Genomic DNA, 115343 nt, shown 5'->3' with positions numbered 1-115343 from the left:
CTACGGCTTTATTATGAATTGCTTCAATTTTAGGCTTGATCGGCAAGGTTATATTGTTGTTTTTCAATTCTATATTTGCCACTTGCCCATAAAAAGTACAAGAATATTTTGCAGCTTTCTTATAGAATTCAGTAGACGTTTTTTGATCACCTTTTGCTTCGTAGCTTCTGGCAAGCCAGTAATAGCCTCGTGATAGGCTTATAGGGGTTTTTACTATCTTTATAAATTTATTAAAATGCAATAAAGCTTGATCGGGTTTATTTAAGAAGCTTAAAGCCAACCAACCGGCAAGCCATTCTTGTTCTCTTATCGTTTCAGGGCATTTTGCAAAAGGAATGGTAATAATTTTATAACTATTAGCAAAGTCCTTATAATCAATAAATTCTCGTGCGTAATAAGATTGTAGGCGACACCACTTAGCAAAATGTTTTTTATCGTTTTTTACTTTTTTAAATAAAGCGACGACTTCATTAGTAGGTTTTTCTTTTTTTCTTGCTTCTAAATAACGAAATAATAAACTGGAAGTATAATATTTTTCAGAGACAGTTTTAAAAAGTTTGTCTGCCGATTGCGGGTTATTTATTATAGCAATTTGTGCTTTAAAAGAAGCTTGATATCCTGGATTTACGTATTGCATTGCTCGCTGTGCTGCTCTAATATCCGACTTCCATAAATGTTCATCGATTCTGTGAACATGATCTTCTACATCTAAATATTTATTCCACTTAACATAATATTCTTTTTCTTCGGCGTCGCTAAAATTGCCGTATATCCATGCGGCTTTAATAATCGGCAATAATATTTTCCGGTCTTTCACTAATTTACTAGCAGCTAACGCATAAAATTTATAGCCTTTACCGGTCAGCGGAGGATTTTTATTAAACCATTCTAATATTATTTTTTTATCCGTATCATGATTTAGATATTCTTCCGCCCTTACTTCCAATAAGCTATTTTGCGGCCATTTCGGATTATCCCGTAAAAATTTTATTACTTCTTTAAAGTTATTATTACAATATTTATTATCTAGAAATTTTTGTGAAAGAACGATTTTTGTTAAGGCTGTGTTATTTATTTCTTTAGTCAGTTTTTCAGCCTTCGCCCAATCTTTTTTGTCTAAATAAATAAAAGTTTCTTGAATTTTATCTTGCGTGGTAGTAACTTCTGCATAAGCATAGGATGCTGTGAAAAGTTTTAAGATGTCGAAGATAATTAATAGTTTAAACTTAATATTCATAATAGTAATTTTTTTAATCAGTAACTATAAAATTAAGTTTCCGATCGTTAGGTGTTACGGGTAATGTATCTACTAACTGTTCTTTTAAGCAAACTCCGATAGTCAATAAATCTTTATTTTTATCTATATAACGATCAAAAAAACCGAAACCTTGCCCTAATCTATGATTATCTTTACTAAAAGCAAGCCCAGGCATAATGAGTAATTCCGGTTGGTAATCCCCTTTCTCTTTTGGTTCATAAATATTGAATCTATTTAATATTAACTTTGTATCCTTGGTATATAGACTATAACTAATTTCGTTTTTTACAATTTTAGGTAAGAAAAATATAAGCTCAGGATGCAACTTAATTATTTCAAGTATATTAATCTCAGGTAACATAGGGTAATATACTCCGACTGTTGTTGCCCTTAACTCATTTATTAATATATTAAGCTTATGTATTATTAACTTTCTAGTTACTTCAGAAGTTACTTTATCCTTATTTTTTCTTAAGAAATTTCTAAAGTAAGATCGTAGAGCGGGTTTATCCATATAATAGCTTATCCATATTAACTGCGGCATTGTTGCATGGATCGAATTTTATATGTCATTCCCGTGAAAACGGGAATCCAGAGAATATTTAAGCGAATTATATAGTAAATTTTTATATGATTTTACTTATTTTAAGTGTTTTTTCTGGATTCCTGCTTTCGCAGGAATGACATATAGCACTTTTTTTGAGCCACGCAACAACGCCATTAATTGCACACTATAGCAAAAAGCATTAAGTATAGACATTAATGATTGAAGTTATATATTAATAGTTCTTTTATCTACTGCCAACGCTGCTTCTTTTATCGCTTCACTTAAAGTAGGGTGAGCATGGCAAGTCCTTGCTATATCTTCAGCGGCTGCTCCAAATTCCATAAAAGCCACAAGCTCGGCAATCAAGGTGCCGGCATCAGGACCGATAATATGCACACCGAGTATTTTATCAGTCTTGCTATCGGCAAGGATTTTCACCAACCCATCGGTAGAGCCAATTGCTCTTGCTCTACTATTAGCTAAAAACGGAAATTTACCGACTTTATACTCAATACCATTTTCTTTTAACTGTTCTTCGGTTTCACCGACACTTGCAACTTCAGGTGAAGTATATATCACACTTGGAATTAAATTATAATTTACATGCCCTGCTTGTCCTGCCATAATTTCAACGACGGCTACTGCTTCTTCTTCAGCTTTATGGGCAAGCATCGGACCTTTTATTACATCCCCGACGGCAAAAATATTTGCTACTGACGTTTGAAAATGTTCGTTAACCTCTATTCTCCCTTGTTTATCTGCCGTAATTCCCAGCTTCTCGAGCCCTAAATTCTGCGTACAAGCTTTTCTACCGACGGCAATTAATACCACATCGGCAGTAAGTATTTGAGCAGTACCGCTCTCCTCTACTGAAAGCATCACCTTACCGGCTTTCTTCTCGGCAGATGCTACTTTAGTATTAAGCTTAAATTCTATTCCTTGTTTTTGTAAAATTTTAGTAAATTGGGTAGCTATTTCCTTGTCCAATGCCGGCACAATGCTAGGTGCATATTCGACCACTGTTACTTTAGAACCCAAACGCCGCCATACCGAACCAAGCTCTAAACCGATATACCCCCCTCCGACTACTATTAAGCTCTCAGGTACTTTTTGCAGTTTTAAAGCTCCTGTAGAAGAAACTATATATTCTTCATCTATGGTAATATTCGGGATTTCAATTATATCTGAGCCGGTAGCAATCAAAATATTTTTAGCGTTAATTTGCTCTTTACTTGTACCGTTATTTACTTCAATAGTGTTAGCCGAGATAATTGTTGCACTTCCAGTAATTCTGGTAATTTTATTTTTAACAAATAAGCTTTCTATGCCTTTCGTTAAGTCGGTTACTATTTTATCTTTTTTAGCTAACATTTTTGATAAATCTAGCTTTACTTCAGCCATAATACCGATATCGGCAAAATGTTTTAACGCTTCTTCATATTTTTCCGAGGAATTTAATAAAGCTTTCGACGGGATACACCCGACATTTAAACACGTCCCACCAAGCGTACTGTTTTTTTCGATGCACGCTACTTTCATGCCCAATTGTGCTGCTCTAATGCTACCTGTATAACCGGCAGGACCGCTGCCTATTACTACTAAATCAAATTCTTGCATGTAATTACCGTAATATAAGATTAGTTTAAAAGTAGCAGATACACAAAATATTTCAAGAATTGAATTTGATTTTGTAAGTTTGTAAAAAAAAAACGTCATGGCGAGTAATCGAAAACGTTGTTGTATGGCTCGAATTTTTGCAAAGCGTACGGTGCCATTCTAGTTCCTTGATCACGGCATCCAGTCTTTATTAAGGTTTTTTCTGGATACCGTGGTCAAGCCACGGTATGACACAGCCTTTTCTTTAACGTTCGTACAACACAGGATAAGATCGAGTCATGCAACTAACGCCTCAACAAGGTTGTAATATCATAACAACTTCACCCCAACTTTAACCTTATGCTATTCTTCATAGGCGAAGCAATAAAACTAACTAAAGTAATTTGATCTGCAAAAATATTTATATCCTTACTAGCAAGTAAAAAAAGCATTTGTTTGGTAATACCGTAATGAGAGCGTTGAGTTAGGGCATTTGATTCACCGATATTTTTTATTTCTCTCATTAAATCTAGCGGACTTTCAAATTCTAAGCCGATATTTTCATAATCAATAATCACCTCTAGAAAACCTGCACCCGCCAATAACAAAGGCATATGATCAAAATGTATGAAAGGCGAAATATGAGGAGAATGATTATAAGCGGTACTTATCTCAACTTCAATTAGCCGGTTACGTAAATTCTTTAAGCTACCCCCGCCGACAAAATTACCGATAAAAATACCGTCGGGTTTTAGGAATTTTTTAATATTAAATAAAATTTTTTGTATATCATTTATCCAGTGCAACCCCAAAGAGTAAGTTATTAAATCAAAAGAAGATTCGCTAAATTCTAATTTTTCTTCATCGATTAATAATTTATAATCATGCGTAAAAGAATCTAATAACGAAGGCGACATATCGGTAGCGGTAATTTTAGCATTCGGATAATTTGCTTTTAATAAATTAGTTAAATAACCCGTGCGACAACCGATATCTAAAATATGACAAAAACCTTTCTCAATTATTTTTAGCCGCTCAATTATATCTTCCGCCGAATGTCTAATGAATAGACTTTTATCAATAGCGTCTTTAGCGTTATTACGGTTAATTTTTAATTTATTTCGATCAAATATATTAGTAGCCTTATTGTTAATCGCTTTTAAATAACGGTAGAGAAATATCACTATCGTATTTTTTTTTAGAATGTCGGTGATGCATTTTGTTATCGAGTCCCTTCATCTTATTTAAAAATTCTTCCTGCCTTTTAAAATGAATATTCGGCGAAGTAACTTTATAATTATAATTCTCTTCATAAAACTTTAAAAAATTCAAGATTATTAAATCTGTTTTAGTAGCAGGTTCTTCGGCAAAAAAATAGGTGGAGAAATTAGCCGGATTTTTATATTTTAGATAATATTGTTCGTATTGTTTATGAATTTTCTTTTCTTTTTTTATTTGTTTTTTTGAAAAAGATAATTTTTTTTCACAAGAATTACCTGTTATATCAGTGCATTCATTCCACGGTAATTTTATTACGGCTTGATCATTTAAGCCTTCAAGCACTATAGGCTGCTCATCTTCAATAGGATTAGCGTTAGCACTAACCGTATAGAATAATAAAAAATATATTATTATTCTAATAGTCATAATATCCTCAAGAATTAGAATTTATTTTTACCGGCATGGGTATCATAATACTACTCCGATATTTCTTATTACCACTAAAAAGTGATTTTTTTTGTGCCTTACTATCGTTAGTAAGTTTACTAAAATTTTCGCTCTCTTTTATAGCGGTTATGTCTTCTACTACCCCATCATTGATATAATTACTTAATGAAGCTTTATATAACGCCATGTTACTAGCAATTTTTACTACAGCCTGCTTGTATTTATTACCCAAAGAATGGGTAGCCGAATGATAATGTGCAATAGCCTTATGCCAGCTTCCTAACTGCTCATATTTTGAGTGCAAGAACTCAGCACCGTATTTAACGTTTTTAGCTGGATCAAATGCTTGATCAAGCGAATCAAACGCCTCTAAATGGTGTTTAAGATTGATTTGCATACAACCCACGTCAATATTTTCTTTGCCTTTAATAATTTGTTTTTTTACAAATATTACCGCTTCTTTTTTGGTATTAAAATAATATCCTTTGCCCCCGACATTGACAGTCCATGGCCACACTACGCTAATTTTATGTTCTTTATGTTTCTTCCCTGATTCTTTTAGGGCTATTGAATGTAAAGTATTGGCAGGAATATTGAATTTCCTTTCAAAATAAGGAAAAAGTTTTGAACATTTGTTAGATTCGGCAATTTCTACATCAGCAAGAGCATAAACTGCAGATAACAAATGAAAAGATAAGAATAATGATATAAAAATTTGTACCAACATTAAATCATAATAAACTAGTTTGATACATTGTCAAAAAAAATTAACATTAAAAGCTTTTCTTAAAAGTAAATTGATTATTGACTGATTTGTTAAAAATGTTTATTATCTCTGGTAAATATAATAATATATGTGCATAGGTTAGTTATGAAAGTTGTAAGCTCATTAAAATCTTTGAAGAAAAGAGATAAAGATTGCCAAATCGTTAAAAGAAGAGGAAAAGTTTTTGTAATAAACAAAAAAAACAAGAGATTTAAAGCGAAACAAGGTTAATTAATATTGCTTATATTTTAAGAATAGCGAAATGGCTGGTCACTCAAAGTTTAAAAATATTCAACATCGTAAAGGTGCTCAAGATAAAAAGAGAGCTAAGGTTTTTACCAAGTTAATTCGTGAGATAGTCACCGCCGTTAAAGCAGGTTCTGCCGACCCGCACAACAACCCACGTCTTAGAAGTGCTTTGACTTCAGCCCGCAGTCAAAATTTACCTAAGGAAAGAATAGACAAAGCTATTAATAGTGCAGCTGATTCAGCTAATGCCGAGAATTATACCGAAATACGTTATGAGGGTTTTGCTCCCGGCGGTATTGCGATAATAGTCGAAGCCTTAACCGATAATAAAAACCGCACGGCTGCCGAAGTGCGTTCAGCCTTCACTAAATATGGCGGCAATCTCGGGGAAACAGGTAGCGTGAGTTATTTATTTAATCATCTGGGCGTTATACAATATCCGCTAAATATTGCCTCTATTGAAGAAATATTGGAAATAGCAATCGAAGCCGGTGCAAATGACGTAAATTCCGATGAAGAATTCCACTCTATTTATACCGATATTGAAAATTTTTCTCATATCCTTGAATATTTAACTAATAAATACGGGGTACCTGAAGAATCGTATATCGGATGGGTGCCGTTAAATACCGTAATTATTGACGACACCGAAAGAGCCGAAAAACTATTAAAGTTAATTAAGATTTTAGAAGAAAGCGATGACGTTCAAAGAGTTTTCGGTAACTATGAACTATCAGATAATATTTATGAAATTCTTCAAGGAGGCTAATGGGTAAAGAAGTTAATAGGGTTCAAATAATTATTTTAGCTGCCGGCAACGGCAGCCGAATGAAATCGGATTTGCCTAAAGTAATGCATAAGGTTGGAAATACCCCAATGCTTGAAATGGTACTAAAGAATGCAGCTCAAGTAACTAATGATATTATTCTTGTTTACTCGGAGCAATTAAAAAAATATTTAGCACCTTATAAGAATATATGCCGATTTGTGCTGCAAAAAGAGCCACTCGGTACGGCTCACGCAGTATATTCTGCTTTAAATTTGATTGATGATAATAAAATAACAATAGTATTATACGGTGATCATCCGTTAATTACGCCTAAGGTTATTGAAGAGCTAATTAATCATCTGGAAGTAACTAATTCAGCCATTGCAACCCTAAGCTTTGAAAGAGACGATCCGGCACAGTGTGGACGGATAATTACCGATGATAGAAATAACTTTTTAGAAATAGTTGAATTTAAAAATGCTACTGAGGAAGAAAAAAAAATTACGCATTGTAACTCCGGCGTGATGGCTTTTGCTCCAGAGGTATTAAAAACCTATCTACCGGAATTTGAATTTAAAGTAGGCGGAAAAGAGTTTTATCTTACAGAAATAGTTAGAATATGTGCAGATTATGCCGGGAGTATATCTTATTTATTATCAGAAGATTATAATTTGATTATAGGAGTTAATACTCAAGAAGAATTAGAAGAAGCAAATAATATATTTTTGCATAAAACGATAAAATATTCCTGATGTCATTCCTGCTTGCGGGCGTTATTGCATGGCTCGAGAAAAGTGCTATATGTCATTCTAGCTAAAAGCGGGAATCCAGTTTTATAACGTCATAAAAAGGCTCTAAAATAAGTCTAATATGGCTTTGTTTTTCTGGATGCCGTGATCAAGGAACTAGAATGACACAGCCGGCGTTGTTGCATGGCTCAAATTTTTGATGTCATTCCTGCGAAAGCAGGAATCCAGAGAATATTTAAGCGAATTATATAGTAAATTTTTATATAATTTTGCTTATTTTAAGTGTTTTTTCTGGATTCCGTGGTCGAAGCCACGGAATGACACCGTACGCTTTGCAAAAATTCTATCCGCACAACAATCTTCCTCGTAATAACGATTTTTTCTTTTGGAGAGGTGGCCGAGTGGTTTAAGGCGCTCGCCTGGAAAGCGTGTTCACGGCAACGTGTCAGGGGTTCAAATCCCCTCCTCTCCGCCAGTCTGGACAGTTAGCTACTTCTTGGAGTTTATCGAACGGGAAACTGATCATGCTATAAAAAAACGTACAAATCGAATTAAGATGAGATAAAATAAATCTTAGGAGGATTTGCAATGAGTCAAAAAATATACGATAAAGAATTTAAAATTAATGCAGTAAAACTGTATTTAGCAAATAAAGGTAGTAAAAGCATCAATGATATTGCTAAGGATTTAGGGGTTTCACGCTCTGGTTTGGGATATTGGCTTAAGAATTACAAAGGCAAAGGAGAGGCTAGCTTTGTTGGTAGTGGCAATGTAATGAATCAAGAGGTACGAGATTTAAAGAGGGAATTACATCTTGTAAAACAAGAGCGAGATATCCTAAAAAAAGCAGTGGTCATCTTTTCAGCTCCCGCAAACAAAGGTACGAATTTATGAAGAATCATAGTTCTTGTTTTTGTGTAGATCAGATGGCTAAGATTTTAGGGGTTAGTAGAAGTGGTTATTATGATTTTATTAATCACATGCCAAGTAAAAGAGCTGAATATAATGAGGAATTGATAAGTAAGATTAAAACTATTTTTACAGAAAGTTATAAAACTTATGGAAGTCCAAGGATTCATACAGAGTTAAAAGAACAAGGCTTTGTTTGCTCACGCCCTCGAGTAGCAAGGCTAATGCAAGTAAATAGCATTCAAGCAAAAATGTACAGAAAGTTTAAAAAGACTACAAGGCAGTCTGATAAACCTTATCATAGGGGAGAAGATTTGGTTAAACAAAATTTTTCTGCCTCAAGCCCAAATAGCATTTGGGTAGCTGATATAAGTTATATTTCTGTAAATAATAAATGGGCTTATCTTGCTATAGTACTTGACCTGTTCTCACGGAAAGTAGTAGGTATGGCGTTAGAAGAAACTATGAGAACTGATTTGATAATTAAAGCTCTTAACTCTGCTGCATTACAACGTAAACCCTTAAAAGGGCTTATTCATCATTCTGATCTTGGAAGCCAATTTACTAGTTTTGACTTTTATAATGCAACCAAAAAACACGGAATTGTTTTAAGTCATGGAAAGACTGGTGTGTCCTATGATAATGCTGCTATGGAAAACTTTTTCCACACTCTGAAAACTGAGCTTGTTTATTTTAAAAAATACCAAAGCTTAGAAGAAGCAAAGCTTGATATATTTACTTATATTTTTACTTTTTATAACCAAAAACGGAGGCACTCTACATTAAATTATCAAACTCCAAATGAGTACGAGTTACATTATAAAAAAATTAAAAACGTCTCTCTTTAATTTGTCCGTTTTTTTGTTGCAAGATCAATTTGTTTCTAATCCTGCTCTTTTGTCACGAGAAATTGGCTTTGTACATTCTGATTTGTTACAAGCAGTGCTTGCAGAAGGCGACGGACCAAAACTTAAATATGTTTTAAAGCGTGCTAGAGAATTAGTACGTGATAATCAAAAAGTTTTAATTTGGTCTTCTTTTGTAAAAAATGTCGAATATATTGCACAAAGGTTAGTCGACTTAGGAGCAGTATATATTCACGGTGGCGTAGATGCGGGCGAGGAGGATGATGACGAAACACGTGAAGGAAAAATCAAGTTATTTCATGATGATCCGAATATAAAAATTATGGTAGCAAACCCTGCTGCCGCAAGTGAAGGAGTGAGTCTTCACAAGATTTGTCATTATGCTATATATCTGGATAGAACATTTAATGCTGCACATTATTTACAATCTGAAGACCGAATACATAGGCTAGGTCTTAGCCCAAATGAGCAAACAACTATTGAAATAGTTGAATGTGCAAGAACTATTGACGAAACGGTACGAGAAAGACTAAATTTTAAAGTTGGAAAAATGGCAGAAGCCTTAGAAGACTCAAGCTTAAAAATCGATCCTATACCTATCGATCCTATTTCTACCGATGATCCGGAAGGTTACGTTATGGGTCTCTTACCGGAAGATATTGAAGCATTATTACGAGATTTTAAAAAGAAAAATTTTTGATTATGTCTCTTTCACCTGGACTTGCACATTCTTGTTTTGAATTGTTAGAAATAATTAATCGTCATAAATTATCATTTGACGATATTAGACGTGCATTTGAAAAGATAGGTGTAACACCGACTGATTACTCCTTAACCTACGCTCAAGAGATGGGATGGATATTGCTTGATGAAACGGGCATAGCTATTGCTTCTAACTCAGGAAAAAAATTATTATCACTAGTAGGAACAAAACAAAAGCTTCAACAATCAATATTAGATTTTATTAACGTCAAACATCCTTTTTGGCTACAAAATGCCGCTTTCGGTAGAAAAAAGCTACTTTTATATGTACATTCTGAAATATATCAAGTTTTTCTGGAAGCAGGCTTAGTAGGAAGTATAAATGAAGATATAGTAAAATTTTGGGATATACTTGCTTCAAGGGCACGAGGTCTACAAAATGATTCACTATTATCTATTGGAAGGCAGGGCGAACGTCTTACGCTTAACTATGAAAAAGCACGTACCGGTTATCAACCTAAATGGGTTTCGATAGAATCGAATGAAGATGGATATGATGTGCTGTCCGTTATTAACAATAACGATAAAGCAAAGCTATCAATTGAAGTAAAAACTACCAAAAACGGCATAGATACACTTTTTTACCTCACTCGGAATGAATGGGAACGTGCCGTTGACACAGAATCGCATTGCTTTCATTTATGGGATTTAAGCAATGATATTCCAAAACTTGCAGTACTTACTATGAAAGACATAGAAAATCATATTTCTATTGATAAAGGTAAAGGGGAATGGCAGCATCTTGCTATACCGTTTTCGATATTTGTAGAAAAATTTACAAATATAATCACTTGTTAAGCTTATATGCAACAACACAGGTACAAGCCACGGCATGACAACGTGTTATATTAATTTCCTTCCATCTCTAGCCATTTACTGCAACATAATTTCGCCAAATTCCGCACCCTTAAAATGTACGAAGCACGCTCGGTAACGCTAATTACGCCACGAGCATTTAACAAGTTAAATAAATGGCTTGCTTGCATGCAATAATCATAAGCCGGTAACGGCAAATTCTCTTTAATTAATGCCACGCACTGTTCTTCGCTATCTTGAAAATGCCGCAGTAACATCTCGCTATCGGCTAACTCTAAATTAAACTTAGAAAATTGCTTTTCTGCTTCAAAATCAACTTCACCGTATTTTAAAGCTTTTTCGCCTATTTGTCCGTTCCAGTCGAGATTTTTTACCTCATCAACGCCCTGAATATATAAAGCCAACCGCTCTAACCCATAAGTAATTTCTCCGGCGACGGGGCGGCATTCAATCCCGCCTACTTGCTGCATATAGGTAAATTGCGAGACTTCCATACCGTTACACCACACTTCCCAGCCGAGTCCTGAAGCTCCTAGTGTCGGAGATTCCCAATCATCTTCAACAAATCTGATATCGTGTTTACTTAAATCAATACCGAGCTGCTCTAAGCTGTTTAGATATAACTCTTGAATGTTATCGGGAGAAGGCTTTAAAATCACTTGAAATTGATAATAATGTTGCATCCTGTTAGGGTGCAAAGCGTATCTGCTATCGCCGGGACGCCTTGAAGGCTGCACATATGCCACAAACCACGGCTTAGGACCGAGCGAGCGTAGCACTGTTGCCGGATGGAAAGTACCCGCTCCAACATGTGCATCATAGGGCTGCAAAATCGCACAACCGTAATCCTGCCAATAATTTTGCAAAGTTAGGATAATTTGTTGAAATGATAGTTTTTTCATAAAATATTAATGTTTTATCTTGCTTGTGTATATAGTTCATCGTCATTGCCATAAGGCAGTAAGGCATTGGCGTTGTTGCATGGATCAAATTTTTGATGTCATTCCTGCGAAAGCAGGAATCCAGGCTTTTTTGTCATGCTGAACTTGGTTTACAACTGTCCGAAGTTAAAAAATAAGTAGAGAAAGGAAGCGGTAATTTCTATTTTTGATGTTATATTTTTATACCAAAATGACCAATCAAGGTTTAAGAACTCTTTTCCTTTCTAGAACTTCGGACAGTTGTAAACTTGGTTCAGCATCTCTTGAAAAAGATCCTGAAATAAATTCAGGATAACTTAACAGTATTTTTCTGGATTCCCGCCTTCGCGGGAATGACATAAAGGAATACAAAAATAACATCAGCATATTTAAATATCCACCTTCTCCCATGAGCCGTTTGGATTTTGTTTATAGCAATCAATTAGTTTTTCCGCAACGGTTAGTTTATTGATCGATAAAACTAAGCTTTGCAAATCAATCGGTAAGTCATAAATTATAATTATTCTTTGAAAACGGCTAATATATTCTTTATCCTGTAAAATCTTCTCTATATCTTTTGGTGAAATAATTAATAGAACGCCAGCGTCATTAGGATTTTGCAGCTCATCGGTAATATATATCGGCTGCTTTTCCGGCATTGGGTCAAGCTTGCTGCCGTGCGGGATAAATTGCCTTCTCGAATATGTCCAGAGTGTTTTGTTTAACAATTCCTGCTGTTCGCTATCAGCTACTAAAACAACACTTTTAAGGTTGCCGTGATAGCATTTTTCTACCAATAGAATTATTGCCTTCAGTAACAACTCCTGCGTCGTTTGATAAATACTAAATTGCTGCATAAGAATATTTGTAACTTTATTTATGTTCATAATAATAAAAAAACTAAATATTGAAAGGATAATCAGGAGGGGTTGAACATTTTATCGTCATGCTGAACAAGTTTGGGTCTTATTGCGTGGAACAAATTTTTGATGTCATTCCTGCGAAAGCAGGAATGACATATATCACTTTTTTTGATCCATCCAACAATGCTGAAGTAAGTTCAGCATGACAAAAACTAGATGGTCACGACGCCAAGAGGCGTCTCGCCATGACGATTTTGGGTGCCATGCAACAAGACCACAAGCTTGACGCATCTATAAAAGATATCTCGAAATAAATTTGCGAGGATTCAAGACGCCTTTAGGTTAACCTTTTATAATTTACACTTTATAAATAGTTAGATTCGTCTATAATGGCTTAATATAACTAAATAGGTCGCTAAACCTTCAATGAATAAATCTAAATTTATTTTCTTATCTGCTATTTCAGGTAATGTACTGGAATATTACGATTTTACAGTATATTCAGTTTTTTCATTGGTTATTGGACATGTGTTTTTCCCTCAAGAATCGGAATTTGTTAAAATTCTCTTAAGTCTTGGAGTTTTTGCCGTCGGTTTTTTAACGAGACCCATAGGCGGGATAGTCTTTGGCTATATCGGTGATAGATACGGCAGGCGTATTGCTCTGATAATCTCGATGCTCGGTATGACAGTTCCCACCTTTATTATGGGATTAATTCCCTCCTATGAGAGTATAGGAGTTTACGCACCCGTAACCTTAATTATTATGCGCCTTATCCAAGGTTTATGCATTAGCGGCGAAGGCACCGGTGCAGCTATCTTTATCTTAGAACATCGGCAAAATTTACGCCCCGGATTTACCGCCGGTTTAGTCCACGGCTCTAATATCGCCGGTACTTTAATCGCCACATTTATCGGCATTATTATTGAGCAATATTTTTCTTATATTGACTTTGCTTGGCGGTTTGCTTTCCTACTTGGCGGCTTTATGGGTCTTGCAGGTTTTTATTTACGTTTACGCGTGGCGGAAACACCGATTTTTATTATGCTAGAGAAAAAAAAGAAAGTTCTAAAAGCTCCTTTTTCAAATGTGGTTAAAACCGCCTGGCGATCGATGTTTATCACTATTTGTGTTGCAGCTATCGCTAGTAGCATTATGTATTTAGTGAAAACCTATATAAATGTTTTCTACCATAACGTTATGCATTACGACAATACGCTAGCCTTAACGTATTTAGCCTACTCTTCTTTTGTGGCAATGGTGGCGATGCCGCTTGCCGGCGGCACTGCCGACATTATCGGTAAATTTAGGATGCTAGTTCTTGCCGCTATTGCTATTTTAGTATTAATTTTGCCGACCATGCTGTTTATGTCATCAGAAAAATTATGGCAACAAATTGCCGCTCTGACGATTCTCGGCATGCTAGCCGGAACAATAGCGGGTACGGCTTATATATTCGTTATCTCGCTATTTACTCCTGAACAAAAATTTTCCGGCGTAGCTTTTAGTTATAATTTCGGCGTGGCAATATTCGGTGGGACTTCGCCGATTATTTCCCGCTGGCTTGTCGAAAAAACGGAGTTATTTTATGCCCCTGCTTTTTATATTATGCTTATTGCGAGTATATTTTTGATGATTATGTATTTGATGAGAAAAGTGGTTAGACAGAATATTAGGTAACAACCTCGTCGAAGTCACGGCATGACAGAATTTTTACCTCTTCATTTATGAGTAGTTTATGGTCTCACAAAATAGAAAATTAACTAGTGACTGGTTCACACATTTGCGTAATCAAATATGCACTGAATTTGAAAAAATTGAACAAGAATATGCAAAGGATAAAAATATAGAGCCTGCTAAATTTGTACGATCGCCTTGGGAAAGAATAGGAGGCGGCGGAGGGGTTATGTCCGTCATGAAGGGTGAAGTATTTGAAAAAGTAGGGGTTAATATTTCTACTGTTTTCGGTGAATTCTCAAAAGAATTTCGAGAACAAATCCCGGGAACGGAAAAGAGCGGAGAGTTTTTTGCTACGGGTATCTCTGTTGTTGCTCATCTTAAATCTCCTTTAGTGCCGGCAATGCATTTTAACACTCGTTATATAGAAACGTCTAATCATTGGTTTGGCGGCGGCGGGGATTTAACACCTTTTTATCCTGAAAAATCTGAAACGGCAAAATTTCATCAAGCTTTTAAGGAAGCTTGCAATAGATATAACAGTGACTATTACCCTAAATTTAAAAAACAATGCGATGAATATTTTTATTTAAAGCATCGGAAAGAAGCAAGAGGCATCGGCGGGATATTTTACGATTATTTAAATAGCGGCAATTTCGATAATGATTTTTCTTTTACCCAAGATGTCGGCAAGGCTTTATTGTCGGTATATCCTGAAATTGTCAGGAAAAAAATGTTTTTGCCTTGGTCGCTAGAGCAGAAAGAATACCAGCTTATAAGACGTGGTAGATATGTGGAATTTAATTTATTATATGACCGTGGTACTAAATTCGGCTTAATGACCGACGGAAATGTTGAGGCGATATTAATGTCCCTACCGCCGGAAGTACGCTGGCCTTGATTTTACATAAAAACATAACTTGACTATTTGCTAATTTAGTTTTATTCTGCTTCTTTTTAGAATTAATTTTTACATGTAAGGTTTCAGCTAATGGCCAAAAAAAATAAAAATATTTTAGTGAAGCTGGTGAGTACGGCGGGTACCGGAGTTTTTTGGGTAAAAAAACGTAATCCGAAAACTCAAACTGAAAAGCTTTCTTTTCGTAAATATGATAAAGTAGTTAGAAAACATGTTGTTTTCAAAGAAGAAAAAATAAAATAAATAGTATTTATTAGAGTATATATGGCAGTAAAAATCCGTTTAGCTAGAGGTGGTGCAAAAAAACGTCCTTATTATAGAGTAGTGGTGGCTAACGTAACAGCACCGCGTGACGGTAATTTTTTAGAAAAAGTCGGTACTTATAACCCGATGCTTGCAAAAGAAGATGCGAGTCGTGTAGTTTTAAAGTTAGACCGTATAGAATATTGGTTAGGTACAGGTGCACAGCCTACCGAACGTGTCGCTAGATTTATCGAAGAAGCCGGTATTGCTCTTCCCGCTTCAATTAAGAAAAAAATAGAAATTAAGGCAAAAGCTCAAACGCCGAAACCTAGCAAAAAAGAAGCTAAGAAGGCGTAATTGCTTTCGCAGGTAGGCGTTGTTGCATGGATCATAATTATCGTTATTATGGTTATTATAAGTACGGTGTCATACCGTGGCTTGACCACGGTATCCAGAAAAAACCTTAATAAAAAGACTGGATGCCGTGATCAAGGAACTAGAATGACACCATACGCTTTGCAAAAATTCGAACCACACAACACTCCCCCCTACAACGACGATTTTTAGTCTTTGTCAGCTCCTTCTACAAAATTGTAGATGTTCATGCCGGATTAGCTCAGTGGTAGAGCAACCGCCTTGTAAGCGGTAGGTCATCAGTTCGAATCCGATATCCGGCACCACATTACTATCAGCTTTCCAGGGCTTTACGTCACTCTATTCAAAAGTCCGTTTACTCCTTTTATTCGCCTTTCGGTTTAATTTGTATGTAATATTGGAATATATAGAAATACAGCAAAAAGCATTAAGATTTTTGCTGTATTTTATAGTCGCATTAGAATCCATTCAGCCAATGATTATTATCACTGGTTGAATTTGGTCAGAAAGCTGTTGACATATCAATCATTGATTGCATAATCAGCTTGATTTCCTATACATGGAATTTCATAATCTGAATCTTCAAAATCTGAATTTTCCGATAGGTTTGCATAGATTGGACTTGCTTCTTGGTGTACCGGCATTTCAATCAGCTCTTTCGCATCTTTAAGAGTTTTTACTACTGTAACCCCTGGTCCTGCTTTGGCTTGTAACGCATTTAGCAAATCCTGGGGGGATATCAACCCTTCAGCTTCTCCCGATATTCCTCGAGATTGTGATTCAGCATCAGTCGCTTTGTGTTTTTTGGATTGTATTTTATATATAGAAGCACCTACTACACCTAACAATGTAGTTGCTCCACCTACAATACCGGCTATTTTCCATGTATTAAAACTATTATTATCTTTATTACCGGCATCGTTGTTATTATCTGAAAACAACAAAATTTCTTCCGGAGTTGGATAGCCTGATTCACATCCGCAGACGGTGATACACATTATCCGTCTAATAGTCGTTTTATATTTTGGGATTCCAACGGTAACATAAAAATTACAATTTTAGAAGATAGTAAACTTACTTTCTTGTATAAGGAAGATAATAATATTACAAAATATGTCTGTACCGAATGGAACGAATGGTTCAAGTCGGTTATGCAGAGCGTTGCAAAATATGAAGTATAATGGTACCCAAAAACTAGACAAGAAAATAGAGAAAAGTAGGTATAATATCTCCTAGGAAAAGGAGCAAAAAATGAAAAAAAATGAAAAAACAAGTTAAAAAATATAGTGCAGAAGAAAAAGCAAAAATAGCAATTGAAGCAATATCTGGAGAAATGACTATAGCTCAAATTACCAGCAAATATGGTGTTCACGCTAATCAGATTTATAAATGGAAGAAAGAAGCTTTAGATTTTATGGTTTCTGGATTTAAATCGAAATCTAAACAACAAGATACCGGCCAAGAAGATTTAATTAAATCATTATTTGAGCAAATAGGCCAGTTAACAGTTGAAAGAGACTGGCTTAAAAAAAAATCTAGTATCTTTGGATTTAGAGGTTAGGAAAAAAATGATAAGTTATGCTTCAAATTTAACCATAGCAAGACAATGCAAACTTTTAGATTTAAACCGCTCAAGTTACTACTACCGAGCTAGGAATACCTTAGATGATAAGGAGTATAGAGTACTGAACAGAATTGATGAGATTTTTACAGAGCATCCCTATTATGGTACTAGAAGAATGTCTCATGTCCTAAAATCCGAAGGGTTAAATGTTAGTCGTAAGATGATAAGAAAATATTATAAAATACTTGGTATTGAAGCAGTATACCCAAAGATTAATTTAAGCCGTAGGAATCAGGCTCATAAAGTATACCCATATCTATTAAATAATATAGAGGTGGTTTGCTCCAATCAAGTTTACTGTGCAGATATTACTTACATAAGATTAAAGCAAGGTTTTGTATATTTGGTTGCTATAATGGATTGGTATAGTCGTTATATTTTGAGTTGGCGGGTGTCGATTAGTTTAGAAAATGATTTTTGTATTGAAGCTCTAAATGAAGCAATATCTATACATGGCAAGCCTGACATTTTTAATACGGATCAAGGAGTACAATTTACATCAAAAGATTTTACTCAAATACTTGAGCAACAAGGCATAGCTATTAGTATGGACGGCAAAGGCAGAGCCTTAGATAATGTATTTATTGAACGTTTTTGGCGATCTTTGAAACAAGAGAAGATTTATCGTTTTGATCTTGAAACGGTACGTGAAGCAAAGATAGCTATCAGAGATTATATAGAATTTTATAATAAGCAAAGACCTCATCAATCGCTTGAATATAAGACACCTGAAATGATACATTTTGCAGAAAAACTAGAAAATTATCAAGAGGCTATATGACATAGAAAATGCAAACTTTACTTTGAAAAACCAATACATTAATACAGGAGAATTACACCTCTAAAATTTAAAAAATTTGTCTAGACAAAGGGTACCACCTCACCTGTCCTATAACATTTGATACTATTTTGTTCGTTAAACTTTTGTTGTTAGATATAGCATATATAAAAATATCATTTTAGCCCGGATATTGCATGAAGTGAGATTTAAAGTAAGAAATTGAGTAATTTATAATATTAGCAATGATACTTTTGTAAAAATTTTGCCAAAAAGTGCTTTGAAGCCGTTATTTTCAAATTTTAGATGTAATGCCCCTTACCCCATTTTTTCTAAGCACCGGGAACAGTGCTAATCTAGGTTATTCTAATGCTAATTTCTTCATCACATGATTCCATACCTGTCGGTAAGGATATGATGAAGATAACAAAAACTTAATACGCCTAGTATTACGGATAATTACTACCCCAATTTTTAATAATTTTAAACGTATTGTACCTATTTGTGCTTTTGCTAATGCACTACCTTGTAATAAATTACCTCTGATATATTCTACTAAAGTGTATGCAAGACCCGATAAAATCATTCTGAGCTGATTAGCCCACCATCTATGACAAGAAGTACGATCTGCAAATAATTCTAGTTGTTGCTCTTTTATACGGTTTTCCATATCACCACGACCACAGTAAACTTTGTCGTATAAATCTTCAGGTTTATCTGATAAATTAGTTACTATATACCTTGGATTTTCTCCAAGCATTGTCATTTCTGCCTTACCAATTATTCTACGTTCATGACTCCAACTACCAGCCTTATATGGAAACTCACTAAAAAGACGTTGCTTTTCTTGGGTTATAATAAATGCTGCTTTTGACTTCTCCATTGTAGGTTTCAGTAACTCATTTAGTCTGTTATTTTGGGGCATTCCTACAATATATTTTATATTATGAATATCACACCAATCAAACATCTGATGACGACAAAATCCACTATCACCACGAAAAATAATCTTTACCTCTGGCCAAGCTTGGCGAAAACGTTTTACTAACAATGATAATATTGCCCAAGAATGTTTTGCTTGATCCTGCTTTGACGTCCTAAGATAACTAACTAACAGATGCTTTCCACAAAAAACATACAAAGGTAAAAAGCAATTATGACCGTAATAACCATGATAAAACTTACCTTCCTGTTGCCCATGAATTTCATCATCCGTAGCATCAAAATCAAGTATTAGCTGCTTTGGTACTATTTTATGAGACTTAATAAATTTATCAAGCATTAGTTCATGCACTTTAATTGCAAAGTGTCTATCAGCATTGTTTTCTATACGACATAAGGTAGAACTACTTGCCATATCATCAATTGTTTCCATAGCTGTTTGCATAGCAGGACATTTTCGTAGATAATTGTGGTCATTTAAATCTTCATAACCTAATGCAATACCATAAATTCGTTGCCTCAGCATTGTTGCCATATTATGGGTAATTTTACTACCATCTCGTCTATCAGGAAATATTTTAGCAAGCTCCTCTGTTATACCAAGCCTTTTATCTGCTTCTCTTAATAACAACACACCTCCATCGCTACTAATATCACCTCCAGTGAAATTTATCTCTATTGTCCGATTTTTTACTTTGGAAAACTGGTAACTATATGCTATACAATTTGTCATGACAAAATCCTTTGTATTATTCTAATGAAATACCAGTATTATACAGCTTTACGAGGATTTTGTCTCCTATATCTCATGCAATATCCGGGTTAGGAGAGTTGTTTATTACCTTTATCGACTGCTCTAACTTTGTTTTCTCCAATTTCGTTCCGTAGTCACCAAATAAAAGTGTATAGAGTTGTTTAATACTTATCATAATAAAAGCCTGTTTTTAAAAAGTTAAAAATAAATAATTTAAAAGTGATTAAGTTAAAATGTGTAATTGGCAAGTAGTATTTTAGAGAAAAATGAATAAATAGAAGATAGTTATTAATAAAACAGAAGGTAGTTATTAAGTTATTAACTATATATTAATAATTTAATTTATATAAATGTGCATTATATAGATGATCAGTTAAAATGTCAAGCATTTATTAATCTTTACCGGGGTTTAAAATTTTGAAGTTGCATTTTAGTAGAGAGTGCCGACAAAACGGGTCTATCGTATGATGATGGGTTGAAGATATGGATATTATGCAGTCATTAACATTTTAAAATTCTCGAAAGTAGAAGGATGGTTATTAGCACCGGTGATTTGTCCTTTTTGAATCATGCGAATGTTTTCAACACCCGTAATAGAACCGTTATGAGATAGCATTGTTGTGTGGATCGAATTTTTGCAAAGCGTACGGTGTCATACCGTGGCTTGATCACGGCATCCAGTCTTTTTATTAAGTTTTTTTCTGGATACCGTGGTCAAGCCACGGTATGACACCATACTTATAATAACCATAATACGGTAAATTATGATCCACGCAACAATGCCTGCCCCTATCCGCAATAACGTTGAGATTTACCTAACTACTTGCTTTAATAAGCTCTTTAAATAAATTTAAATCCACGTTATTATCATTTAAATATTCGGGGTGCCACTGCACTCCTATGACGAATTTATGATTTTGTAATTCAATCGCCTCTATTATTCCGTCATTTGCCTTAGCCGATACAACAAGACCGCTCCCGACTCGATCAATTGCTTGATGATGGGTTGAGTTAACCATTACATGCGTTTTGTTATTTGTCATTGTTGCAAGTTTAGTACCCGCCTCAATAGTAATCGAGTGAGAAACTATATTTTTTGGGGTTGGTTGTTCGTGATTAATTATTATATCTTGATTATTATTTTTTATATAATCAGGTATATGCTGAATAAGATTACCGCCAAAGGCAATATTTAATAACTGCATTCCACGACATATCCCAAGAACAGGGATATTTCTTGCTAATGATTTTTTTAAAACCAGAATCTCAAACTCGTCACGTTCATTATTCGCAATAATTGCATCTTCGCTATATTCAGCTTCATAAAATTTAGGATGAATATCTTCGTCACCGCCCGGAATAACTACGCCGTCGATAATTGCCAGTAACTCGTTTATTGTCGTATTATCTTGATAAGGTAAAAGTAGCGGTACGCCACCGGCACGAATTATTGCATCGGCGTAATTTTTACGCAGGGCATACCAAGGAAAAGCAGCATAAATGTATTTTTCGCAGTTTTGAGCTAAATCGGGCGTAATACCGATTATTGGTTTTTTCTGCGTCATATTAACTATTCATAAATGAAGAATTAGTTTTAATGTTATTATTTTCCTACTTTTTCGATGTCATTCCCGTGTGAGCGTGGCGTTGTTGCATGGATCGAATTTTTGCAAAGCGTACAGTGTCATGCCGTGACTTGATCACGGCATCCAGCCTTTTTATTAAGGTTTTTTCTGGATACCGTGGTCAAGCCACGGCATGACACTATACGGTAAATTCGAGCCATGCAACAATGCCTCCTCGCAATGACGTTTAACCATCCACGCAACGATGCCAGCATCTTTGCCACAACAGAGTTTTCTTATATTAATTTATCGCCTTACTACTTTAGTATTAGAAAATGAATCATGTAACATTTTTCCATCCTTATTAAATAGCATCGCAATAATACTTAATATATAAAATACTCCTGTTAGATTTATTACTAAAGCTATAATAAATCTCCAAAATGCTTCTATAAAATTAATACTGCTACTATCATCACGTATTACTTTTATATTTAACAAGCATTTACCTAATGTACCTTGGCTTTTAGATGATTCAAAAAAAGCAAAATAACACGGAATTGAGATAGCCCATATAAGGAGCATAATAAGACTGAACATAGGTTCGTATTTACTCCCTTTTATGATAGGAATTAGTCTCGCAGCAAATAAGGTAATAAATATAATAACGAGTTTATCCACCAATATAGCAAAAAATCTTCTAAATATCATAATCTAATCCTCAATCCTCGGCGGTATTTCAAACGTATGGAATGGTGGCGGTGAGGTAAGTGTCCACTCTAAGGTATCTGCTCCCTCTCCCCAAGGATTAGCGGGACAATCTTTGCCGTATTTTAAAGTGTAAAATACGATAAACACAAAATAAAGTGCCGCTGCCATAGATATCCCTGCACCTATGGATGACACCATATTCCAGCCGGCGAAAGCCTCAGGGTAATCGGGTATTCTTCTCGGCATGCCGGCAAGCCCTAAAAAATGCTGCGGGAAGAATGTTAAATTAACGCCGATAAAGGTAATCCAGAAATGGATTTTTCCGAGTATTTCGGGATATTGCTTACCCGACATTTTACCAAACCAGTAATAAAAGCCGGCAAAAGCCGTGAATAAAGCACCGAGTGACATAGTATAATGAAAATGTGCCACAACATAATAAGTATCGTGTAACACTCTATCAAGTGCCGAATTTGACAGAATTATACCGGTTACGCCGCCGATGGTGAATAATATAATAAATCCTATCGAGAATAACATTGGCGTCGGAAAGGTAAGCGATCCTCCCCACATCGTCGCAATCCAGCTAAATATTTTTATGCCAGTTGGGACGGCGATAATCATCGTGCCGGCAGTAAAATATATTAAAGCATTATAAGACAGCCCGACGGTAAACATATGATGTGCCCATACTATAAAGCCGACAAAGCCGATAATAGCCATAGCGGCAACCATGCCTTGATAGCCGAATATCGGCTTTCTGGAGAAGGTAGAGATAACTTGGCTAACTATACCGAAGCCAGGCAACACTACTATATATACTTCAGGGTGACCGAAAAACCAAAATAAATGCTGAAATAATACCGGATCGCCGCCGCCGTCAGGTTTGAAAAAGTTAGTGCCAAAATTACGATCCGTTAATAACATAGTGATACCGCCGCCAAGTACCGGCATAGCTAAAATTATTAGAAAAGCAGTAACTAAAATAGACCAAACAAATAACGGCATTTTAAATAATCCCATGCCTGGAGCACGCATATTAAATATAGTAACGATTAAGTTAATCGAGCCTAAGATTGAGGATAATCCCGTTAAATGCAAGCTGAAAATAGCCATATCAACAGCAGCACCCGGATGCCCCGTAAGGCTGCTTAACGGAGGGTAAAGCGTCCAGCCCGTGCCTGGACCGCCGTCAACAAATGCCGAAAGCATAAGTAATAAAAAGGCGGGAACTAATAGCCAGAAGCTGATATTGTTAAGGCGTGGAAAAGCCATGTCCGGTGCACCTATTAGTAGCGGCACGAAATAATTACCGAACCCGCCGAATAAAGCCGGCATAATCATAAAGAACACCATAATTACTGCATGTGCAGTAATTAACACGTTATATAATTGGAAGTCATGATTTAGGAAATGACCGCCCGGCATAGCGAGCTCCAGCCTGAATAGCAGCGAGAACAATCCGCCGACAATCCCCGCAAAAATCGCAAATATGATATACATAATGCCGATATCTTTGTGATTAGTCGAGAAAAGCCACCGCCGCCAGCCGTAAGGGATGTGGTGATTGTGATCTAAGTCGTTAGTAGTTAAGTCCATAATTATTATTTTGCTTGTGTTAATTTTTCATTTTGTTTGTTCTTGCATAGCAATATGTCATTCCTGCAAGGCATTAACGTTGTTGCATGGCTCGAATTTTTGATGTCATTCCCGCGAAGGCGGGAATCCAGAAAATATTTAAACGAATTATATAGTAAATTTTTATATAATTTTGCTTATTTTAAGTGTTTTTTCTAGATTCCCGCCTTCGCGGGAATGACATATAGCACTTTTTTCGTGCCATGCAACAATTAAATCCTTACAAAAACTTTATCACATCTTGTGCGATAACTCTTTCTTCGTTTGTCGGGATGACGTAAACTTTGACTTTACTGTCTGTACTGCTGATTAGGTAGTTATTTTCTTGGTTTGCTTTATCGTCTAGCTTAATGCCGAACCATGCCAGTTTGTCGGTAATCATTTCTCGGATTATCGGGGAATTTTGCCCGACGCCGGCGGTAAAAATTAAACAATCAAGACCACCGAGTGAAGCCGTTAATTTTCCTATTTCTAACTGAATCCTATAAACAAAAAGCTCTATTGCAAATTTAGCATCGGCTGTTTTACTTTCTAATAAATCTCTAACGTCCGAGCTTTCCCCCAATACCCCAAGTAATCCTGATTGACGGTATAGTAAATTAGTTATCTCTGCTACCGTCATTTTTTTGCTTTCAAGAAGATAAAGTATTACGCCTGGATCAATTGAACCGGTACGAGTACCCATCATTAACCCCTCAAGTACGCTAAAGCCCATAGAGCTAGCAACGCTAATGCCGTTATCAAGTGCACACATACTACTACCGCTGCCTAAATGCCCGATAATAGTGTGCCGAGGCAAATCTTCTTTGACTATTTCTTTAAAATGATGGCTAACCCATTTATAAGATAGACCATGAAAGCCATAACGGTAAACCCCCTGTTCATAGTATTTTTTCGGTAAGCCGAACGCTTTGGCAAGCGGTGGATTAGTTGAATGAAAAGCCGTATCAAAGCATGCTACATGCGTTACTTCTTGATATTTTTGACGGAATAAATTTAGTACTTGTAAATTATAAGGTTGATGTAAAGGGCTTAAGGGAATTAAATCTTTTAACTCTTCGCTAATTTTTTCCGTAACGATAACGGGATTATTGAAATTTTTACCGCCATGAACAACACGGTGTCCCGTAGCGATTAAGTTTAATCCTTGTTGTTCATTCCACCATTCTACAAAAATATCAATCATCATGCTAATAGCATCATCGTTAATTTTCCGAGAAAGCACTTGCTCGGATTTATCTTTACTATTTAGATGAAATATTATTTCCTCATCATCTTTTTCTAAAAAAATACGATAAATTCTATCAGTAATTTTTTTATCCTGAATAGCAAAAATAGAAATTTTTAAACTGGAGGAACCGGCATTAGCTACTAATAGTACATCGCTCATTTGTCACCCTTATTTTTGGTGTTATGTAATTTTGCTTTCGCATCATGATAAATAAAGGAAGCGAGTACGCAGGAAATAACCCGCATATCCATCGGGTCGGATCTACTGGTTAAAATAATCGGTACACGTGCACCCAGGACAATCCCTGCCATAACGGCTTGACCTAAATATTTTAATTGTTTGGCAAGCATATTACCCGATTCAAGGTCGGGAACCACTAATATATCAGCATTTCCTGAGACTAGGGAGTTTATACCTTTTGCCTCGGCAGCAAATAAAGATATAGCATTATCAAATGCAAGCGGTCCGTCAACTATAGCGTTTGTAATCTGTCCACGATCTGCCATTTTGGATAAGGCAGCAGCATCAAGAGTAGTAGGAATTGAGGAGGTAACCGTCTCAACAGCGGATAATATCGCTACTCTGACTTGTTGATCACTTTTTATTATATGCATTAAATCAATAGCGTTCTGAACTATATCACGTTTGTCTTCTAGAGTAGGGCGGATATTAATAGCCGCATCGGTAATAATAAAAGGCTTAGGAAAGGTAGCAACTGCCATTAAAAAAGCATGGCTTATACGACGTTCGGTACGCAGTCCGTTTTCTTTATGAACTACTGCCGACATAAGCTCATCGGTATGCAGAGAGCCTTTCATAATTGCGGCAACCTCTCTTTTTTTTGCAAGCTCTACAGCTTTTTTTGCTGCGTCATGACTATGTTCAACGTCAATAATTTGGTAACCTTCAAGATTTAATCATTAACTTTGGCTACAGCCTCAATTTTATGCTGCGGACCGATAAAAATAGGCTTTATTACGTCAAATTGTGCAGCTCTAATTGCACCGAGTAGCGACTCTTTATCTGTTGGATGAACTACAGCAGTTTTAACCGGTTTAAAACCATCAACTTTAAGAAGTAGGTTAATGAAATGCTTTGCCGCTTCATCAAAATCGGGGTCATTAATTTCTTTTGGAGAAGTATAAGATTTACCTAATTTTTTAGCTAGAACGGCATCTAAAAATGTTTCGTTTATTAATTGTTTTGCCTTCATAAAAAACTCCTTAAAGTTGTTGGGTTAAATGTTATGCCGTCGTCAAGCCGGTGTTGTTGCGTGGCTCTAAAAAAGTGCTATATGTCATTCTAGCTAAAGGCGGGAATCCAGAAAAAACACTTAAAATAAATAAAATTATATAAAAATTTACTATATAATTCGCTTAAATATTCTCTGGATTCCCGCTTTCGTGGGAATGACATCAAAAATTCGAGCCATGCAACAACGCAGGTACAAGCCACGGCGGACGATTTTTCACATCCACGTTATTTCATATCTCTTAAATGCTCTTCCAATCTTCTAAGCTTTCTACCTTCATTTACGACCGGTTTTACGTATTCTGCCATTTTAGCATTTGCTCTATGCCGGTTAATTTCCTCAATCTGTGAGTTTACTTCATTTGTAATTACTTCTTTTCTATCTTCTATTTTTGTCAGCACTTCTCCACTATACTCAAAATTCTTAACGTCGGCTTTAAAATTGTTTATATCTGCAGTTATTTCATCTGAAGGTGTAGTTTTTTCTCTATGGTATTGCTCAAGTAGTGTCGGTATTTCTTCAGCTTTTATATCATCTCTTTTGTAATGATCTTTAAGAAGTGTATATTTTTCTTCAATATTTTGTTCGGCTTTTTCACGCATCATATTGTAATGATCTTCACGGCGAGTGTACCAATCCTCGTTTATTAACTCGGCATGTTTCGCATATGCATTATCAATCATTTGATGCATTTGAGAATCGGTAGCCTTCTCTCGCATAAATCTATCGCCCATAATTACCGGGTCTTCGCCTTCCGATAACTTATGTCGTATCTCATGCGTAAGTTTCTTTTTAGCTAAGTCTTCGTAATATGATACGTCGTCTTTTCTACCTTGCAGCTCTAGCCTTGCAAGATATTCGGGAGCTAGTACGTCCTCTTGAGTGCTAAGAGTTTCTTTATCTACCTGTAATTTTAGCTCTTTATAGTCACGTTCTCTATCCTTATCTTTTAAAGCTTCATCATAAGTTCTAAGTCTTGGGTCGGTATAATCAAAATCATGCCATGCTGCACCGGTTAGATTGCCCTCATAAGCATCTCGGAGGTCTTTACCTACTACTGCCGTTAATGCTCCTCGTTTTAGTCCTTCGTAACCGGCATATAGTTTTTCTCCTATAGCATAGCTCTTGGCATCTTTTAACTCTCTTTTTGTTTTAACTCGGTTCTGCATTTCTTGCCAGCTTCTAACGACTCCGATATTTTTACCGATTAAACCTACTCCTCTTCCTGACATTTCTTGATGGGTTTTAAAGTAAGCCTCTTGATAATCTTTAGCAAATTTTGCATCAATCGCAAGTTCACGCAGACTTTTTTCTCCTTCTTTAGGCTTCATAAGTTTGTCAAGCTCACTTTTTTGCTCTTTAGTTAAAGAATTATAATTTTTTCCTTCAAATTTAGTTTCAGCAAGCTTATCTCGTAATCCGCTATAATTTTTTGCAGATAATTTATTAAGTTCCTCCGAGTTAGTAACATTAGGGAATAATTTTTTAATAGCCCCTTGATAATCATTTTCTGCATTAACGTTTTTCACATCTTTAAGCTCTATGCCGTATTTTCTTTTAACTTCCGCTAAAACGCTCTTATTAGCCGATTTAGGATCAAGAGCTTCTTTCATCACCCTACCGGTCATATATTCTTCATATTTATCGGCAATAGGCTGAGTAATAAACTTTCTTTGTAAGGTATTTATACTCTTACCTGCTTTGCCGGCAGCATAATTCATCGGTTTATTAATTAGAGTTTGAATAGGACTATAAGCCTGGTTACCGATTTTTTGTATATTTGTTAAATTGCCTGAAGTATTCGATAAGAATTTTGCTAGCGATACTGCAGTATCATTAAACTTACTTAATAGATATACGGATACGAATATTAATAATAACCCGTCAAGTTGAACAAACTTACCGTTAATAAAATTAGAAACTCTTCGAGCATCTTTTATAAGATCTAAAAACGGTAATTCAATATAGCGGTTATCTATACATTCATATGCAGAGCAAAAAGTACCGTCATCTTTTTTATAGTCCGTAGGTACTAATATATTTGCTTTATGAAAATTATTTATTCCCCCTTTCATTGGCGACGGAAACCACCAATAAAATATTGAATCACCTAGACTCACGTCTAAATCTTCCGTAAAGCTACCGAATAGTTCGTTTATAGGACCTAAATTCGGAAAGTCATATTTGCATACTCCGAAACCGAGCGTAGAATATATTTCAGTTCTGATAATCATGGAAATGAAAGCAATTCCGGCAAATAATATAATAGGTTGTATGGCATAAGAAATTAATTGCCTTAACCAATTTTCAAATAACGAACGTGTTATACTAAATAACATAAAGCAAATAAATATCGGAGCCATAGTTATAATCATGCCGACAGCTATTAAAGCAGTAAGGTAGATAATGGTCGCTTTAAATACCAGCATGAAAATAAAGTAAAGAGCTATCAAATATAGAAAAATATATATAAACCCTAAAGGATCGACAAATAATAAAGAAAAAAGTTTAGAAAGAGTTTGTGGAGATATAAGTAGCCCTATAAGGCTTTGAGAGCCAGGACCGGTAGCGGAGGCTTCTTTTATTATTTGAAGTATTTGCGAAACCCCTTCAACAAAAAATACAAATATATAGTCATGGAAAAATGTCCAAGCTTGGGTGGAGCTTAATAATATAGATACAATACTAACTTTTAATATCCTAATTAGTAGCTCAACATGAGTAAGGTTTAGATTACCTATTAAGAAAGAAAAGCCGGTAAACATTATATATAATGTTAAAATAGCCGAAACGCTTAAACGATATCCCGGAGTATCAATTATATTTTGATATGTTTTTCTGACTATCCCTTGATCCGTATCGCTAGTTCCAAATAATTCTTTTTGTATTAAGTTTGTTAAAAATTCTAACGGATCGGGTCTAGTATCGCTAACCCCTGCTTTAATAACTACTCGATATTGTCCGCCGTTATCGTCATAAAATTTATCTAAAATTTTGAAATAAAGATTAGACTGAGCATAGTCGGAAGCTGTTACCCCGTCATATTGGTAATTTATTCCTCCCGACTGGACAAATTGACCGGTTTTATTAATGCTATAAAAATTATAACCGGTATTTGCGGTGTTTACGGGTTCACCGAGATGCCGTGTTATACCTTTTGGACTACGTTGACTATCGGGAGAACTATTAGGGTCGGAATTACGTGCCGCAATCAAAAAATAAAGCCCTACGCCGTTTTTAAGCAAGCACGGGGGATTAATAATAGGGGCGTCTTTTGGGGTAGGGCTAGGACACATATTGCCGTCTATAAACTGGCAGGTTTGTAGTCTTAGACAAAAAGCAGAGAGAGTATTAGTATTACTTTTTTGACCATACCAGGGACACCAAGCGGATAATTCTTGAGAAGTATTTTTATCGCCTGCTAGATAATCCCAGGGTCTAACTACTATAGTAAGCGGATAACCATTTACTTTATAGCCGCTATCACGCCACGGTGCGGATTGATCTCCTTCTTGTCTAGAAGTTAATTCTTCTGCTTTATACCGAGAAGAAATATTAAATTTTATAAAGCCGAAATCATCCGGATCGATACACCTATCACCGCTGCAACCTGACAGAAATAATAAAGATATTAATAAAATAACAAAAATATTTTTTTTCATTTTAAATTAAAGACTAAAGTTACTTTATGCATGTTGTATGGCTCCCAGAATCGTCATGGCGAGCGACTAAAAAGAGCGTTGTTGCATGGATAGGTTAAAGCATGTTCTATGTCATTCCCGCGAAGGCGGGAATCCAGAGAATATTTAAGCGAATTATATAGTAAATTTTTATATAATTTTGCCTATTTTAAGTATTTTTTCTGGATTCCCGCCTTCGCGGGAATGACATATAGCACTTTTTTAGAGCCACGCAACAACGCCCCTGTGCGAGAATGAGATTATAGAGTATCACTCTAAACCTTACTTCCCGCCTTCTTTATCGTCCTTCACGTCATTACGTGAAGAAAAAAGTTTATTGGTATATTCTTTACCTTTATTATCCGGTTTGCTTGCTGTGTAATTTTGGTCAATTACTTTATCTTTAAAAATTTTTGCCGGAGCTAATGCTGCATTTCCTATCGGTTTAGCTACCGAGCTTATATCTTTCATAATAGACTCCGTAGAATTAGAAATCGGCTGTTTATTACCTTCTATTCTAGCAGGCATAACATTTGTTAATTGTTGAACTACAATTGAAACATAATTTACTAATCCATAAGACATTAAACAATATGAGTAAAAGAGTAAAGCGGTAGTAAATAATACTAAGAAAGTATTAGTATCATGTGCTAAAAGGTTATCACTAGTAAGTGTAGGAACTTCCGGTATGAAAAAAGGTATGCCCGGCAAAAACGGTAAAGAAAAAGAATAACTTACCGGAATACCTAAATGGTTTAAATCAAATCCTATTTCTATCGGGATAAGTGTACCCCAGCAAGCTCTAACCACTACTTTTAAAAGTTGTTCGGATAATATTTGATCTACTAGCAAGAAAAAGATTAAGAGTATTGTTGGTTGCATCACATAACTAAGTAATGTCGATAACCAATTATCGAACAAGCTTTTAGTTTTTTCAAATAACATTAATATTATAAAAAACGGTGCTAAGGAAATCATAACGGACATGCCTATAAAAGCTATAATATAACCGATTATAACTTCTAATATGGCTCTGAAATAAAGTATAAGAGCATAAATAGTCATAATTGCTATAAACGCTAGACCGTTTTGAATTTGCAGAAGCTGAATAAAAAGTAATCCCCAAACTCTGCCGTTAGTATATTTATCAAATATAGGGTCAATGAAACCGAAAACATTAGCCTGAGAGCTGCTAGCCCCGACAACATTTCTGAAAAAATAATCAATACCGTTTATAAATGCACTAAATAAATATTTATTAAAAAAATCCCAGCTTTCCGGTTGAAGCAAAAAAGCTACTATAGCTATTTTAAATATTCTCGTTACAACCTCTTGTGCCGTTAATTTTAAAGCTCCCATTACAAACATTAACCCAAAGATAACGACATAAAGCGTTAATGATGCTTTAGCAATATTTTGGACAGCAGAATTTTTGAGTAATTTTCGATAAAAATTTTCCGTGAAAGTTTTAAATTGATCGGTAATAGGTTTTACTGCACCGTTATAAATTATATCCGAAAACCATGTCGTGCCGGTATAATTAGCATAATCTACGATAATCGAGCCTTGCGGTAGATAAGAGTTAGTGTTTGTTACTCTTAGCCACAGATAGCCGTCTTGATACGCATCGGTTGAAAAATCTTGGTCTATCGCTCTGCCTGAAGTTGAATTATCAGGTGTTGTACCGGCAGGTGCTATAAGATATTCTACTTTTATATTGTTTAGGTCGGCATTACTAACGGTGTTATCGCCGCTACCTATTTCTATTTGAAATTGATAGCTACCGAAATGTATGAATTTAGCACCCCATTTAATACTATTAATATATGTTGAAAAACTATTAAAATCACTAAATTGCAGCCAATCGCTCATCTTAGAAGATTGGTCAAACATACCGCTAATCGGTAAATCGGCGGTAAAATCTAAATCACCGCCGATAGTTGATTTATAATAAAGAAACGGAAACATATAACCGCTTATTTCTATAAGCGGGGTTCCTGCCGGTTTTATGATTTGACTATTGATTTTTATTGCCATATCTGTACCGTACCGATAATAGCAAGCAGCAGAATTATCGCTTATAGGATAAGAGCATACCGTTATTTGATCCATAAGGCTTTTAGCTCTACTTGACGTAAAAGCTTGTCCTACCAGTGCCATACTATTATTGCCTATATAGCGAGTATTTACCCCACTTCCTTCACAGAAGCTATTATTTCGAGCCGGATCGAGAATGTTACATATTTTATCTGCAGTACCGTATAATATTCTGTTATCTCCACCGCTTATAGTAGGATTCGTGTAAAGTGCTGAAGCAGCAAGTACATTACTTAGTCCAAGCTCTTGAGTCAAAACGTTGTTTTTAGTTGCAGCACTAAAAAAGCTAGATGGAGAAATAAATTTTAAATTTATCACATCTCCTATTTCAACTCGAATTTTTTTCCTTCCTCCGGCAAAATTAATATAATTAATATAATCCTGCATTTTAGGAAATGCTATAGCACCAAGGTCTTTATCCTCAGGGTTAGAAGTAAATGCCGGAAAATCATTAGCCTCGTATTGTTTAGTTTGGTAATTATAAGTTTTAATGAAAATTTGCGGTTTATCAAATCTAGGATCTATACGATATAATACTAAATATTTTCTAGGTTGTGGTGTTATTCCTGTCGTAACCCAACTAAATTTTATTGATTTACCTTTTTCAACGTTGTTGCCGGTTGATTGCCAAACTCCGGAATTTGCAATATCAAGCGATGTTTTGCCGGTTTTAAAGCTAGTAAATTCCGGAATCTCTAGGCAACCGAATAAATTTTTTAATTCTGAAGGGTTAGTTGACATCCACGTAAACGTATCATCGGCTTTGACCGGTGATACGTTTAGCAGAATCAATAAAACTAATCCTTTTAGAATTTTTATCATATTTTGTAACTTTTGGTAGTATTTATTAGGTCTTTAGAAAATGCTGCCATGCCGTGGTCAAGCCCTATAGTGTACGAACGTTTAAATAAAGAGGTACAAATTCTGTCATTCCGTGGCTACGACCACGGAATCCAGATTATAATATCATAAAAAGACTCTAAAATAAGTCTAATATGGCTTTATTTTTCTGGATGCCGTGATCAAGTCACGGCATGACACAGGCTTTTTTCAACGTTCGTACACTTCTGGGTCAAGCCACGGTATGACACCGGTATTGCGGATTGACATTACTACTTATCCTTCTTTTCTTCACCGCTATTTTCCGGCTTTTTATTTTCGGGCTCGGTTTTACTATTTTTTTGAGCCTTGTCCAAGGTGCTATTGCGAGTTTTTAACCTTTGTTTAACCGCTTGACCAATTTTAGCTCTCGATTCTTTATCCATCCCTACTTGTTTTAATGCTCCGGTTTCAGCTGCATCCGACATTGCTCCGCCTATTTTTGTTGCGGAAGGTCCGGCAGCACTCGTTAGCTTTGCTACCATCTCGCCGGAAAATTCCACATAACCGTACATACCGTATGCAATAATTACTAAAGCGATGATATGTTGCATATTAACGCCCATCATACACGAATTGTAATCCATGCCCCACGGAGCAAACCAATTAATGCAAAAAATCGGTACGTTAAGTAAAGCAACAGGAAGAATTGTACCTATAAACGGAATTTTTATAGCTAGTGAGCATTTCCAGCAAACACTATATCCTAAAACAAAATCTAAATAAATTGTGAATAATTGAGTAAGTACGATAATGCCTGCCATCAGAATTACCGGTTCAAGCATATATCTAAATGTAAATCTTACCCAGTTATCAAATAAATATCTGGTAAAATCAAATAACATAAAAGTAAGAAATAAAGGACCTACACCTATTAATATACAAGTTGCCATAAATGCCATAATGTAAACGGCTACCGCTCGAAGAGCCGTAATAATTACAATTACTATAGCAACAAAAACAATGATAAAGTAAATTATTCCACTAAGTCCTAAAGAAAGTAGTGCTAGTAATTGAGCAATAAATGTTTGACTAAAGAATATTTTACTCATTACCGCATCTAAAAACATAAACGGATTAGAAATTGTATTAGTAGAAGTAAATAAACTATATCCGCTCATATTAGAAATGATTTCATCGGAAAAACCGGTGATCGCATTAAATAGGTAATGATTAAAAAATTCAAAAGTATTGCCGTTCATCAGCCCGCTAACAATACCGATCTTTATTATCCTAATTACTAATTCTTGTTGATTTATTTTAACAAATCCAAGTAAATACATCGCTCCGTAAACCATAACATATAGGATTAGCATTGCTTTAATATAATTGAAAAAATTAGTACAAGAAGAGTTATCACTTCTATTATAGCAAATCATATTCTGAAAAATACTTTCAGCAGCACTTTGGACTTTAGTTTTAAATAATGTGAGCAGGGGCGTCATGACTTTAATAGTAAAGCTTCCTACTTGCTGGGAAGTAGAAAACTTTACTTGATAGCTACCTTCGCTGTTTTGATAATCTTGTTGATCATTTAAAATTCTCATCCATAAATAACCGTCGCCGCTCACGGTAGCTGTTGCCTTACCGTCACTATCGACGTCAATTCCGGAGGGGGAGTAAGATTTGCCGCTAGAATTTGGATTTTTGGCAGAAGCTACCGTTATATATTGTACTTTACCGCGCTCGGTAAAAATATCGGTGAAACTATTCCCGTTTTCTCTATAACATTTGGTTTGTTTAATATTTAAAACATATCCTCCCGTATTTTTGCTAGCATCTTGTGCCGGAGGACTCCAAAGGCGGTATTGTAAGTAACTTTTGTAGACGTTAGTATTAAAAGGTATATTATAGATAACTTTGTAAATATCACCGTATTCGGCCGGTTGCTCTGAAGCAGCTACAAAATTAGCAAATTGGGTAATACCGATATTTTTATCGACAGTGCCGGAAGCATTCATTTGCCATATTAGTCCTGTCGGACCCTTACCGCCGTTACCGTCAGCCGTATACCAAAAATACTTTAATTTTGAAAGCTGCGATTCTTCTAGGGTGCCTTGGCACGTGCCAGATGTCCACCCTCCGTTACATTTCCCTTTTATAAACTCTAAATTTTTTGGGGAGCGATCAGTAACTATATCAGGACACTGTCCGTTTGGTTGTGTTCTAGAATTATTAGCACATTCTAAATTTAAAAAATCAGTAAATAACTTACTTAAATCATCAGACCAGGGAACAGTAAAAGTTCCGTCATCTTTATAGGGATCAGGCATCGAACTAGTAATATTTAACCATGCCCCGCATGAATCACATATATATTCTCCACAGCATATCCCTAATACACAAGGACACCCTAATGCACACCCTCCCAAAAAACTTGTATCACAATAATGATGATAATTACATTTCCAATAATCACTTTGCCATTTACAATCAGAAGTATATTCACCTGAATAAACAGAATATCTGCCGCATATCGGGCTATATGAGGTTTTGCTTTGAGTACAATCTGCCGTAACAACGGTATTTTTAAACGCATCGGGTACGCCGCCGTTATAGTTCGGTGAAATAGAAACTACAATTCGGTCATTATTATATAATTCGGTGATGTTACGCCATTCAGCGTTTTTGGCATCAATTATTAAAGATATCGGCGGGGTGTTAACGTCCGTAACGCGAGGAATAGGTATTTGCTTACCCTTATCATCTAAATTAGATTTACCCGGTCTTGTTTGTTCCGTAAACTGTAAATTATCTTTCGGTATATAAGCAAGGCATAAGCTAAGTTGCCCCTCTATCTGTAATTTAAGTACTTGCTGATCCTGAACCGAAATATTAGTATTTAACCATTCCCCATAACGATTAGGATCGGGAGTAAGCTGCATCGTGCCGTCAGGCAGCATAGTAGAAATATTAGCATAGTTAGCGTTAGCGTTAAGTGTAACCGTATCGGTAATAGCATCCGTTCCGCCTTTACCGCTATCGTTATACCTCATGAAGCAGCCGTTGCCCATGTTAACGGCTCCTATCATAGCAAGTGCTGCAAGAATAAAACACACTAACGTTGCTATTATTGCAACCCCACCTAAAACTTTTAATAAATTACCTTGCATATTACTTTACTTACCTCCTTTGGCTAGAAGATCACTAGCACCGCCGCCGCTTGTGCTTTTCGAATCTCCTGCCTGCGGTCCGCCGCTGCGTTTTCCTCCGCCTCCCGGGGCTTCCATTGCAGGCGGTTTACCTTGTGTCGTTTGTGCCGCATCTTTAACAAAAGCTGCTCCTTGCTTTACTAAATCGACAATTTTAGTCGGGCTTGCCGTTACTGAATCCATATTAGGTCCACTAGTCAAATCCGAGGCAAATTGTCCGATAGATTTGGAAAAATAGTAAAAAATAATTGAAAAAACTAATACACATAGAAGTTCGGCAAGGATGGAAATTACGTCTTTAACAATTGATTTTATAGGGAAAAGTATTAATAAATGTTTTTCCCATCCCTGTCCTGCATAATATTGTAATAATTTATATCCTAAGCTATTTTGGCATTGAGTTTTATCGCTATCCGGTAGCCTCAGTTCAAAAGTACTGAATTTAATATTATTATTTGCGTAATCATGCCTTAAAAATTCACAATTTTTATATATTGCCGAATCGTACATAGTAAGCAACAATGCTATAAAACCGGCTATTATCGCCGGTTGCAGTGCGCAAGATAAACAAATTTTTAGCCATGAATCAAAATAAGCTTTTGTTCTAGTAAATAACATCATCGGAATAAATATAGGGGAGATATATGTCATAACATATATGGTAATTAGGCATACTAAATAATGTGTTATAAAATATAAGACTATCGATAAAAATATTATAGAAAATAATAATCCTGATGCTAATATTATAATATTTCCCGCCATGAAAAATCCAAACATGACCGTAAAAAATTTAAGTGATCCTGTTTTGCTTAAATCATCGGGGCTATTTGAGTCCGGCGTGCCTAAATCCAGTATGGGGCTATTATTACCTTTACCGTTGGTGGTACCGGAGAACCGGCTTAAAATTCCGCCGCTATCGATATTATAAAGTAAATCCATCCCCAGATAATAACCTATTCGACAATCAATAGCATCCCATAGGGCATAAAATTGATATCCGGCAGGGTATTTTGTCGTGTCAAATTCACATAAACCTCGAGAGCCGCCGGCGTTAAATACTATTTGAGCAAATTCCGGTGCAATTCCCGTTAATAACGGTAAACCGTATTTGAGCATGCCATTTTCTTGAGATGGTTTGCCCGATTGCAAAGTTATCGCTCCAAGACCGATAGCAAAATAAGTAACAAATAAAAATTTTATAACGAAAATTGCAATCTTATCGATATTTGCATAATCCTTATTTAATATCATATTAAAGCCGAAAAACATCGTATAAAGAATTAATGCGGCACCGATAGTGCTTTTTAAATATCCTTGAAATATAGGAAATGAGGTAAGATTAGTTATACTAATACTTTGATCTTGAGGGGTGCAGCTAGTTTCTCTAAAAAATACTTTATCAAGCGTTTCTTTTAAACAATCAACGGCAAGACCGGAAAAATTAAGTAACGATTGACTACGATTTTCTTGCATGTAACAGCTTTTTCCGACATTGCTACAATCAGGAATCGGCGAAGGAGGGGGAGGAGTGTAAGAAACATTTTTACAAACTAGCGGTAATGGTCCTTGTGGAGTAGGCATAAACAAGCAAAGTAAATTTTGCTGTCTTTTTGCAGTTAAAACAATGTCTTTCATGAAAACATTACCGCCTAAATTTGGATTATTCGGCGTTATTGCACCAAGAACGACAGAATTATTTTCTGCTATTACAACTCGTGTACTATGCCCTACAGAAAGGTCGGGATTAGCCTTTATGGCGATTAATATACGTTTATCGTTTGGGTCACAATAAGTATTTCCGTCATTTTGCCATCCTTTTCCGTTAATGTTCCGTCTTACTTGACCGTATGCAGTGTCATTTAAATATTGATCCGGTGTAAAAGGCAAAGAAGTACAGGAGTCACCGTAATTACCGGCAGCGTAAATATTTAACGCTCCAAATATCAGATAAATATATATAAAAATTTGTATGGATTTACTAATTTTCATCAGTACCTCTATCCATTTTTTTGCTATTCGGTCCGGCTCGTCCTCCGCCGCTACGTAATAGCTCTTCTCTTTCTTTCTCCAAGGCTGCTTTGCGTTCACGAATTTCAGCGTTGCGTTTTTCTTGTTTTATAAATCCTGTTTCTCCTTGTTTCTTTTCATGGCTTTCTTGTTCATTTAAGTCTTTATTGTCGGCTAAGCCGTATGCCTTTTTCTTAGTAGAAACATTATCTTGTTTATCTTCTTTTATACTTGCTGTTTTACGTTCGATATTGAGCTGTCCTGATAAATCTTCAAATTTTTTGCTATTTGGTCCGGCTCGTCCTCCGCCACTGCGTAATAGCTCTTCTCTTTCTTTCTCCGAGGCTGCTTTGCGTTCACGAATTTCAGCGTTGCGTTTTTCTTGTTTTATAAATCCTGTTTCTCCTTGTTTCTTTTCATGGCTTTCTTGTTCATTTAAGTCTTTATTGTCGGCTAAGCCGTATGCCTTTTTCTTAGTAGAAACATTATCTTGTTTATCTTCTTTTATACTTGCTGTTTTACGTTCGATATTAAGTTGTCCTGATAAATCTTCAAATGTATCGGCTTCGTTAATGTTCTTTATTCGCTTTTCTTGTTTTGAAGAGTCGGGTAGTTTGTCGGTATCATCTTTTATAGGGTCTTTTTTCTCTTCTTTACTACTATCTAAGCTAGTCGGCGAAGGTGCAATATCAGGTGACTTTAAGCTAGAAGGCGTTGCAATAGAAGCTCTCATATTAGTAAGACTGTCACTAGTTGTAGTTTCGGATTTTTCTTGAGTAGGAGAGGGTGCTCCTCCACCGCTAGAAGTAGATACTCTATTACTAGAAGTACTTGCGGGTGTTGATGCAGTTCCTCCACTACTACTAATTGAGCCGCTACTAGCTTTTCCGCCGCCGCTGCTATTTAAGTCCCTACTAGCACCGCCGCTTGTTGCTAGATTGTCTCTTGATTTTCCACCGCTGCTACTCTTGATATCTCCCGGCTTACCGCCGCCCTTTGCTACGTTGTCTAAGGCTTTAGTTGCTTGACCCGCCATTGCTAGACCTGCCATAGCGGCTTTAAAAATTGCTTGCGGTTTTATAGCAACATTGCTAAGGGCAACTCCTTCCGTCATATCAGCAGCAAATTCAGCTAATTGGCTACTAAAATTATACATTAAATACAAAGTAAAACAGGCAGTAATTAGTGCTAAAAGAATATCTTTGATTTTTTCAAAAAGTACTTTCGGTGATATAAAAAACATTCCGGGTCCTAAAATAATACCGGATAAAAATTGAAATTTAGCTAAATATTTATCTGTTTCGGTAGCACCCGGTTTTTCCTTGATTATTTCATCTAAACTATCTTTACCGAAATCAAACATTGTGGAAAGAGGGTTATTTAGCATATAACCCAAACTACTTTTACAGCTATCCGCTTCCTCTTTGGTATATTTATTCCAATCATTATCGATATAAAATATTAATACGTCTCGGCTTGTTTTTCCTCCGCTTTGATATACATTTTCTATACTATTATGTATTAACTTATTGGTATATTTACACTTGCCGTAAAAACCGAAATCGTAAACCGAAAACATAGTAATCATAAAGGTTGTTACAACCATAGGCTGTAGTAAAAAAGATATTAAGAGCTTAACCCACTGGTCAAAATAACCTCGAGTATATTGAAATAAAAGCATCGGTACGAAAAGAGGAGCTAAAATGCCGAGTATTACTATCGATATCATACACATAACGGTAGCGTTGACCATAAATGCAGCAACCGAAATTACTAATAGCGGATAAGAAAGGGCAATTGAGACAAGCGTCATATTCCCTGAAATTATAGCCGGAATTAATAAATAAACATAAGGCGGTGCACTAAAGCTAAAAAAATCGAAATTCTTAAAATCATGGGCTTTATAAGCATTTTCTACATATAAAGTAGATAGCATATCAAGACCTAGATAGTGAGCTACTCGGCAATCTAACGCATCCCATAAAGCTATATAAGCAATTTTACTATCATATTGAATGTCAGAGCCGTTAAATTTACATAAATCAGACGGAGATGCATTCATTACCCAACTCGCAAGACCGCTTATGGCGTTAAGCAAAAAAGGAAAAACAAATTGAATCATTCCGTCTAACCGATCATAGTTAGATGTGTTGCCGGGTGTTATATTGATGCCTATTGAAAAATAAGTTACAAATAACATTTTTAATATAAAATTTATGAATTCCGCTTTTGGCGGTACTTCTCCTGCAAGAATTATTTTAAAACCGAAGAAAATGACATAGAGAGTTAATAGAGCCGTAACTATTTTATGCATATTTACTTGAAACTGAAATAAAGCACTGCTATTCCTTTTCGACGGATCGGTAATTACCTGATTAATATCGTCAAAACTACATACGTCTCTGCTAATTAGTAGCCTTGCCGTCATCTCTTTAATGCATTCTATTAAAGGTGCGGTTATTACGACGGCAGTTTTTGAGTTATTATACGCTCTTTGATAACATCCTCCGTCTGCTGCCGAACTACATTCGACTAATGCTAACGGATCGGTAGGGTCGGTAGACTCAGAAGGAGCTGAAGAATCACCGCTTATATCCATAAAGTTTGAATATATAGATTTCGGGAAAGGTTCCTTGATATATTTACACCCTACCGGTATATACCCTGTCATTCCTATTGTTGATACGCATATACGGTCATTGTCTTGAATAACTTTCCACGGTATAGCAGGAAAGCCTAAATCAAACATTGTGCCGCTAACGCCAGGCTTAGCCGTATATATATTGTGATAATCTGCTTCGTTATTTTTCCATGAATCTTTAATATCTTCCCACGGGTCATCGCCGGTAAGTACGGCTTTAGCTATAGCAATAGCGGAATCTGCGACTGCCTTTGTTCTTACTAAAGCTAATTTAGCGTTGCTACATAAAGCGAAAGTTAATTTGAGATCATCAGGGTCGGCTCTATTGTTTCGTGTACATTGCCCACCCGGAAAATCTTTATCAAATAATTCATGATCATTTATTTTTAGGCGTAAAAACGTATTTATATAGGGTCCAGGAGAAACAAGATTCATGACTGCAAAAGTAAAAAACGGTGCAGGTATACAAGTATGAGAAAATTCAGAGCGTAATAAATTCCCTACTCCTTGAGTTTCACAAGTCAAATTGGTTAGAATACCTGTTATAGTATCTAGTGTATCGTCAGCAGATGCGTTATTTATACCACTGAAATTTAACGTGCAGCTTAATATCAAAATTTTGATTATAGTATGGGGAAAAAATTTCATGACGTAATGCGTGCCTCTACAGTAAGCAGTATTAGTGCAATGAGAAATGTGAGTCGAAAAAATGATGCAATGTCATACCGTGGCTTGACCACGATATCCAGAAAAATCTTAATAAAAAAACTGGATTCCCGCTTTCGCGGGAATGACATCAAAAATTCTAGCCACTCAACAACGCCAATACCTTGCGGGAATGACATCAAAAATAATCCACGTAACACGGTCTTCTGATAATAACGATTTTTCAAATTAATAAAACATCTATGCATAAATAAGTTATAGTAATTTTGCTTCTGTGTAAAATATAGGTAACCATTTTTCAGGATCGTCACCGTGCTTTTCCCTAACTTGATCAAGTAGTAATACAGTCTCGACTCTGCCTGATAAGACATTAATTATATTAGTCATACCGTCTAAACTAACTTTAGCGACTACGGCGTCTACTCCTTGTTTTATTAAAAAATAACGTGTTGTCGGATCGGTAGTTTTAATTAAAGTATATTCACGCTGACTAAGCATAAAAGCCGTGCGATAAATATCGGTTGCTTTAAGGTTAGGCAGAAAAATCTGTGTAGCCGTTTGTTGTATCAACGTGTCGCTAATCCTACTTTTTGCCGCATCTTCAACGCTTTGAGTAGCGAAAATTACAAAAGTATTTAATTTACGTAAAACTTTTAGCCAGTCTTTAATTTTAGGAGCAAATACCGGATTATCAATTAAAGCCCAAGCTTCATCGAGTACAAGCATTGTCCTTTGCCCGTCTAAAGAAATATTAATTCGGTGGAAGATATATAATAATACGGGCGATAAGCTAATCGGGTCTTTTAGTAATTCGGTCATATCAAAACCGAATACTCTAGCTTTTTGCAAGTCAATACTATCTTCTTCATTATCAAATATTTTTGCATGAGAGCCTTTACCGACCCACATAGCAATTCGACTTGCTAAACTATCGGGGGTATCAATTCCTAAAAACGCTACGACGTTACTAAGCCTTCTATCTTTTTTCTCAAGCCGAAAGCTACCGCTTACTAGTTGAGATAACACTTTGTTATCTTGAGCCGTTAAGCTTTCTCCGCTAGAAGTTACTAGAACTCTTAGCCATTCTAAAATAAATGTCCTATTTTCGCTAGTATCGTCTAATTGTAAAGGGTTAAAGTTACATTTTATCCCCGGATCGATCGTAGTATAAACGCCGTTTAGTGCACGAATAAATATCTCGGCTCCTCGATCTTTATCAAAAAAGAACATTCGAGGTTTAAATTTTTGTGCTTCGGCACATAGAAAATTCATTAAGACCGTTTTACCGGCACCTGTAGGTCCGATAATTAAAGTATGTCCGACATCTCTTACATGGAAATTAAAATAAAAAGGCGTACCCGAAGTAGTATCAAGCACCGTTACGTATTCTCCCCAATGGTTATCTTTAATTTTACCTAAAGGGTAATTATGTTGGGAAGCAAAACTAGACATATTTAAAGTATTTATAGTAGATTTGCGGACTATATAATCTATATTTCCCGGCAATTGCCCCCAATAACTAGGTTCCATATTAATTTTTTCCCTAACCGGCTGAATACCGGAATTAGAAAGTTCGACTGAAGCCATTGACAATATGTCTTCCAAAGCTTTAGGGTTATTTGCGGAACATAGAAGTGACAAATGATGTTCACCGAATCCGATATCGCCGCTGGTTGCCATATCAAGTGCTTGCGAGATTTCGGCAACTTGCGACACTGCTTTATCACCGGATTGAATCATTCGATTTTGCTGTAGTTGCATTTTGCCTATTGCTACCGTTCTGTTGGCAAAAACAAAACTTTGAGTCATGACAAACTCAAAAGGCATTTGCAAAAAGCCGTCAAAAATTCCTGCTGACGTGGAAGGACCGTATTCAAGAACGCTTAGTATACCGGCGTATTTTTTGCCGATAGGGCTTCTTGATTCAATAATTCTAGAGCCAAAAAATAATCTATGAGTGGGAATATATTGATCGATAGGGCCTCTCGGTAAAGCGACGGGACCGGGAGAATCACCGCAATTTATAAGAGAAGAAAGAAATTCTAAAATTTCACAATAAGAACCTTTATCGGTTTCACGTGTGCCGAGCAATGTTGCTCCGTAGCTTCTAAAAGTATTAACTATTCTGGTAGACATTTCTTGGAGATTTTCTTTCATCTCTTTCATATCATTTTCCCAGGCGGTTTTATTAGATTTTTGTCGTAGTTTCTTAATAAAATACTCAACAATAGCAGCACCTCCGGTATCGGGTCTGTATAAAACGCTAATATAGAGTTCATTAAAAAATGACCTAGCACCGGCGTGTTTTTTCCGCCATTCTGCACCTAAATAAGTTATAAAATCATTCGGTACTTTTACTGTCGGGTCGTAGGTAAATTCAGTATCGTCAAATATCACGGCCTTACGCCTTCTGATAGTATGAAAATACATTATGATATTACCGGATGACATATTTTTTAATAAAGCATTTCGAATATTTTTTTTAATATCCAGATCTTCATCGTCAGCCGTTTCAAAGGAAAAACCGTTTATTTTTACGACTTGTAACAGTTCATTATTCTTAGTAAGGATAGTATTACTATCCCAGTGGCATTTATAGGGGATAAAATGGGAAGCTGACCTTTCTTGTCGAGCCTTTGATTCTTTGGCAGCTTTGGTTTTAAATAACTTCATTACTTAACCTGAATATTTTTTGACTGTACTATTATCAGTGAGGCGTGAATTATTCAAACTCCTCGGTGTCATTCCCGCTGCCTTCTATGTCATTCCCTCACAGCCGGGACGTTGTTGCATGGCTCTATAAAAGCAGTAATATGTCATTCCCGCGTAGGCGGGAATCCAGAGAATATTTAAGCGAATTATATAGTAAATTTTTATATAATTTTGCTTATTTTAAGTGCTTTTTCTGGATTCCCGCCTACGCGGGAATGACATACGGCACTTTTTTAGAGCCATGCCACGGTACCAAGGGGCACCTCGCCATGACGATTCCGGTAATCCACGAAACAATGCTAATACTCAAGTACTATATGAGTTTGCTCCATAATAAAATTTATTAGGACATTGGCTAGTTCTTGACAGCTTATTTAAATATAATTCTATAAATCTCGGTTCTTTAAAACATATAATATAACCGATTAAATGCAAGGCTCCGGCAACAAATAAAACAGCAATGCCGTTATTCCAAATAAATAACGTCATAGACGTTATCATATTTAAGGCAGCAAATTTTATGCTTACCCCGAATATCATCGCCGGTCTAGTTAACCCTACAAATAAAGGATCAGATGATAAATTGCCAGCCATAAATTACCTTTCTTATTTAAAACTATTATTTATATTTTGTAAACATAGTAAGTAGCACTGAATTTGGAGCGGTATCACTTACAAAATGCACACAGCCGATATTATTTTCAATTGCATTAACTGCAATTTCGATTAATTCCGCTTTTATAAAATTATTATTATCGTTTAACATTGCTTTAAATACATTAACATCCTGTGCTTTTATATCAGGTGCAAGAGATTTTGATGGCTCATACGGCAATATTAAATGATCTGCACCCAAAGCAGCAGAAATTACTGCGGTTGTAAGGTCGGCATTTAATAAATGTGTGTTTTCTTGTTCATCATTGGCGATAGGCGATATAACCGGTATAATATTATTATCTTCAAAATTTAATAAAATTTCAGGATTAATCATTATAGGCTCACTTATAAAACCAATATCTATAACATCCTGATTTGTAGTTCTTCTATGCGATAATTTAGATTTCTTTGCTTGAAGTAAGTTAGTATCCTTACCGGAAATACCGATAGCATAGCATCCCACGCTACAAAGCTTTGACACAATAAGTTTATTAACGTAACCGGATAAGATCATTTCCATAATAATAGGATTATTATGAGCTATTGCGCCGATTCTATCATTAAGATTGTCCTCGGCTAGCGTTTTTAACGGTGAATTTTCTAAATCGATATGATCATGTACTATAGATATTTTAGCACCGCACATCTCAAGTAGTTGAATAGATTCAGCAAAAGCCGTTAATAATTCATTATTATTAATAATTGTTGCTGATAATTTTACTACTATAACCTGATCTTTTATCTCATTACTACGTCTTATTATGTCTTTGATTGTGATAATATCTTTTAAAGAAGGAATATTTTCAGTTTCCTTTTTTTTACGATTTGATGCATTTTGCCAAACTAGCTTTAAGTTCTCTTGCACCTTCTTTACTCCTGCTGCTTACATACATTACATTACATGAGTAGTTTAAAGTTGCAAGAAAATTCTGTATTTCGGTAAAAAGCTTTTCGGGATGAGTTACTTTGTCCGACTTAGTAAAAATAATTTGAAAATCCCTATTATAAGAAAGTAATAATTCTGCAACTTTCTTATCATGCTCCTTTATTCCTCTTCTTGAGTCGATTAGCAAATTCACTAATTTAAGATTGAGGCTATTTTGCAGATAGTGAGCAATTAACATCTCCCATTGATTTTTAATAGAGAGGGGAACATTTGCAAAGCCATAGCCCGGAAGATCGACTATAATAAGCTTTTCTGCTAGATTGAAGAAATTAATTTGTTGGGTACGTCCGGGAGTGTTGGAAACTTTAGCAAGATTTTTGTTATTACATAAAGTATTAATTAAACTTGATTTACCGACATTTGATTTACCGACAAAAGCAATTTCAGGGAGGGAAAAATTAGGTATCTGACTTGGACGCATTGCACCGGCAATAAATTGTGCCTGCTGACGAAAAAGTTTAGTAACTTTATCAGGACTCATAATAATATAGGGGCTTTTTTATAGTTCAATTAGTTTTAAGGGTGGTTGTTGTGATTATTTCCGATGTCATTTCTAGCTACGGCAGGCATTGTTGTGTGAATACCCCAAACGTCATGGCGAGCGACTAAAGGTGTTATTGCCTGGTTCGAATTTTCGATGTCATTCCTGCGAAAGCGGGAATCCAGAGAATATTTAAGCAAATTATATAGTAAATTTTTATATAATTTTGCCTATTTTAAGTGTTTTTTCTGGATTCCCGCTTTCGCGGGAATGACATATAGCACTTTTTTAGAGCCATGCAACAACACATTGACACGCATGTGCCTAGATATTTTCGTCTCTTACCACCAATACTGAAATACCCGAATGGCGAACGATTTTAGAAGCGTTAGGACCAAGCATATAATCCCTTAATTGCGGTCTTACTGCCGAAATAATTATTAAATCCGCTTCTACTTTGTTAGAATATTGAATTATTTCATCATAAACTGCTCCACGCCCGATATAATAATCTGCTTCAATTTCATCCGGTACATATTGTTTTATTAACTCTTTTACCTGTTCACGATGTTTTTCCTTCTGCTCTTTAACCCAATTTTTCGGCAAATAATCTTCGACCATTTTCATACCGAAGTCAGAAATTACATATATAAAATGTAATTTAGCTTGAAAGGTAGTAACAAAAGTTAGAGCTTTGGGTAATATTGCTTTTATAGATTTTTTATCTGCCAAATCTATCGGTATAATAATATTTTTATACATAATATTCTTTTATAATTTTATTGTCTATTTCGAACTGCTTCGTGCTTCGGTAAAACAAAGTTATTAATATCTGCAAAATACTTAATATCTAAATCTTGTAACAAATAATTTGAATGTTTAAAGCTTGCAACATTCCGATGAAATGCTCCGATAAATTTATCTAATAATTCAAAATCCAAATCTTCCCTTGTAACCAAAATTGCCGGCACGATAACCGTAGTTTGATTTTCGGTAATTCCCGGATATAACCCTTCATGGAGTATTCCTTTACGGAAAGCTCTATTGCTTTTTATTAACTCAGTTATTTTAGCATTTTCAATAGAGACAAAATCAACTTCACAGCTATTAGCAATAAGACTTATTAAAGGATTAGGATGCCCAACCATCATCATTATAACGTCAATTTCTCGATTGCAGAATTTTTTAATAGAATCTTCGTAATTAATATCAACATCTATCGGCTCTTTAGTGAAATCATATAATTTACGCACGGCATCATAAGTAATATTACTACTAGAAAACACCGGTCCGTTAGATATTTTTTTTCCTTCAATATCGGCAAAAACTTTTATTTTATCGTCGTCTTTAGCAATAACGGTAAAAAATTCATCATATAAATTTAATACTTGTCGTAAATTTTGCATTTTTTCTTGATTTTGATAATAGCCTATGCCTTCAAAGGCTTCCACTGCGATGTTTGACTGTACTAAAGCTAAATCTACTTTGCCTTCTTTCAATAATTTTAAATTTTCAACGCCGCCATTTGTCGGGACTACTTCACATTTAATATTTTTATTGGCAATTTTAACAGTTTTGCATAAATCAAGACCGATCGCATAATAACCTTTTAAAATAGAACCGGTAGCAACTTTAATGGTTTGTTGGGCAGTTTTTGGTTCAGCTAAAACCTTGTTATAAACAAAAAATATACCAATAACGATCAAAAACACTAACCTTATATTCATAATATTGTATACTCCTGTGAAATGAAGAGTTGAAATACGCAGTTCAACGATAATTTAAGCTAAATATTTTTCCTTATCTAAGGTACCTTCACTATTATCAATAATCAAGGTAATTGTTGCATCTCCCGTAATATTAATTGTCGTACGTAACATATCTAATATTCTATCGATACCGGCAATAATAGCTACCCCTTCTATCGGCAAGTGAACCGATGAAAGTACCATCGGCAACATTATTAAAGAAGCCCCGGGAATACCGGCACCACCGATGGAGCCAAGCGTAGAAGTTAAAATAATAACTAAATAATCGTGGGGAGCCAGTGTTATTCCCATCATTTGTGCAAAAAATATAGTAGTAAGGGATAAGTTTATGGCAAAACCGTCCATATTGATTGATGCCCCGAGAGGCAATACAAACGAAGTGCTAGCTTCGGAAATGCCTAATCGTTCACGGCAAACCTGCATAGTCGTTGCCAATGTCGCTTTACTGCTTGAGGTAGAAAATGCTAAAATTTGATATTCAAAACTTTTCTTATAAAACGGCACCGGTGATACTTGGCAAAATAAATAAATAAGTAAGCCAAAAATCAAATATTGAAATATCATTGCAACCACCACCGCCATAACTAGCTTCGACAAACTAATCATGACTTCTATACCTTGCGTACCGACTATCCAAGCGGTTAAAGCAAAAGCTCCGTACGGCGATAATTGAATAACGAATGAGATCATCTTTAAAATCATTTTTGACATTAAATGAATCAAATCCGTAACCGGTTCTGCAGTAGTTCCCATTTTATTTAAAGTAATGCCGGTAAATATTGCAAAAAATACAATTTGTAAGACATCATCGTTGGCAAAAGCACCTATTGCATTATCCGGCACAATGCGTATGAAAAAATCAAATATATTAAAAGTAGCTGCAGTCGAAACAGTATGAGTAGCACCGAAATCCATATGGATTCCGTGACCGGGTTTTAATATAAGGGCTACCGCAAGACCAAAAACCGTAGCAAAAAAAGTTGTTCCCAAAAAAGCTAGTACTGCTTTCATTCCTACCCTGCCAAGAGCGGAAGAATCTTTCATACTAGTAATACCGGAAACCAAGCTAAAGAAAATTAAAGGTGCAATGATCATTTTAATCAAACGCAGAAAAATATCGCCTATCGGCTTAACATACGAAATATAGCTAGATAAATAAATACCGAATATAACCCCTAAGATCAACCCTAAGGTAACTTTTTTCCATAATTTCATTATTATACTTATTAAGTTTTAAATCTTTATTGTGTTGATGTCATCCCTGTGAAAGCTAAGCATTGTTGCGTGGCTCCCGAAATCGTCATGGCGAGGCGTCTCTAGCATTGTTGCATGGCTCGAAAAAAGTGCTGTATGTCATTCCCGCGAAGGCGGGAATCCAGAGAATATTTAAGCGAATTATACAGTAAATTTTTATATAATTTTAATTATTTTAAGTGTTTTTTCTGGATTCCCGCCTTCGCGGGAATGACATCGGAGCAGGAGTGTTTTACCGTCCACGCAACAACATCGGCTCACAAAGACAACGCTACTTTTTTCTGACCGCCTACACCCCGCTTCCTGCTAAACCGAGCCAATTTAAATATGCTGTTAAACCATCATCAATGTCAATTTTTATTATTTGCGGCACTTCATAATTATGAATTTTTACGATTATCTCTTCAATTTCCTTGTAATTATCTGATTTAGCTTTGATTATAGCCCTATATTCTTTTTCAGAGATTAACTTACCTTCCCATTTAAAATAGCTTTCAATATCTTCAATCTGTATACAAGAAGCTAAGCTCATGTCAAGTAAAGTATTAATTATTTTATCTAGTATTTTTCTACTATTAGTTGTAGTAAGGATTACGCAATATTGCTTCATAAGCTATACCTCAACGAAACAATTAGGCGTTTCAAATAACTTAAGGCTGATAATAAAAAAACTTTGACTGACAAAAAGCTTAGGGAAAATATCGTTTTTTAAATGAAGTGCAATATTTTCGGCCGTGGGGTTATTCTGCATATAATATATCTTTTGACCGGTCCAACTAGCTATTTTTTCTCCTATTTCTTTATCATCTTGATGCAAGATAAGGCTATGATCAAAGTTATCGTCAATCCATTTTTTGGCAAAAAACTTAATTTCGCCGAAATCAACTATCATTCCTAATTTGTTAGTATTTTTAGCGGCAGCGGTTACCTCAAGAATATAACGATGACCGTGCAGAAATTGACATTTATTTTGATGCCCGATAATTCTATGTCCTGCATCAAATTCAATCCGGCGGGTACATTTTATCATTGCTTACATTCTGCCTTTAGAGTTATGCCGCAAATATAAAGAAAGACCTACCATAAAATAATATACGAATTCCTGCAAGTTAATTAAGTGAATATTCAAATTAAATCCCCCTGCCATTTTTGTTATTATTCATAACAGCGGGTTTGGGTTGCTTATTATTTTTAGGCGTTTCCTTACCTTCTTGCAACTTAACTTTTTTGTCTCTTATAAATTCCGGATTATTTAAAACCACTCCTGCAAAATCAATTTTACTTACATCTCCTACAATTTTTATTTTGTCTAAAACAATACGGTTATCCGGATGTTTAGCATTATATTTTTTAATTGCTGGGGTAAGTGTTGTTAGAGTTGCAGCATCAATAGTCGCCCCTGCAAAATTCACTTGTTCGTTAAAACTAGTTCCTTTAAAGGAACACTCTTCTAATACAGCTCCTTTAAAAGAACATTCTTTAAATTTAGTATTATCAAAATTAAATCCTTTAACTTTAAAATTATCAAATTTTAATGCCGATTTTTCAAAAGATAACCCTTCAAGATTTTTATCTCTTAACGAATAAGAAAACATCGCCGAATATTCTTTTTCTGTTAATTGTTTATCTCTTTCATGAAATACTAATGCTAAATTAATTTTTTCATCAGATAATGTTAATTGTGTTTCTAAAAGCTCAACTATAGTTTTATTCATTTCCGACCCGATTACCTTATTCCGTATTTTATTTGGAACAAAGCTTTCTTGAAATTTGTATGCACTTAAATTAATAACACTTTTTGTTATTATTCCGAGTACTTTTTTATCTGCTAATAATTCAAATACAGGTTTCACCATTGTGCCGTATTGACCTTTACTATATGAGCTTGCAATTTTTCCCAAAGCAGGTGCATGTTCTCCTAACACCTGAATAACTTTCTCACCTTGGATTTTTGCTTTCTTCCCCATTTCAGTTTTATTTAAAAACTCTTCAACTACCGGTCCAAGAGTATCTGCATGCTTTACTAATAATTCTGGAATTTCTTTTTCTATAATATTTTCTATTTCGGGATTAGCTTTTTTGAAACTAATTAAAGACTTAACTACTATTTCTACTTTTTCTGACTGATTATCGGGATGTACATTCATCACTTCTTGAATTTGTGAAAATAGTTCGGTTAATTTTTCTTTATTCTCACCTTCTAAAGAATTTTTAGTAAGTTTAGTTACCAAAGGCAAAATTTCTTCCATAAACGGTAATATTGCTTTTGTAGAATTTTTAGCAAATTCCGGCGTTATGTTATACAATCTTATACGATCTTGAACTTGCGGTTTATCTAAAAATTTCAAAATATCATTGGTATTATTTTTAAAATACTCTGTTAAATTATTCTCTAAAATAGGTGCTATATTATTAACAAGTATTTCAGTGTTCTTTAAAATATTTTTTGTCGATTCTTTTTGCTCATCTACTAATTTATTTTTTTCTTCTACCGATAAATTATTATTAGTTAAAAGTTCTTCACTATTACTTTGATATTTTGTGAATTCTTGATAGTTTTCAATAATTTGCGGCGTGCTAGCAAGCATTGCAGCACTTACATCGACAGCTAAATTTACGGTATTGGCAAATAGTTTTTTAGGAACTTCCCGAGCTAAACTATTATCCATAGCATTTTGAGCAATTTTGACAAATTCTCCTTGGTTTTTAGTATCTTTTAAAAATGGTATAAGATCATTGTTAATAGTATTTTGCACATTATCGGTGCTTAATATTTCAAATGCACTGCCAATGATATTTTGCGTTGAATTTTCCGACGATAGCACTAAATTTTTATAAATATCCTGTACTTTTTGATTTGAATCGCCTTCTAAAACACTTGCTACTAAATTTATTGATACGGGTAGTAAATCTCTAATAAAATGAGGGCTGACTCTATCAAACATATTAGGAATTACAACACCTGCCGCCTGTGCTTCCGGAGTATACAGCTCAGTTAGTAGAGGAGTTAGGACGGCATTTAACACCGGAATAATTGCCGCTTGTGCTACGTTATCTTTTAGAAAATCAGAGCTTGCCGGATTATTTAAAATAGATTGATAACTTTTTAAAACCGGTTGTGCTCCTTTTATTAAATTAGCTGCATATTCTGTTTGTTGTTTTTGTAAATTTTTACGCTCTTCTACTAATAATTTATCGCTAAGTAATTTATTACTTACTTCCTGAAATTTTATAAAATTATCATATAATTCTTTAAATCCTTGAACATTTCGTATAGTCGGCGGCAACAAGCTAACCGCATCTATTGCCCCTTTTAAAAATCTTTGTGCTGTGCTTTGAACAGTTTTCTTATTTTCTACTTCTAATTTTTCTTGCTTATTTTTAAGCTCTAACGGCGAAATTTGCTGCCCGTCTTGAACAAAATTACCTTTAATATTTGTAATATCGGTATGAGCAATATTAGTATCATTATCTATAGTAGCTTCATTTATATTAGCCCCTTCTAGATTAACGTCATATAAATTTACACCGTCTAATATTGCTTTCCCTGCTTGTATTTGTGCTAAAATTGCTTTTTGCAAATTTGATCGAGTAATATCGGCTTCCGTAAAATTCACGGCAGTAAAATCTGCACCTTCTGCTTGTACTCGCCTCATTAAAGCTTTAGTAAAATCCGCATTTTGTGCCTCAATTTTTTCAAGGTTACTATAACTTAAATTAACGTCTTGAGCCTTAGCTTCTTTTAAAATAGCTCCTCGGAAATTAGCGAATTTTGCCGTAGCGTCGGTTAATATTGCACCACGTAAATTGGCTTCTTGACCTTGCACTAAATCTAAATTAGCTTTAGCAAAATTTACTCCTTCCGCATTAATCCTTTTTAAAATAGCACTCTGTAAATTCGCACCTTCAAGTGTTACTAGCTTATCTAACTCAGCTTCCGTTAAATTTATGCCTTTAGCTTCTATATTTTTTAAAATAGTATCATGAAACTCTGCTTTGCTTGCCGCCACTTTATTCATTAAAGAATCTGATAAATCGCATTCTATAACTTTGCAACCTGTTAAAATCGCATTGTCAAGTATTGCATGCTGCATTTTTACTTTTTGTAAATCCGCAGAGATCAAGGAAATACCCTCTAAGTTAGCGTAATTAAATGTAGAGTCCACAAGTTTTGACTCGTCCCATTTGCCGTCTTTTATATTTGCATAATCAAAATTTGAATTTTTTACTACTACTTCTTTACCGTCGGAACGAGACATAAAAGCATGGGTAAACTCACTATCATTAACAACGGCATTTTTTATATTAGTATTAAAGAAATTGGCGTTATCAGCGTTAACATTCGTAAAGCTTGCATTTTGAAGTTCAACGCTTTCAAAATTTGCTTTACTTATATTTGTATTCTCAAATTTACAATTAGTTAAAATTGAACCGGCAAAAATTGCCCCGCTCAAATCAGCACCGGTAAAATCTAAACCGGATAAATCAACTCTACCGTGCCACTCATTATTAGTAAGCATATCAATTTTACTTGATAAATCAGCAACTACTCTTACATTTTGATTAAGCGGCATAGTTAATTTACTTTTAGCAAAATCGTTTAAACTAAGCTTTTCATTAGTTTTTCTTGCACTTAGATAACTTATAACATCTTCTCGTGTTAAAGATACGAGCTTTATTTCTTGCTCTCTTTCTTCTTTACTAGAGCCTCTTATATAAGCAGGATCAAATACTGAGTGTTCACTACTAAAAATATTTTGAAAACTTGCATGCATTACCAAATCTTTTGGCGGAAAAATATTTTTATGTAGCATTAATTTAAGTTCTGCATCTAACTTATCGTATTTTTCATTACCGGTATTTCTTCCGACAGCATACCAAGCAGTTTGCTGCACAGTCAGAGTTTTATAAATTTCATTTAATTCTTGTTTTCTTTCTTCTATTGTTTTCTCGTGTTCCTTTCTTTTAAAATGTTCAGCCTTAACATCGGCATATATCCTTCCTAAAGATGAGGTAGTACTATATTTTATACCTTCAAGTTCTTGCCCTTTCCCTAAAGATGAATAATTTTTATAATTTTCGGAAAATTTGCAATTTTCAAGAGTGGCACCTCTAAAATCTATATTTCGTAAAATAGTATCTTCAAAATAAGCGTTATCAAAATCAACGTCACAAAACAAAGTATTCGATAAATCACATCCTTTAAAACTAGTATTTTTTAAGATAACACCGCTAAAATCTCCGCCGGCAAGATCGATAATTTTATCAGTACCTTCCTTGCTAAAATCTCTATTTGATAAATCTGCAACTGCTATTACGTTTTTATCTTTAAAATATTTATCTTTTAAATATTGGTTTAAAGTTAGATTAGCTTGTGGGTTAAGCCTTTGAACGATAATATACTCTTCTATCTCTTTGGATGTGGGACTAATTTTTTCTATTGCTACGTTTAAATCTATTTTTTCTTTAGACATGGTGATACTCCTAATTGCTAATAGAAAGATTTTATTACAAATTTAACAATAATTTTTCCGGATTTTCGATAAGTTCCTTAATTTTTACCAAGAAGGTAACGCCTTCTTTGCCGTCTATTATGCGATGATCATAAGAGAGTGCAATATACATCATCGGACGTACTTCAATTTTGCCGTTTATTACTACGGCTCTTTCTTCTGTTTTGTGCAGTCCTAAAATACCCGATTGCGGCGGGTTAATAATCGGCGTTGATAATAACGAGCCATATACTCCGCCGTTAGAAATCGAAAAAGTTCCGCCGGATAGATCAGCCATAGACAATTTCCCTTCTCGTGCTTTTTTGGCTAAATTTCCTATTTCTTGTTCCACGCCGGCAAAACTTAAACTATCGGCATTTTTAATAACAGGAACTACCAGACCCTGATTTGTTCCGACCGCTACGCCGATATCATAATAATTTTTATAAACAATATCATCGCCGTCTATTTCGGCATTTACCGAAGGAATCGTTTTTAAAGCTTCAATAGTAGCTTTCACGAAAAAAGACATAAAGCCAAGTTTTATGTTATGTTTTTTTTCAAACTCTTCTTTATATTGTGTTCGCAAAGCTATTACTTTCGACATGTCAATTTCATTAAAGGTCGTTAAAATAGCTGCCGTATTTTGTGAATCTTTTAAACGTTGGGCAATAGTTTTACGTAAGCGTGACATACGAACACGTTGCACTCTATCGTCATTTGTTTTTACTGTAGGGCTTGCTTGTGGAGTCGGTACTTGACTTGCAGGAGTATTTAATACTTCCAATACATCGCCTTTAGTTATTCTTCCCTCCCTCCCCGAACCTTTTATATTATTCGAATCAAGTTTATTTTCGGTCACTAATTTTTGTACGGACGGTGCAAGGCTAGTACTCGCCGCTACTATTTTTTCCGGCATTATTTCGGTTAAGGTTTTAGGTGTAGTATTATCTTGTGCGGCAGCTTTAGTAGGTTCAGAATTTGCGGTATCTTTTTGCGGCTGCGGCGATGCAACAGCTCCTGCTGCTCCCTCTAGAATCTCCCCTATATCTTCACCGACCGCTACATTTGCTCCTTCATTTTTTAATATTTTACTAATAGTACCGTTAGCAGAAGCGTTAACTTCTAGCGTGACTTTCTCCGTCTCAAGCTCTAATAACAGCTCATCTATTTTAAAAGCATCACCTTCTTTTTTATACCATTTAGCAATAGTCGCTTCCGTCACCGATTCGCCGAGAGACGGCACTGTAATTTTAACACTCATATTATTTTACTCCTTGTTATTCTGTTTATTCATGCGAGGTTATTATGGCTATTAAAAGTACTGTATGTCATTCCCGCGAAGGCGGGAATCCAGAAAAAACACTTAAAATAAGCAAGACTATATAAAAATTTACTATATAATTCGCTTAAATATTCTCTGGATTCCCGCCTTCGCGGGAATGACATCAAAAATTCAAGCCATGCAACAACACAGGTACAAGCCACGACGGCTTGACAAAAACCTTACTCCTTCACCCTCAACGCATCTCTCACTAGCTTCTCCTGTTGTTCGTTATGTACGTGCAACGACCCGACCGCAGGGGATGCTGAAAGCTCTCGCCCGACATATTTAAATCGTTCGTTAATTCCTGCTTCCTTTAATGCCTCATCCAGATAAGAAACTATATAACTCCATGCTCCCATATTTTTTGGCTCTTCTTGACACCAAATAAATTCTTTAGCTTTGCTATATTTCTTTAACAAGTCTACTATTATATTTTTCTCGAAAGGATATAATTGTTCTAGCCTTATAATTACCGTATTCGCAATATTGTTAGCTGTACGCATTTCAATTAAATCATAATAAACTTTACCGCTACATAAAATTACTTTTGTAATTTTACTTGCGTCTATGTTATTAACTTCATCCAAAACCGGTATAAAACTCGTCTTTTCGTCAAGCTCCGCCAGAGATGAAACGGCTAATTTATGCCTTAATAGTGATTTTGGCGACATAACTATTAACGGTTTACGAGTAGTATTTAATATTTGCCGACGGAGCAAATGAAAAATAGAAGCGGGAGTTGTTGGATAAGTAACGTACATATTATCCTCTGCCGCTAGCTGTAAAAACCGCTCAAGCCTTGCCGAACTATGTTCCGGTCCTTGCCCTTCGAAAGCATGCGGTAGTAAAACAACGAGACCGCTTAAACGTAACCATTTAGTTTCACTACTAGAAATAAATTGATCAAATATAATCTGTGCACCGTTGGCAAAATCACCAAACTGTGCTTCCCAAATAACTAAATTCTGAGGATCTGCTAAAGAATAACCATATTCAAAACCAAGTACCGCATATTCGGATAAAAGACTGTCCGCTACTTCATATTTTGCTTGCTTTTCGGCTAGGTTATTTAGCGGTATATATTTCGTATCGTCTAGCTGACTATATAATACTGAATGACGATGCGAGAAAGTTCCACGTCCTGAATCTTGACCGGTAAATCTTATTTTTGTACCTGAAATAAGCAAGCTTGCAAAAGCAAGCTGCTCGGCAGTTGCCCAATCAATAGGTTTATCCTCGGTTAAATCGGCTTTGCGTGCGTTAAATAGCTTAATAAGTTTCGGATTAATTACAAAATTTTCAGGTACTTCACATAACTTTATACCTATTTCTTGCAACGTTTTTTTATTAACACCGGTAGCAACTATTTCAGCATTAGAACGAGTTAAGCCTTGCCATAAGCCGCCTAAAAAATGCACCTCTTGTTTATAATTTTTAGCTTGCTCATATTCTTGATCTAATTTAGCTTTAAATTGCTCTTTTAATTTAGCAAAATAATTTGTATCAATTACCCCGTCTTTTGCTAGCTTATCGGCATAAACCGCACCCGGCGTGGGTTTATTTTTAATTGCATTATACATACTAGATTGCGTATACATCGGTTCGTCGCCTTCATTATGACCGTATTTACGATAACAAATAATCTCAACTACAATATCCTTGCTAAATTTTTGCTGATACTCAACAGCAATATTCGTTACTTTTAAAACTGCTTCCATATCGTCGCCGTTGACGTGCAAAATAGGTGCAGCAATGATTTTAGCAAATTCAGTGGAATATCTACTTGATCGGGTATCCTTAGCATTGGCCGTAAATCCCAATTGGTTATTAATAACAAAATGTAATATACCGCCGGTATTATAAGCAGCTAAATTTGACATGGATAAACATTCAGCCACGACTCCTTGACCGCAAAAAGCCGCATCGCCGTGAACCAAAATAGCCTTGACTTTTTTACGTTCAGTATCTCCTATAGCATCTTGTTTTGCTCTAACTTTTCCGGCAACTATCGGGTTTACCGCTTCTAAGTGAGAAGGATTATCCGCCATCGACAGGTGAATCTTTTTATCGCCTACAACCCTATCAGAGGAATAACCTAAATGATATTTTACATCTCCTGAAATATTTAAATCGTCAGGAAATACATTACCGCTAATAAATCCGGCAATAACGGCTTTGTAAGGTTTACCGACTATTTTAGTGACGGTATTAAGTCGCCCCCTATGTGCCATACCTATAACAATTTCCTCTAAGCCGTAACTAGCTGATAAATCTATAGCTTTATTCATAGCAACAACCGAAGAGTCGCCGCCTTCGACAGAAAAACGCTTTGCTCCCGGGAATTTTGTATGTAAATATTGCTCAAACCCTTCTACTTCAACTAAATCATTTAATATATTTTTTTTATCTTCTGAAGATAATACAACGTCTCTTTCCAGCTGGTTATACAACCAATTTTTTTCTTCCGTATTTTCTATCTGCTCAAATTCGACGCCGATATGATTGGAATAAGTTTTATCAAGAAAATTAACTAGCTCACTTAAGGTATATGTTTTTTCTAGAAATTTATGCTCTATTACATTATTCAGCTGCTCGCTGGTAAAACCAAAATTCTCTATACCAAGCTTTAAATCCTCTTTAGTTTTAATAGTTTCAAGCTTGAGAGGATCAAGCTCTGCACAATAATGAGCATATTTACGATAATTTTTTATCATCGCTCCGACATTAAACTTATTTGTAACCAATGCAGATTTTTCTGAAATTTGGGATTCTGTAGATTCTGTTTTTAAAATTACTTTAGCTGTAGTTTTATTAATTCCCGCATCTTTATTGTTGTCCTTAATCTGTGCAAAAAATACTTGCCAAGTTTGATCAACAGAACTCGGATTTGCTAAATACTGCCTATATAATTCTTCTATAAAAACAGCATTACCGCCAAATAAAAACCCTGTTTGTTTAAAATATTCATCCATAAATAATGTTTTCCTGATATTAGTCGTACTGTATATATTGTAATGTCATTCCCGCGAAGGCGGGAATCCAGAAAAAACACTTAAAATAAACAAAATTGTATAAAATTTTACTATATAATTCGCTTAAATATTCTCTGGATTCCCGCCTCCGCGGGAATGACACCGGAACACGTCGGTACTACGTACCTCCTCGCAATGACGACCGAGTAATCCCCTTAACCTTATTAAGCATAATTCCGTTTTTTAAATCGTCAATTGATGATTTGTTAAGTGCATGCACTAATAACATATGATTTTTTACGTCAAGTGTTACAGTACCCGGCGTTAGAGTAATCGAATTACCATAAATTACTTGCCCTATTTCTGTTAACTCTTCTGCATCAAGCCATTCAAAAGTCGGCTCTATTTTCATATCTCGACTCCAAACGATTTTAATAACTGCAAACGCAGATTTACATATTTCTACCAGTAACCGGCAAAAATATAATATAGCTTTATAAATTAAATGTATTTTAGTGCGCATTTACTGCTTTTGTTAATTTAATATTGGAAGTAAAAGGAATTAATACCATAATCATCACAAATATTAACCCTATCATATTAAATATATTATTTATTGCAATTACAAACGCATCGGCATTTATTTGATTCGCAAGTAATAAATATGAAGCTTTTTCCGGATCGCTAACTTTTCCGTCTAATAATTGAGCAAAAAACGCTAATTGTTCTGCAGCCTTTGCAGAAGTAGAAGAAATATTTTCTCCTAAATAGCTAGTGAAAGTTTTAGTATAGTTAGTAAGGATAGTGCTAATTACCGCAAGCCCGACGGCTCCGCCAAGGTTACGGGTAAGATTATAAAGACCGCTGGCATTTCCTACTCTTTCTTTCGGCATATTACCAAGAGCAATGTTATTAGTCGGTATGAAACAAAACATTAAAGATAAACCTCTAATAAATTGCGGTAAGACAAATTCGGCAAATCTTGAGTCCGGTGTTAAAAAACTATTTAAATGACAGCCTAGTGCAAATCCGCCAAGCCCGATAATCAGCATTATCCTTAAATCGACACCGGCACCCATCATCTTGCCGGCAAGCGGTGCAGATAAAAATTGTGCCGCTCCCGTTACCATCATGGTAATACCGATTTGCACAGTATCATACCCTGCTATCGTAAATAAAAATAACGGTAATATATATACTGCCCCGTATAAGCCGATACCCATCACAAAAGAATAAAGGCAGCCAAAAGTAAAATCCTTATATAAAAACGTTCGTAGGTCTAAAATCGGATTAACAAATGTTAGTTCCCAAATAATTAACGTAATAAAACTGATTGCTACCATAATACTTAAAAGCAATATTGTAGTGTCTTCTAGCCATCCCTTTTTATTACCTTCCTCTAAAACATATTGCAATGTTCCAAGGGTTATAGCCATGAGTGCTATACCGATAAAGTCAAAATTTTTCAGTAAATTATAATTAGGTTTATCAAAGTCGGCATAAAGGAAAACTACAGTACAAACAAAAATTCCGGGTATGACGTTAAGCAAAAACATAAAATGCCAAGATAAAACTTCCGTAATATAACCTCCGAGCATCGGACCGAGTGTCGGTGCTACGGTTACTACTAACCCAATTACTATCGTTACTGTCGGACGCTGCGAGACGGGGAAAATTATAAAAACAGTGCTAAATACCGTCGGTATCATTGCACCGCCGAAAAATCCTTGCAAAGCTCTAAAAATAATCATTGATTCAATATTAGTCGCAAGAGAGCATAATATGCTCATAATAGTAAAACCGAACGCCGCAATAAAATAGGAAATTCTGGTAGAAAGTAATCTAGCTAGAAAGCCGGTAATAGGTATTATAATTACTTCGGCTATTAAATAAGACGTTTGAACCCAGGACAGCTCATCACTTGAAGCAGCAAGCCCGGCAGCTATTACCGACAAGGAGCTTGCGACGATTTGGATATCGAGTACCGCCATAAACATCCCGACAACCATGCCGAAAAAAGCAAATAACTGCTTTTTTGACAGAGCTGCCGGCTCGGCTGAATCATTTTGTTGCATATTAATTTATATTAACTCAAATAAGGAGATTATCATTTTATTATTTCTAATGCAAATTTAGAAAGTATTTAATTCTAAATATTAACAATTGATGTAAAAATACATACGGCATATTTCATAAAGCTTCGGCTTGTTGCATGGCTCGATTTTACCTCGTCATTGCGAGTGGGCATTGTTGCATGGATCAAGAGAAAGTGTTATATGTCATTCCCGCGAAAGCGGGAATCTAGAAAAAACACTTAAAATAAGCAAAATTATATAAAAATTTACTATATAATTCGCTTAAATATTCTCTGGATTCCCGCTTTTGCGGGAATGACATCAAAAATTTGATCCATGCAACAAGGCTTTCAGTCGCTCGCAATGACGTTTGGGGTATCCACGCAACAACGCCTAATATTCTGATTATTAAAAGCTTCCACACTAAAATATATCTTTATATCTAAACAAAAATTATTGATTATTTATTGTTAATATATTACAATGAATAACTTTTATTAATTATTAGGGAGGAGAAATGCAAGATTTAGCACAAAAAATTATATCTTTTTCTGAACATAAATCAGACCTAGAACAAATAAAAGAATCAATAAAAGAAGGATGGGCGATAGTTAAATTAATACCTAATAAAGGTCGTTTTATCGGGCTTTTGGAAAAAATTTCGCCTATGGAAGATGATAGCGTATATCTCCCGCCAAGAAAAAAAATAATAGTTAGTTAATTAAGTAAGTAAGAAGATTTTTGTAGCGAAATTCAAAATAAAAAATCGAATTTATTGCCTACAGCAATATCTAAATACTCGGCAAAAGGCGGCAAGTCGTCAAGCTCTATTGCCATATTTATTGTTTGGTCAGGCAAAATATTAATATTCGTCTTATTAGTTACGTAAGAATCCAAAATTTTCCGGTTTTTATCGATTATCCTGATCCTAAATATTAGGTTTGATATTTGATAACTCGACGGGTTAGTTACTGCATATGAAATTTTTATTCTATCAGGATTCTTAATATCTTGAATAACAATATGGTCAATTTTTAATTGCTCATACCTAAATAAAAACCTGCAATTATCTTCTAATAATATTATTGAAGAAAAAATAATAAAGCTAATCCATAACAAAGGAAAAAAACTATAGCTAGGAGGTTTACATGGTAATAACGCCGGTAGACCTCTACCCTCTATATAACGTTCATTTTTAAAGGGCGTAGTAATAGCTTCAGGAGCTTCTTCAATTTTAGCAAAATCAGCTAGTTTCGTAGCGTTATAATCTAATTTTTGATGCCACATATGCCGGCATTTAGAACACTTAACTTTTCGACCGTTTATACCTATTTGCTCGTTTAAAACGATAAATTTTGTCTGACAATTTGGACAAGTAATATACATTTAATTATTATATTTTATAAATTGACTTAATAGTAAAAGTGATTTATGATTTTTCTATACGCTTGTCTTTCAAAAATTGTTTTTTCATTTTGTCAGGGATTCACGTACTCACTTATTAAGTATAAGCTGCGTGCGTTCACCCTTCAAAATAAAATCCAATTTTTGAAATACTTCACGTATAGAACTAATATTAAAATTATTATGCTATCATATATTAAAGAAATTGAGGAAGCTTGGCAAATAAAAGATGGATTACTACACGACTCTTCAAAGTTAAAGGACATTAAAGAGATAGTTAATAACATTATAAACGATTTAAATCAAGGTACTCTTAGAGTTTGCGAAAAAAAAGAAAATAATTGGTATGTGAATGAGTGGATAAAAAAAGCGATATTATTATATTTTATCGTTACCGAATCAAAAATTTACACTAGTAATTATAAAAATTGGTACGACAAAATCCCGGCTAAATTCTCGCCGAATACCGATGAAAGTATTTTTAAAAAAGCCGGAGTACGGGTGGCACCCGGAGCTTTTATTAGAACCGGTGCTTATATAGCCAAAAATGTTGTTGTTATGCCTTCTTTTATTAATATCGGTGCTTATATAGATGAAGGAACAATGATTGATAGCTGGGCAACAATCGGCTCTTGTGCACAAATCGGTAAAAATTGTCATATCTCGGGCGGTACAGGAATAGGCGGTGTATTAGAACCGCTGCAAGCAAAGCCGGTAATAATTGAAGATAATTGTTTTATCGGGGCCAGATCGGAGATAGCCGAAGGCGTAATAATAGAAGAAGGTGCAGTAATTAGTATGGGCGTATTTATTGCCGCCTCCACAAAGATAGTATATAGAGATACGGGCGAAATTATTTACGGCAGAGTGCCGCCTTATTCGGTTGTGGTACCTGGGTCGCTTCCGGCAACCGAAGCAGGAAAGCCTTCGCTTTATTGTGCAGTTATAGTAAAGCAGGTTGATAAAATAACTAGGAGCAAAATTGCTATTAACGAACTGCTAAGAGTTTAATTATTGAGTCATGCAACAAGGCTAGTTAAGTTACTTGTCTTATAAATACAAATATGGTAATATTGGAAAATAGGAATTTCATAAATATAAATATTATGATAATAGGAAATAACGTAGAAACAATTAAGCAAGTAGGCACTAACGGTCAGATATCACTAGGGAAAAAATATGCCTGAAAGCGAATACAGATGTTAACCTTAGACAATGGAACTATAATAATTAAACCCGGTAGATTTATTCCTGACAATGAATTATGGCTTTATAATAAAAATAATAATGAAATACTTGAAAAAGCAATAAAATGGGCAGAAACAACTAAAAGACGTGAAAATTTTGATGAAATAGAAAACTCTATAAAAAATGACTAAAATATTATTAGACATGAATTACCCTGCTTTTCAAGAACAATTATTCCGCTTAGAAAAGTTAGAACAATACGCATTACTTACTACTTTAAAAAAAATTAAACAATTAGATTGGAAAGAGTTGTATAAGGATAAAGGAATAAGATGGGAATTAATTACCTCAAAAACAACTTCCAAAGGTAATAATATATATTCATTTAGATTTTCTCAAAAATACCGTGCTACTGCTTATAGAGATGGCGATTATCTTGTATTACTTGCTGATCACGATGGAGCTTACACTTAATTCAAATTAATTTCCTATAAATCACTTCGTTATTAATTCTTTCTAAGCATATCTTTCTTGTTAATTAAAAAATTTATTATATGAAATTACTAAAAATATTTTTATTATCTTTTTTACTACTTGCTTGCGAAAAACAGAAATCCAAAGATAATTTAATTGTCGGTACTTCTGCGGATAATCCTCCTTATGAATTTATTCAAAACGGTGAAATTGTCGGGCTTGATATTGATATTATCAATGCGATAGGCGAACGTTTAAATAAAAAAGTCATCATAAAAAACTTTGATTTTAACGGGTTACTTGCAGCTTTAGTTAGCGAAAATATCGATGTTGTCATAGCTGCACTTTCTGCTACTCCGGAACGTCAAAAATATATTAGTTTTTCCGATAATTATGGGAAAACAAAATTATCGATCTTATATAGATCGGAGGATAATATACAAAATGTTGACGATTTGAATAATAAAATAGTCGGAGCACAACTCGGTAGTAGCTGGGAAAAAACAGCTCAAGAATTAGCACAAAAAATGAATATTAAAATTAACTCTTTATCAAATAATTTAATGTTAGTGGAAGAACTAAAATCAAAGGTTATAGACGCCGTTATCCTTGAAGAATTCCAATCCATAAAATTTAAAGAAAATAACCCTAATCTGGAGAGCTACACTTTGGAAGGTTTTTCTTCGGAATTTGCTGTAGCTATGTCTAAAGATTCAGGGCTTATTAAAGAAATTAACGAAGCAATCGACTCATTGAAAAAAGACGGCACCCTTAATAAAATTATGAAAAAATGGCTAGTACAGTAAAAAACGACGAATTTAAAAATGCAATGAGCCGATTCCCTACCGGTGTTACTGTTATAACTACTTCCTATAACAACAAACTTTTCGGTTTTACGGCTAATTCCTTTACTTCCGTATCCTTGACGCCACCGTTAGTATCCTTCTGTCTTGATGAAAAAGCTTTTAGTGTTGACGGTTTTAGCAATAGCGATAAATTTGCAATTAGTATTTTAGCAGAAAATCAAGCCGATATTTCTAACCCGGATATTGCATGAGATATAGGAGACAAAATCCTCGTAAAGCTGTATAATACTGGTATTTCATTAGAATAATACAAAGGATTTTGTCATGACAAATTGTATAGCATATAGTTACCAGTTTTCCAAAGTAAAAAATCGGACAATAGAGATAAATTTCACTGGAGGTGATATTAGTAGCGATGGAGGTGTGTTGTTATTAAGAGAAGCAGATAAAAGGCTTGGTATAACAGAGGAGCTTGCTAAAATATTTCCTGATAGACGAGATGGTAGTAAAATTACCCATAATATGGCAACAATGCTGAGGCAACGAATTTATGGTATTGCATTAGGTTATGAAGATTTAAATGACCACAATTATCTACGAAAATGTCCTGCTATGCAAACAGCTATGGAAACAATTGATGATATGGCAAGTAGTTCTACCTTATGTCGTATAGAAAACAATGCTGATAGACACTTTGCAATTAAAGTGCATGAACTAATGCTTGATAAATTTATTAAGTCTCATAAAATAGTACCAAAGCAGCTAATACTTGATTTTGATGCTACGGATGATGAAATTCATGGGCAACAGGAAGGTAAGTTTTATCATGGTTATTACGGTCATAATTGCTTTTTACCTTTGTATGTTTTTTGTGGAAAGCATCTGTTAGTTAGTTATCTTAGGACGTCAAAGCAGGATCAAGCAAAACATTCTTGGGCAATATTATCATTGTTAGTAAAACGTTTTCGCCAAGCTTGGCCAGAGGTAAAGATTATTTTTCGTGGTGATAGTGGATTTTGTCGTCATCAGATGTTTGATTGGTGTGATATTCATAATATAAAATATATTGTAGGAATGCCCCAAAATAACAGACTAAATGAGTTACTGAAACCTACAATGGAGAAGTCAAAAGCAGCATTTATTATAACCCAAGAAAAGCAACGTCTTTTTAGTGAGTTTCCATATAAGGCTGGTAGTTGGAGTCATGAACGTAGAATAATTGGTAAGGCAGAAATGACAATGCTTGGAGAAAATCCAAGGTATATAGTAACTAATTTATCAGATAAACCTGAAGATTTATACGACAAAGTTTACTGTGGTCGTGGTGATATGGAAAACCGTATAAAAGAGCAACAACTAGAATTATTTGCAGATCGTACTTCTTGTCATAGATGGTGGGCTAATCAGCTCAGAATGATTTTATCGGGTCTTGCATACACTTTAGTAGAATATATCAGAGGTAATTTATTACAAGGTAGTGCATTAGCAAAAGCACAAATAGGTACAATACGTTTAAAATTATTAAAAATTGGGGTAGTAATTATCCGTAATACTAGGCGTATTAAGTTTTTGTTATCTTCATCATATCCTTACCGACAGGTATGGAATCATGTGATGAAGAAATTAGCATTAGAATAACCTAGATTAGCACTGTTCCCGGTGCTTAGAAAAAATGGGGTAAGGGGCATTACATCTAAAATTTGAAAATAACGGCTTCAAAGCACTTTTTGGCAAAATTTTTACAAAAGTATCATTGCTAATATTATAAATTACTCAATTTCTTACTTTAAATCTCACTTCATGCAATATCCGGGCTAAGCATTTTTCTAAGCATCAACTAAATAAATTTTTAAATATTTCTTACACACAAGGAGAATATACCGGCTGTCCGCTAATAGACGAGGCAATTTGTCATGTTGAATGCCGGAAAGTCACGAGTTATAACGTCGGCGATCATATTATATTTATCGGTGAGGTTATTAATACCGCTATAAAAAATGATTCAAACCCGTTATTATATTTCCTAAAATCATATCAAGAATTAAAATGACTATCAATATTGGACTGTGCGGTGCCACCGGTAAAATGGGGCAAACGATTATAGAAAGAATCGGAAAATTTAACGATTGTAAGATTTCCGAGAAGTTTAACAGCTCAAATAACTTAAATAATCTAGATCATTTTTGTAAAAATTCTGACGTAATTATTGATTTTTCTACTCCGGAACTATTAGAAAAACTAATAGATAGTGCTCTTAAGCACAAAACTAAGCTAGTAATCGGTACTACCGACTTAAAACCTCAACATTTTGATTATATAAAAACGGCTGCACAAACTTTGCCTATTTTATATTCCGCTAATATGAGTTTAGGGGCTAATTTACTAGGAGCTTTAGCTAAGATAGCTGCAAAAACTCTTGATAATAGTTATGATGTTGAAATTTTAGATACTCATCACCGAGCCAAAAAAGATGCACCTTCCGGAACGGCTATTTTACTCGGCGAAATAATTGCCGCAGCAAAGGGTTTAAATTTTGATGAATGTGCGGCATTTAATCGCAGTGATAGCGGGAGCAGAAAAAACAACGAAATCGGCATTTCTTCAATACGTGGCGGGAATATTCACGGCATACACGATATATATTTTTTGAGCGATGACGAAACTATAACTTTGCAACATCAAGCTCTCAATAAAAATTCTTTTGCCGACGGTGCAATTAAAGCCGCTATTTGGCTAGCCGATAAACCGCCGGGCTTATATTCTATGCTAGATGTATTTGAAAATTTAAGTTTAAAAATGACCTCTTGACAGCCGCCGACAATTACATTATATTCCTTTATTTGTAGTTAAGTTTAAGGTATTTTACTTATGTCTCGTAGGTGTGAGCTCACTGGTGTGGGCGTTTTGTATGGTAATAATGTATCTCACTCACAACGCAAAACTAGAAGGCGTTTTGAGCCTAATTTAAGGTCTGTTAAATTTATAAGCGACGTAACGGCACAAGAATATAGATTATCGGTAAATGCAAAGTGCATACGTTCGGTGGAAAAAGCCGGCGGTTTTGATGAGTATATGATAAAAGTATCTAATGATGTTTTATCCGACAACGCAAAAGTTATTAAAAAGAAAATAATTCAAAATAAACTAGCGAAAACATTATGAAAAGCGGCATACATCCGGAATATAAAGAGTTTTTAATTAAGGTTAGTAGCGACACTTTTAAAACAATGTCGGCTCATCCTACCGGCGAAATTTTAATGGATGTTGATTATAGGAAACATCCGGCATGGAACAAAGATATGGGAAATATCGTTAATCAATCTAATAAAAGTGTTAGTGACTTTAATAAAAAATTTTCCGGTCTTTCTTTTGGGATGACAAAAAAATCGGAATAGAGTAAGGCAGGTTATTACAAGTAGGACGTCATACCGTGATCAAGTTGCATGAATACCTCAACGTCATTGCGAAGCCACGAAGATGTTGTTGCGTGGCTTGAATTTTTGATGTCATTCCCGCGAAAGCGGGAATCCAGAGAATATTTAAACGAGTTATATAGTAAATAATTTTTATATAATTTTGCTTATTTTAAGCGTTTTTTCTGGATTCCCGCTTTCGCGGGAATGACACACAGCACTTTTTTCGATCTATGCAACAATGCCAACAGGAATGACATACGGCACTTTTTTTGAGCCATGCAACAACACCGATACTTTGGCGGGAATGACATCGCTTGATATTGTTTTACTCACAGTTGTTACAACTTTTAAATCGAGTTTAAAATAATATTTATTCTAAATTTGCATTAGAGTTTCGGAAGAACTCTATCATTATCGCGGGGTGGAGCAGCCCGGTAGCTCGTCAGGCTCATAACCTGAAGGTCGTTGGTTCAAATCCAGCCCCCGCAACCAAAAATCCTTATCATATACTGAAATCTATCATTGCTAGGAGGCGTTGGCATTGTTGCATGGCTCTAAGAAAGTGCCGTATGTCATTCCTGCGAAAGTAGGAATCCAGAAAAAAATATTTTTAAGTCATCCTGAATTTATTTCAGGATATACTACAAGAGATGCTGAAACAAGTTTACAACTGTCCGAAGTTAAAAAATAAGTAGAGAAAAGTGGCGGCAATTTCTATTTTTGATGTTATATTTTTATACCAAAATGCCCAATCAAGGTTCAAGAACTCTTTTCCTTTCTAGAACTTCGGACAGTTGTAAAACAAGTTCAGCATGACAAAGTAAAGCCTGGATTCCCGCTTTCGCGGGAATGACATCAAAAATTCAAGCCACGCAACAACATCTTCGTGGCTTCGCAATGACGTAGTTCAGTCACTAACTCAGGAATAATATCTACTTCGCCTTAGCCTTATTTCTAGATTCGCTTGCTTTATCATGAGTATAGATAAAATCCTTAATAACCGGTACGATAAACTGCTTAAATTTACTACCGCTAAATACTCCGTAATGACCCGCTCCTTCCTGCATATGATATTGTTTCATTGAGTCCGGAATATTTGCACAAAGATTTATTGCTGCTTTTGTTTGACCGACGGCTGCGATATCATCAAGCTCTCCTTCTATACCTAGCAAAGCACATTTGGTAATATCTTTTAAATGTAATGTGCCGATTTTCCGAAACTAATTTTCCCCGAGCTAAAGAAAATTCATGAAATACTTCTTCGATAGTTTGCAAGTAAAACTCTGCCGCCATATCCATAGGGGCTAAATACTCATCATAAAATTTAATAGTATGATCGACTTTTTTATAATCACCGTTTAGTAAATTTTGTAATAACTCTAGATGAGAATCTATATGGCGAGATAAATTTAGACTAATAAAACCGGCAAGCTGTAAAAAGCCCGGGTAAACTTTCCGACCATGTCCGGGATAGTTAGGCGGAACGTTCATTGTAACTGTTTTACAAAACCACTCTAGGTTTTTGCTTAAAGCAAATTCATCAACTGCCGTAGGATTCTTTCTAGCATCAATCGGACCGCCGATTAAAATCATTGAATTCGGTACATTAGGTTGATTGTCCGATGACATTATACTAATAGCGGCAAGTAACGGCACCGTGGGCTGACAAACTGCCATCGTATGGGTATTAGGTCCAAGGAAGTTGATAAACTCAATTGTATAATCGATAAAATCATCCATATCAAAATGTCCGGCTTCTACAGGTACGTAACTTGCATCTATCCAATCGGTAATATATACATCACAATAAGGTAATAATTCTTGTACCGTAGCTCGGAGCAGTGTAGCATGGTGACCAGCCATCGGTGCAATTATTAGCAATTTCGGCATTGCTTCCTTATAGCCTACTTTGTAAAAATGTTTTAATTCACAAAACGGTTTTTTTAAAATAATTTTTTCATCAATTTCATAAGTTACGTTATCAATAATAGTTTCGGTAATATTAAATTTGGGTTTTTCGTATTTTCGGAGCATCCGTTCGGAAACGGTTAGGTAAGCATGCATAATTCTTGCATAACCGTTATCTTTTAACGATTCATCTTCAAAGGCTTCTTTTAAAATTTTTATACCTAAATGAGTCGGAGCTATTTGAGCCCTAAGCCCTTCTAACATGTAATACATATAATTGGTATTAAGTTCACAATTATCCATTTTTCCCCTATTCTAATAATAATTAATTTTATTTTAACATTAAAAAATTCTTATAGCATTAATTTTAGACTTTACTATTTAAGTTTTTATAATTAAGTGGTAATATAGCCAGTTGACATAAGTATAGCAGCATAAAATTGATATGAATAAAAAGACCATTGCATTAGTCGGTAGACCGAATGTCGGGAAATCAACGCTCTTTAACCGTTTAAGTGTTAGGAAAAAAGCTGTTGTTCACGATCAGCCGGGCGTCACAAGAGATAGGAAATATGCTGATGCTGCAATTGCTTCGTTGGAATTTACTGTAATCGATACGCCGGGGCTTGAGGAAGTAAAGCATGAAATAGGTCAAGAGTTAAATTTGCGGTTAATGGAACAAACGACTAAAGCTATAATTGAGTCGGATATAATTTGTTTTATGGTCGACGGCAAAAGCGGTGTACTGCCTGATGATAAATTACTTGCTCATTTTGTTAGAAAATATAATAAACCGACTATATTGATAATAAATAAATGCGAAGGGCGTTTTGATTTTGCTAAAGAATATTACCAACTCGGTTTTGATAATATGGTAGTTGTTTCCGCCGAACACGGTGTCGGGATGGCGGATTTATACGATGCGATAATTGAAGGAACCGCTAATAATGATTCTCAAGGTCAAGAAATTACTGACCCTATAAAAGCCGATTATATTCAAATAGTGGTAAGCGGTAGACCGAATGCCGGAAAATCTACTTTTATTAACGCACTTATTAACGATGAAAGATTATTAACCGGTCCTGAAGCCGGATTGACTCGTGAATCAATTGAAATTGATTGGCAATATAAGGGCAATAAAATAAAATTAATAGATACTGCCGGTTTGCGTAAAAAATCTACTATCAACGAATCGCTTGAAAAATTATCGGCGTCGGATGCTATTAATAGCATCAAATTTGCTAATACGGTGATTTTAATGATTGATGCCTTAGCTCCATTAAAGCAGCAAGATTTAAATATTGCAAGTTATGTTGCATCGGAAGGCAGAAGCATTGTTATAGTAGTAAATAAATGGGACTTAGTTAAGGAATCTGAAAAAGAGAAATTTAAAGAGGAATTTGACTATCAAGTAGCTACTAATTTACCGCAAATCAAAGGCGTGCCGATAATATATATTTCGGCTATTAACAAAAAAAATATAGAACAAGTATTAGACGCTTGCGTTAATATTTACAATGTCTGGAATAAGAAAATAGCGACTAGCAAATTAAACGAGTGGCTTGGTTTTACCACCGAGAAGCATCCTCTGCCTCTGCAAAAAGGCGGTAGGCGTGTTCGGGTAAAATATATGGTGCAAATAAAAACCCGTCCGCCGACTTTTAAATTATTTTCTAATAATCCGGAAAAAGTTACGGATAGCTATACAAAATATTTAGTAAATAATTTACGTGATGCTTTTGAGCTGCCAGGCATTCCTATTAGATTTATTTATGTTAAAACTAAAAACCCGTATGTAACTTAGTGGGGGTTAATTGGTGTTCTATGTCATTCCCGTTTGAGCCAAGCGTTGCTGCATGGCTCAAATTTTTGATGTCATTCTCGCACAGCATTGTTGCGTGGATCGAATTTTTGCAAAGCGTACGGTGTCATGCCGTGACTTGATCACGGCATCCAGAAAATCTTTAATAAAAGCCTGGATACCGTGGTCAAGCCGGCATTGTTGCATGGATCAAAAAAAGTGCTGTATGTCATTCCCGCGAAAGCGGGAATCCAGAAAAAACACTTAAAATAGGCAAAATTATATAAAAATTTACTATATAATTCGCTTAAATATTCTCTAGATTCCCGCCTTCGCGGGAATGACATCAAAAATTTGATCCAGGCAACAAGGCTGGTCAAGCCACGGTATGACACCAAACGCTTTGCAAAAATTCGAGCCACACAATAAACCCGCCTTAATTGCAGGATATATATCTAATATTAACATAATTGTAACTTTTTAAAAATTGTTTTTATCAGTATACTTCATAACTTATTATATGCCTCTTCTATCCAATGCTTTACTATCCGTAAAATTTTGGCTTCGGGGCTGAGGTTTTTAGCTGCCCATTTCTTTATCCACGGCTCGGCTAGTTGCCACATATTAACGTTCGCATCCAGTTGTTGTCCGATTCCTTCAACCATGACTAAAGTTTTTTGTAATAATAATAGCTGCGGTTGTACCTCCATACCGAAATCCTCGGTTATTTTAAATAAATGTGCTAGTAATTTACCGACTGAAATATTTTTAGTAGCTAGCCCTACGATAGGTTCAGTAACGGCTCTACAGCTCTGTGCAAATAAATCTAAATCGGTATTTGCAGGAATATAACCTGCTTTTAAATGTACTTTAGCTACTAATTTGTAATCACGGTTAAGAAAACCGAATAAACTTTCAGCAACCGCTAAGCGATCTTTCTCGGTTAGTCTTCCCATAATACCGAAATCAAGCAAAATTATTTTACCTTGCTCGTTTACTAAAATATTTCCGGGATGTAAATCAGCATGAAAAAAGCCGTCTCTATAGGCTTGATTAAAAAACATTACAGCAAATTTTTGAGCTATTATTGCCAAGTCTAAGCCGGCTTCTTTAAGCTTATGAGTTTCATATATAGAAATTCCATCTACCCATTCCGTGGTTAGGATATTTTCGGACGTAAACTGCCAGTATATTTTGGGGATGCATATGTCAAGATCATCACGGAAATTATCGGCAAGCTCGGAAGCAGCGGCAGCTTCAAGCCTTAAGTCAAGCTCATATTTCATGGTTTCCCGAAACTTCTCTATGACCGCGAGCGGTTTTAACCTTTTTACTTTAGTAAATTTGGAAGCTAATTTAGCAAGGAAATATAATAACTTAATGTCTCTATTATATTTTCGATGAATATCAGGACGCAAAATTTTTATTGCGACAAATTCGCCGGTTGTTAATTGAGCTTTATGAACTTGTGAGATTGAAGCGGCGGCTATGGGGGTGTCGTAAAAGCTCTCAATGTCATTCCCACAAAAGCGGGAATCCACTTTATAATTTTCTAGATTCCCGCCTTCGCGGGAATGACATCGACTTTGAAAAGCCTTCTGAACTAACTCCCTCGCTATCTTGCTATCAAAGGGAGGCAATTTATCTTGTAGTAACCTTAAATATTCTGCTACTTGCGTACCTATCAAATCGGGTCTTGTAGAAAGTGTTTGCCCGAATTTAATATAGATAGGTCCGAGCTGTTGCAAACAACTAGTTAAACGCTTACCAAAATCCCTTTGCGGTTTTTTTATTAGAGATAGCGGAGAAAATATTAGCGTCAAAATATAGCCGATAATTTTAATACGTAGCGGTACTTTAATATCACCTGCATCAAGTAAAATTTGCTCTTTGCTAATAATTCTTAGAATATGGAATAAGTTAAAAAATATATTCATAATTTGTAAGCACTATGAATGGCAACAACCCCGTTAGTAAGGTTTTTATATCGTACTTCCTCAAAGCCGGCATTTTGGATCATTATTTTAAAATCATCTTGTGCAGGAAATAGCTTAATGCTTTCAACTAGATACTGATAGGCTTCCTGATTATTAGTAATGATTTGCCCGATTTTCGGGATAATATTAAAAGAATAAAATTCATAGAAATTTTTGAAATAACCTTCATCTAGTTTAGAAAATTCAAGGCATAAGAATTTTCCCATCGGCTTTAAAACTCGGTAAGCTTCCTTTAAAGCTTTATCAATATCGGGGATGTTTCGAATCCCAAACGCTATGGTATAATAATCAAAACTATTATCAGGGAACGGCAAATTTTCAGCATCGGCAACAGTGTAATTAAGGTTTTGTAAAAGATTAAGGTCGATTGCTCGTTTTTTTGCATTTTCAAGCATCTCTTCGTTTATATCACAAAGAGTTATGTGAAGCTTCGGGCTACGAGCTTTGGCTTTTTGAGCAATTTTTAAAGCAATATCGCCACTGCCGCTAGCAACGTCCAATATATTTGCGTTTAAATTCGGAATTTGCCTAATAAATTCAGCTTTCCATAAACGATGTACTCCAAAGCTCATTATATCATTCATTAAATCATATTTATTTGCTACGCCAGTGAAAATATTATTTACTAGCTTCTGTTTATCGGCCAAATTAACTTTTTTAAAGCCAAAATTTGTCTGGTTCATAATTTATATTTTTTAAAATTATTTTAGTGTATTATATTACATTATACAGTGTTATTCTCGGAATTCTTTATTATGTCATTCCTGTGCAGCATTGTTGCGTGGATACCCAAACCGTCATGGCTGCATGGCTCGAATTTTTGCAAAGTGTACGATGTCATGCCGTGACTTGATCACGGCATCCAGTCTTTTTATTAAAGTTTTTTCTGGATACCGTGGTCAAGCCACGGTATGACATTGGAATCATTTCTTGATCCATACAACAATGCCTTCCTGCACAGACGGGAATGACATAAAACTGAAATTATATTACAACCAACTCTACACTAATAAATACTTATAAACTATATAAAATGCCAGAACTTCCTGAAGTAGAAACGTTAAAAAACTCTCTTGAGCAGAAACTAATAGGTCTTGCTATAAAGAATATAGAACAGAAAAGAGAGAATTTGCGTTATAAATTATCTGCAAATCTAGCTGCAGAAATTTTACATGCAAATATTTTAGCTGTGCGGAGGCGTGCTAAATATCTTATTATCGATTTAAATAACAGTTATTCTCTAATAGTGCATCTCGGTATGAGCGGACGCTTTACACTGCAGCTATATAATTATAAAATTAAAAAACATGATCATATAATTTTTGATCTTACTAATAACGAGAAATTAGTTTTTAACGATGCAAGGCGTTTTGGAATGATTTATAGTTATGAAACTAAATTTTTGGAAGAAAAGTTTTTTTATAATTTAGCTATTGAGCCTTTGTCTGATTTACTAACTATCGAATATTTAAAGAGTAAACTCGCTAACCGCAAAGTACCGATAAAAAATTTGTTAATGGATAATAAAATTATCGTTGGAATCGGTAATATTTATGCCTCCGAAAGCTTATTTTTAGCTAAAATTAATCCAAATAGGTTAGGTACTGACTTAACTATTGAGGAAATAACTAAGCTAATTACTGCAATTAAAAATGTGTTATCGAAGGCGATTGCAGCAGGCGGTACTACCCTTAAAGATTTTGTCAGCGGTGATAATAGCCCTGGATATTTCAAACAGCAGCTTATGGTTTATAATAGAGATAACGAAAAATGCTTAGATTGTGACGGAATAATTATTAAATTAAAGCAATCAGGTAGAAGTAGTTTTTATTGTTCATTATGCCAAAAGTAATAAAGCTGTTATGGCTTAAAAGTGTTGTTGTAAGAGGATTATTACAAGTATGGTGTCATACCGTGGCTTGACCACGGTATCCAGAAAAAACCTTAATAAAAAGACTGGATGCCGTGATCAAGGAACTAGAATGACACACCGTACGCTTTGCAAAAATTAGAGCCATGCAACAATGCCCAAGGCATTATTACGTGGATCGAAGATTCATCACAAAAGAGGTCTATTGACATTGAACAAACAACCTATTATCTTTATACTAAACTTTCAATATATTTAGGTCATTTATGAATAAAAATTATTTAATACTTTTTTTTGCTGCTGCTATTTTAATAGGTTGCAAAGATAAAGCACCTACTAAACCGAAGCCTACTCTAGCAGTTGAGGCCGATCCGAGTCCTGCTATTATAAGAACGATAGAGGATACGAATAGGAATATAGGCAATAATATTGCAAGAATTCCTACTCCTCCTACTCGTTAGTATCTTTAAATTGCTTATGTAGGCTTTCTTATACTAATCTGAAAGCCCTACAATCAATATATTAGTAATATAATGCTTAGTATAATTTCCTCCGCAAAAACCCTTAATTTTAAGGCTATCTCGTTTCAAGAGTCAACCATACCGCTATTTTTAAGCACGACAAATTACTTGCTTGAGATACTTAAAAATTATTCTCAAGAGCAATTAACGGAAATAATGAATATAAGTTCAAGTCTTGCACAGCTTAATCGGCAAAGATTTCAAAATTTTGAGAAGCAAGAACTTAAACAAGCAATTTTTGCTTATGACGGTGATGTTTATAATAATATTAAAATCGAAGAATTAAATCATAAACAATTAAATTTTTTACAATCTCATTTACTAATTATGTCCGGGTTATACGGTGCTTTAAGACCTTTAGATGACATTAGACCTTATCGGCTAGAAATGGCAGCTAAATTACCTGCTATAATAGCTGATATAAAAAACCTTGCCGATTTTTGGCAAGAAAAAATTACTAACTATATCAATCAAACGCTTAAACGACATAAAAATAAGTATTTGCTTAATTTGGCTTCTATTGAATATTCTTCCGCTATTGCTATTAGCCGTCTTAAATATCCAATGATTAATGTATTTTTTAAAGAGAATAAAAACGGTAAATTACAGACTGTCGGCATAAATGCTAAAAAAGCCCGTGGCAATATGGTTAATTTTATAGCTACACACGCAATCGATAATCCTTGTGAATTAAAAAATTTTTCATATTTAAATTACGAGTTTAGCGTAGCTGATTCTTCAGAAAATAATTTAGTGTTTATTAAATAATATTAACCCTGAACTCTACTTCCTCATCGCTTAGATTAATAGGTGTTGTTGTATGGCTCTAATTTTTGATGTCATTCCCGCGAAGGCGGGAATCCAGGCTTTTTTTGTCATGCTGAACAAGTTTTGCGCATCTCATTAATAGATACTGAAATAAATTCAGGATGACTTAAAAATATTTTTTCTGGATTCCCGCCTTCGCGGGAATGACACACAGCACTTTTTTCGATCTATGCAACAATGCCTACTAGAGTACGTGAGTACAGGCGAATGCCGAAAAATTTACTTGTATCAAGTTTTCTGAATGACGCTGTTTTGTGTATTTTTAATATCACTACAACCGAAAATTAGCTTAATATCTTAAGCAAACAACTTAATTCCTTTGATTATCTAGATTATTCTGTTAAAGTACCATCCGTTAATGGTGTTTAAACTCCATCATTGCAAAACATTTTTAAACCTTAGTGTTATTATGCTATGGGGCCGTTTCATGAGTGCTGCAGCATTAAATGCAACGGGAAATTATTGTTTTCAATGATTGAGTTTATCCCCTAGCACCTGGCACTAATTAGTTTAAGATATGGTTGAAGCTATACAAGAAGGGGCAGGTTGCATTGTCAAGTTAAATAAAATAGTCTTCCCTTAAACCGATTTTTTACGATATATTTTCAGGAACACTATTATAAATAACATACTAAATAAAGCATTGCCTAAAAAAAATTGTGACCAAGGGATATATTTTGCACAAAAACCGCCTAAAGAAGCAAGCATAAGTCTAGCAAACGAGCTAAGAGAAGCAAGTAATGAATATTCCGTGGCGATAAATTCACTATTACAAAGGCTAGCAAGGTAGATAGTAATGACCGTTCCGGCGAGACCGCAACAAAAATTTTGTATAGTAATAGTAGCTATAAATGCCGGAATATTATGACCGATGATCGCAAGTATCATAAACATTAAAGGCGATAATAATTGGATAGTGCCGCTAATTAAGACACTTTTAAATATACCGATTTTTGAAGTTAAAATTCCTCCTAAAAACCCTCCTATAATCATGACTACTAAACCGTATGCTTTAGAAATTGAAGCAATTTCGTGAGCGGTAAAAGATAAATCAAGAAATAAAGGGGAACTCATAGCCATCGGTACCGAATCACCTGCTTTATATAGGAAAATAAATAAAATAGTCAGTAGCCAACGGGGCTGACTTAATTTTAACGATAAAATACTCTTGCGGATAACCTCAAAATATTGCTTTATCGACATTAAATGTAGAGTAGCATGGCGTTTTTCTTTCGGTTTCGACTCTTTAACACATAAGATTACTATAGGTCCGACTAAGGTTACGGCAAATGCTCCTTGATAAGCCGCCTGCCAGCTAAAAATACTAGATAAATATAACGCCCCGGCACTAGCAGTTAATATCCCAAGACGAAACCCTATACCGCTGAAAGTAATTGCTAAAGTTAATTCTTCTTTATTAGCAGGGCGTTCTATGCGATAAGCATCTAGTACGATATCCTGAGTAGCTGCACAAAAAGAAATAATAAAGGCAATAATTGCGGTAATATATAAATTATCACTCGGATTAATAACTAAAAAACCTACTATAGATAATAATAAACATATTTGAGCCGTCAACGCCCAGCCTCGTCTTTGTCCGAATTTAGCACATAGAAACGGTACGGAATATTTATCGATAAAAGGTGCCCACGCTATTTTTAAACAATAAGGAAATGCCGCTAAGGACATCGAGCCTATTACATCGGTAGTATATTTTGCTTCGGATAATTGATACGGAATAGTGAAAAATACTAAGGTAAACGCAAATCCCGAGGTTAAGCCTAATAATAAAATTCCTATTAGATAATGTCGATTCGGGTTAATTAACGTTGTTAACAATTCTTTCATTTTATTTATTTGTAATATAGATTTAGGCTTTGATATAATATAGTATTGTTGTGTGGCTCATATTTTTGCAAAGCGTTCGTTGTCATACCGTGGCTTGACCACGGTATCCAGAAAAAACACTTAAAATAAGTAAGATTATATAAAAATTTACTATATAATTCGCTTAAATATTCTCTGGATTCCCGCTTTCGCGGGAATGACATCAAAAATTCAAGCCATGTAAAACACCCCGCTTTCGCAGGGATGACATATAGCACTTTTTTAGAGCCACACAGCAACAACACCCCGCCTTTAGCTAGAATGAATAGAATACGCTTTAACCTATCCACACAACAATCTAATACTTCGCTTCCAGAGAGTAAGGTGCTACTTTAGAAAATATTTTACCCACTACCGGTATTTTTGTTATAATAGTACTGATTAAGAAAAATGACGGGATAACATTTCCTTTGAGCTTAATTTGCTGTTTCTTAGTATCAATATCACCTTTCATCGTAAAATCGAAAAACGGTCCTTGTGCTTCCGCATCGCACAAGGTTATAATATTGCCGTTATAGCTAAACTTACCGGTCATATTTTCAAATAAAACATTTTTATTATTTACCACAAAACTAATAAAACCGGGTAGCGATACAAAAGATACTATTCGTGTTAAAAAAGGCGTATCCGTTATTATAAAACGTTTGATAGTAAATCTGCCGTCTAATATCGGTATTATTTCGCCTTTCTTAACCTCATATCTTTTGGTGTTGAGAGTAAGCTGTATATTACCGTTTTTCATATTATTATACAAGCCGATCCCTTTAAGCAAGCTACCTGCATTATCACAATCAATTAACCATTGTTCAAAACCATCTTTAGCCGCTAGAGACATTTGAACTTTTTTATCTCCGATAGCGGCGTTTAAGGAGCCGGCAAAACACCTTACTTTATCACAATTTATTTTTAAATCTAAATTATTGAGCGTTACGTTATTTTTTAGCCTTACCGTTCCTATATTAGCTTTTAAAGAGATATTACGAGCCTCCCCTTCTTTTTCTAAAAATTGCAACATATTAGAGTGTGATAAATCAAGATTAGCCCCCGTAAGCTCGGTAGTGAGGCTATTCTTATTCATAGTAATTTTTCCTCTCAAATTTGTTTGAGCGTAGTTAATGACCGGTAAAGTAATGTTATAAGTGTCATTTTTTATTAGAGTATTGCCGATAATTTTTAAATTATCTTCTCCCGAAAGGTTAAACTCAATGTTATTGCCTGAAGAAGTATTATTTAATCTAGATTTTAAAGTTAAATTGGCTTTTTTATGTAATTTTTTATGGATAGATATTTTATCGATATAAAATTCTAAATTATTTAAGTTAGAGCTAACATTGATAAAATTTTCGTTATTTTTTTGTTTACTATATTCAAAATTAAAAATGCTACTGCCGGAAATTAATTTAAATATGCCTATTTTTTGGTTTGTAGCAGTAATATTAGTTTTAATTTTCAGCACACACTCGTTGGTATTTTCTGCCGTATTATGGTCATACGTAAAATTACTAGTATAACCGTTAATCTTACCTTTGCCGCTAAAATTTATTTTATTATCTTTATAAGTACCTTTTGTCTCAGCATTTCGTAACGATACATTACTATTAAAAGCATCAAGCGAAATATTTGTTAATATTGAAGAAATATTATAGCTATTTGGTGTATCGGGATTAATAGAAATTATTAGTTCAATTATGGAGCTTGCCTTCCCTTTAATTTTTTTAAGGTCGATACCTTGAGCTTTAGTATTTTGATATGCCTCTTCAGGTATAAAATCAATTAAATCTACGACTTCACCTTTGGCAGTAGCGTTGAAAATAAATGCCGATTTTGCAAGCCCTTGCCATTTAAAATTCATAATTCCGTTTGAAATAAGGCTTTTGCCGCTATAAGCCTGTTTTATTATAAACTTTACATTAGGTCCGGATATTATAATATTAGTATCAATATTTTTAAGAGCCGGTAAGTCTTTATGATATTTATATTCAAAATTTGATATATGCAAATTGGCGTTTAATGCCTCTTCTTCTAAAATATCACCTTCAACAAAATTTTTATCGAGTTTTAAGCTAACTTCACCGTTATGTATATAACCGGATTTAATATGCTCTTGCAGATATAAAATAACCGGATTATTAGGGATAATTTTCTCAATTGTTTGATAAATCATTAACGGAATATTTGTAGCACTAGCGGTTGCTACAATATTTTTATCGGTTATTATGCCGTTAAACGCTAAAAAAGCTTGCTCATCAAAGGTAAGTTTACAATCAATCCTTTTTTTATTACCTTGCAAAGGATTGGTTTTATATAAGCATGCGGCTTGTCCAAGCGGTAAATTAGCACCCTTTTTATCAGCTAAGATATCGCTTTTTATTTCAGCTAAATTTATCTTAGTAATAGCACTCTTTTTTATTATATTTAAAGTATAATCACCGTTTATTTTAGTATTTATAATTTCTTCATTATTATTTGAGATAACGGCAAACTTATCGATATTAATATTAGCCGATAACGAAGAATGAGATATTAAATCATGCAAATTAAAAACAAGCTGAAAATTAGAAATTTCTCCTTGTGCATTATCTATAAAATTTAATGAAATTTTATTAATGGATAGATGATTTTCCTTAAATTTCAAATCACTTATTACGGCTTTTAGATCTTGCCTATTTAAATAAAACTCGATTATTTTTTTAATCGGCTCATCCATATATCCTTTATTAGCTCTATATATAAGGAAAGTTATAATTATCGAAAATATAACAAGAAATATAAAGAGGTTAAGGAAGGTTTTTTTGATAAAATTCATTCTATAATTATATGTAGTAGAAATTAAATATGTTGGCGATACCCCAAACGTCATTGCGAGTGGGTATTAGCATTGTTGCATGATTCTAAAAAAGTGCCGTATGTCATTCCCGCGGAGGCGGGAATCCAGAAAAAACACTTAAAATAAGCAAAATTATATAAAAATTTACTATATAATTCGCTTAAATATTTTCTGGATTCCCGCTTTCGCGGGAATGACATCAAAAATTTAAGCCATGCAACAATGCCTTCAGCCGCTTGCCATGACGGTTTTTTCGAGCCACGCAACAACGCTCCTCGCAGCAACGGCGTAAAATAAGAATACCAAATTAAAAAAGTCTTGTCTAAATTAACGCTAATCAAGTATAAAGTATACTCTAAAGTTTTATAATACAAAATTAAATAATATATAATAAAAATTTTATGAATATTACGTTTATCGGTTGTGGTTATGTTGGACTCGTATCGGGGACTATAATGAGCCGTCTTGGTCATAATGTCGTGTGTATTGATACTGATCAAGCTAAAATTGCTAAGCTAAATAGCGGTATATCACAGATTCATGAAGCCGACCTTGATAAATATTTACAGCAATCGATAAAATCCGGAAGATTAAAATTTACCCATAATTATGATGCCGAGCTTGCAACTGCCGAGGCGGTTTTTATTACCGTCGGGACTCCGCCGCTACCGTCAGGTGATGCAGATTTAAAATATGTTTTTGAAGCTATCGATAAAGTTTGTCATTGGTTAAGTAAAGATTGTTTGTTAGTGGTTAAATCTACCGTTCCACCGACCACTTGCAATAAAATTATTAGTTATTTAGCAGAGAAAAATTTTACGTTTAACGTTGCGTCAAACCCTGAATTCTTAAGGGAAGGAACAGCCGCTAATGATTTTTTAGCTCCTGACAGAATAATTGTCGGGGTTAATAATAAAAAATCGGAAGAATTACTTAAAGAAATTTATTTGCCTCTAACTAATCAAAATATAAAGCTGCTAGTGACCGATTTAGTTACGGCAGAACTTATTAAATATGCTTCCAATAGTTTTTTAGCCACTAAAGTTAGCTATATTAATGAAATGGCAAATTTATGTGAAAAAACGGGGGCAAATGTTCAAGACTTAGCTTGCGGTATGGGGCTTGACCAAAGGATAGGTGCAAAGTTTTTAAATGTCGGTCCCGGCTTTGGCGGTTCTTGCTTTCCGAAAGACATTTTAGCCTTAAGAGCATTTGCTAAAAATTACCGTGCTGATTGTAAAATCCTTGATGCGGTAATTGATAGTAACCGGCAGCGTCCTTTTGATATGGTAGATAAAATTAGCAATTTAGTAGGTAATGATTTACTCGGTAAAAATATCGCTGTTCTCGGGCTTACTTACAAAGCCGGCACTGATGATATCAGAGATAGCCCGGCAATTGAAATTATCAAAATTTTACTAACTAAAGGTGCGTATGTTAAAGCATTTGATCCTGTGGGCTTAGATAATGCTCAAAAATATTTTGAAAATGAAAATTTATTATATATAAAATCGGCAATTGAGACCTGCGTCGGAACAGATGCAATCGTGATTACTACCGAATGGTCGGAATTTAATGAATTAAATTGGGAAATAATTTATAATTCGGTTAAATCGCCGATAATTATTGATCTTAGAAATATTTTAAATGCAGAGGCAGTAAAAGCGGCAGGTTTTGAATATTATGGGATTGGGTATAGGGTATGAGCGTTGTTGTGTGGTTCTAAAAAAGTACTGTATGTCATTCCCGCGAAGGCGGGAATCCAGACTTTTTTTTGTCATGCTGAACTTGTTTCAGTATCTAGTGTAGTATATCCTGAAATAAATTCAGGATGACTTAAAAATGTTTTTTTCTGGATTCCCGCCTTCGCGGGAATGACATCAAAAATTTGATTCACGCAACAACGTCCCTATGCTGGAATGACATACGGCACTTTTTTCGAGCCATGCAACAACGCCTTTAGTCACTCGCCATGACGTAGTATATAAGAATTCTACTATTAACATTTGATACATAAATAAAATGCAAGCTGAATTTGTCCATTTAAGAGCACAAAGTTCTTATTCTTTTTTAGAAAGTGCGTTAACGATCGAGCGAATAGTTGAGTTAGCCGTACGGCAAAAAATGCCGGCTATTTGCCTTGCCGATCGGGGTAATTTGTTCGGTTCGCTGGAGTTTGCCTTGCAAGCTGCTAAAAAAGGCGTGCAGCCTATACATGGCGTTATTCTTAATATAGAGAATAATATTGGTAAATTAGCTATTGATAATATTAGGGGATCATTTGACTATAAAGTCGATTTTGCCGAGATCCTACTTATTGCCAAAGATGAAATAGGTTATAAAAACTTACTTAAGCTATCTAGTTTAATCTTCACTAAAAATGATCGCAAAATTTGTGATCACATCACTTTTGACGACCTTATTACTTATAATGAAGGCTTAATTGCACTTTGTTGTTATACAGACGGTATTATCGGTAAAAGCTTGCTCGCCAAAGATGAAACGCAGGCTGTCCTAGCCGCTCGTAAATTAAAAGAAATCTTCGGCGACCGGTTTTATTTTGAAATTATGCGGCATAATTTACCGGAAGAGCAATTTATCGAATCGGCTTATATTAAAATAGCATATGATTTAGATATTCCGCTAGTTGCTACTAATAAACTATTATTCAGTGATGCGAGCATGCATTATGCACATGATGTGTTATTGTGTATTTCTGCTGGCGTGACCAAAGAATATCAAGATCGTAAAACGATTAGCGATAATTGTTATTTTAAATCCCCTAAGGAAATGAGAGAGCTTTTTGCCGATTTACCGGAAGCAATAGAAAATACCGTAAATTTAAGTCAGCGTTGTTACGTAGCGGCACATCCCAACCCGCCGATGCTTCCTAATTTCTCTAGCGAAAATATTAGCGAAACGGATTTAATTAAAAAAGATGCTGAAGACGGTTTGCTTGCAAGATTATCAACAAAATTTAAATTAGAAAATATTTCTCCAAGGGAACAAGAAACAATTAAGGAGGAGTATTTTGCTCGTCTTAATTATGAATTAGAGATTATTTGTAAAATGGACTTTGCCGGCTATTTTCTCATAGTGTCGGATTTTATAAAATGGAGTAAGGAGCAGGGGATATTAGTCGGTCCCGGTAGAGGTTCGGGAGCTGGTTCAATAGTAGCTTGGAGTCTGTTAATTACCGATCTTGACCCGATTAAATTCGGTTTATTATTTGAGCGATTTTTAAATCCGGAACGTATTTCAATGCCGGATTTTGATATCGATTTTTGCCAAGAAAGGCGTGAAGAAGTTATAAATTACGTTCGTTCAAAATACGGCAATAATAGGGTCGGTCAAATAATTACTTTCGGAAAAATGCAAGCAAAGGCGGTAATTAAGGACGTATCCCGGGTACTTGGCTTAGCATATAGATATGCCGATTATTTAACGGAGCTAGTACCGTTTAGTGCCGTTCATCTCATAACTTTAGATCAGGCTATTAAAGAAGTACCCGAGCTTTCAAGTGCAGCTAAAGGCAAAGGATTATATAATTTAGAAGGCGAAGAAGAATTAATAAAGCAAGTTTTAGATACTTCGCTAATTTTAGAAGGGTTGCATAGGCACGCTTCTACCCATGCCGCAGGGATCGTAATAGCCGGCAAAGATTTAGTCGAAATAGTCCCGGTTTGTAAGGATACTAATTCCGATATGTTAATAGTGCAATATTCGATGAAATACTCGGAAATTGCCGGTTTAATTAAGTTTGATTTTCTGGGACTACAAACTCTTACCGTCATTACTGACTGTAAAAAGCTCTTAAAAGAACAAGGCATCGAGATTGACTTTAATGACATGACATTTGACGACGAAAAAACTTATCAAATGTTATGCAAAGGTAAAGGGAGCGGGGTTTTCCAGTTTGAAAGTGCAGGAATGAAAGATACGCTTCGGCGTCTAAAGCCTGATTCCGTACAAGATTTGATAGCCCTTGGTGCCTTATATCGTCCTGGTCCTATGGAAAATATCCCGATCTATATCGCATGTAAACACGGCACTCAGCAACCCGACTATTTACATGAGTTACTAAAGCCGATACTTAAAGAAACTTACGGCGTAGTAATATATCAAGAGCAAGTATTAGAAATTGCTAAGAAACTTGCCGGTTACACTCTTGGCAGTGCTGATTTACTCCGTAAAGCTATGGGTAAAAAAATCAAAAAAGAAATGGAGGAGCAGGAGGAAATCTTTGTTAAAGGGGCGGTAGCTAATAACATTTCAGCAAGTCAAGCTAAATCAATTTTTGCTACGCTTGCTAAATTTGCCAGTTACGGTTTTAACAAAGCACATGCTTCGGCTTACGGCGTTATTTCGTACCAAACTGCTTATCTTAAAGCTAACTACCCTGCTGAATTTTTGGTAGCATGTTTGAATCTTGAGTTAAGTAATCATGATAAACTCGGCTTATTTTTGCAAGAAGCAAAAGATAACGATATCAAAATCATTCCACCGAATATTAATATTTCTACCGGTTATTTTAGTATAGCCTCCCATCCTATATGTCATTCCCGCGAAGGCGGGAATCCAGAAGAGCAAAAGAGCATAGTATTTGGACTTGGGGCAATCAAAGGCGTTACCGTGAATTTCGGTAAGTTAGTGGCGGAGGAAAGAGAGAAAGGAGGGCAGTTTACGACCATTATTGATTTTATTGAACGCATGCCGCCTAAATCTATCAATAGTAAATTACTGGAAAATCTTATCAAATCCGGTTGTTTTGATGAGTTACACGATAATCGTCAGCAATTATTTTTAAGTATTGCTAAGCTTTTAGCCTATTCAATTTCTTATCATGAAGAACAAGCTTCTAATCAATTTAGTTTAATTAAGGTAAATAGCTTAAGCCCGCAGCTTTTAATAGCAAGCGACTATGCCGATAAAAATACGCTAGCCTTTTATGAATTTGAGGCATTGGGGTTATTTATAACTCACCATCCGTTATCGGAATATCAAGAAATATTTAATCGATTAAATATTTTAAGTTCGGCAAATTTGCATAATGACTTACCGCACGGTACTAACCGAGTAACACTTGCCGGTGTGATTCAGAAAAAAGATTCACGAATGTCGGCACGAGGAAGGTTTATTACGCTACAGCTTTCCGATCCCGATGATATTTTTGAGTTAACTATTTTTAGCGAGGAGGTGTTACGTGATTATACCCACTTGCTCAACGTTAAAAATCTAGTGATAGTTAATTGCGATATAATAAAAGACGAAGGCGGCATAAAGCTGACGGCTAAAAGCTTCATGTCCATTGAAGAAGCAATTAACGGCAAACAAATCGAGTTACAGCTTTTCCCCGGCAGTTATACGGAATTGGAACAGATAGTAAGTTTATTAACAAAATGCTCCGGACTAGAACAGAGTAACACAAAAATAACTTTATTCGTAAAGACCGAAGCAACTGACGGGTTTGTAGCTAAAATAACCTTGCCGGAATCTTTTTGCTTACAAAGCAAGGACTTTGAGTTTTTAAAGAATTTTCGGTAAAATTAAATTACTCCCCGTACATAAAATTATTGCCATGGATTAGAACATTTAGGACTTCCTGAGCATGACCTTTAACCTTTACGTTACGCCAAATATGCATAATTGTATGGTCATCATCTTTATCGAGTAAGAAAGTTGCCCTGTCGATGCCCATATATTTTTTACCGAACATTGATTTTTGAATCCACACGCCGTACTGCTCGCAGATATCGGAATCTGCATCGGAGGCTAAATCAAACTCTAAACAATATTTTTCTTTAAACTTATCATGTGATTTTAAATTATCTTTTGATATTCCTATAATTACGGCGTTTAATTTTTCAAATTCTGGTTTTAATTTATTAAAATCCTGTGCTTCGATAGTACAGCCGGGGGTATCGTCTTTCGGATAAAAATATAGAACAACAAATTTTCCTTTTAAGTCTGATAATTTGATATTTTTATTGCCACTTACCGGCACTGAAAAATCAAATGCGGCATCACGTATTCTTAACGTCATAAAACCCCTATAATAATTAAAATTGTATACTATAATAAATTTTAACAAAAAGCATGTGTTTTTTTATATAGTTTTTCTATTAATAATTTTTTGTAGTAGTTGCTTTTTTATATAACATAACTTATGTTTTAAGTTATAGTTTATAATATTTATTTTCAACAATGAGGTTATTATGAAAACGATAGGCAAAGCGATTGAAGAATTACAAAATACCCTTAAAGATTCTGCCAAAATTATCGCTGCTGAATTTAATAAGAAATGCCATGATGTAGCCGATAATTTATCTTCTAAAATAGATGAATTGAAAAAACACGCTAAAGATAATAAAGATCGCTCTTTAGAATCGATACAAAAACAATATGACGGCATAAAAGAAAATATGAAGGAATATCACAAAGCAACCGGTAAGAAAGCAGAAGAATATAACAAGGCTTTAGTAAAAAAACTTAGTGAATTAAGTAAAAAAATCGAAGACTATAATAACAAACATAAAAATTAAAACCCATTTAAAAATTATTTTGGAGTCCTAACAATGAAAAATAAAATTTTATTAACGCTTGCAACAACTGCTGCTTTAGTATTTACCTCTAACGCTTTTTCTTCAGCAACAACGCAAAACGAAGAGGAAAATGCAGAAACTACCTCGCAAACTAGAACAGTAACCGAAAATCTTCAGGAATTAAAAGATAATTTGAAGGATTTAGCTAAAACCGGCGTAGATAAATTTAATCAAAGCCTTAGCGATACTTATACCCAATTATCCGATCAAGTAAGTGCGATTCAGGAAAAGATGAAAGATAAAAAAGATGAAGGAGCCAAAAAGCTACAGGAATCTTTAGATCATCTAAACAAAAAAATGACAGAATATAAAAAAGCTAATGACAAAAAACAAGAAGAAATGCGTAAACATATTGTTAATAAGTTAGAAAAGCTAAATGACAATATTAGCGAGTATAACGAAAAGGCAAAAGCAGGTTCGTGATTTAATATAAAGGTTTACCGGAGCATTTCCTGTTTTTTGATGTCATTCCCGCACAGGCATTGTTGCGTGGATTGAATTTTTGATGTCGTTCCCGCGAAGGCGGGAATCCAGAAAAAACACTTAAAATAAGCAAAATTATATAAAAATTTACTATATAATTCGCTTAAATATTCTCTGGATTCCCGCTTTCGCGGGAATGACATATAGCACCTTTTTCGAGCCACGCAACAAGGTCTGTGCCTCCTCGCAATGACGAACTTTTATATATCTGTATAGGTTATATTTTATGACCGTTACCAAAGAAAAAGTCGCTGCTGCACTAAGCTCTAGGTTAGGGCTACCAAATAGTTTATGCGAAGAAATTGTTAATGCTATTTTCTCTAATATTTTAGAAACGGCATTTACCAAAAAGTTAACTTTAAAAAATTTCGGTAGTTTTGAAATTAGCGAAAAAAAACCACGACCAGGTATAAATTTTCATACTAAATTACCGGTTACTATAGAGTCAAAAAGGATATTGCGTTTTATTCCTTCTGCTAACTTAAAAACATTAATTAACGAATCTTCGGAAAAAAATGTCCCCAGAAAAGATGCCGGAAAAAATATTTAGTAAGAAACCAGATAAAAAATATTATTCTGCTAGCGAAGCAATAAAATTTTTAAATATCTCTTCTCCTCAATTAAGATATTTAGAAGATAATACCCTTAATTTGAGCATTTATAAAATAAAAAACAGAAGATACTACACTGATAGGGATATTAAAATCATACGAGATTATATAACTAAGAATAAAAAAATATCGGCAAAACAATCGGTAAAACAAAATACTTCCCCCCTCTCTTATAAAATCGATATACTGATTAAAAATTTTAATATTTTGTCAAATGATATTACGAACTTCCTTGCCAATTTCTCTGTGCCGCCTGTATAAAGGGGGCATTGTTGCGTGGATCGGTTTTACACTTTGTGTCATTCCCGCGAAAGCGGGAATCTACTTAACAATATAACAAAATTAGTAAGTTAGATACCAGCTTTCGCTGGTATGACACCAAAAATTCGATCCATGCAACAACGCCTATAAAGGGTGGGAATACTATATTCACCCACAGAGTTCGGAATAACATCAAGAGGTATCTTTATGAAAGAAAAGCAAGTAAAACCGATAATTATCGGTATAGCGGGTACTGAATTAACTACGCAAGAAATAGAGTTATTTCAAAGTCATCCTCCTTTAGGGGTGATTTTATTCAGGCGTAATATAAAATCGGAAACTGTTACAGATGATTTAGGTGAAAAAATACAAATTCAGGATAGAGAACAACTTACTAATCTTATCGCTAGTATAAAAGAGCTGTTAGGGGAACATTGTATAATTTCCGTCGATCAAGAAGGCGGCAGAGTTAAAAGGCTTATCGCTCCTACTTTCAAATCAGCACCTAGTGCTAAAATATTCGACGATATGGGCGAGCAGGAAGGCATAGACATTGCAGCCGAAAAATGTAAACAAAATTATACAGAAATAGCAAAAGAGCTTAAAGAACTAGGCTTTAATTTAAATTTTGCACCGGTAGCGGATTTAAGACATGCAGGAGCACACGATATTATCGGCGATAGAAGTTTCGGCTCTACTCCCGCTACCGTAATTCGCTTATGTCAAGCTGCACTTGCAGGAATGGCTGAAGCACAAATAGCCGGCTGCATTAAACATATACCGGGGCATGGGCGTGCTACAAAGGATAGCCACGAAGCCTTACCGATCGTAGAAGCTTCTTTAGAAGAGCTAGAGAAAACGGATTTTTATGTTTTTAAGGAGCTGGCTACGTTGCCGATTAGCAAATTTGCTATGACGGCACATATAATATATAAAGCACTTGATCCGGATAACCTTGCTACCTTATCAAAAAAAGTTATTAGTTATATCAGAGAAGAAATCGGCTTTAAAGGACTTATCATTTCCGATGCGATAGAGATGAAAGCGTTATCCGGCGGGATGGCGGACATTACCGAAAAAGCTTTTGCCGCCGGCATTGACATAGTGCTTGAGTGCAGCGGTAATTTCGATAACATGACTGCAGTTCTCAGTGCCGCTCCGGCAATGCGGGGAGTGCCGTTGCCTGGCTCAAATTGTTGATATCATTCCCGCGAAGGCGGGAATCCAGAGAATATTTAAGCGAATTATATAGTAAATTTTTATATAATTTTGCTTATTTTAAGTGTTTTTTCTGGATTCCCGCCTTTAGCTAGAATGACATCGAAAACTCAAGACATGCAACAACGCCCGCCTTTAGCTAGAATGACAGTAAGGTACTTTCAAGAATTATGCAACAAAACCACTTTTTTTAGGCAATGTTCATAATTCCCTAATTTTCCTTCTTAAAATACAAATCTAAGTAAATTTTGACTAAAATATTATCAAATAATTAAACAAATATATTGAAAATATTTAATTTTAATATTAACCCGGATATTGCATGAGATATAGGAGACAAAATCCTCGTAAAGCTGTATAATACTGGTATTTCATTAGAATAATACAAAGGATTTTGTCATGACAAATTGTATAGCATATAGTTACCAGTTTTCCAAAGTAAAAAATCGGACAATAGAGATAAATTTCACTGGAGGTGATATTAGTAGCGATGGAGGTGTGTTGTTATTAAGAGAAGCAGATAAAAGGCTTGGTATAACAGAGGAGCTTGCTAAAATATTTCCTGATAGACGAGATGGTAGTAAAATTACCCATAATATGGCAACAATGCTGAGGCAACGAATTTATGGTATTGCATTAGGTTATGAAGATTTAAATGACCACAATTATCTACGAAAATGTCCTGCTATGCAAACAGCTATGGAAACAATTGATGATATGGCAAGTAGTTCTACCTTATGTCGTATAGAAAACAATGCTGATAGACACTTTGCAATTAAAGTGCATGAACTAATGCTTGATAAATTTATTAAGTCTCATAAAATAGTACCAAAGCAGCTAATACTTGATTTTGATGCTACGGATGATGAAATTCATGGGCAACAGGAAGGTAAGTTTTATCATGGTTATTACGGTCATAATTGCTTTTTACCTTTGTATGTTTTTTGTGGAAAGCATCTGTTAGTTAGTTATCTTAGGACGTCAAAGCAGGATCAAGCAAAACATTCTTGGGCAATATTATCATTGTTAGTAAAACGTTTTCGCCAAGCTTGGCCAGAGGTAAAGATTATTTTTCGTGGTGATAGTGGATTTTGTCGTCATCAGATGTTTGATTGGTGTGATATTCATAATATAAAATATATTGTAGGAATGCCCCAAAATAACAGACTAAATGAGTTACTGAAACCTACAATGGAGAAGTCAAAAGCAGCATTTATTATAACCCAAGAAAAGCAACGTCTTTTTAGTGAGTTTCCATATAAGGCTGGTAGTTGGAGTCATGAACGTAGAATAATTGGTAAGGCAGAAATGACAATGCTTGGAGAAAATCCAAGGTATATAGTAACTAATTTATCAGATAAACCTGAAGATTTATACGACAAAGTTTACTGTGGTCGTGGTGATATGGAAAACCGTATAAAAGAGCAACAACTAGAATTATTTGCAGATCGTACTTCTTGTCATAGATGGTGGGCTAATCAGCTCAGAATGATTTTATCGGGTCTTGCATACACTTTAGTAGAATATATCAGAGGTAATTTATTACAAGGTAGTGCATTAGCAAAAGCACAAATAGGTACAATACGTTTAAAATTATTAAAAATTGGGGTAGTAATTATCCGTAATACTAGGCGTATTAAGTTTTTGTTATCTTCATCATATCCTTACCGACAGGTATGGAATCATGTGATGAAGAAATTAGCATTAGAATAACCTAGATTAGCACTGTTCCCGGTGCTTAGAAAAAATGGGGTAAGGGGCATTACATCTAAAATTTGAAAATAACGGCTTCAAAGCACTTTTTGGCAAAATTTTTACAAAAGTATCATTGCTAATATTATAAATTACTCAATTTCTTACTTTAAATCTCACTTCATGCAATATCCGGGTTAATCTGTTTTTTAATTTTGAGTTAAAGAATTAATTTTATCTATTATACCCGGTGTTTTATGATTGTTATCAAGTTACAAAGCGTGCAATAATTTAAATAGCTAATACTTTAAATTAAAGTTGCTAATAAAATGATTTTTAAAAATAAACACTCACGACAATAACTTATATTTTGGATTAATCTCATATTTAGTTTTAATAGGAGGAGTACTTGATTCACGAAACTATTAACCTACTTCAAAATATGCTGCATAAAGGCGGAGTAGGTGCTGAAATATATGCAAGGCTAAAAGATCCTTATTCTATTTTAAAAAAGATGAAAAGGAAAGAAATTACTATTGACAAATTGAGCGACCTTATTGCTTTCAGGGTTATTGTCGGTTGTAAAGCCGAATGCTATACGTCTCTCGATATAATTAATGATTTTTACCGTTTTAGTTTAAAACATATCAAAGATTATATTGATAAACCTAAAGATAATGGTTACCAATCTATCCATGCGATAGTGGAATTCCTTCATTCTAGACGTAATGCTGAAATCCAAGTGCGTAGTCATGAGATGCATAAAGTGGCTGAGCTCGGTAGAGCTGCACATTTAAATTATAAGCAAGAACAAGATAAGCATTTAGCAGAAGTTTTTAATAAAAATAATAGTAAGGTGCTTCAGGTAGCAAATGAGATGTTTCACAAATTCAGCTGGTCTGAAGAGGAAATTGTTGCCTATGAGGAAGAAATTATGCGAATTTGGCATAACAAAATCGATGAAATATTAAGATGGGAAAGCCGTCCGAAAGAATTAGCGTTTGAAGAACGGTAAATTGCTATGGTGCGTTATGTGGATAGAGTTTTTGGTGTCATTCCCGCGAGGCATTGTTGCGTGGATCGATTTTACCTCGTCATTGCGAGGAGATGCGTAGCATCGACGTGGCAATCCAGTAAAAAATAGCTAAAAATGCTATGAGATTTTTTATTTTCTAGATTGCCACGCTCCTTTCAGTCGCTCGCAATGACGTTTAGGGTATCCACGCAACAATGCCTTCCCGCAAAAGCGGGAATCCAGAGAATATTTAAACGAATTATATAGTAAATTTTTATATAATTTTGCTTATTTTAAGTGTTTTTCCTGGATTCCCGCCTTCGTGGGAATGACACCAAAAATTCGAGCCGGAGAACAATAAAATAATCTTTTCTTGTGGTAAAAATATCGCGGTGGCTAAAACTATATAAAAAAACTTAACGTGGTTCTTGTAATTGCACAGTTTTTATATTATACTGACCGAGGTGTTTAGAGACCTTTGATATAGGCTTTAAGTATTTGCTGTAATCATCAGTAAACAATGATTATTACAGCAATAAATTAAGATATACTACTTAAAGTGTATTTCAATGTTTATACTAAAATTTTTAAACTTAAAATAGGAAAAAAATATGGCTCAAAAACCAAGTTTTTTAAAAAAAATAACGACGGCGTCTACCATAGCTTTTGCCGCTGCTGCAATCGTCGGCACCGGCAGCACAGCATTCGGTGCTGGTACTAAAAATGCTAATGCTACTCCTGCAGCTTTTGCAACAGCTGCTAACTGGGCTGAGGCTGCAGTCGTTGGAGACGGTGATTCCGTTATAGCTACCCAAGTTAACCAAGTAATTACCGCTGATGCCGATAAAACGGTTACTTTTAACACCGCCGCAATAGCTAACGTAACAGTTAATGTAGGCAATAATACTGTAGGTGTCGCTGGTGTTGTTGGAGGAAAAACATTAAAGATTGTGGCAACTAATGGTGCTGCTAACATTGTATTAGGATTAAATGGTGTTGTTGCCGGTGGTTTTGCTGTAGCTAATGAAGTTGGTAGTTATGTTGGTCTATCAACTATTGATTTTGGCAATACAGGTGCTAACGTTTCAATTACTACTGACAACTTTAATTCTAATGTTGATTTTTTAAGTACAGCAGGTAATAACGGTACTTTAACAATTAACGCAACCGGTGTAGTACTTGGTGGTGAATTCTCTAATGGTGCTGCTACTAAAGTAAAGAACCTTATAGTAGAAGACGGGAAGTCGGTAACAATTAACGGTAATAATGGTTTGGTTCTTTCAGACACTGTAGCATTAAAAGGTGCTGCTGCTAATGCTGGTGGTTCTTTAACAATTGGTGCTGGTAAAAATTTAATTGCTACTGATGTTGCTGGTCAAAATGCAGGGACCGGTACATTAGCGTTTGAAGGTGCTTCAACTGTTACTAACGGTATTGGTAATGGTAACGCATTAAATACTATTAATATCGGTGCAGGAACTGTAGAATTTAAAGGTGGTACAAATGCCGTTGTTAAAGCTACTAATATTAAATTAACTGATGCTACTTCCGAAATGAAGCTTTCCACAGTTGCTCAAACTGTTACAGGTAACATAGTCAATATATCTGCGAACAATAATAGTGGTTCGATTATAGTAGACGGTGCAAATCATAGCATTACAGGTACTATCGGTGCTAAGGATAAGAGTTTAGCTGCAATCAATTTTACCGGTAATACTCAATTAACCCTAACAAATCCCGGTGCTGCTAATGCTGCTGCTACAGATTTGTATGTTAAAGCTATTACAACTATAGCTAAAGCTGGCGGTAACGGTAACGGTACTTTAGTATTAGACGGTAATTACAATATTTATAGTACTATCGGGACTGCAAATAATCCTTTGAACGTTGTTTCTATACTTAATACTAAACATACTGATCCTACAATCACGACCTTAAAGACCGGTAATAGTATTGATGCTACTACTCTTCAATTAACTGCTGTTGGTGGAAAAAGCAATACTCTTGCACTAGAAGCAGATACTACAGTTAATGCTGCAATTACTACAGGCGTAACAAATAATGGTGTAATTACCCTTGTTAAAGTTGGTGGAAATGCGGGTATTGTAACAATCAACGGTAATATCGGTAATACCACTAATAATAAGGCAATAAACGCTATTAATCTTGCCGGTAATAATATAGTATTTGGTGGAAATACTATATTTGTAGATGCTGGTAATATTAATTTTGCCGGTGGAGATATACTTACTTTAAATGATTCAGTAAGTCCAGCGTTACAAATTAAAGCAAATATAGCTTTAGCAGTTGCGGGAAATAACGGTGCTATTGACGCAAGCACTTTAACAGACAAGCAAACTTTAACTATTAGCGGTACAATTGGTGCTGCTGATAGATCTCTCAATTCATTATTAGTCGGCCAAAGTAAAGTTATATTAAATGCAGGTGATGCATATATTAATACTTTAGATATGGGAGATAATGCTTCAGTACAATTAGATCACAATACTTATAAAATTTCTAAAATAACCGGTCAAGGTACAATAAATGTTGCTCCTGGAATTAGTGCTAACGCTGCTAGTAATACAACTTTAGTAGAAGGAACAAATTTAGGTAGTGCTGCCGCTCCTTTAAAAGCAATAGCTTTTATATCAGGATTTGACGACACGTTAATAGTTGGCAAAGATATTAGCTTATATGCGGCTAACATTACTGCTAAAACTGCTAATAAAGGTTCTTTTGAATTTAATGGCGGCGGAACAAGTATTGTCAGTGGACAAGTTGGTACTTCAGCTAGTAAACTTAACGCTGTTGCGATCACAAATGGTACTACAGTTCAGTTCAAAAATTCTGTATTTTTTGCCGGTGCTACTACAATTGATGCTACTTCTACCTTGCAGATCGGTGGAGCTTATCAAGCAGATTCTATTGGTGGTGCTGCAGCCGATCAAGGAACAGTAGAGTTTGTTAATACTACTCCTATTATACTGAATCCTACAAATGCAGGAAATGCCATATCAACAATAAAAGTTTCCGGTTCAGATAATGTTACTTTAACAAAAGCATTTGGTGCTAAGAACATAGCTTTTGGAAAAAATAGTCCTAGAGTAGCTTTATCCTTAGCTGCAACAGATAAAATTCAAGGCGTAACAATTACAAGTGCAGCTGGTGGAATTGGGAACGCTCCTGTAGTGGTGACTTCGCTTGCAGGAGGTGACTCTATTGATGCCGGTCAAGCGGTGGGTGATGCAAATAATATTGTAAGCATTGGACTTGGCGGTGATATAGCTTTTACCGTTAATGAAGGAACTAATTTCTTTGGAGGAATTGCTCCAGTAAATAATGGTCAAGGTACTGTAACTCTTAATGCTGCTAATGGCGGTCAAGTGTACGGATTAGGGCTTCCTGGTCAAAAATTAAAGACTGTAATTGTGTCTAAGAATACTACAAACTTTGGTGATACTTACGTATCAGGAAATACTCTTCAAGTTGATGATAATACAATTCATACATCAGGAGGTATAATTGACGCCGGCATTCAACTTGGAAGTGTTACAGGTGTTGGTAGTAAGTTAGTATTCAAAAATGGAACAAATTTATTATCGACAAGTACAGTTAAGGCGTTGGTAGCTAATAATGGTACTGCAACTTTCGAAGGAAGTGCTCAAGTCGGTAATCTTGGTGTATCAGGAACATCTTTGGCACTAGTAGAATTTACTGGTCCAGATGGTTCTAACGCAGGTTTACAAGGAGCTATATACTCACAAAATATCAACTTTAATAATTATGATATAGCAGTTGTTAGTAACTCAACTCTTAGCGGTGCCTCAGCCATTAACGGTAATATTAATTTAAATACTAACGTTTTAACATTTGCTGGCGGTGTATCTACATGGGCTGAAGATACTACCATTACTACCACTTTCACTAATGCTAGTTCAGCTGGTTTCCCTAATGGAACTCTTGGTAATATCGTTATCAAAGACGGTGGATCAGTTACAGCAGCCGGAACAATAAGAACTTTAATTGTTGATAATCAAGGAGATATAAATGTAACCATAAATAATGCTAGTAGTATATACCCATTCATCACTGGTGGAGCTAACCTTACCTCAAATGGTCAGCCACTTAATTTAGTTAATGCTGATACTATTGTTACTTCTAATCAGCAATTTATAAAATGGAACCTAGTTAAGTCTGGTACTGATTATGTCGTACAACCTTCAGATAACAGGAATGCAGTAATCGCTAATGCGTTTACTAAGAATCCGGTTAATATTCCTGGTTTAGATGATAATATTGCAACACTAACAAATATAAAGAATACAGGTAATGCGTCTGCTACCATTACTAACTTTGGTAACTTTGCATCCTCAGCGGATCTAACTCAGGCTATAGTAGCTGTTGTAACCGATGTTGATGCTTTAATTGACAATGTAATAGATAATACAACCGAACATTTTTCATCTATTATCGGAAATAGAGTAGAAGTTGCTAGATATGCACAATTACCTGTCGGAGCTCCTGAAGGCGTACTTGCAAGACCTGAAGGTGGAGTGGTCGGAGCTGCTGATGATGCTGATGATAACGTTAGTTACGGTGCTTGGCTAAAACCTGTCTATACTGATGCGACTCAGAAAGGTATAAAGGGTACTCCTGGTTACAACGCTAAAACTACCGGCGGTATCTTCGGTTTCGATACTATGGCTAATGACAACTTAATGGTTGGTGCTGCTATTGGTATTAATCAAACTAAAATTAAGTATAAAAACTATAAATCAGGTGATAAGAGTACAGTTAACGGTTTCTTAGTTTCTTTATACGGAGCTCAGCAGCTTGTTGATAACTTCTTTGTACAAGGTGGTGCGACATTTAATTTAAGTCAAATCAAAACCAAGAGCCAACGTTATATGGCGGATACTACTAACGGTCAAAAAATTGCAGAAACTGCGACTAGCAATTATGATAATATGACCTTTGGTGGAAATGTAATGCTTGGTTATGATGCTAAGTTAATGGATGGTGTATTATTGACTCCAATGGTCGGAATTAGTTACTTAAAGTCAGGTGATGAAAGCTATAAGGAAACCGGTACAACATTCCTGAACAAGCAAGTAGCTAGCAAATTTAGCGATAAAACCGACATAATTGTCGGTGCTAAAGTTCTTGGTGATGTTATGAACTTAAGCGGCTTCGCTTTCTATCCGGAAGCACATGCTTTTGTTACCCACAAAGTAAGCGGTAAGTATGCTAAAACCCAATCTAAATTAGACGGGCAAGTAGATTTTATGACCGGTTTACCTGATAAAAGTGCTAAAACATCTTATAATTTAGGTTTAAGCGTAGCCGCAAGACCTGGTCCACAAATGGAGTATGGAATTGGTTATGATGCAAATCTAGCTAGTAAGTATGTTGCTCATACAGGTACATTAAAAGTTCGCGTAAACTTCTAATTATCGATTTATAGACTTTTCAAAGTATATCTTTGGTAGTTTAGCGGAAAGGCTCTCTTTGCAAAAAGAGAGCCTTTTTGTTTATGTATATTATCATGAAATATCTATGTGCCATTGTGAAAAGGCATTAGCGTTGTTGAGTGGCTCAAATTTTTGATGTCATTCCCGCGAAAGCGGGAATCCAAAGAATATTTAAGCGAATTATATAGTAAATTTTTATATAATTTTGTCTATTTTAAGTATTTTTTTTGGATTCCCGCTTTCGCGGGAATGACATACTGCTACTTTTATCGACCCATGCAACAACGCTAGAGGCGTCTCGCCATGACGAATTTTTATTAATTTCTGACCCACGCAACAACGCAGGTACAAGCACAGTATGACACCGTATTTGTCTATTTTTACCTTAAATCTCATGTTAAGCGTAATATTTCTTATTTTTATAAATTATTTTAAAAATAGTGTTTGACATAGCAGGGAATAATGGATATAAAAACTTCACACAAGGTTTGCAAAAACTTTGCTAGCTGTTTAAAAAGTTGATAAAGCTGAAAAAACTAAATACACACCGCGATTAATAAAAATTTATATCGTGAGTAGATACTGAATATAGAATTAGTTCTGTATACATCGTGTAATCTCAAGTTTTAATAAAGTAAATAAATAAGAGCATTTGGTGAATGCCTTGGCACTAGAAGGCGATGAAGGACGTAATACGCTGCGATAAGCTTCGGGGAGCTGCGAATAAGCTTTGATCCGAAGATTTCCGAATGGGGCAACCCACCTACTTAGTAGGTATTGTATAGTGAATACATAGCTATATGAAGCAAACCCGGTGAACTGAAATATCTAAGTAGCCGGAGGAAAGGACATCAACCGAGACTCCGTTAGTAGTGACGAGCGAACGCGGACCAGGCCAGCGGCTTCAAAAAAATAACTAAAACAACATGGAAAGGTTGACCATAGAGGGTGATAGTCCCGTATAGGTAAAAAGTTTGAAGTCCTTGAGTAAGGCGGGACACGTGAAATCCTGTTTGAACATAGGGGGACCACCCTCTAAGCCTAAGTACTCTCTAGTGACCGATAGTGAACAAGTACCGTGAGGGAAAGGTGAAAAGTACCCCGACAAGGGGAGTGAAATAGTATCTGAAACCAAATGCTTACAAGCAGTCGGAGCAAGCGTATTTATATGTCTTGTGACGGCGTACCTTTTGTATAATGGGTCAGCGACTTAGTTTATCTAGCAAGCTTAAGCCATTAGGTGTAGGCGTAGCGAAAGCGAGTCTGAATAGGGCGTTTTTAGTTAGATGAATTAGACCCGAAACCGGGTGATCTAGCCATGGCCAGGCTGAAGGTGGAGTAAAATCCGCTGAAGGGCCGAACCCACTACTGTTGAAAAAGTAGGGGATGAGCTGTGGTTAGGGGTGAAAGGCCAATCAAACTCGGATATAGCTGGTTCTCCGCGAAATCTATTTAGGTAGAGCGTCATAGCATTACCATCGAAGGTAGAGCACTGAATGAGCTAGGGGGTCCTACAGACTTACCAAACTCAATCAAACTCCGAATGTCGATGAGTACAGCGTGGCAGACAGACTATGGGTGCTAAGGTCCATAGTCGAGAGGGAAAAAGCCCAGACCGCCATCTAAGGTCCCTAAATCATGACTAAGTGTGAAAGGATGTGAGAAGACCAAAACAACTAGGATGTTGGCTTAGAAGCAGCCATCATTTAAAGAAAGCGTAACAGCTCACTAGTCTAAATAAGTTTTCTTGCGCCAACAATGTAACGGGGCTCAAGTCATGTACCGAAGATGCGGATTCACGCTAAGCGTGAGTGGTAGCGGAGCGTTCCGTAAGCCTGTGAAGGTGAACCGTAAGGTTTGCTGGAGGTATCGGAAGTGAGAATGCTGACATAAGTAGCGATAAAGAATGTGAGAAACATTCTCGCCGAAAGTCCAAGGGTTCCTGCGTAAAGTTAATCTGCGCAGGTTTAGTCGGCCCCTAAGGTGAGGCTGAAAGGCGTAATCGATGGGAATCAGGTTAATATTCCTGAACCTGAGGGATGTGACGAAAATAGAAAGTTGTGCAGACTTATTGGATTGTTTGTGCAGCGAATATTTTCCAGGAAATAACACCCTCGTATAGACCGTACCCCAAACCGACACAGGTGGACAGGTAGAGTATACCAAGGCGCTTGAGAGAACGATGCTGAAGGAACTAGGCAAATTGCATCTGTAACTTCGGGAGAAAGATGACCTATAGATGGGCAACCATTTGTAGGTGACACAAACTAGGGGGTAGCGACTGTTTATTAAAAACACAGGGCTCTGCAAAGTCAATAGACGACGTATAGGGCCTGACGCCTGCCCAGTGCTGGAAGATTAAGAGGAGGGGTGCAAGCTCTGAATTGAAGTCCCAGTGAACGGCGGCCGTAACTATGACGGTCCTAAGGTAGCGAAATTCCTTGTCGGGTAAGTTCCGACCCGCACGAATGGCGTAACGATTTCCCCACTGTCTCCAGTATCGACTCAGCGAAATTGAATTCTCCGTGAAGATGCGGAGTTCCCGCGGTCAGACGGAAAGACCCCGTGAACCTTTACTATAGCTTTGCACTGGTGTTAGGAATCAGATGTGCAGGATAGGTGGGAGACTATGAAGCGAAGGCGCTAGCCTTTGTGGAGTCATCCTTGAGATACCACCCTTTTGGTTCTTGACATCTAACCGCGATCCTTGAATCAGGATCCGAGACAATGCATGGTGGGTAGTTTGACTGGGGCGGTCGCCTCCCAAAGAGTAACGGAGGCGCGCGATGGTTAGCTCAGGTTGGTCGGAAATCAACTTTTAGAGTGCAATGGCATAAGCTAGCCTGACTGCGAGTCTGACAAGACGAGCAGAGACGAAAGTCGGTCATAGTGATCCGGTGGTCCCGCGTGGAAGGGCCATCGCTCAACGAATAAAAGGTACTCCGGGGATAACAGGCTGATGATTTCCAAGCGTCCATAGCGACGAAATCGTTTGGCACCTCGATGTCGGCTCATCACATCCTGGGGCTGGAGAAGGTCCCAAGGGTTCGGCTGTTCGCCGATTAAAGTGGTACGTGAGCTGGGTTTAGAACGTCGTGAGACAGTTCGGTCCCTATCTGCCGTGGGTGTAGGAAGTTTGAGAGGATCTGCCTTTAGTACGAGAGGACCGAGGTGGACGTACCCCTGGTGGACCAGTTGTCATGCCAATGGCATAGCTGGGTAGCTAAGTACGGAAGGGATAACCGCTGAATGCATCTAAGCAGGAAACCCACCTCAAAACTAGACTTCCCTATTAGAGCCGTGGAAGACCACCACGTTGATAGGTCAGGTGTGGAAGTGCGGTAACGCATGTAGCTAACTGATACTAATAGCTCGATTGATTTACTTTGCTGAGATTACACTTGTATACAGTGTTAATTCTGTATGATACGGTAACGATCTCACAAATAAATTTTTTAAGATACTGCTCAAAATTACTATTTTTAGTAAGTTATAGCTAAATTTTTAATGCACTTAACAAGTCATTAGAAAGTAAAAGCAATAATGATGAAATTACTAAAAACTAATTTTAAGTAGTTCTTTATATAGGTAATTTTTCAGCTTTATCAACAACAGTCCCTCAATACAAAATTTAAAAAGTTTGTATTGCTGGCTTGGTGGTTATAGCATGAGTGAAACACACGATCCCATCCCGAACTCGAACGTGAAACCTCATTGCGCTAATGGTACTATGTCATAAGGCATGGGAGAGTAAGTCGCTGCCAAGCTTGCAATACAAATTTTTTTAATTACTTTACTAGTAGCAGTATATTCTAACAAACCCACCAAAACAGTTCAAAAGATAAGACGCAGAACTTTGTTTTTATATAAAAAGTAAATTTCTTTAATTTATTTATTTTTTGAGTTGTATTCAACCAACAACTTCCAATTTATTTTTCCATTATTGCAAAATTTTGAAATAAAACCTTTTACTAAATTATTTATAATTCTTGCATATTCGGTATTAAATTCTTCATTTCTTTCTTTTTTACTATTTTTTTATGCTAAGCAATATATTATATCTTAAAAACTAAAAAAACATTTATTAATTGCACAATAAAATGACAAAGCTAGTTAGAGATTTAATTCCAGAAATTATCTTAAAATCAGGCAGAATGCCGGTTACTCATATTGCTGAATCATATGAGTATAAAGCATTATTAAAAAATAAATTGCTAGAAGAGGTAGAAGAATTTTTACAAGATGAGTATATGGAAGAAGTTGCTGACATATTAGAAGTACTTGAAACAATCTGTAATATTAATGACTATAAACTAAAAGATATATTAAAAATTAAAAAACAAAAAAAGAAAGTTAATGGGGGTTTTGATAATAAGATAGTTTTAGAAAAAATAACTAATTAGCTTTTGTGCCTTAATGACACTATAAAATATATGTTTTGCAATCCTTATATAGTAACCCGCTCAAATGTCTGCAGGCAATTATTGGCATGAGTTGTAGTAATTGACCTATTACAATCCTTACTAATTTCCTCGCTTTATATCAAGATGTAATAACTATTATCGGTTTCTTTTCCTTCTATTAAATCGATGAAATTATCAGAATTATCGACGCCATTTTCGATGTATTTGAATTTTGATAAAGTTATGGCGGCTTTAATAATTTATTGTATAAGTGATTTATATATTTTAGAAAAAAATAATAAATCGGCATATATAAAATATACAATTACCTCTTTATTATTATGTATTATAGTAATCCTAACGCCGGCTTTTATAAGCAGTTATATATTATTTGATCCTAAATTACCTGATATATTACCGATTTGGGCAATTAATAATTTCTTTTTTGTTTGTATGAGAGAAGAAATAATTTTTCGTGGTTTTCTCCAGAGAACATTACAGAATCTTCTAAAGAAACAACAAATATTAGCTATTATTATAACAACTTTAATATTTGGGTTTGCTCATTTTCAAGGTGGTTTAATATATATCGCCTTAAGCAGTATATGCGGTTTCTTCTACGGTTATGCCTATTATAAAATCGGTAAAATATTATGTTCTATGATAGTGCATTTCGGTTTAAATCTATTCCATCTATTATTATTTACTTACCCTGCTGCTATTAAAATTTTATGAAACAAAACAATATAATCAACTTTATTTAAGTATAACAATATAATATAATACAAATATGTTTGATATATTGTTAATCAATTGCGTTAGATAGTTTTATGAATACAAGAAAGCAAGAGCAAAAGAGAGGAGATAGTGAATTTAGCCCGGATATTGCATGAGATATAGGAGACAAAATCCTCGTAAAGCTGTATAATACTGGTATTTCATTAGAATAATACAAAGGATTTTGTCATGACAAATTGTATAGCATATAGTTACCAGTTTTCCAAAGTAAAAAATCGGACAATAGAGATAAATTTCACTGGAGGTGATATTAGTAGCGATGGAGGTGTGTTGTTATTAAGAGAAGCAGATAAAAGGCTTGGTATAACAGAGGAGCTTGCTAAAATATTTCCTGATAGACGAGATGGTAGTAAAATTACCCATAATATGGCAACAATGCTGAGGCAACGAATTTATGGTATTGCATTAGGTTATGAAGATTTAAATGACCACAATTATCTACGAAAATGTCCTGCTATGCAAACAGCTATGGAAACAATTGATGATATGGCAAGTAGTTCTACCTTATGTCGTATAGAAAACAATGCTGATAGACACTTTGCAATTAAAGTGCATGAACTAATGCTTGATAAATTTATTAAGTCTCATAAAATAGTACCAAAGCAGCTAATACTTGATTTTGATGCTACGGATGATGAAATTCATGGGCAACAGGAAGGTAAGTTTTATCATGGTTATTACGGTCATAATTGCTTTTTACCTTTGTATGTTTTTTGTGGAAAGCATCTGTTAGTTAGTTATCTTAGGACGTCAAAGCAGGATCAAGCAAAACATTCTTGGGCAATATTATCATTGTTAGTAAAACGTTTTCGCCAAGCTTGGCCAGAGGTAAAGATTATTTTTCGTGGTGATAGTGGATTTTGTCGTCATCAGATGTTTGATTGGTGTGATATTCATAATATAAAATATATTGTAGGAATGCCCCAAAATAACAGACTAAATGAGTTACTGAAACCTACAATGGAGAAGTCAAAAGCAGCATTTATTATAACCCAAGAAAAGCAACGTCTTTTTAGTGAGTTTCCATATAAGGCTGGTAGTTGGAGTCATGAACGTAGAATAATTGGTAAGGCAGAAATGACAATGCTTGGAGAAAATCCAAGGTATATAGTAACTAATTTATCAGATAAACCTGAAGATTTATACGACAAAGTTTACTGTGGTCGTGGTGATATGGAAAACCGTATAAAAGAGCAACAACTAGAATTATTTGCAGATCGTACTTCTTGTCATAGATGGTGGGCTAATCAGCTCAGAATGATTTTATCGGGTCTTGCATACACTTTAGTAGAATATATCAGAGGTAATTTATTACAAGGTAGTGCATTAGCAAAAGCACAAATAGGTACAATACGTTTAAAATTATTAAAAATTGGGGTAGTAATTATCCGTAATACTAGGCGTATTAAGTTTTTGTTATCTTCATCATATCCTTACCGACAGGTATGGAATCATGTGATGAAGAAATTAGCATTAGAATAACCTAGATTAGCACTGTTCCCGGTGCTTAGAAAAAATGGGGTAAGGGGCATTACATCTAAAATTTGAAAATAACGGCTTCAAAGCACTTTTTGGCAAAATTTTTACAAAAGTATCATTGCTAATATTATAAATTACTCAATTTCTTACTTTAAATCTCACTTCATGCAATATCCGGGTTAAGTGCCAAGTCAATTTCTTTCATCAGATATCGGTGCTTTTCTGCAAGGTAAATAATGCGTTCAGCAAATGCACCCAGAGAGCCTTTACGGTCAATTGCGGCGTTGTAATTCTGTGCTATAAATTGCACCGCTTTTTTGTTCACATATAAGAGAGAATCAAAACTAAAGGTACAATATTCCGTGCTTTTCTGTATCTGAATGGGAATATAAAATAGCGGGTAAGTTTTATTTTTATAGCTGATATCACAGAAATATAAGTAAAATTCCTGCTTTTCCATAAGGCTCTTGTTATTGACCAGTTCAGAAACCTCAAAAAATAAGTCGCCGGAGGCAAAACCCTTAAAAAAGCTTTCTAACTTATTTTGCACGTCCTTAAGTTCAAAAACCCGCTCTAGCGATTGCTCAGTCTCGATCTCTTTTCCTAAGCTAATCTGGTTGATGATCGAAGACACCGCATCTTCCAGTGAGTGTATTAAAATGTCAGTGCATTCTTCCTCAATTTGATATACGGAATCAATCGTAGCCGTGCGGATTTTATCTAACGGCTCTCGAATTTTCTCCACGAAAGAGGCAAGGAAGTTTTCACGAATGACTCGGGCAATGCCGTCAAGTGCAAAGGTTACGGCGGCGGTGGTATCGTTAGGGCTTTTGGATATCCCTAACTCTATTTCATTGTGGAACAGTTTTATAACCGTCTCAACTTCTTCTGACTTAATCGCAGCTATTTGGTCTTGCACTAGCTGCAGGAGAGATTGAGGAATAGCGGTGGTATGTATACCACGCTTAAGCTCGTTGAGAGTGCCGTCTTCAAAGCCGCTTCTAATGACTTTCCACACTAGTGAGGTGTATTTTTTGTATTTGTTAAGGTTTATGCAAACTTGCAGGTTATTACTGTTGCGATGCTGGATATGACGTTTAGGGTTTTTAACTTTATGAAAATCGGTTTCCAAGAAGTCCATGAAGTAACGAGCCACTTCCGTTACAAACGGTATAACCCCTTTTGGTTCAGGTTCTTGTTTTGCTGATACCGATATCGTCATTTGCTCCCATTCCTGTTTGACATTGCTTTTCTGCAAAGCAATCCAATTTTTTTAAGCCTTGACGCTTAAAACTCCTTACATAAAAATAGGGTAAAATTTTCTAAAGATAAAGCTTTTTATTAGAATGGGTTAGTTGCAATTCAACTTTTAATCCCCGGCGTTGTATCTGTGCCGGCAAGGGGCGTTGTTGCATGGATATCCCAAACGTCATTGCGAGCGACTGAAAGCGTTATAAAAGTAGTAGTATGTCATTCCCGCAAAAGCGGGAATCCAGAAAAAACACTTAAAATAAACAAAATTATATAAAAATTTACTATATAATTCGCTTAAATATTCTCTGGATTCCCGCTTTCGCGGGAATGACATACAAGCACTTTTTTTGAGCCACGTAACAACGCCAAAACTTGTTCAGCATGGTAAAAACTAGATTGCCACAGCCACTTCGTGGCTTCGCAATGACGGAGTTTTTATTAATTTTCAAGCCATGCAACAACTATGCTCATTGATTTTCGTCTTTAAACTATCAAAAACATTTTTATGTTCATGTATATTATTTTTTGCTAAGTCATCTAATCCTTCAGTAATAGCCATAAGTATTTTCATAAAATCATTTAAAATTTTAACTTTAATATATATTATGGTTAGTTATTAAACAAATATATTATATGACTTCCCGGAGTAAGTTTGCAAAAATCCAGCCTATCCCTTTTTTATGGTCTGTTATAAAGCCGTATAAATATCTATATCTTGTTATGATGATTGCACCGTTTGCGGGTAGCATTCATCCTATTATATATAACTATGCCGTAAAGCTTTTACTTGATTTATTTACTCAAAATGAGCAAATTACATTTGCACAAAGTTATAAGCCGGTAACGTGGTTTATAATGGCACAAGTTATACTTGATGGAGCTTGGCGTGCTCACAATTTTGCACAACTTAAAGCCATGCCTTATGTTTTTCAAGGTATGATGAATAAAATATGTAGCCACTGTTTTAATTTGCCGTACATCTATTTTCAAAATAATCTTTCCGGCTCCATAGTAGGAAGAATACGTGGCATAGGTGATAATTATCATAAAATGCACCAAGCAATTGAATATAAATTAAGCCAACCTCTACTTATTACGTTGTTTTCCGGTATTGTACTTGCTTTTATTAATATCAAAATATTTACTGTTATTATGGCCTTTACCGCCACTTATTTACTGCTTGCATTGCGGTTTTTTACCAAACTTGCTAAAATGGAACAAGCTAGGCAAGATGCGTGGTATAATTTGTTTGGTATAGTAGCTGATTGTATTAGCAACATCTTTACTATTTTTTCATTTGCCGCAAAAAAGCGAGAATTAAATAAGATAAATGATTGCTACAATAATGTACATAATCCTTTAGCGATTAAATATTATAAATATGATCTAATTATCTCTATAATACTGTCCTTGGTGTATTGGGTATATTTGATAGGGGTATTTGTATATGTAATTTATTTGCGTAATCTAGGCGAAATTGGCATTGGTGATATCGCTTTTATTATGTCACTAACTTTTTTATTTGCTGAAAATTCTTGGCATGCTACTATGGCAGTTAAAGACTTTTTAGAAGATGTAGCCGCTTTTCGTTCGAGCTTTACAATAATGCAAACCCCGCAAGATACCATAGATAAAGAAAATGCGACTGAATTAAAAATTTCTAACCCGGATATTGCATGAGATATAGGAGACAAAATCCTCGTAAAGCTGTATAATACTGGTATTTCATTAGAATAATACAAAGGATTTTGTCATGACAAATTGTATAGCATATAGTTACCAGTTTTCCAAAGTAAAAAATCGGACAATAGAGATAAATTTCACTGGAGGTGATATTAGTAGCGATGGAGGTGTGTTGTTATTAAGAGAAGCAGATAAAAGGCTTGGTATAACAGAGGAGCTTGCTAAAATATTTCCTGATAGACGAGATGGTAGTAAAATTACCCATAATATGGCAACAATGCTGAGGCAACGAATTTATGGTATTGCATTAGGTTATGAAGATTTAAATGACCACAATTATCTACGAAAATGTCCTGCTATGCAAACAGCTATGGAAACAATTGATGATATGGCAAGTAGTTCTACCTTATGTCGTATAGAAAACAATGCTGATAGACACTTTGCAATTAAAGTGCATGAACTAATGCTTGATAAATTTATTAAGTCTCATAAAATAGTACCAAAGCAGCTAATACTTGATTTTGATGCTACGGATGATGAAATTCATGGGCAACAGGAAGGTAAGTTTTATCATGGTTATTACGGTCATAATTGCTTTTTACCTTTGTATGTTTTTTGTGGAAAGCATCTGTTAGTTAGTTATCTTAGGACGTCAAAGCAGGATCAAGCAAAACATTCTTGGGCAATATTATCATTGTTAGTAAAACGTTTTCGCCAAGCTTGGCCAGAGGTAAAGATTATTTTTCGTGGTGATAGTGGATTTTGTCGTCATCAGATGTTTGATTGGTGTGATATTCATAATATAAAATATATTGTAGGAATGCCCCAAAATAACAGACTAAATGAGTTACTGAAACCTACAATGGAGAAGTCAAAAGCAGCATTTATTATAACCCAAGAAAAGCAACGTCTTTTTAGTGAGTTTCCATATAAGGCTGGTAGTTGGAGTCATGAACGTAGAATAATTGGTAAGGCAGAAATGACAATGCTTGGAGAAAATCCAAGGTATATAGTAACTAATTTATCAGATAAACCTGAAGATTTATACGACAAAGTTTACTGTGGTCGTGGTGATATGGAAAACCGTATAAAAGAGCAACAACTAGAATTATTTGCAGATCGTACTTCTTGTCATAGATGGTGGGCTAATCAGCTCAGAATGATTTTATCGGGTCTTGCATACACTTTAGTAGAATATATCAGAGGTAATTTATTACAAGGTAGTGCATTAGCAAAAGCACAAATAGGTACAATACGTTTAAAATTATTAAAAATTGGGGTAGTAATTATCCGTAATACTAGGCGTATTAAGTTTTTGTTATCTTCATCATATCCTTACCGACAGGTATGGAATCATGTGATGAAGAAATTAGCATTAGAATAACCTAGATTAGCACTGTTCCCGGTGCTTAGAAAAAATGGGGTAAGGGGCATTACATCTAAAATTTGAAAATAACGGCTTCAAAGCACTTTTTGGCAAAATTTTTACAAAAGTATCATTGCTAATATTATAAATTACTCAATTTCTTACTTTAAATCTCACTTCATGCAATATCCGGGTTAGAGCCTATGTCTTTATTGAAAATTCATTAAAAGAGTTAGGTTGGAATGTAAAAAATCCAAATCGGTATGCAGACGGCGAGGTTTATAATCAAGGTGAATGTCTTAATAATTTGATCATAAAAGAGCATTTACAAACAGTAAAGCCTGAAAATGTTGTTATTATAAAAACAAACATTTTTTGGGTTATTGAAGCAAAACCGCAACATAAACAATTGGAACAAGCGATAAAAGAGTGTAAAGATTACTGCAAACTATTTAATAAAACAAAGATTTTAGCTCCATTTTTTAGTGCAGTTGTCGGCGATGATGATAATAGCTATATAGTGAAAAACTACTACTTTTATAATGGAGAATGGATTGAAATTGAAGTAAACGGTAAAAAGACAACAGGTTTTTTAGATAAAGCCCTTGCAAGGGAGATCATTGATAAAAATAATCTGTTTATAAAGGATCATGAAATACCTGATGAAGTTTATTATCAAAAAGCAATCAAAATTAATGAGATATTACATAACGGTTCAATAAATAAAAACAATAGAGCAAGAGTTGTTGCAACGATGCTTTTAGCTTTATTAAAAGATAGCTATATTAATTCGTGAAAATAACTGCTTTTCAATGATAAATGAGCTTAATAGTAGAGCAGAAGAGGTTTTATTTGAAAAAGATAAGCGGGAATTTATTGACTGTATTAAGATTTCCGTGCCGCCTACTCCGGATAATCATATTAAATTTAGAAAAGCACTACTTGAAACAATGCAAGAGCTTGATAGTATAAATATCCGTTCTGCAATGAATTCGGGAACGGATATTTTAGGAAGATTTTACGAGCAATTTTTAAAATATGGAAACGGTTCAAAAGAAATAGGCATTGTTCTAACTCCGCGACATATAACAAAATTTGCGGTTGAAGTTTTGAATATTACAAGTAAAGACAAGGTTTTAGACCCTGCTTGCGGGACCGGTGGTTTTTTGGTTTCTGCTTTTGATAAAGTAAAAAACGAAGTAGGGCAAGAAGAGTTAGAAAATTTTAAAATTAACGGTATTTATGGTATAGAACAAGACCCGGAAGTTGTGGCTTTAGCACTTGTAAATATGATTTTTAGAGGTGATGGACGGGCAAATCTCGAGGAAGGTAATTGTTTTACTACAAATAAATTCAAAGACTTAAAAGTCTCAAAAGTGCTAATGAATCCGCCATTTGCACTTAAAAAAGGAGATGAAAAAGAATACAAATTTATTGATTTCGCATTGAACAAAATGGAAAAGGGCGGATATTTATTTGCTATTATTCCAAGTACTATAATGTATAATGGTACCCAAAAACTAGACAAGAAAATAGAGAAAAGTAGGTATAATATCTCCTAGGAAAAGGAGCAAAAAATGAAAAAAAATGAAAAAACAAGTTAAAAAATATAGTGCAGAAGAAAAAGCAAAAATAGCAATTGAAGCAATATCTGGAGAAATGACTATAGCTCAAATTACCAGCAAATATGGTGTTCACGCTAATCAGATTTATAAATGGAAGAAAGAAGCTTTAGATTTTATGGTTTCTGGATTTAAATCGAAATCTAAACAACAAGATACCGGCCAAGAAGATTTAATTAAATCATTATTTGAGCAAATAGGCCAGTTAACAGTTGAAAGAGACTGGCTTAAAAAAAAATCTAGTATCTTTGGATTTAGAGGTTAGGAAAAAAATGATAAGTTATGCTTCAAATTTAACCATAGCAAGACAATGCAAACTTTTAGATTTAAACCGCTCAAGTTACTACTACCGAGCTAGGAATACCTTAGATGATAAGGAGTATAGAGTACTGAACAGAATTGATGAGATTTTTACAGAGCATCCCTATTATGGTACTAGAAGAATGTCTCATGTCCTAAAATCCGAAGGGTTAAATGTTAGTCGTAAGATGATAAGAAAATATTATAAAATACTTGGTATTGAAGCAGTATACCCAAAGATTAATTTAAGCCGTAGGAATCAGGCTCATAAAGTATACCCATATCTATTAAATAATATAGAGGTGGTTTGCTCCAATCAAGTTTACTGTGCAGATATTACTTACATAAGATTAAAGCAAGGTTTTGTATATTTGGTTGCTATAATGGATTGGTATAGTCGTTATATTTTGAGTTGGCGGGTGTCGATTAGTTTAGAAAATGATTTTTGTATTGAAGCTCTAAATGAAGCAATATCTATACATGGCAAGCCTGACATTTTTAATACGGATCAAGGAGTACAATTTACATCAAAAGATTTTACTCAAATACTTGAGCAACAAGGCATAGCTATTAGTATGGACGGCAAAGGCAGAGCCTTAGATAATGTATTTATTGAACGTTTTTGGCGATCTTTGAAACAAGAGAAGATTTATCGTTTTGATCTTGAAACGGTACGTGAAGCAAAGATAGCTATCAGAGATTATATAGAATTTTATAATAAGCAAAGACCTCATCAATCGCTTGAATATAAGACACCTGAAATGATACATTTTGCAGAAAAACTAGAAAATTATCAAGAGGCTATATGACATAGAAAATGCAAACTTTACTTTGAAAAACCAATACATTAATACAGGAGAATTACACCTCTAAAATTTAAAAAATTTGTCTAGACAAAGGGTACCACCTCAATGTTTGACATGGAGAAAGTCAATGTTAGAAAATAACACCTTAAAAGCCGTTATCAAACTTCCAGATGACTTGTTTTATCCTGTTAGCGTTTGTAGCTCTGCGATTATAATACAAAAAGGTATACCGCAAGACAGAAAAAAGCCTATTTTTTGGGGTGTTTTAAATGATGGGTTTACAAAAAAGAAAGGAGTAATGGTTAAAACCGAACATGGAACCATTAATAACATTAAGGATGGAATTCTATCATATATAAACGGTATATCTATTCAAAATAATGAAAACTATTGCATAAACACTATTGAATATGATAACAAACTAGAATGTGCCCCTGAATATTATTTGCTCGAAAAACAATACTCGGAAAATGAGATTTATATATCTATAAGAAATATAATTATTGATATTGTGCAATATTGCTTAAAAAGAGGCAACAGGTCTATTTATGACAATATTTTAGAAAAATTACAAAATAAACCCAAAGCTATAAGATGTAATGATTTAACAGAGATTTTTGATATTTGTTCCGCAAAATCGATGAATATTGAAGATTATGGAAGCGGCACAATTCCGTTTGTTACTAGTACAACATTAAATAATGCGGTTGAAATGTTTATTGAGCCAAGCGAAAATGATAGGTATTTTGAAGTGTTTAATATTTCTATTTCATCCTTTGGTTATGCTAATATTCAAGTTGAAAAATTTGTAGCAAGAAGTCATGGAGCGGTTTTAGTCCTAAGACCTAAAAAACATATAGAATTGTCTTTGCAGGAACTGTTATTTTATACTGCGTGTTTGAATTTACAAAAATGGCGTTTTTCTTATGGAAGATGGGTTACGGAGGATAGATTAAAAAAGATAAAACTACAAGATATTGATACAATATGCTTAGATAAGATAAAGGAAATATTTAATGATATTTTATCCATTATAAAATAATTATTTTTTGTTAACAGTATCTTAACTTATATGCAAATAAAAACCCAACCCCTTTCTTTTTTATGGTCTGCTATAAAGCCATATCCTGCTGCTATTATGTACAGCATATTTCATAAAGCTTGATACAAGCGAATTTTTCAGGTTTCGCCTGTGCTCACGTAGTTTATCTACGCTGTGCAGGTTCGCCTTTAAATTCATCTTGTCTTGAAGCTTGGCGTTGTTGGAATTTAGTATTATTTTTATATAATATATAATAATTAACTAGTAATTGAATTAATTATAGTATATATTCGTGTAAATTGTAAAAAGGTTAAATATTATGGGAGCTTACTTAATTACTGGGGTAGTACAAAATATTATTGTTTATAAAAAGCAGCTGGTAGATTATGACGTAACAATTGATAAAATTATTGCGAAATTAAGAGAAGAAGTAAATATTGATTACTATAGCTATAGGGAAGATTCAAACGGTTATTATTGGCAAATTGATCCTAAAATGCTGGAAGATAATTTTGTAGAATTTTTAGAAACTCAATTTCAAATATATAGGAATAAAACGTCTAGAAGTTTAAAAGATCAAGGAATAGAAGAGGCTATTAGCAAAGTAAAAGAAGCTAAAACCGGCAATGAATTAATAGAATTAGCTGCCAGTATAAGCCTTCAGTACTTCCAATTAGTTAATTATGCAAATAAATATATAAGTGTATTGCATAATAATAATTTTAAGTTAGATATTTTAGTAAATTTGCATCTAATAGCTTTTTTTATTGACGGAAAAATAATTATGGAATGTTACTAAGATATTTTTCTCGAAATATCCATCTTCAAAGAGAAAAATATCCGGTAGCGGATTGTGTGATAGTTCTGATCGCTGAGTGAAGATATAAAAATAACAGGCAGTAAATAAAAATCATTTCCTTGGCGGTAAAATTATTATGTTAGATTTTATAAAAACAGCTAGTGCTGTAAAAATGCTCTATGAATATGTAAAAGAAGAAATAGTAGAATCGGATTTTTTTGCTTTATTACCTAAAGATTATCTCAGATTGC

At 35.0% G+C, this 115343-nt stretch carries 88 protein-coding genes, 3 tRNA genes, 2 rRNA genes and 8 pseudogenes (2 of these 101 cut by a window edge); 57 read left to right on the top strand and 44 right to left on the bottom strand.

Annotated elements, in window-relative coordinates:
- The 6 genes from AAGD48_RS07825 to AAGD48_RS07800 all read right to left on the bottom strand — a co-directional run.
- Positions 1-1237 carry the 5' portion of a lytic transglycosylase domain-containing protein gene (locus AAGD48_RS07825; protein WP_341789642.1) on the bottom strand. Its footprint begins 719 nt before the window's first position, so the window shows 1237 of its 1956 coding nt (coding positions 1-1237); it begins with the start codon at positions 1235-1237; its stop codon lies off the left edge, out of view.
- 13 nt (positions 1238-1250) lie between these two features.
- Positions 1251-1772: a 5-formyltetrahydrofolate cyclo-ligase gene (locus AAGD48_RS07820; RefSeq protein WP_341789641.1), complete on the bottom strand. Its 522-nt coding sequence runs from the start codon at positions 1770-1772 to the stop codon at positions 1251-1253.
- 258 nt (positions 1773-2030) lie between these two features.
- Positions 2031-3422 (bottom strand): dihydrolipoyl dehydrogenase, encoded by a 1392-nt coding sequence (lpdA, locus tag AAGD48_RS07815; protein ID WP_341789640.1) that lies wholly within the window; start codon positions 3420-3422, stop codon positions 2031-2033.
- Positions 3423-3742: 320 nt separating this feature from the next.
- Positions 3743-4441, bottom strand: coding sequence for a methyltransferase domain-containing protein (locus AAGD48_RS07810; protein ID WP_341790770.1), 699 nt, complete (start codon positions 4439-4441; stop codon positions 3743-3745).
- Between the two features lie 109 nt (positions 4442-4550).
- Complete coding sequence (locus AAGD48_RS07805) at positions 4551-5048, bottom strand: DUF2532 domain-containing protein (RefSeq protein WP_341789639.1); 498 nt, start codon at positions 5046-5048, stop codon at positions 4551-4553.
- Between the two features lie 7 nt (positions 5049-5055).
- Positions 5056-5796, bottom strand: a complete 741-nt coding sequence (locus AAGD48_RS07800) for a lytic transglycosylase domain-containing protein (protein ID WP_341789638.1) — start codon at positions 5794-5796, stop codon at positions 5056-5058.
- Between the two features lie 144 nt (positions 5797-5940).
- Between AAGD48_RS07800 and ykgO the strand changes: the two genes are divergently transcribed.
- The 8 genes from ykgO (at position 5941) to AAGD48_RS07760 (ending at position 10937) form a co-directional block, all read left to right on the top strand.
- A complete protein-coding gene (gene ykgO / locus AAGD48_RS07795; protein WP_253308650.1) occupies positions 5941-6066 on the top strand; it encodes a type B 50S ribosomal protein L36 in 126 nt (41 codons plus the stop codon).
- Positions 6067-6097: 31 nt separating this feature from the next.
- Positions 6098-6853, top strand: coding sequence for a YebC/PmpR family DNA-binding transcriptional regulator (locus tag AAGD48_RS07790; protein WP_341789637.1), 756 nt, complete (start codon positions 6098-6100; stop codon positions 6851-6853).
- Positions 6853-7605 carry a sugar phosphate nucleotidyltransferase gene (locus tag AAGD48_RS07785; RefSeq protein WP_341789636.1) on the top strand — a complete coding sequence of 251 codons (753 nt, stop codon included), beginning with the start codon at positions 6853-6855 and terminating at the stop codon, positions 7603-7605. Before AAGD48_RS07790 ends, AAGD48_RS07785 begins: the two co-directional genes overlap by 1 nt.
- Positions 7606-7989: 384 nt before the next feature.
- Positions 7990-8077, top strand: a tRNA-Ser gene (locus AAGD48_RS07780).
- Between the two features lie 113 nt (positions 8078-8190).
- Positions 8191-8496, top strand: a complete 306-nt coding sequence (locus tag AAGD48_RS07775; protein WP_341789367.1) for a transposase — start codon at positions 8191-8193, stop codon at positions 8494-8496.
- Positions 8409-9359, top strand: coding sequence for an IS3 family transposase (locus tag AAGD48_RS07770; protein WP_341790769.1), 951 nt, complete (start codon positions 8409-8411; stop codon positions 9357-9359). The genes AAGD48_RS07775 and AAGD48_RS07770 overlap by 88 nt, the downstream gene beginning before the upstream one ends.
- A 16-nt stretch (positions 9360-9375) precedes the next feature.
- Positions 9376-10077, top strand: a complete 702-nt coding sequence (locus AAGD48_RS07765; protein WP_341789635.1) for a C-terminal helicase domain-containing protein — start codon at positions 9376-9378, stop codon at positions 10075-10077.
- A 2-nt stretch (positions 10078-10079) separates the two neighbouring features.
- Positions 10080-10937, top strand: coding sequence for a DUF3883 domain-containing protein (locus AAGD48_RS07760; protein WP_341789634.1), 858 nt, complete (start codon positions 10080-10082; stop codon positions 10935-10937).
- 50 nt (positions 10938-10987) lie between these two features.
- Here the strand turns inward: AAGD48_RS07760 and AAGD48_RS07755 are convergent, their stop codons facing one another.
- Both AAGD48_RS07755 and AAGD48_RS07750 read right to left on the bottom strand, forming a co-directional pair.
- The gene (locus AAGD48_RS07755; RefSeq protein WP_341789633.1) at positions 10988-11857 is read right to left on the bottom strand and encodes a glycine--tRNA ligase subunit alpha; all 870 of its coding nucleotides are present in this window, start codon (positions 11855-11857) and stop codon (positions 10988-10990) included.
- A 407-nt stretch (positions 11858-12264) separates the two neighbouring features.
- On the bottom strand, positions 12265-12732 hold the full coding sequence (locus tag AAGD48_RS07750) for a DNA polymerase III subunit chi (RefSeq protein ID WP_341789632.1): 468 nt from the start codon (positions 12730-12732) through the stop codon (positions 12265-12267).
- Positions 12733-13164: 432 nt separating this feature from the next.
- Between AAGD48_RS07750 and AAGD48_RS07745 the strand changes: the two genes are divergently transcribed.
- The 5 genes from AAGD48_RS07745 (at position 13165) to AAGD48_RS07725 (ending at position 16257) form a co-directional block, all read left to right on the top strand.
- Positions 13165-14418, top strand: coding sequence for an MFS transporter (locus AAGD48_RS07745; protein ID WP_341789631.1), 1254 nt, complete (start codon positions 13165-13167; stop codon positions 14416-14418).
- 58 nt (positions 14419-14476) lie between these two features.
- A complete protein-coding gene (gene hemF, locus AAGD48_RS07740) occupies positions 14477-15316 on the top strand; it encodes an oxygen-dependent coproporphyrinogen oxidase (RefSeq protein WP_341789630.1) in 840 nt (279 codons plus the stop codon).
- Positions 15317-15406: 90 nt separating this feature from the next.
- The gene (rpmG, locus tag AAGD48_RS07735; protein ID WP_341789629.1) at positions 15407-15577 is read left to right on the top strand and encodes a 50S ribosomal protein L33; all 171 of its coding nucleotides are present in this window, start codon (positions 15407-15409) and stop codon (positions 15575-15577) included.
- 21 nt (positions 15578-15598) lie between these two features.
- Positions 15599-15934 (top strand): 30S ribosomal protein S16, encoded by a 336-nt coding sequence (rpsP, locus tag AAGD48_RS07730; protein WP_341789628.1) that lies wholly within the window; start codon positions 15599-15601, stop codon positions 15932-15934.
- Positions 15935-16182: 248 nt separating this feature from the next.
- Positions 16183-16257 (top strand) — tRNA-Thr (locus tag AAGD48_RS07725).
- 216 nt (positions 16258-16473) lie between these two features.
- Here AAGD48_RS07725 and AAGD48_RS07720 read toward each other — a convergent pair.
- Positions 16474-16893: a hypothetical protein gene (locus tag AAGD48_RS07720; RefSeq protein ID WP_341789627.1), complete on the bottom strand. Its 420-nt coding sequence runs from the start codon at positions 16891-16893 to the stop codon at positions 16474-16476.
- A 320-nt stretch (positions 16894-17213) separates the two neighbouring features.
- Between AAGD48_RS07720 and AAGD48_RS07715 the strand changes: the two genes are divergently transcribed.
- Both AAGD48_RS07715 and AAGD48_RS07710 read left to right on the top strand, forming a co-directional pair.
- Positions 17214-17513 carry a transposase gene (locus AAGD48_RS07715; RefSeq protein WP_045812944.1) on the top strand — a complete coding sequence of 100 codons (300 nt, stop codon included), beginning with the start codon at positions 17214-17216 and terminating at the stop codon, positions 17511-17513.
- 7 nt (positions 17514-17520) lie between these two features.
- Complete coding sequence (locus tag AAGD48_RS07710) at positions 17521-18357, top strand: IS3 family transposase (RefSeq protein ID WP_341789572.1); 837 nt, start codon at positions 17521-17523, stop codon at positions 18355-18357.
- Between the two features lie 358 nt (positions 18358-18715).
- On the opposite strand, the gene AAGD48_RS07705 is transcribed toward AAGD48_RS07710, so the two are convergent.
- The 12 genes and pseudogenes from AAGD48_RS07705 to AAGD48_RS07650 all read right to left on the bottom strand — a co-directional run bounded on the left by AAGD48_RS07705 (position 18716) and on the right by AAGD48_RS07650 (position 44245).
- Positions 18716-20029, bottom strand: a complete 1314-nt coding sequence (locus AAGD48_RS07705; protein ID WP_341789277.1) for an IS1380 family transposase — start codon at positions 20027-20029, stop codon at positions 18716-18718.
- 836 nt (positions 20030-20865) lie between these two features.
- On the bottom strand, positions 20866-21615 hold the full coding sequence (locus AAGD48_RS07700) for a gamma-glutamyl-gamma-aminobutyrate hydrolase family protein (protein WP_341789626.1): 750 nt from the start codon (positions 21613-21615) through the stop codon (positions 20866-20868).
- A gap of 306 nt (positions 21616-21921) precedes the next feature.
- On the bottom strand, positions 21922-22326 hold the full coding sequence (locus AAGD48_RS07695) for an RDD family protein (protein WP_341789625.1): 405 nt from the start codon (positions 22324-22326) through the stop codon (positions 21922-21924).
- Between the two features lie 3 nt (positions 22327-22329).
- Positions 22330-23925, bottom strand: coding sequence for a cytochrome c oxidase subunit I (ctaD, locus tag AAGD48_RS07690; protein WP_341789624.1), 1596 nt, complete (start codon positions 23923-23925; stop codon positions 22330-22332).
- A 259-nt stretch (positions 23926-24184) separates the two neighbouring features.
- On the bottom strand, positions 24185-25354 hold the full coding sequence (locus AAGD48_RS07685; RefSeq protein WP_341789623.1) for an acetate/propionate family kinase: 1170 nt from the start codon (positions 25352-25354) through the stop codon (positions 24185-24187).
- A pseudogene (locus AAGD48_RS07680) lies at positions 25351-26408 on the bottom strand (phosphate acetyltransferase). The gene AAGD48_RS07685 and the pseudogene AAGD48_RS07680 overlap by 4 nt, the downstream one beginning before the upstream one ends.
- Positions 26409-26674: 266 nt before the next feature.
- The gene (locus tag AAGD48_RS07675; protein ID WP_341789622.1) at positions 26675-30109 is read right to left on the bottom strand and encodes a type IV secretion system protein; all 3435 of its coding nucleotides are present in this window, start codon (positions 30107-30109) and stop codon (positions 26675-26677) included.
- A gap of 300 nt (positions 30110-30409) precedes the next feature.
- The gene (locus AAGD48_RS07670) at positions 30410-33043 is read right to left on the bottom strand and encodes a type IV secretion system protein (RefSeq protein WP_341790768.1); all 2634 of its coding nucleotides are present in this window, start codon (positions 33041-33043) and stop codon (positions 30410-30412) included.
- A 293-nt stretch (positions 33044-33336) separates the two neighbouring features.
- The gene (locus tag AAGD48_RS07665; protein ID WP_341789621.1) at positions 33337-36216 is read right to left on the bottom strand and encodes a type IV secretion system protein; all 2880 of its coding nucleotides are present in this window, start codon (positions 36214-36216) and stop codon (positions 33337-33339) included.
- A 6-nt stretch (positions 36217-36222) separates the two neighbouring features.
- Positions 36223-38247 (bottom strand): type IV secretion system protein, encoded by a 2025-nt coding sequence (locus AAGD48_RS07660; protein WP_341789620.1) that lies wholly within the window; start codon positions 38245-38247, stop codon positions 36223-36225.
- Entirely contained in the window at positions 38237-41554 is a 3318-nt protein-coding gene (locus AAGD48_RS07655) for a type IV secretion system protein (RefSeq protein WP_341789619.1), read from the bottom strand. Before AAGD48_RS07655 ends, AAGD48_RS07660 begins: the two co-directional genes overlap by 11 nt.
- A 273-nt stretch (positions 41555-41827) precedes the next feature.
- The gene (locus AAGD48_RS07650; RefSeq protein ID WP_341789618.1) at positions 41828-44245 is read right to left on the bottom strand and encodes a VirB4 family type IV secretion/conjugal transfer ATPase; all 2418 of its coding nucleotides are present in this window, start codon (positions 44243-44245) and stop codon (positions 41828-41830) included.
- A gap of 254 nt (positions 44246-44499) precedes the next feature.
- On the opposite strand from AAGD48_RS07650, the gene AAGD48_RS07645 reads away from it, so the two are divergent.
- Positions 44500-44631: a hypothetical protein gene (locus AAGD48_RS07645; RefSeq protein WP_341789617.1), complete on the top strand. Its 132-nt coding sequence runs from the start codon at positions 44500-44502 to the stop codon at positions 44629-44631.
- Here the strand turns inward: AAGD48_RS07645 and AAGD48_RS07640 are convergent.
- The 13 genes from AAGD48_RS07640 to AAGD48_RS07580 form a co-directional block, all read right to left on the bottom strand.
- Positions 44591-44878: a type IV secretion system protein VirB3 gene (locus AAGD48_RS07640; RefSeq protein WP_341789616.1), complete on the bottom strand. Its 288-nt coding sequence runs from the start codon at positions 44876-44878 to the stop codon at positions 44591-44593. The genes AAGD48_RS07645 and AAGD48_RS07640 overlap by 41 nt on opposite strands.
- Positions 44879-44903: 25 nt before the next feature.
- Positions 44904-45806, bottom strand: coding sequence for an acetylglutamate kinase (locus AAGD48_RS07635; RefSeq protein WP_341789615.1), 903 nt, complete (start codon positions 45804-45806; stop codon positions 44904-44906).
- A complete protein-coding gene (yihA, locus tag AAGD48_RS07630) occupies positions 45760-46368 on the bottom strand; it encodes a ribosome biogenesis GTP-binding protein YihA/YsxC (protein ID WP_341789614.1) in 609 nt (202 codons plus the stop codon). The genes AAGD48_RS07635 and yihA overlap by 47 nt, the downstream gene beginning before the upstream one ends.
- Positions 46369-46692: 324 nt before the next feature.
- A complete protein-coding gene (locus AAGD48_RS07625; protein WP_341789613.1) occupies positions 46693-47130 on the bottom strand; it encodes a universal stress protein in 438 nt (145 codons plus the stop codon).
- 17 nt (positions 47131-47147) lie between these two features.
- Positions 47148-48095 carry a TAXI family TRAP transporter solute-binding subunit gene (locus AAGD48_RS07620; RefSeq protein WP_341789612.1) on the bottom strand — a complete coding sequence of 316 codons (948 nt, stop codon included), beginning with the start codon at positions 48093-48095 and terminating at the stop codon, positions 47148-47150.
- A gap of 54 nt (positions 48096-48149) precedes the next feature.
- Entirely contained in the window at positions 48150-49352 is a 1203-nt protein-coding gene (locus AAGD48_RS07615) for a dicarboxylate/amino acid:cation symporter (protein WP_341789611.1), read from the bottom strand.
- Positions 49353-49680: 328 nt separating this feature from the next.
- Entirely contained in the window at positions 49681-50001 is a 321-nt protein-coding gene (gene cutA, locus AAGD48_RS07610; protein ID WP_341789610.1) for a divalent-cation tolerance protein CutA, read from the bottom strand.
- A 3-nt stretch (positions 50002-50004) separates the two neighbouring features.
- Positions 50005-50421 (bottom strand): 6-pyruvoyl tetrahydropterin synthase family protein, encoded by a 417-nt coding sequence (locus AAGD48_RS07605; protein ID WP_341789609.1) that lies wholly within the window; start codon positions 50419-50421, stop codon positions 50005-50007.
- 100 nt (positions 50422-50521) lie between these two features.
- The gene (locus AAGD48_RS07600) at positions 50522-54865 is read right to left on the bottom strand and encodes a pentapeptide repeat-containing protein (RefSeq protein ID WP_341789608.1); all 4344 of its coding nucleotides are present in this window, start codon (positions 54863-54865) and stop codon (positions 50522-50524) included.
- A 34-nt stretch (positions 54866-54899) separates the two neighbouring features.
- On the bottom strand, positions 54900-56147 hold the full coding sequence (odhB, locus tag AAGD48_RS07595; RefSeq protein ID WP_341789607.1) for a 2-oxoglutarate dehydrogenase complex dihydrolipoyllysine-residue succinyltransferase: 1248 nt from the start codon (positions 56145-56147) through the stop codon (positions 54900-54902).
- Positions 56148-56389: 242 nt separating this feature from the next.
- Complete coding sequence (locus tag AAGD48_RS07590; RefSeq protein WP_341789606.1) at positions 56390-59182, bottom strand: 2-oxoglutarate dehydrogenase E1 component; 2793 nt, start codon at positions 59180-59182, stop codon at positions 56390-56392.
- Between the two features lie 178 nt (positions 59183-59360).
- On the bottom strand, positions 59361-59705 hold the full coding sequence (locus AAGD48_RS07585) for a Na+/H+ antiporter subunit E (RefSeq protein ID WP_341789605.1): 345 nt from the start codon (positions 59703-59705) through the stop codon (positions 59361-59363).
- Complete coding sequence (locus tag AAGD48_RS07580; protein WP_341789604.1) at positions 59695-61257, bottom strand: DHA2 family efflux MFS transporter permease subunit; 1563 nt, start codon at positions 61255-61257, stop codon at positions 59695-59697. The genes AAGD48_RS07585 and AAGD48_RS07580 overlap by 11 nt, the downstream gene beginning before the upstream one ends.
- Positions 61258-61774: 517 nt before the next feature.
- Between AAGD48_RS07580 and AAGD48_RS07575 the strand changes: the two genes are divergently transcribed.
- Positions 61775-61978 (top strand): DUF2674 domain-containing protein, encoded by a 204-nt coding sequence (locus tag AAGD48_RS07575; protein WP_341789603.1) that lies wholly within the window; start codon positions 61775-61777, stop codon positions 61976-61978.
- Between the two features lie 32 nt (positions 61979-62010).
- Here AAGD48_RS07575 and AAGD48_RS07570 read toward each other — a convergent pair whose 3' ends face one another.
- On the bottom strand, positions 62011-62544 hold the full coding sequence (locus tag AAGD48_RS07570) for a hypothetical protein (RefSeq protein WP_341789602.1): 534 nt from the start codon (positions 62542-62544) through the stop codon (positions 62011-62013).
- Positions 62545-62583: 39 nt separating this feature from the next.
- Positions 62584-62643: pseudogene (locus AAGD48_RS10670) on the bottom strand (MJ0042-type zinc finger domain-containing protein); the annotation flags it as partial.
- 201 nt (positions 62644-62844) lie between these two features.
- Between AAGD48_RS10670 and dapD the strand changes: the two are divergent.
- From dapD to AAGD48_RS07510, 12 genes and pseudogenes are all read left to right on the top strand, one after another.
- Positions 62845-63672, top strand: a complete 828-nt coding sequence (gene dapD / locus AAGD48_RS07565; protein WP_341789601.1) for a 2,3,4,5-tetrahydropyridine-2,6-dicarboxylate N-succinyltransferase — start codon at positions 62845-62847, stop codon at positions 63670-63672.
- Positions 63673-63767: 95 nt separating this feature from the next.
- Positions 63768-64040 (top strand): annotated as a pseudogene (locus AAGD48_RS07560) (hypothetical protein).
- The gene (locus AAGD48_RS07555) at positions 64033-64323 is read left to right on the top strand and encodes a hypothetical protein (protein WP_341789600.1); all 291 of its coding nucleotides are present in this window, start codon (positions 64033-64035) and stop codon (positions 64321-64323) included. The pseudogene AAGD48_RS07560 and the gene AAGD48_RS07555 overlap by 8 nt, the downstream one beginning before the upstream one ends.
- An 80-nt stretch (positions 64324-64403) precedes the next feature.
- Entirely contained in the window at positions 64404-65129 is a 726-nt protein-coding gene (locus AAGD48_RS07550) for an ABC transporter substrate-binding protein (protein ID WP_341789599.1), read from the top strand.
- A pseudogene (locus tag AAGD48_RS07545) lies at positions 65114-65362 on the top strand (flavin reductase family protein); the annotation flags it as partial. The gene AAGD48_RS07550 and the pseudogene AAGD48_RS07545, both read left to right, overlap by 16 nt.
- Before the next feature lie 91 nt (positions 65363-65453).
- Positions 65454-66767 (top strand): IS1380 family transposase, encoded by a 1314-nt coding sequence (locus tag AAGD48_RS07540; RefSeq protein ID WP_341789277.1) that lies wholly within the window; start codon positions 65454-65456, stop codon positions 66765-66767.
- A gap of 175 nt (positions 66768-66942) precedes the next feature.
- Positions 66943-67179 (top strand): annotated as a pseudogene (locus AAGD48_RS07535) (flavin reductase family protein); the annotation flags it as partial.
- The gene (gene dapB / locus AAGD48_RS07530; protein WP_341789598.1) at positions 67176-67937 is read left to right on the top strand and encodes a 4-hydroxy-tetrahydrodipicolinate reductase; all 762 of its coding nucleotides are present in this window, start codon (positions 67176-67178) and stop codon (positions 67935-67937) included. The pseudogene AAGD48_RS07535 and the gene dapB, both read left to right, overlap by 4 nt.
- A 60-nt stretch (positions 67938-67997) precedes the next feature.
- Positions 67998-68291 carry a 50S ribosomal protein L28 gene (rpmB, locus tag AAGD48_RS07525; RefSeq protein ID WP_341789597.1) on the top strand — a complete coding sequence of 98 codons (294 nt, stop codon included), beginning with the start codon at positions 67998-68000 and terminating at the stop codon, positions 68289-68291.
- Positions 68288-68524 (top strand): 50S ribosomal protein L31, encoded by a 237-nt coding sequence (rpmE, locus tag AAGD48_RS07520; protein ID WP_341789596.1) that lies wholly within the window; start codon positions 68288-68290, stop codon positions 68522-68524. Before rpmB ends, rpmE begins: the two co-directional genes overlap by 4 nt.
- A 436-nt stretch (positions 68525-68960) precedes the next feature.
- A tRNA-Met gene (locus tag AAGD48_RS07515) sits at positions 68961-69037 on the top strand.
- Between the two features lie 49 nt (positions 69038-69086).
- The gene (locus AAGD48_RS07510; protein ID WP_341789595.1) at positions 69087-69236 is read left to right on the top strand and encodes a hypothetical protein; all 150 of its coding nucleotides are present in this window, start codon (positions 69087-69089) and stop codon (positions 69234-69236) included.
- A gap of 241 nt (positions 69237-69477) precedes the next feature.
- Here AAGD48_RS07510 and AAGD48_RS07505 read toward each other — a convergent pair.
- Positions 69478-70756 (bottom strand): annotated as a pseudogene (locus AAGD48_RS07505) (polyhydroxyalkanoate depolymerase).
- Positions 70757-70898: 142 nt separating this feature from the next.
- On the opposite strand from AAGD48_RS07505, the gene der reads away from it, so the two are divergent.
- A complete protein-coding gene (gene der / locus AAGD48_RS07500) occupies positions 70899-72257 on the top strand; it encodes a ribosome biogenesis GTPase Der (RefSeq protein ID WP_341789594.1) in 1359 nt (452 codons plus the stop codon).
- A gap of 503 nt (positions 72258-72760) precedes the next feature.
- Here der and ubiB read toward each other — a convergent pair.
- Both ubiB and ubiE read right to left on the bottom strand, forming a co-directional pair.
- Positions 72761-74191 (bottom strand): 2-polyprenylphenol 6-hydroxylase, encoded by a 1431-nt coding sequence (gene ubiB / locus AAGD48_RS07495; RefSeq protein WP_410526011.1) that lies wholly within the window; start codon positions 74189-74191, stop codon positions 72761-72763.
- Complete coding sequence (ubiE, locus tag AAGD48_RS07490) at positions 74188-74934, bottom strand: bifunctional demethylmenaquinone methyltransferase/2-methoxy-6-polyprenyl-1,4-benzoquinol methylase UbiE (protein ID WP_341789593.1); 747 nt, start codon at positions 74932-74934, stop codon at positions 74188-74190. Before ubiE ends, ubiB begins: the two co-directional genes overlap by 4 nt.
- 350 nt (positions 74935-75284) lie before the next feature.
- On the opposite strand from ubiE, the gene mutM reads away from it, so the two are divergent.
- From mutM to AAGD48_RS07475, 3 genes are all read left to right on the top strand, one after another.
- Positions 75285-76103, top strand: coding sequence for a bifunctional DNA-formamidopyrimidine glycosylase/DNA-(apurinic or apyrimidinic site) lyase (mutM, locus tag AAGD48_RS07485; protein ID WP_341789592.1), 819 nt, complete (start codon positions 75285-75287; stop codon positions 76101-76103).
- A 284-nt stretch (positions 76104-76387) separates the two neighbouring features.
- A complete protein-coding gene (locus AAGD48_RS07480) occupies positions 76388-76582 on the top strand; it encodes a hypothetical protein (RefSeq protein WP_341789591.1) in 195 nt (64 codons plus the stop codon).
- A gap of 72 nt (positions 76583-76654) precedes the next feature.
- Positions 76655-77410, top strand: coding sequence for a YaaA family protein (locus AAGD48_RS07475; protein WP_341789590.1), 756 nt, complete (start codon positions 76655-76657; stop codon positions 77408-77410).
- Between the two features lie 639 nt (positions 77411-78049).
- Here the strand turns inward: AAGD48_RS07475 and AAGD48_RS07470 are convergent.
- Positions 78050-79318, bottom strand: coding sequence for an MFS transporter (locus AAGD48_RS07470; RefSeq protein ID WP_341789589.1), 1269 nt, complete (start codon positions 79316-79318; stop codon positions 78050-78052).
- 243 nt (positions 79319-79561) lie between these two features.
- Between AAGD48_RS07470 and AAGD48_RS07465 the strand changes: the two genes are divergently transcribed.
- Complete coding sequence (locus tag AAGD48_RS07465; protein ID WP_341789588.1) at positions 79562-79693, top strand: hypothetical protein; 132 nt, start codon at positions 79562-79564, stop codon at positions 79691-79693.
- Here the strand turns inward: AAGD48_RS07465 and AAGD48_RS07460 are convergent.
- Positions 79656-82163, bottom strand: a complete 2508-nt coding sequence (locus AAGD48_RS07460; protein ID WP_341790766.1) for a DUF3971 domain-containing protein — start codon at positions 82161-82163, stop codon at positions 79656-79658. The genes AAGD48_RS07465 and AAGD48_RS07460 overlap by 38 nt on opposite strands.
- Positions 82164-82585: 422 nt before the next feature.
- Here AAGD48_RS07460 and AAGD48_RS07455 point away from each other — a divergent pair, with 422 nt between their 5' ends.
- Together AAGD48_RS07455 and dnaE are read left to right on the top strand one after the other, a co-directional pair.
- Complete coding sequence (locus AAGD48_RS07455; RefSeq protein WP_341789587.1) at positions 82586-83890, top strand: UDP-glucose/GDP-mannose dehydrogenase family protein; 1305 nt, start codon at positions 82586-82588, stop codon at positions 83888-83890.
- Positions 83891-84206: 316 nt separating this feature from the next.
- A complete protein-coding gene (dnaE, locus tag AAGD48_RS07450; RefSeq protein WP_341789586.1) occupies positions 84207-87728 on the top strand; it encodes a DNA polymerase III subunit alpha in 3522 nt (1173 codons plus the stop codon).
- A gap of 7 nt (positions 87729-87735) precedes the next feature.
- On the opposite strand, the gene bcp is transcribed toward dnaE, so the two are convergent.
- Positions 87736-88227 (bottom strand): thioredoxin-dependent thiol peroxidase, encoded by a 492-nt coding sequence (gene bcp, locus AAGD48_RS07445; protein ID WP_341789585.1) that lies wholly within the window; start codon positions 88225-88227, stop codon positions 87736-87738.
- A 172-nt stretch (positions 88228-88399) separates the two neighbouring features.
- Between bcp and AAGD48_RS07440 the strand changes: the two genes are divergently transcribed.
- The 12 genes and pseudogenes from AAGD48_RS07440 (at position 88400) to AAGD48_RS07380 (ending at position 106223) form a co-directional block, all read left to right on the top strand.
- Positions 88400-88726 carry a hypothetical protein gene (locus tag AAGD48_RS07440; RefSeq protein WP_341789584.1) on the top strand — a complete coding sequence of 109 codons (327 nt, stop codon included), beginning with the start codon at positions 88400-88402 and terminating at the stop codon, positions 88724-88726.
- 33 nt (positions 88727-88759) lie between these two features.
- On the top strand, positions 88760-89209 hold the full coding sequence (locus AAGD48_RS07435; RefSeq protein ID WP_341789583.1) for a hypothetical protein: 450 nt from the start codon (positions 88760-88762) through the stop codon (positions 89207-89209).
- Positions 89210-89495: 286 nt separating this feature from the next.
- Positions 89496-89819: an HU family DNA-binding protein gene (locus AAGD48_RS07430; protein ID WP_341789582.1), complete on the top strand. Its 324-nt coding sequence runs from the start codon at positions 89496-89498 to the stop codon at positions 89817-89819.
- Between the two features lie 529 nt (positions 89820-90348).
- Positions 90349-91341, top strand: coding sequence for a beta-N-acetylhexosaminidase (gene nagZ, locus AAGD48_RS07420; RefSeq protein ID WP_341789580.1), 993 nt, complete (start codon positions 90349-90351; stop codon positions 91339-91341).
- Positions 91342-91758: 417 nt separating this feature from the next.
- Positions 91759-93072: an IS1380 family transposase gene (locus AAGD48_RS07415; protein WP_341789277.1), complete on the top strand. Its 1314-nt coding sequence runs from the start codon at positions 91759-91761 to the stop codon at positions 93070-93072.
- Between the two features lie 388 nt (positions 93073-93460).
- Positions 93461-94066: a bifunctional (p)ppGpp synthetase/guanosine-3',5'-bis(diphosphate) 3'-pyrophosphohydrolase gene (locus AAGD48_RS07410; RefSeq protein WP_341789579.1), complete on the top strand. Its 606-nt coding sequence runs from the start codon at positions 93461-93463 to the stop codon at positions 94064-94066.
- Positions 94067-95922: 1856 nt separating this feature from the next.
- A pseudogene (locus AAGD48_RS07405) lies at positions 95923-99519 on the top strand (autotransporter outer membrane beta-barrel domain-containing protein); the annotation flags it as partial.
- 653 nt (positions 99520-100172) lie between these two features.
- A 23S ribosomal RNA gene (locus tag AAGD48_RS07400) occupies positions 100173-102929 on the top strand.
- 263 nt (positions 102930-103192) lie between these two features.
- Positions 103193-103307, top strand: a 5S ribosomal RNA gene (rrf, locus tag AAGD48_RS07395).
- 333 nt (positions 103308-103640) lie between these two features.
- Positions 103641-103943, top strand: coding sequence for a hypothetical protein (locus tag AAGD48_RS07390; RefSeq protein ID WP_341790814.1), 303 nt, complete (start codon positions 103641-103643; stop codon positions 103941-103943).
- 186 nt (positions 103944-104129) lie between these two features.
- A complete protein-coding gene (locus AAGD48_RS07385; protein WP_341789577.1) occupies positions 104130-104678 on the top strand; it encodes a CPBP family intramembrane glutamic endopeptidase in 549 nt (182 codons plus the stop codon).
- A gap of 231 nt (positions 104679-104909) precedes the next feature.
- On the top strand, positions 104910-106223 hold the full coding sequence (locus AAGD48_RS07380; RefSeq protein WP_341789277.1) for an IS1380 family transposase: 1314 nt from the start codon (positions 104910-104912) through the stop codon (positions 106221-106223).
- A gap of 160 nt (positions 106224-106383) precedes the next feature.
- Here AAGD48_RS07380 and AAGD48_RS07375 read toward each other — a convergent pair whose 3' ends face one another.
- Positions 106384-107442, bottom strand: coding sequence for a hypothetical protein (locus AAGD48_RS07375; protein ID WP_341789576.1), 1059 nt, complete (start codon positions 107440-107442; stop codon positions 106384-106386).
- 752 nt (positions 107443-108194) lie between these two features.
- On the opposite strand from AAGD48_RS07375, the gene AAGD48_RS07370 reads away from it, so the two are divergent.
- The 7 genes from AAGD48_RS07370 to AAGD48_RS07340 all read left to right on the top strand — a co-directional run bounded on the left by AAGD48_RS07370 (position 108195) and on the right by AAGD48_RS07340 (position 114293).
- Complete coding sequence (locus AAGD48_RS07370; RefSeq protein ID WP_341789575.1) at positions 108195-109154, top strand: ABC transporter transmembrane domain-containing protein; 960 nt, start codon at positions 108195-108197, stop codon at positions 109152-109154.
- A gap of 73 nt (positions 109155-109227) precedes the next feature.
- Positions 109228-110541, top strand: coding sequence for an IS1380 family transposase (locus AAGD48_RS07365; RefSeq protein WP_341789277.1), 1314 nt, complete (start codon positions 109228-109230; stop codon positions 110539-110541).
- 289 nt (positions 110542-110830) lie between these two features.
- Entirely contained in the window at positions 110831-111319 is a 489-nt protein-coding gene (locus tag AAGD48_RS07360) for a hypothetical protein (RefSeq protein ID WP_341789574.1), read from the top strand.
- Positions 111320-111335: 16 nt separating this feature from the next.
- The gene (locus AAGD48_RS07355; protein ID WP_341789573.1) at positions 111336-112085 is read left to right on the top strand and encodes a class I SAM-dependent DNA methyltransferase; all 750 of its coding nucleotides are present in this window, start codon (positions 111336-111338) and stop codon (positions 112083-112085) included.
- 25 nt (positions 112086-112110) lie between these two features.
- Positions 112111-112410, top strand: coding sequence for a transposase (locus tag AAGD48_RS07350; RefSeq protein ID WP_045812944.1), 300 nt, complete (start codon positions 112111-112113; stop codon positions 112408-112410).
- 7 nt (positions 112411-112417) lie between these two features.
- A complete protein-coding gene (locus tag AAGD48_RS07345; RefSeq protein ID WP_341789572.1) occupies positions 112418-113254 on the top strand; it encodes an IS3 family transposase in 837 nt (278 codons plus the stop codon).
- Positions 113255-113378: 124 nt separating this feature from the next.
- Positions 113379-114293 (top strand): restriction endonuclease subunit S, encoded by a 915-nt coding sequence (locus AAGD48_RS07340; protein ID WP_341789571.1) that lies wholly within the window; start codon positions 113379-113381, stop codon positions 114291-114293.
- Between the two features lie 99 nt (positions 114294-114392).
- Here AAGD48_RS07340 and AAGD48_RS07335 read toward each other — a convergent pair.
- Positions 114393-114543: pseudogene (locus AAGD48_RS07335) on the bottom strand (palindromic element RPE3 domain-containing protein); the annotation flags it as partial.
- Between the two features lie 69 nt (positions 114544-114612).
- Between AAGD48_RS07335 and AAGD48_RS07330 the strand changes: the two are divergent.
- On the top strand, positions 114613-115092 hold the full coding sequence (locus AAGD48_RS07330) for a hypothetical protein (protein ID WP_341789569.1): 480 nt from the start codon (positions 114613-114615) through the stop codon (positions 115090-115092).
- Positions 115093-115228: 136 nt separating this feature from the next.
- Positions 115229-115343: the 5' portion of a hypothetical protein gene (locus tag AAGD48_RS07325; protein WP_341789568.1), read on the top strand. The gene runs 299 nt beyond the window's last position; 115 of the gene's 414 nt are visible here — the first part of the coding sequence; it begins with the start codon at positions 115229-115231; the stop codon falls past the right edge of the window.

Origin of the sequence: Rickettsia endosymbiont of Polydrusus tereticollis, from assembly GCF_964026385.1 — a bacterium.
Classification (GTDB): Bacteria; Pseudomonadota; Alphaproteobacteria; order Rickettsiales; family Rickettsiaceae; genus Rickettsia.
Note: the sequence above shows the minus strand (reverse complement) of the source record. Positions and strands in the feature narration are given on the sequence as shown.

What these genes read in the sequence shown, in the direction of transcription:
- AAGD48_RS07820 (WP_341789641.1), bottom strand. Translation starts at nt 1,772, where the DNA reads ATGGATAAACCCGCTCTACGATCTTACTTTAGAAATTTCTTAAGAAAA.
- lpdA (WP_341789640.1), bottom strand. Translation starts at nt 3,422, where the DNA reads ATGCAAGAATTTGATTTAGTAGTAATAGGCAGCGGTCCTGCCGGTTAT.
- AAGD48_RS07805 (WP_341789639.1), bottom strand. Translation starts at nt 5,048, where the DNA reads ATGACTATTAGAATAATAATATATTTTTTATTATTCTATACGGTTAGT.
- AAGD48_RS07800 (WP_341789638.1), bottom strand. Translation starts at nt 5,796, where the DNA reads ATGTTGGTACAAATTTTTATATCATTATTCTTATCTTTTCATTTGTTA.
- ykgO (WP_253308650.1), top strand. Translation starts at nt 5,941, where the DNA reads ATGAAAGTTGTAAGCTCATTAAAATCTTTGAAGAAAAGAGATAAAGAT.
- AAGD48_RS07790 (WP_341789637.1), top strand. Translation starts at nt 6,098, where the DNA reads ATGGCTGGTCACTCAAAGTTTAAAAATATTCAACATCGTAAAGGTGCT.
- AAGD48_RS07785 (WP_341789636.1), top strand. Translation starts at nt 6,853, where the DNA reads ATGGGTAAAGAAGTTAATAGGGTTCAAATAATTATTTTAGCTGCCGGC.
- AAGD48_RS07775 (WP_341789367.1), top strand. Translation starts at nt 8,191, where the DNA reads ATGAGTCAAAAAATATACGATAAAGAATTTAAAATTAATGCAGTAAAA.
- AAGD48_RS07760 (WP_341789634.1), top strand. Translation starts at nt 10,080, where the DNA reads ATGTCTCTTTCACCTGGACTTGCACATTCTTGTTTTGAATTGTTAGAA.
- AAGD48_RS07755 (WP_341789633.1), bottom strand. Translation starts at nt 11,857, where the DNA reads ATGAAAAAACTATCATTTCAACAAATTATCCTAACTTTGCAAAATTAT.
- AAGD48_RS07750 (WP_341789632.1), bottom strand. Translation starts at nt 12,732, where the DNA reads ATGCAGCAATTTAGTATTTATCAAACGACGCAGGAGTTGTTACTGAAG.
- AAGD48_RS07745 (WP_341789631.1), top strand. Translation starts at nt 13,165, where the DNA reads ATGAATAAATCTAAATTTATTTTCTTATCTGCTATTTCAGGTAATGTA.
- hemF (WP_341789630.1), top strand. Translation starts at nt 14,477, where the DNA reads ATGGTCTCACAAAATAGAAAATTAACTAGTGACTGGTTCACACATTTG.
- rpmG (WP_341789629.1), top strand. Translation starts at nt 15,407, where the DNA reads ATGGCCAAAAAAAATAAAAATATTTTAGTGAAGCTGGTGAGTACGGCG.
- rpsP (WP_341789628.1), top strand. Translation starts at nt 15,599, where the DNA reads ATGGCAGTAAAAATCCGTTTAGCTAGAGGTGGTGCAAAAAAACGTCCT.
- AAGD48_RS07715 (WP_045812944.1), top strand. Translation starts at nt 17,214, where the DNA reads ATGAAAAAACAAGTTAAAAAATATAGTGCAGAAGAAAAAGCAAAAATA.
- AAGD48_RS07710 (WP_341789572.1), top strand. Translation starts at nt 17,521, where the DNA reads ATGATAAGTTATGCTTCAAATTTAACCATAGCAAGACAATGCAAACTT.
- AAGD48_RS07705 (WP_341789277.1), bottom strand. Translation starts at nt 20,029, where the DNA reads ATGACAAATTGTATAGCATATAGTTACCAGTTTTCCAAAGTAAAAAAT.
- AAGD48_RS07700 (WP_341789626.1), bottom strand. Translation starts at nt 21,615, where the DNA reads ATGACGCAGAAAAAACCAATAATCGGTATTACGCCCGATTTAGCTCAA.
- AAGD48_RS07695 (WP_341789625.1), bottom strand. Translation starts at nt 22,326, where the DNA reads ATGATATTTAGAAGATTTTTTGCTATATTGGTGGATAAACTCGTTATT.
- ctaD (WP_341789624.1), bottom strand. Translation starts at nt 23,925, where the DNA reads ATGGACTTAACTACTAACGACTTAGATCACAATCACCACATCCCTTAC.
- AAGD48_RS07685 (WP_341789623.1), bottom strand. Translation starts at nt 25,354, where the DNA reads ATGAGCGATGTACTATTAGTAGCTAATGCCGGTTCCTCCAGTTTAAAA.
- AAGD48_RS07675 (WP_341789622.1), bottom strand. Translation starts at nt 30,109, where the DNA reads ATGAAAAAAAATATTTTTGTTATTTTATTAATATCTTTATTATTTCTG.
- AAGD48_RS07665 (WP_341789621.1), bottom strand. Translation starts at nt 36,216, where the DNA reads ATGCAAGGTAATTTATTAAAAGTTTTAGGTGGGGTTGCAATAATAGCA.
- AAGD48_RS07660 (WP_341789620.1), bottom strand. Translation starts at nt 38,247, where the DNA reads ATGAAAATTAGTAAATCCATACAAATTTTTATATATATTTATCTGATA.
- AAGD48_RS07655 (WP_341789619.1), bottom strand. Translation starts at nt 41,554, where the DNA reads ATGAAATTTTTTCCCCATACTATAATCAAAATTTTGATATTAAGCTGC.
- AAGD48_RS07650 (WP_341789618.1), bottom strand. Translation starts at nt 44,245, where the DNA reads ATGAAGTTATTTAAAACCAAAGCTGCCAAAGAATCAAAGGCTCGACAA.
- AAGD48_RS07645 (WP_341789617.1), top strand. Translation starts at nt 44,500, where the DNA reads ATGACATACGGCACTTTTTTAGAGCCATGCCACGGTACCAAGGGGCAC.
- AAGD48_RS07640 (WP_341789616.1), bottom strand. Translation starts at nt 44,878, where the DNA reads ATGGCTGGCAATTTATCATCTGATCCTTTATTTGTAGGGTTAACTAGA.
- yihA (WP_341789614.1), bottom strand. Translation starts at nt 46,368, where the DNA reads ATGAGTCCTGATAAAGTTACTAAACTTTTTCGTCAGCAGGCACAATTT.
- AAGD48_RS07625 (WP_341789613.1), bottom strand. Translation starts at nt 47,130, where the DNA reads ATGTATAAAAATATTATTATACCGATAGATTTGGCAGATAAAAAATCT.
- AAGD48_RS07620 (WP_341789612.1), bottom strand. Translation starts at nt 48,095, where the DNA reads ATGAATATAAGGTTAGTGTTTTTGATCGTTATTGGTATATTTTTTGTT.
- AAGD48_RS07615 (WP_341789611.1), bottom strand. Translation starts at nt 49,352, where the DNA reads ATGAAATTATGGAAAAAAGTTACCTTAGGGTTGATCTTAGGGGTTATA.
- cutA (WP_341789610.1), bottom strand. Translation starts at nt 50,001, where the DNA reads ATGAAGCAATATTGCGTAATCCTTACTACAACTAATAGTAGAAAAATA.
- AAGD48_RS07605 (WP_341789609.1), bottom strand. Translation starts at nt 50,421, where the DNA reads ATGATAAAATGTACCCGCCGGATTGAATTTGATGCAGGACATAGAATT.
- AAGD48_RS07600 (WP_341789608.1), bottom strand. Translation starts at nt 54,865, where the DNA reads ATGTCTAAAGAAAAAATAGATTTAAACGTAGCAATAGAAAAAATTAGT.
- odhB (WP_341789607.1), bottom strand. Translation starts at nt 56,147, where the DNA reads ATGAGTGTTAAAATTACAGTGCCGTCTCTCGGCGAATCGGTGACGGAA.
- AAGD48_RS07590 (WP_341789606.1), bottom strand. Translation starts at nt 59,182, where the DNA reads ATGGATGAATATTTTAAACAAACAGGGTTTTTATTTGGCGGTAATGCT.
- AAGD48_RS07585 (WP_341789605.1), bottom strand. Translation starts at nt 59,705, where the DNA reads ATGCGCACTAAAATACATTTAATTTATAAAGCTATATTATATTTTTGC.
- AAGD48_RS07580 (WP_341789604.1), bottom strand. Translation starts at nt 61,257, where the DNA reads ATGCAACAAAATGATTCAGCCGAGCCGGCAGCTCTGTCAAAAAAGCAG.
- AAGD48_RS07575 (WP_341789603.1), top strand. Translation starts at nt 61,775, where the DNA reads ATGCAAGATTTAGCACAAAAAATTATATCTTTTTCTGAACATAAATCA.
- AAGD48_RS07570 (WP_341789602.1), bottom strand. Translation starts at nt 62,544, where the DNA reads ATGTGGCATCAAAAATTAGATTATAACGCTACGAAACTAGCTGATTTT.
- dapD (WP_341789601.1), top strand. Translation starts at nt 62,845, where the DNA reads ATGCTATCATATATTAAAGAAATTGAGGAAGCTTGGCAAATAAAAGAT.
- AAGD48_RS07555 (WP_341789600.1), top strand. Translation starts at nt 64,033, where the DNA reads ATGACTAAAATATTATTAGACATGAATTACCCTGCTTTTCAAGAACAA.
- AAGD48_RS07550 (WP_341789599.1), top strand. Translation starts at nt 64,404, where the DNA reads ATGAAATTACTAAAAATATTTTTATTATCTTTTTTACTACTTGCTTGC.
- AAGD48_RS07540 (WP_341789277.1), top strand. Translation starts at nt 65,454, where the DNA reads ATGACAAATTGTATAGCATATAGTTACCAGTTTTCCAAAGTAAAAAAT.
- dapB (WP_341789598.1), top strand. Translation starts at nt 67,176, where the DNA reads ATGACTATCAATATTGGACTGTGCGGTGCCACCGGTAAAATGGGGCAA.
- rpmB (WP_341789597.1), top strand. Translation starts at nt 67,998, where the DNA reads ATGTCTCGTAGGTGTGAGCTCACTGGTGTGGGCGTTTTGTATGGTAAT.
- rpmE (WP_341789596.1), top strand. Translation starts at nt 68,288, where the DNA reads ATGAAAAGCGGCATACATCCGGAATATAAAGAGTTTTTAATTAAGGTT.
- der (WP_341789594.1), top strand. Translation starts at nt 70,899, where the DNA reads ATGAATAAAAAGACCATTGCATTAGTCGGTAGACCGAATGTCGGGAAA.
- ubiB (WP_410526011.1), bottom strand. Translation starts at nt 74,191, where the DNA reads ATGAATATATTTTTTAACTTATTCCATATTCTAAGAATTATTAGCAAA.
- ubiE (WP_341789593.1), bottom strand. Translation starts at nt 74,934, where the DNA reads ATGAACCAGACAAATTTTGGCTTTAAAAAAGTTAATTTGGCCGATAAA.
- mutM (WP_341789592.1), top strand. Translation starts at nt 75,285, where the DNA reads ATGCCAGAACTTCCTGAAGTAGAAACGTTAAAAAACTCTCTTGAGCAG.
- AAGD48_RS07480 (WP_341789591.1), top strand. Translation starts at nt 76,388, where the DNA reads ATGAATAAAAATTATTTAATACTTTTTTTTGCTGCTGCTATTTTAATA.
- AAGD48_RS07475 (WP_341789590.1), top strand. Translation starts at nt 76,655, where the DNA reads ATGCTTAGTATAATTTCCTCCGCAAAAACCCTTAATTTTAAGGCTATC.
- AAGD48_RS07470 (WP_341789589.1), bottom strand. Translation starts at nt 79,318, where the DNA reads ATGAAAGAATTGTTAACAACGTTAATTAACCCGAATCGACATTATCTA.
- AAGD48_RS07465 (WP_341789588.1), top strand. Translation starts at nt 79,562, where the DNA reads ATGACATATAGCACTTTTTTAGAGCCACACAGCAACAACACCCCGCCT.
- AAGD48_RS07460 (WP_341790766.1), bottom strand. Translation starts at nt 82,163, where the DNA reads ATGAATTTTATCAAAAAAACCTTCCTTAACCTCTTTATATTTCTTGTT.
- AAGD48_RS07455 (WP_341789587.1), top strand. Translation starts at nt 82,586, where the DNA reads ATGAATATTACGTTTATCGGTTGTGGTTATGTTGGACTCGTATCGGGG.
- dnaE (WP_341789586.1), top strand. Translation starts at nt 84,207, where the DNA reads ATGCAAGCTGAATTTGTCCATTTAAGAGCACAAAGTTCTTATTCTTTT.
- bcp (WP_341789585.1), bottom strand. Translation starts at nt 88,227, where the DNA reads ATGACGTTAAGAATACGTGATGCCGCATTTGATTTTTCAGTGCCGGTA.
- AAGD48_RS07440 (WP_341789584.1), top strand. Translation starts at nt 88,400, where the DNA reads ATGAAAACGATAGGCAAAGCGATTGAAGAATTACAAAATACCCTTAAA.
- AAGD48_RS07435 (WP_341789583.1), top strand. Translation starts at nt 88,760, where the DNA reads ATGAAAAATAAAATTTTATTAACGCTTGCAACAACTGCTGCTTTAGTA.
- AAGD48_RS07430 (WP_341789582.1), top strand. Translation starts at nt 89,496, where the DNA reads ATGACCGTTACCAAAGAAAAAGTCGCTGCTGCACTAAGCTCTAGGTTA.
- nagZ (WP_341789580.1), top strand. Translation starts at nt 90,349, where the DNA reads ATGAAAGAAAAGCAAGTAAAACCGATAATTATCGGTATAGCGGGTACT.
- AAGD48_RS07415 (WP_341789277.1), top strand. Translation starts at nt 91,759, where the DNA reads ATGACAAATTGTATAGCATATAGTTACCAGTTTTCCAAAGTAAAAAAT.
- AAGD48_RS07390 (WP_341790814.1), top strand. Translation starts at nt 103,641, where the DNA reads ATGACAAAGCTAGTTAGAGATTTAATTCCAGAAATTATCTTAAAATCA.
- AAGD48_RS07385 (WP_341789577.1), top strand. Translation starts at nt 104,130, where the DNA reads ATGAAATTATCAGAATTATCGACGCCATTTTCGATGTATTTGAATTTT.
- AAGD48_RS07380 (WP_341789277.1), top strand. Translation starts at nt 104,910, where the DNA reads ATGACAAATTGTATAGCATATAGTTACCAGTTTTCCAAAGTAAAAAAT.
- AAGD48_RS07375 (WP_341789576.1), bottom strand. Translation starts at nt 107,442, where the DNA reads ATGACGATATCGGTATCAGCAAAACAAGAACCTGAACCAAAAGGGGTT.
- AAGD48_RS07370 (WP_341789575.1), top strand. Translation starts at nt 108,195, where the DNA reads ATGATGATTGCACCGTTTGCGGGTAGCATTCATCCTATTATATATAAC.
- AAGD48_RS07365 (WP_341789277.1), top strand. Translation starts at nt 109,228, where the DNA reads ATGACAAATTGTATAGCATATAGTTACCAGTTTTCCAAAGTAAAAAAT.
- AAGD48_RS07355 (WP_341789573.1), top strand. Translation starts at nt 111,336, where the DNA reads ATGATAAATGAGCTTAATAGTAGAGCAGAAGAGGTTTTATTTGAAAAA.
- AAGD48_RS07350 (WP_045812944.1), top strand. Translation starts at nt 112,111, where the DNA reads ATGAAAAAACAAGTTAAAAAATATAGTGCAGAAGAAAAAGCAAAAATA.
- AAGD48_RS07345 (WP_341789572.1), top strand. Translation starts at nt 112,418, where the DNA reads ATGATAAGTTATGCTTCAAATTTAACCATAGCAAGACAATGCAAACTT.
- AAGD48_RS07340 (WP_341789571.1), top strand. Translation starts at nt 113,379, where the DNA reads ATGTTAGAAAATAACACCTTAAAAGCCGTTATCAAACTTCCAGATGAC.
- AAGD48_RS07330 (WP_341789569.1), top strand. Translation starts at nt 114,613, where the DNA reads ATGGGAGCTTACTTAATTACTGGGGTAGTACAAAATATTATTGTTTAT.